Source organism: Streptococcus suis, assembly GCA_002831545.1.
GTDB lineage: Bacteria > Bacillota > Bacilli > Lactobacillales > Streptococcaceae > Streptococcus > Streptococcus suis_P.
Genome location: CP025095.1, coordinates 230686 through 346028, shown reverse-complemented (window position 1 = coordinate 346028; position 115343 = coordinate 230686). Strand labels below are relative to the sequence as shown.

Below are 115343 nucleotides of genomic sequence, written 5' to 3'. Positions count from 1 at the left end.
TGCCTGCTACAACTGCTGTTCCAAGGCTAGTTATCAAGGCAACAACCACCACATCTCCAGCCCGCATCATCAGGCGTTCCCCAGTAGCTGGTAAAGCAAGACGAATGAGTTCTACATCCCAAGACCATGTCCATTTTTCAAAAGGGATAGACAGCTTTGCCCACAGCAGAAAACAACCTACCAGCCGTGATAAGACTGTTCCAAGTGCAACTCCAGCCACGCCAGCATGAAGCACGAAAACAGCAAAAGCCGAAAAGAGAGCGTTGAGGAGATTGGAAAGCAGACTGATATACATAGGAAAACGAGGCTGACCTAAAGCCCTTAACATAGCCCCAAAACTCATCATCAGACCGAGAAAGAGAATGTCTCCACCAACCAAGATGAGATAAAGACCACCTGCCTTGGCAACAGCAACTTCAGCTCCCAAACCTATCAGCAAGGACGGACCTGCCAAAACTGCAACCACCCCTAAAACCAAGCTGACAAATAGGGTCACTTTAAGACCTTCACTAGCAAGATAGCTCACCTTCTCAGTCTTACCCTGTCCCAGCATTTGAGCCAAGCGTGCAGAAATAGCTGCCGCTAGAGCAATAAATAGTGCCTGATAAACCGCCAAGATATTATTAGCTAAAGACACTCCTGAAAGGGCAACAAGCCCAAGACTAGCTACCAGATAGGAATCCACCATCCCCATCAGCATTTGAAGAATATTTTCTGCCATGGCAGGCAAAGCAATCCTTAGTATTTCTTTCCTCTGTTTGTTCATACTCCCCATCTCAACTGTTTGATATCCACTATTTTATCACAAACCAGCTCCAAGAGTTCTTCGTCATGGGAAATCAATAGCACTAATTTATTTTTCTTTTTTACTTCAAGAAGAGCCCTGCCTACTTCCTGCATCTGTCTTAAATCCAAACCGCTAGTTGGCTCATCAAAGACAAGAATCTCCTTGTCCGCCAATAAGCTAGCCACCATCATCAAGCGTTGCTGCTCACCACCCGACAAACTGACTGGGTGCCTATCCAGCAAGTCCTCCAAGCGAAAACGGCTGACCAAATCCTCATCAATTTTCTCATCTTTTTGACCCAAGGTTAGTTCCCTAGCAACTGTTTCAGAAAAGAGTTGCAGACGGACCTCCTGCATGACAAAGGCTGTTTTTTCAAGGCGTTGGCGACTGGTCAAGGACTGCCCCTGCCAAGAAATCCTAGCCTTCTTATCATCTGCCAGACCAACCAAAAATTGAGCCAAACTCGTCTTGCCAGAGCCATTAGGACCAACCAGACCAACCACCTGACCTGGTGCCAAGCAGAGTTTTTCAATCTGGTATAGAAGGTTTCCTGACTGGCTGACAGACAAATTCTCAACAAGCAAACCTTGCTCATCACTGACAAACTGACTGGCTCGCTCTGCTATTGCTCGTCCATAAGGTGCCGAATCATAGCAACGCAAGCCCATATCCTGACGGCACTCTTCTGTCCGACTTAAAAACTCATCTGCTAGATAATCCGTCACCACTTGCCCATCTTGAAAATATAAATAGCGATCTGCCAATTGACTGAGATAAGACAGTCTATGCTCGGCAATAATAATGGTCTTGCCTTGGCTTTTTAAAGTTTTCAAGATGTCCTCTACAATCACAATCCCTTCCTGATCTAGGTTGGCAGTCGGCTCATCTAAAACCAAGACATCTGTCCCTTGCATAGCTGCAACGGCCAAGGCTAGACGTTGTTGCTGACCACCTGATAGACTGGAAATCGTTCGCTGACTAAGAGAAGCCAAACCAAATAATTCCATAACCCAAGCCAGGCGATTCTCGATTTCTTCTCTTGACAAACCCTGATTTTCACAAGGGAAGACCAATTCCTGCAAGACCTGACTATGAAAAAATTGAGTAGACGGATGCTGAAAGACTGAAGCAATGTGCCGAGATATTTCTTCCAGACTAGATTTTTGTAAATCCAAGTCCCCTAAGAAAATTTGTCCCGAAAGCTGAGCAGGATAATATTCTGGCGTCAAACCATTTAACACCTTGAGAAAACTAGACTTCCCAGAGCCACTCTCCCCACATAAAACAACACACTGGCCTTCTGGAATGGTCAGATCCTCTATCTGCAAGGCTGGTTTATCTGCTCCTGAATAAGTTAATGCTACATTTTTTACCGTCACAGCCGGACGAGAATCAGAAAACCGAGACAACATAAACAAAGACTCCAATCTAGCACGGTCCAAGACGACCGAATATATGCAGGTGATTTCGTAGATACAGCCAAACCTTTTGTCAGACTGGCTACTGTCAATTCCTGAGCTGTTCGCAAGAGAGACATCATCAAGGGAACCAAGAAAAACTCCATGTACTGGAGTGGCTTACAAACCACATCTCTCTTCCGTAAAAAAATTCCTCTAACCTTCAAAGAGGCACAAATCGTACGTGCATCCTGTTTAATGGCAGGTAAGAAACGAAACATTACTCCCAACGTCAAAAGAAATACCTCTGGCAGGTACCATTTCCGCAAACCATGAATGAGTTCGTAACCACTTGTCGTCATCAGTAATAGATGCCCTGCCAAAAGCGGAGGCCATGTATAGGTCAATACAAGCAACAAATGCGTCAGCCATGCTGGTAAAAATGTAATATAGGACAACAGACAAAAAATAGAATAGGCTATCGGACTCATTATAGCCATTTTCCGCTTTCCAGAAAACCAGAAAAGCAGGCTAAGGCCTAAGACCAGCACTGCATTTTCTAATATTGTAAGCCTCATCCCATAGGTAAAACTAGTGAAGATGACGAGAAGAATTTTTGTACGAGCATCTAATTTCATGAAAGATAACCTGATTGTTTAAAATAGCGCTGAAGCATGTATTGACCAAACAAACCACTGATAAGAGCTGTTAAGATAATGGTCGTTGACAACCATAGCACATTCTCTGGAGTGAAATCAAGCATGATACGAGCGATGTATTCTGCTGATTTTCCACGTGCCAAAAGATTGGCCTCATAGGCATCTCGCATGAACCACATAAGAATAATAGGTCCCAAGTTTCCAAAAGAGAAAATGACATAGCTAAGAAGATTGGTCCATTTTTGTTTATAGCGACCTGACTTCGCTACCATTTCTGCCAAAAAACCAAAGGTCAAACTTGGGAGAAAGGCCGCTGTCATATAGCCTGACAGGAAAAAGAAGCAGGCCATGACCGCACCCACCAAACTAATGGAACCAAATTTACCAACCTTGGCTACCAATAACATATAAACAGGTCCTGCCAAAAGGGCTGCTCCAGCAGGTGCATACATCATGTTACCCGAACGATCAAAAACCAAGCTCAACAAGGTTCCTAGACCCACACAAACAAAGTAGAGGGCAGCAAAAGCCCCTGTTACCATCAGATCTTTTACTTGTAATTTCTTCATTTACTTTTCCTTTACTAATTGCCCGTCTTCCAAGCGGAAAATGGTATCCGCACAGGCCATGGTCGAACTTCTATGAGAAATCAAGAAGACCATGCCCTGACAATGTTCCTTAACCAGTTGGATAAAGCGGGCTTCATTGAGCGAATCTAGGTTACTAGTTGGCTCATCAAAGATATAGCAGTCTGCATTTTTGAGCAAGGCCCGCATGAGTTCCAAACGTTGCCCTTCTCCTGCTGAAAAGTCACTAGCCTCTACTAGCGTATCCAAGCCCTGCGGTGCTGCCAAAATTCGTTCTTTCATGTGGCATTTTTCTGCCAAGTCCATGATGGTTTCGTCTGACACATCCATCCGCCCCAAGACAAGATTTTCCCGAATGGTCTGGCGGAAGATTTGCGGCACCTGTGGTACATAGGCAAAAGAGCCTTGCAAATGTGCCTTATCTACCTGCCGACTATCCAGGCCAGACAGGCGGATTTGGCCTTGCTGCCAGTCATACCACCGCATGATTAGTTTCATCAAAGTCGATTTTCCTGCACCGGACTCACCGACCAAACCAATAATCCCCCCCCTGTTCAAACTGGACAGACAGGTTGCGATAAAGCTCTGTTTCTCGGTCGTCATAGTCGAAGTCCAGTTGCTCAATAGCAATGTCCGTCATGCTGACCTCAACAAGCTCACCTGTTCGCTCTGCTTCTTTTTCATCCAAAAGAGCATAGATATTGCGACCAGCATTCATAGCCCGCTTGAAACCAAGCGGCAGACGGCTGAGCTCCAAGAAGGGAGCAAAGGAGCTAGTGAAAGAAACTAGCAGGGCTACTCCTGTCGCTAAGTCCAAACTCTGACTGCCAACCAAGTCGAAGGTCAGCCAGGCAAAGCCCATGATAGACAGGCCTACCACCAAGAAGGAAACGGCATACTGCATGAAGTTAGTTTGAGCGACCTTTCTCTCCTGACCATTGACCTCTTGGCTTTTCTGCGTCAGCTTGGCAAAACGAGCATCTGTCTGCTGGAACTGCATCAAGTCCTTCATGCTTTTGAGACTTTCAATAAAATAGGACACATAACCCTTGCGGCTGGCATTTTGCTCCTTGAGCAAGGGCTGTAACTGCTGAGCAAAACGATTTGGAATGGCAATCGCCAAAAGGGCATAGGTCACAAAAGCTAGAAGAGCTAACCCCCAACTAGATAGACCGAAATAGACTGTCAAACCAAGAGCCACCAGAATCCCTGTACAAATGGGTGCAATAGTATGGGCAAAGAAAACCTCCAAGGCCTCAATGTCCTCCCCAATCATCTTGAGCAGGCTACCACTGTCCTGCCGGTCCAATTTCCCAGGAGCCAAGGCCCGCAATTTTGCGAAAATCAAACGACGATAGGCCGCCAGGGTATGAAAGGCCACATAATGACCAAAGTAATGCTCGCCATAGCGGAAAGCACCCCGCAGAAGAGCTAGAATAACTAGGGCTCCCAAGGTCCATAGCGGAGCAGGATTGCCAGTAAGGGCATCAAAAGCCAGATAGACCAGCGTTACTGGAATAGCAATGGTCACCACCTGTCCCAAGACCGCAAAGCAAACCGCCACCGCAATCCGTGGCAAGAGGTGCTTCATGGACTGCAAGAGTCTCGGAATCAGCACACTTGTTGGCATTTCTTTCTTATCCATAAACGGCTTCCTCCAATTCTCTTTGTTGATTAACCAGCTGACCATAAGCCGAGCTAGTCTGATAAAGCGTGGCATGGTTGCCTGTCACAGCCCCCTCCGCAGACAAGAAGAGAATATCATCTGCCTGCTCCACCTGCTTCATCTTATGTGTAATAATAATAACAATCGCATCCTTGGCCACCAAGTTAATGAGGTCGTAAATCAAACCTTCATTGTCCTGATCAACGCTGGAGGTCACCTCGTCAAAGATATAAAGGGAGCGTTTGGTCAAGACCGCACGGGCACAGATAACCTGCTGGCGTTGACCAGGCGACAAGAAAGCATCATCATCACCAACAATCGTGTCCAACCCATCTGGCAAATGCTTAACAAACTGCAAGACCCCATGCTGATCTGCCCAAGCCAAGATGTCCTCCTTGGACCAATCACAAGCCATGCGTAAATTTTCATAGATAGACTGGTTAAGTAAGGTTGATTGGCCCGATACATAGAGGACCTGCTCATTCAGAGACAACTGGCTGACAGTCGAAACCTCCTGCTCACCTAAGTAAATAGCTCCCTTATCCGCCCGCAAGCGTCCCAAGAGCAGCTGGGCCAAGGTCGTTTTCCCCTGCCCTGACTCACCTGCCAAGGCATAGACCTTTCCAGCTGTCATGGTCATAGAAATATCTTCTAGGACTGGCTTTTCTCCGTAGACAAAGGCCAAATCTTCTAGTTTTAGACTGTCAAAAGCAGGCACATGGACAGAATCGATTTCCTGCTCCGCTGTCATACTGTCCAAGAAACCAAAAATGCGATCCGCCATCTTGGTATTCATCATAACCAAGTGCATACCGTAGCCCTGCTCCCGTATGGGTGCAAAAAACTCCGTCGCAATGAGGACAAAGAAAAGCATACTAAAGAGGGACAAATTGCCTGCCGCTAGGCTATTGACCGCCACAAAACCAGACAAGCCAATCCCCAGATACATGACCGTATCCATGTAGCCCACCGCTTGCAGCTGAAAACTGAGCAACTCCATGGTCGCATCGCGGAAGTCCTCGGCCTGCTCATTGAAGGTCTTCTCATAAGTCTCATCCGCCTGATAGGAATAAAGGGTATTAAGCCCCTTGAGGTCGTCTAGGAAAAGATTGCCCACATCCATGTAGGAGCCCCAGTAGCGATTCATAATCCGCTTGGACCGCTTCTGCATAGCGATGATAGAAATGGGAATCAGAGGCAAAGCCAAGATGAAAATGACCGCACCCAGCGGGAAAATCAGAAAAACCAGCAAGAGAACGGTCGCACAGTTGAACTGGGTCCGCAGAGAAGATGCCATGTAGTAGGAATAGTAGGTATCCAGGCTATCAATCCCCTGTGAGGCGATGTTAAAGACATCCGCCGCTGTCGCTTTTGACTCAAACTGACCGTCCTTGGCCAAGAGAGCCTCGAAGAAGGACTGTTTGAGCGAATCCCGAGCAAACTGGGAACCCAAGCCCTGCAAACGCTTAGCAATCAAAGCCGCACCATAACCAAAGGCATTGAGACCTAGCAAGATGAGGACAAACCGTACTAAATCAACCTGTCCGCCCTCATAGTAGGTCACAAAACCCTTAGCAATCAGGTAGAAGGAAATAATCCGCATCAAAAATTGCACCCAGGATAGAAAGGCCGCCAAATAGACCAGCTTCATCTTGGGCTTGATGCGTTCTTTGAGCCGCTTCAAGAGGGCTTTTTCTTTTCTCTGGAGATTTTCTCCTGTTCTTGTGCCATAGTTCACCTATTTTTTCATTTTATCATCACACTGATGTGTGTCAAACTAGCTCCTATTATACCATTCTTTGAATTGTCTGTAAATTTTAATTTAAACAATACAAAGAAAACAAACTGCTCAGCTGAACAGTTTGTTAGCAATCATTTATAGATTAAACACCCAAATAGCGTTCTACCTCAGCCTGCATAGCTGCTGCTGCAACAACGGTAGTGTGGCGAATAGGTGCCGTTTCCAAGCCGTCCACAGCTGGCGGCAGGGCTACACCTGAAATCTCATGCAGTTTAGCAAGGGCTTCAAAGTCGGTCAAGCCTGACTGGCCTGTCACAGCCTCTACCGCAACCACTGGGAACTTATAAGGACTGGCTGTAGAAGCAATCACTGTCGGAGTTTGGTCACCTGTTTGCTCCACATACTGTTTATAGACAGCTGAAGCAACAGCCGTATGTGGATCTTCAATGTAGTCTGACTCGTCATAGACTCGCTTGATTTCTGCAGCAGTTTCTTCTTCTGTCGCAAAGGCGGCAGCAAAGAGAGAGAGGATTTCCGCGTCAGCTCCTTGAATATCATACTGACCAGCCGTGTTCAAGGCTTCCATGAGCTCGGCTGTTTTTGCAGCGTCATTGCCAAAGAGATGGAAAATCAACCGCTCCAAGTTAGAAGACACCAAGATGTCCATGGACGGACTGGTGGTCACGCGGAAGGTACGGTTCTTGTCATAAACGCCAGTCGAGAAGAAGTCGGTTAGGACATTGTTATCGTTGGAAGCACAGATGAGCTTGCCAACTGGCAGACCGATTTGCTTGGCGTAATAAGCCGCCAAGATGTTCCCGAAGTTTCCTGTTGGAACGGTGAAGTTGACCTTGTCGCCCGCAGCAATCTCGCCAGTCTTGACCAGCTGAGCATAGGCATAGACATAGTACACAATCTGTGGCACCAAGCGGCCGATGTTCATAGAGTTGGCAGATGAAAACTGGAGTTTCTTAGCCACCAATTTGGCACGGAGGGCCTCATCGTTGAACATCTGCTTAACGTTGGTTTGAGCATCGTCGAAGTTTCCATCAATGGCCACCACGTGCGTATTAGCCCCTGTCTGCGTGGTCATCTGCAATTCTTGGACCTTAGACACCCCATCGCGTGGGTAGAAGACAATGATTTGCGTGCCTGGGACATCCGCAAAGCCAGCCATAGCCGCCTTGCCTGTATCGCCTGAAGTCGCTGTCAAGATGACAATCTCGTTTTCCAAACCATGCTTTTTAGCCGCAGTTGTCATCAAGTAAGGCAGGATAGACAGTGCCATATCCTTAAAGGCAATGGTTGAACCTCGGAAGAGTTCCAAATTGTACTGACCGTTGAGCTTAACAACTGGGGCAATAACTGGCGTGTCAAACTTGCTGTCGTAGGCATTGTTGATACAGTAGTCCAGTTCATCTGCCGTAAAATCATCCAAGAAAGCCGACAAAATCAGCTTGGCAACTTCTTGATAAGAAGCGTCTTTGAGAACTGAAAAATCCAAGTCAACTGTTGGAATGGAAATCGGTGTAAACAAACCACCATCTGTCGCCAAGCCCTGCAAAATCGCCTGACTAGCCGATACAGTATTTTTAGCATCGCGTGTTGATTGATAAACTAGTGTCATGGTATCCCTCATAAAAAATCTATTTTTTCTATTCTACCATAAATTGACAGAAAATTGTGAAAGATAGATAGAAAAGTCTTTTTTTCTCGGCTAAACCCTAACTTTCCAACCACTTTCGCTTTTTACAGAATCTCCACCATTATTTCTAAACAAACAATCCCCTATTTTTAAAATAGAGGATTGTCTTACGATATTTGGAGGCAATTTACCTGTAAATCCTACTCCGTTCAACTGAGTAGGATACGATTTGCTACTCCTACCTAGACTTTTTCTAGTCCTAAGTCTTTCTAGGCAGATTGACGAAACTACCCAAACCATCAAGGAATGATTTTCTAAACGAGACAAGGCAAAGCGACGTAGGCATAACTAAAGTTAGGCAAGGAGCTTTAACGGTGTATCGTGACGAAAATCCTTACTTGATGCGACCTGGACGTTCTTTGTAACCGTAGTAGGCATCTTCGATGATTTCTTGCATGTGGTCAACCATTGCTAGACGTGGGTTAGCTGGGGTACATTGATCTTCGTAGGCAAGAAGAGCCAATTCGCGAGAGTGTTCTTTGAGTTCTTTCTCGTCGATACCTTGTGCTTTCAAGTTCATTTGGATACCGATGCGTTCACCGAGGTCGTAAACTGCTTGTGCGTATGCTGCAACAGCTTCTTCTGGTGTTGAGCATGGCAAGCCTAGAAGACGAGCGATGTCTTGGTATTTTTCATCTGCTTTATAGTAGTTGTACTTAGGCCATGTAGCTGTCTTGGCTGGACGAGTACCATTGTAGCGGATAACGTATGGAAGCAAGATAGCGTTTGTACGACCGTGAACGGTATGGAAACGTCCACCAATCTTATGAGCCATTGAGTGAGAAATACCTAGGAATGCGTTGGCGAAGGCCATACCTGCCATAGTTGATGCGTTGTGCATTTTCTCACGTGATACAAAGTCAGCATTCTTCACTGAGCTTTCAAGGTTTTCAAATACTAGTTTGATAGCTTGAAGTGCTAAACCATCTGTAAAGTCGTTGGCTACTGTTGAAACATATGCTTCTGTAGCGTGAGTCAATACGTCCATACCAGTATCGGCAGTAACGTGAGCAGGTACTGTCAATACGAGTGCTGGGTCAACGATTGCCACAGTTGGTGTCAATGAGTAGTCAGCGATTGGGTATTTACGGTTGTTTGCTTTATCAGAGATTACGGCGAACGGTGTTACTTCTGAACCTGTACCTGAGGTAGTTGGAATCGCGATAAACTTAGATTTCTTACCAAGTTCTGGGAACTTGAAGGCACGTTTACGGATATCCATGAATTTTTGAACTAGGTCATGGAAATCAACTGTTGGTTGTTCGTAGAAGAGCCACATAACTTTGGCAGCATCCATTGGTGAACCACCACCGAGTGCGATGATTGTATCTGGTTTGAAGGTACGCATCAATTCTGTACCTTTATAAACCGTTGTGATGTCTGGATCTGGCTCAACGTCTGAGAAGATTTGGTAAACAACTTTATTACGACGAAGGTCCAATTGTTCGATGATACGATCTAGGAATCCAAGTTCTACCATGGCACGGTCTGTAACGATCATGACACGTTCAACGTCACGGCATTTTTGGAGATATTGGATAGAATCACGTTCGAAGTATGTTTTAGAAGGAACTTTAAACCATTGCATATTATTTCTACGTCTTCCTACTTTCTTGATGTTGAGCAAGTTCATAGCACTTACGTTATCACTGATTGAGTTGCGTCCGTAAGAACCACAACCAAGTGTCAATGATGGCAAGAATGCGTTGTAAACATCACCGATACCACCGAAAGTAGATGGAGAGTTCCAAATAACACGGATAGCACGTACGATTGTACCAAACTCTTTCGCCAATTCTGCGTCTTCCGTATGAATAGCTGCAGAGTGGCCGAGACCGTGGAATTCAACCATTTGGCGAGCTGCTTCAAGACCTTCTGCACGACCATCAACTTTCAAGACGGCAATAACAGGTGACAATTTCTCACGAGTCAATGGTTCTTTCTCACCGATTTCAGCAACCTCAGCTGCCAAGATGTTTGTACCTTCTGGCACTGAGAAGCCGGCCTGCTCAGCGATCCATGCAGCTGGGCGACCAACGATGTCTGCGTTCAATTTACCTTCAGCACAGTTTTTGCTGTTGGCTTTTACACCGAAGCAGTATTCTTCAAGAAGAGCTTTTTCTTTCTTATTAACGAAGTAAGTTTTGTAAGATTTGAATTCTGCTACAAACTCATCGTAAACTTCTTTATCAATGATAACTGCTTGTTCTGACGCACAGACCATACCGTTGTCAAATGACTTAGACATAACGATGTCATGTGCTGCCTGACGAATATTTGCTGATTTTTCAATATAGGCTGGAACGTTACCTGCACCTACACCAAGAGCAGGTTTACCACAAGAGTAAGCTGCACGCACCATTGCGTTACCACCAGTTGCAAGGATTGTTGCAATACCATCATGTTTCATCAACTCAGATGTTGCTTCCATAGATGGTTTTGTAATCCACTGGATACAGTTTTCAGGAGCACCAGCTGCCACAGCTGCTTCATAGACAACACGAGCTGCATGAGCAGAAGATTCTTGCGCAGATGGGTGGAAGGCAAAGACGATTGGATTACGTGTCTTCAAGGCAATCAATGATTTAAAGATTGCTGTAGAAGTTGGGTTTGTTGTTGGTGTGATACCACAAACAACACCGACCGGCTCAGCAATCAAAGTCAAACCTGTCACTTCATCTTCTTCGATAACACCAACAGTTTTCGTGTGGCGCATGTTATTGACAACGTGCTCACAAGCAAACAAGTTTTTAGTTGCCTTATCTTCGAATACACCACGTTTGGTTTCTTCAAAAGCGTGCATTGCCAATTCACCGTGCTTGTCAAGAGCAGCTACCGAAGCCTTAGCTACAATGTAGTCTACCTCTTCTTGACCAAGTTTGCGGAACTCATCAAGAGCAACCAAACCTTTTTGAACAAGCTCATCAACGTGCTTGCGAGCTTCTGCTAATTTTTCTTCTGGTGATACAACTTTTTTATCAGCCATTGTGTTCCTCCAAATTTTCATGTCAACATTTTGTTAACTTTTTCACAATGTTATTCTACAACTTTTTAAATTATTTGTAAAGAGAAATTGTTAATTTTTTCACATTTTTTCTGTTTTGTTATAGAAAGCGCTTACTTTTTCTTTTTTTCAGAAAACATTCAGATTTGTTTCTGCTTTGTTTGGTCGAAAAATATATAAAGTAAGACAAATCTTTATCATTTATTCTTTCTCTAACATTTACGATACTAGTTTGCTAAGAAAACGCTTCCATGTAAATAGATTTTTTTGAAAATTTTGTAGTAATTACGTGATAATTTTCAATTTTATATTCATTTGTTCCTCCTTCTCTACTCTTGCATTTTTGTTCACATTGTGATATTATTAACAAGAAAATATCTATATTAACACATTTAAAAAATGTGCTGCAATAAATAGGAGGTCTGCCATGAAAGCAGTTGTTGTTAATCCAGAATCTACTGGTGTTGTCGTTGTTGAAAAAGAACTTCGTCCACTTGAAGCTGGCGAAGCTTTGGTCCAAATTGAGTACTGTGGTGTTTGTCACACTGACCTCCACGTTGCCAATGGTGATTTTGGTAAGGTTCCTGGTCGCGTTCTTGGTCACGAAGGAATCGGTATTGTTACAGAAATCGCTCCTGATGTGACCAGCTTGAAGGTCGGCGACCGTGTCAGCGTTGCTTGGTTCTTCCAAGGCTGTGGTATGTGTGAATATTGTACAACCGGTCGCGAAACTCTCTGCCGTACCGTAAAAAATGCAGGCTACTCTGTTGACGGTGGTATGGCTGAGCAATGTATTGTAACAGCAGACTATGCAGTAAAAGTTCCAGAAGGTCTTGATCCAGCTCAAGCAAGTTCTATCACTTGTGCTGGCGTTACTTGCTACAAAGCGATTAAAGAAGCTCACTTGGAACCAGGTCAATGGATCGCTATCTATGGTGCTGGCGGACTCGGAAATCTTGCTGTACAATACGCTAAAAAAGTCTTCAACGCTCATGTTATCGCTGTAGACATTAATAATGATAAATTGGAACTCGCCAAAGAAGTTGGTGCAGATGTGACGATTAACGGACTTGAAGTAGAAGATGTTCCTGGATATATTAAAGAAATTACTGGTGGCGGTGCTCACTCAACTGTCGTAACGGCTGTTTCCAAAGTAGCCTTCAACCAAGCTATTGACAGTGTTCGTGCAGGTGGCTATGTAGTTGCTGTAGGACTCCCATCTGAATATATGGATCTCAGCATTGTCAAGACCGTACTAGATGGTATCAAGGTTGTCGGCTCTCTGGTGGGTACTCGTAAAGACTTGGAAGAAGCCTTCCACTTTGGTGCTATCGGTCTAGTTGTTCCAGTCGTTCAAAAACGTCCAGTCGAAGATGCTGAAGCAGTCTTTGATGAAATGGCAGCGGGAACTATTCAAGGCCGTATGGTACTTGACTTCTGCCACTCACACTAATGCGTTCTCCACTATTTTCAAGAAGTGATTATCCAATCGCTTCTTTTTTGCTTTCTAAAATAAAAAGAAGCAGCTTTAGACTACTGCTTCTCCAATTCTTCTAAAATACTTGCAAAATCTGTTTTGAGTGCTTCCAAGCTTGTTTCAACTTGACTTCTTGTCTGGTTATTCTTAACCACAACCAGTCCGCTTTCTAGCTCGCTTCCACCAAGTGTGATAATGGTCTTGGCTCCAAAGACATCTGCTGACTTGAACTGGGCCTTGAGCTTGCGGTCCAGATAGTCACGCTCTGCTCGGAAGCCTTGCTTGCGGATGGCTTGAACCAGCTCCAACGCTCCGCTATTGGCCTCCTGACCTAAAACCGCGATGTAAACATCTAACTGGGTGTCGAGAGGGAGCTCGATGCCCTGCTTTTCAAGGATTAGGATGAGACGTTCAATCCCCATACCAAAGCCAAAACCAGCGGTTTCTGGCCCACCGAAATAAGACACCAGGCCGTCGTAGCGACCACCAGCACAGATGGTCAGGTCATTGCCACCTACCTCTGTCATAAACTCGAAAATAGTATGGTTGTAGTAGTCCAAACCACGCACCATGTTGGTGTCAATGGTGTAAGCAATACCTAGGCTGTCCAACATAGACTTGACCGCTTCAAAGTGGATTCTACTTTCTTCATCCAAGTAATCCAAGATAGACGGCGCATTTTCCACCGCGACCTTGTCTTCCTTTTCCTTGGAATCCAACACACGCAGGGGATTTTCTTCCAAGCGACGCTGGCTGTCCTTAGATAGCTGGTCCTTGAGTGGGGTCAGATAGTCAATCAAAGCCTGGCGATAAGCGGCACGACTCTCGGGATTTCCCAGACTGTTGAGGTGGAGGCGAATGTCCTTGATTCCCAACTCTTCAAAGAAGTGATAGGCCATAGCAATGGTTTCTACGTCTGTCGCTGGGTTATTGGAACCAAAACACTCCACACCAATCTGGTGGAACTGGCGTAGACGACCAGCCTGCGGACGCTCGTAGCGGAACATTGGGCCCATGTAGTAGAACTTAGCTGGCTTTTGCACTTCTGGAGCAAAGAGCTTGTTTTCTACATAAGAACGGACAACGGGCGCTGTCCCTTCTGGACGGAGGGTAATATGACGTTCTCCCTTGTCATAGAAATCGTACATCTCCTTGGTCACAATGTCCGTCGTATCGCCAACCGAACGGCTGATCACCTCGTAATGCTCGAAGATCGGTGTACGAATCTCAGCGTAATTGTACTGCTTGAAAATATTACGAGCAAAATGTTCCACATACTGCCATTTAGCAGAATCCTGCGGTAGTAAATCCTGTGTTCCTTTTGGTTTTTGTAGTTTCATAGGTCTTCTCACTTCTCTATATCTTGCCCCTTATTTTATCATATTTTAGTCTTTTTTGGAAATGGCAGAGCAGACACAAAGCCGTGCCTACTGACACGACCTTGTTTAAAAAAACTATTTCTTATCCACAATCTGGAAATTCAAGTCGGCAACTTCGATTTCAACCTCAAGTTTTTCTTCGGAGTTGAGATTGAGGAGGTTTTCTAAGGCTGTTTCTGCAAAGGCCGCTACTTTTTCTTGGCGTCCTGCGTCATTCAATACTTCCTCGCTTGTCTTATAAATGGCTTCTTGGGATTTATCATTTAGAAATTCCTGAGCCTTTTGTCCAGAAGTGAAGACATCGACAGCCTTGTCTAGCAAACCATTGCTATTATTGCTGATTTTGATTTCTCCATGTTGCTGAGAATCAACTTCAACAAGCACAGGTTTCTTGAAGGTTAAGGTATTGTTTTGAATCTGAACATCAGACTGACCAATGCCCTCCAAGACCAGCTTGAACTCCGTCTGCACAGGAATATCAACGGACATTTCACGTCCTACAAAGAGCTTGGTAATGGGCTCTGTCCAGTCTGGCCATTCCTTTAATTTATTGTTTTCAAAGGTCTGGTTGGCAGTCGTCTCCACCTCAGCACCTGCTACAACCAGCTTGCTTTCCGCTTCAAACTTCTTAATGACAAATTCATATTGAACCTTATGGGTTCCCTGGAACCATGCTAGGATGCTATTTCTAAACCAGAAAATACCTATACCTAAAACCAGCAGCAAGACTAAGAGGCTAGCCAACTTTTTCGCAAAAAACTTTCCAACTGTTTTCATACAGTTCTCCTTTATATTGAATAATTGGAACTTGTCCTATAACCATTATATATATATATATATGCTGTCAAGTATTTTCTTTCTTTTTTGACTATTTTAGCAAAGTCCTAGATTTTTTTCTATTTCAACCCTTCTCAATAAGCATTACCATTCCAATAACGGTAAAAGAAATCATTAAAAATTCCCCAAAACTGTCGGAATAGAACAAGCTTTTCAATAATTTTGGCAATCCAAAAAATCTTCCTACTGTCATAGTAAGAAGATTTTTTCATTTTAGCCATCTATCCTTGTTTGCGTCTTCTTGCACTTGCAAGACCAAGACTAGACAATACTGCCACACCTGCGAGTGCCAACAAACTTGTTTGTTCCCCTGTGTTTGGCAAGGTCTTAGCACGGTCTACACGTGAGTAAGTAATACCTTGTGGTGTGACGGTGACACCTGCTTGTGGGTTCGTCACCACAACTTCACCGTCAACAACTGTTACATCTTTACCTTTAGTAATAGCGTCTTTGACTGCATCAATATCAATAGCTGGTTTTTCAGCAGCAGTTGGTGCATTTTTTGGTACTGCAACGATTGTTCCGTCTGGAAGTGTTGCAATGACATTGTCTTTTGCTTTGTTTTCAAGATCTTTGAGCTTGTTGTACTCTGCTTGAAGTTCAGCCAATTTGCTTTCTTCTGCTGCAAGTTTAGCAGTAACAGTTTCAAGTTTTTCTTGTGCTGTTTCAGCTTTAGCTTGTGCTTCAGTAAGAGCCGCTTGTTTTTCAGTAAGTGTTGCTTGAGCGTTAGCAAGAATTGCTGGTGCTTCAAGATAACCTTTCAACTCAGTAGCAAGTGCTTTTGCTTCTTCAACCAAACGGTCTTTTTCTGCAAGAAGAGCGTCTTTATCTTTATTCAAGCTATCAAGTGTAGCTTGTTGTTTAGCAAGTTCAGTCTTAGCTGTTTTAAGAGCTTCAGCTTTTGCAGTTGCAGTAGCTTGTGCTGTAGCAAGTTCAGCTTTAGCAGTATCAAGAGCTGCTTTCTTTTCAGCAAGATTTGCTGAGAAGTTGTCAACAGCTTTTTGAGCGTCTGCTTTGCGAGCTTCAGCGTTTTGAAGTGCAATAGTAGCAAGACGTAGGTTGTTTTCAGCAACTTGAGTTTGAAGCGGTGTTGCCGTAGCATCAGCAAGAGTTTTCTCTGCTTGAGTCTTCAATTCAAGAGCTTTAGCGTAATCTGAGCTTGCTTTTACAAGATTTGCTTGAGCAGTATCAGATGCGGCTTGTGCTGCTGATTGGTCTGCCTGAGCTTGAGTGAGTGTTGCTTGAAGTGTTGCTGGGTCGTTAGGGTTGGTGATTGGGGTGCCGTCATTTGTGAATGCTACAACCAACCAATAATCACCATTGATGTTAGCAATAGCAATACCAATATTATTTGCGAAGTTTAAGTTTGCTCGCAAGTGACCCCAATTTGATGGAGCATCTGCAAATGATGTTCCCAATAGAGCATTGTATACAGCACGTTTCAAATCTTCTTCAGTTTGAATGGTTGATTTTGAACCTAAACGAATTAGGTTTTCAGCACCAGCTCCGATATGTCCGTCTGTTAATGGGTTTGTTCCACGCGCTTCATATTGGTCAGCACGTAATTGTGCTAAATCAATGGCTGCTTGTGTGACAGCAGTTGATGTCAATCCATTTAACGCTTGACGAATTTGAGTTAAACCTTGTACATATAATTGTGAAGCTGAAATCTTTTGCTCATTTGTAAGATTATCAATATCAACAATTACTGATTTGCTGTCTTTACCGATTGATACCGTTGATTGTTCAATAACAGTAGCACCTGAATCAGTCATAAAGTCTGAGTCACCTTCGGCTTTATCAGCTTTGAATTGAGTCAAGTCTGCAATTGTAACAGTGTCAACATTTGCCAAAGCATCTGATGCTGTTTTAACAGCGTCATTTGTTTTATTGAGTGCGTCAGTTGTTGTTTTAGACTCATTTTGAGCAGCAGTCAATTTAGCTTTTGCTGTATCGACAGCGTCTGATTTTACAGCAACCTCAGTTTCAGCAGCTTTGATTTTTGCATCACGGTTAGCGTCAGCTTTCTTAGCGTCTTCAAAGGCTTGGGTTGCAGTATCAACGTTAGCGTTAGCATCTGTAACAGCTTTGCTTGCATTATCCAGGTTAGCTTGAGCTTCAGCAAGACCAGTACCAGAAAGGGCGTCTTGTGCTGATTTGACGTCTGCTTCTTTAGCAGTTACGTTAGCATCAGCGGCGTCTTTTTCTGCTTGAGCAGTATCAACAGCAGTTTGTGCGTCAGCGACAGTTTGATTTTGTGATGCGATTTCAGCGTTAACTTCATCTGTTTCAGTAGCGTTTGCGTCTTGGTCAGCAAGGTTTGCTGTTTGGTCAGCTTGGTTTGCTGCAATATTAGCAGGTGTTGCATTGGCAGCGTTAGCTTCTGCGTCAGATACAGCTTGTGTTGCTGTGTTAACGTCTGCTTGAGCAGTGGTAACGTCTTGGTTAGCTGTGTCTGCATCAGCTTGAGCGTTAGTTGCATCTTGAGCAGTAGCGTCAACAACAGCTTGTTGAGCTTCAAGAGCTGGTTTGACATCAGCTGATGTTTTAGGTGCTTCGACAGCAGTAGTTTCCGCGGCTGGTGCTTCAGTTGTAACTGGAGCCTCAACAGTTGATGTTGCCAATGATGCTTGAGCTTCTTCATAAGAAGAGTAAGTTCCATTTGGTTCAGATTTTACAATTTCGCCTGTGGCATGGTTAACAGTTTGCCACTCACCAGTCACACGGTTTAAGAAAATACCATATTGTGTGTCTGCTGATACGGTAGATGCACCAACGGTTGCAAGGGTGATAGCAGTAGTTGCCGCGATTTTGCCATATATATACTTGTTCTTTTTCATTATTTCCTCCTGTTTAGGCTAATAGGAAGGGCTTGGCCGAAGTGTCAAGCCCTGCTATACTAGTATAGCAGGCATTTTGTCAAGTTTTTTGCATGATTTTTGAGAAGTTTTTCAAAAAATTTTGGGGAAGAAAAATTAAGTGCAATACTTAAATAAAAATAGGAAAATAGGAAAATACAATTGAACAAATTTTTTTCAAAAAATCTGTCAAGTAACTTTACTTTACAAAAAACTTTTGTTATACTGTTAAAGTTGGCGAAAGTCATACACACTATTTTAGATTTAAAAGGGGCTTGGCCCTGACATTTAATGGAGGAAGAAAGAAATGGCAGTACCTGCACGTCGCACTTCAAAAGCGAAGAAAAACAAACGTCGTACTCACTATAAAGTAGCAGCTCCAACTGTGAAATTTGACGAAACTACTGGAGATTACTCACGTTCTCACCGTGTATCTTTGAAAGGATACTACAAAGGACGTAAAATCGCTAAGGCTGCTTCAGCTGAATAATAGAAGGGAGATACCATGCGCGTAAATATTACACTTGAACACAAAGAATCTGGTGAGCGTTTGTACCTTACTTCAAAAAACAAACGTAACACTCCAGACCGTCTTCAATTGAAAAAATACTCACCAAAATTGCGTAAACACGTTATTTTTACTGAGGTTAAGTAAGGGTTTCAGTACACGTCAACAGGCGTCAAAATATTGATTTAAAGCGATTTTTGAATTTTTGGATTTCAATAAATTGTGCTACAAATCAATAAGAACTCTACCTTTTACTCTACCTTTTTAGATAAATATATCATTTGGATATTGAAGTTAAGCCCTGCTATCATTTCGATAGCAGGGCTTTTTGATTTTTTATGTTTTTGCAGAGCTTTTATATTCCAAGTTACAATTTGTAGCTTTTCATATATTCTCACCTAAAAAATGTCTCTTTCCTAGATTTTTATTCCAATTACTGAGGCAAGCAATTTAATTCCTTCTGCTAAATCAGGGGTTAAGGCAACAGTAGTTGCGATGAATTTCATTGTATTAAAAGCTGAAGTCAAAATTGCCTTTTTAGGTTGTACTTCTTGAACCTCATTTTTAACAATCTCTAAGTTCTGCTTGAGTACTGATTTAGACTCACTATTTTCTACTGTTTCAATGGCATTTTCCACATTCTTTATAGCTCTAGAAAGTTCCTCTTTATTAATGATATTTCCTTGCTCAGCATTGACTGTACCACCATGTTCGGCAATATTTACTTGTACTCCTGAACTATTAATCGTTATATTATATGAACTGTCATTATCAAATCCCATATCTGTCGCAATATCCTTAATATACTCCTCAATTTCTAAAACAAATGGATAAATCAACCTATCTCCAAATGCTTTTGCCATATCTTGATATTTTTTACTATGTGCATAGTACCATCCAAAATTAGTTGTAGGCAACTTTTTAAGGGCAATATAGTCAAAAGCTCTATATAAAAGATAAGTTCTTCTACGGCTATCAGTCCCCAGTTCTAAAGCTTTACTTCCATATGAGGAAGCAATCCTATCAAGTTCTGATTCTAACCCCTCTATGTCATAAGCTAAACTTTCGACATAATCAAATATCAAAGATGTCCTCTTAATATAATCTAGAAATTCTATTAATGCATCTGTCTGTTCTTCGAAATAAGCATTCATCACATTTGAAGCCAATGTTCTAAATCTTCTACTAATTTTTCTAAGTTCTTTTTTATTAATCTCCATCTACTAACTCCCCACAAAACGGACAATAACCACCTTCGAATTTTGTTGTAGTTCGTAATTTTACTACTTTATCACAACACAAGTATTTTTTCTCTTCGAAGTCTCCAACCTTTCTTCCAATTGGCATTTCTGATTCTCTAGCTATCTTTTTACTTCCTTTAAATTGTATATTTTTATTGTTTCTAAATGTTCTCTCCATATCCTTCGAAAAATCATTTAATAAATCAGCAACATAGTTTTGAATTATATTTTCTGCCAAATCATTTACATCATCATCTAAATAATTATCACTCTTGAGACCACACTTAGGGCACCAAACATCTATCAAGCTATCATCATTTACATCTTGGACTTGAATCATAAATTTTTCACTACAAATTGGACATTTTAAAACAATAAATCCATCATTATCACTAGGAATAGGTATTTCAAAAATTTTATCACTTGGCATTGTAATCCTCTCTGTAACTTTTTCAATTTATCTATCTTTAAATAAATAAAACCCCTTTGTAATACTATAAAAGATAACTAACAAACAAAGAATAATAAGGCTAGGTTGCCAAAAACCTGCTATTTCTGCTAAACTCTGCCCTAAACGTTGCCCTATAAAGCGAACTAACATTAACACAATAGCATTAAAAATTACAGAGACAAATGAAATTATTATTGAGTGCATTATTGCTTCTGCAATGCGTATTTTAAAAAGTTGTAATTTTGTTGTGCCTAATATTTGTAACTGTCTAATATCTTCAATGTCTTTATTAGAAGATAATATTGTTATAGAAATAAAACTAGTAATAATAAGCACTATTGGTGCAGATAGATAGGCAATGAAGGAGGCTCTTGCTTCGTGGACACTATTTATAGTATTCATAAATGAGTACATATTTCTGGTATAGAGGATGAATCCAGAAATGAGAGTTACCCCCATAGTCATCGAAGTCTGTATACTCTTCAAATAACTAGGATTGTATAGTAGGTTCCAAAAACTTGTATTGATTGCATAATTTTCAGATGGGAGAATCTTCATTAATAATTTTATTAAACAAATCTGGGTGGACGGAGATAGAACTTGAATAATCAATATATGAGTAATCAATAAAAGTAAAATCATACCAGATTGTGTCACAATCACTTCTCTATTATTGGTAAAACCTGCTGAAATAATAATACCTATACACAGTAACCATAAGAATAGACGAACAGAAATATTAATAAACTTAGTCGCCTTAACTCTCCAATTTCTACCATTTGATTTTGAATTTGATTCTTTTTTTAATAATCGAATAGAATAAAAATAAGCTCCTAATCCAACAATTGTTGGTACTATTAAAATACTCAATAATACAGTCTGAATATTGGATGTAATAACCAAATCAGGTAATTCATCTCTTCCTAATAAATTTTGTAAAAATTTATAGTAACTATCTGTCACAACGAAGGAAAGGATTGTCCCAAAACTGCTAACAATGACTGCCATTATGGAAAATTGACCAGCTACAAGTAAAGATAGCTGAGATTTACTCGCACCTAAGATAGTCCATAACTCATAGTCCTTTTTAAATATGTCTATTAGCAATCTTATATTATTTGAAATGAGAAAAAATAGAGTAATACCTCCAAATATAATCAACATCTGAAAAAGTTGCGAAGCATTGATATTTGAAATTCTTGATGAGCTAGTAATGCCAAATAAAGATGTCCCAACAATTAGGCTAGATACAAGTAATAATGGAATTGTCCCAAACCATTGTCTCTTTGAATACTGAAACTGATACACAATAAGTCTTAACATATACTCTCACCTCTCTTGCCAATAGTTTCAAGAGCCTGATAAAGTTCTTCAGCTGATGGATTAGTAATTTCTTGCGAAATGTAACCATCTTTTAAAATAAATGCTTTATCTGTTTTAGATGCAAGCTCAATGTCATGTGTAACCATTAAAACACACTTCCCCTCATCAGCCATCTTTCTAAGCGATTCAAAAATCAATTTCCTAGAAATACTGTCTAAAGCACCAGTCGGCTCATCAGCAAAAATAACCTTACTATCTGATAAAATAGCACGAGAAATAGCAACCTTCTGCTGTTCTCCTCCTGATAGTGTTGATACTAATGACGATAGGTCGGCTTTAAAATTCAGATTATCCAATAAGGTTTTTACTTGATTCCTATCGGCAGTCTTCCCTGAAAGTCTTAGAGGTAGTGTAACATTTTCCAATGCTGGTAGAGCAGGAACTAGATTATAATTTTGAAAAATAATAGCAATGTCTTCACGTCTAAATTTAGCCAGTTTGCCATCTTTTAGCCTATATGGATTCACACCGTTTATAACAACCTCGCCACTAGATGGCTCTGATAAACTTGCTAAGCAATTTAGCAAAGTTGACTTTCCTGAGCCACTGATACCTAATATGGAGATAAATTCACCATAATCTGCGGATAATGTCACTCCCTTTAGTACCGACACCTTCTTATTTTTTTCCAGTAGAAAATCTTTTGTTAGGTCAATTGCATTAACAGCTACATTATTAAACATAGTATCCTCCTAATTTTAATTTTTTACTAAATGTTATTTTCGGTTAATGATTTACTAAATTAAAAATACATTAATACTATTCATGAATCCCTGCATTATCAAGTGATTCAAATAGAATGGAATCCACATTTAAACTTCTAAATATTTGATGTATTCGCCTAGAAATCTTATGTCTGAACATAGCTGAATCACTTATAAATTCTGTATCTTTTGATAAAGCAATCTCAAATTTTGTCAGTTCATATTTTTCAAATGAATAAATAGATTTTTTTAGCCCTTGAACTAATTCATCTCTAGAGAGCGATTCAGCATTTTCTGATAAATATTTTTTAATTAGCTTGTTCTTTATGATATCACCATCAATCACATATTCAAACGGTTGGCTAAACATTTGAAAAGTATTATTGAATTTTTCAAGAAGCCCCTCATTTATGAGTACACTCTCTAATGCTATTATTTGTGAGGGACAAATGAATTCCCATTTTTTGAAAAAACTTGAAATCTCTTGAAATCTTAGCTTTTCAACATCTCGTGCTGATTGATGAATAAACACTTTATCATTAACATTTTGGATGAACTCATCTATCACAGAAAACATTTCGGTTTGGAGGCTTTCCTGGGTTGATTTTTCTGACAGCCTAGAAAGGATTTCTTTGGGCGAATGTGGGTCAAGATAGAGAATTTTTGTAGGGTATTGTCGCCTCTCTATTTCGTGTTTCAATGCAAAAAGATATGGTTCTGTCATTAAAAATGGAATTTTCCCTTTGCCAAATGAGCCATTCAGTTCCTCATAAATCTCCCTCATTTCAACTTTATCAACATCATTCAGCAATTCATCAAAAGCTGATAAAATTATACTCTGCTCCAAATCCGAATCCAAAAAAAGCTTATCATATTTGGGAAATACATGTAGTTCCTCATAATACTCTTTTTCTGTTCCATCGCTATAATCTAGATAAAATTGTTCTTTTTGAGACCAACCATAAATAGTTTTCATAAACCAGTCATCGTCAGACTGGTCTTTTTTCCGTTTATGAATTTCCAAATAAGTGCCGATAATGTCTGAACGCAATATCTTTTGAATCTGACTACGTTTCATGGTTAAGTAATCACCATCTTTATCGTTATCAGGATTCCAATGCTTTCTCAACTCAGATTCAGCTTCCTCATATGTATACCATTTATTAGCTTCAATAATCTCTTTTACTTGTTGTTTGTCTTCCTTAGATAGCATGTGACTTCTGCCTCCTACTCATTTATATTTTACCATTTTCTAACGAAGAGCATAATACAAAAACTCATTAGATTTTGAGTAAGATAATAGTGTAAGAGAAATCTTGCAGAAATATTTAATACAGTCCCAAATGGTGGCCACCAAATGGAACGGATTGAAACAAATATGATGATATAGCGATAAAGGTTATATCTTGTATAGAATTGTTTCGCCGTCTATTTGGTGTGCTTTTTTGACACCTCGGCATTCAATCGTTGCTCATATAAGTTTCTTTCTACTCCTAAAATTGGGCTGTTAGAAAGAGGCGACTATGCCAACTCATTATTATACAAACGTTGAACTCGTTTCTAACATTGAACCAGCTGAACAAGAATTTTGGTTAAAAGTCCTAGATGATATGGACAGACAAGAAGAGAACTATCAACGTAAAATGAGATACCATCAAGTATCTAGCTTAGACTTTGTAGTATCCGAAGATGGACGTGAGACAACACTCCAAGAACTTATTCCGAGTGATTCTTATTCTGGCGAAGACAATGTAATCAAGCAAGTAGAAGAACAACTTTATCTTGAAGCATTCACTGAATTAGATGAAAAACACCGTATCGTTTTTAAAGCTATATTTGAAAATGGTCTAAATGCTACAAAATCTAGTCAACTAATTGGTCGGTCTGATAAGACTGCTAAAAAGTACTACAAGGAAGCCTGTAAACAGGTTCTTAAAAAAATGCAATCATAGTAGATTAACTAGTAGTCAACAAAAGACTACTAGTTTTTTTAAAAAAATTCCGAAAACCATATTCTGAATCTCCTATATATAGGAGGTGATGGATATGACCTAGATACAGTATCCAGCTCATGATAAAAACCGAGCACGTCTCATTCACATTATTTTCTATTACACAGGAGGAACTGCCTATGGCATTCAAAATAAAAACCACAAAAGGTGGTTATACCACTTCATTGGCTGACAAAATCATCAGTCAAAAACAACCGATTTTCTCACTTAGTTCCGAGCTTGAACCACAACAACGATTTGAAGATGGCAAGCCGACAGGAGAAATCGTAGCCTACAAAGCTTGGTTTGTGCAAGAGGGACAAGACCCTTTCCAAGTGAAATTTGAAGAGTCGATTGAGCTACCAGCTTTTCAATCCATGATTCAATTTGACACTCTACAAGCCTGCGAAGTGAAATATAACATATATTTCAAAGCTAACGGTATCAAGGAGGTACGATAATGAGTTCAAAAAATCCTAATGTGATTAACCAATCCTTTCTGCAATCTTATCTGCTCCAGAGCCTAAACATGGCTCTGGGGGCTTTAATGCAGGGAGAAACCAGTTACACGAACTCATTTAATATCATTATCCAAGAAGACGGTTTCATTTTCGTACCTCGGTTACCATGTGCTTACATCTTAGACGATGACTTATACAAGAAAATCTTTCTGATTGCCAACGCTTCACTTTATCCACAGTATACGCTTCTAAAACAAAATGCTACCTACTTTGTTCCCTTAGAAACGGATGACCTACACATTCAACGTGGATTATTCTTCCCTTGGAAAAAAGGGATTTCAGAACGCTTGGCGATTCCTGATTTAGATAAATTTTCATCCAGCTTACCGAAAGGAAAAATCCCAATCATGAAACACTTTGAACTTAACTTAGACAAAGTAAATCACTGGGCTATTGCTGGAAATTCAGGCTCTGGGAAATCGTACGCTCTCACTTACTTCTTGAGTGTACTGAAGCATATGTCTGACTTGATAATCATCGATCCCAAGGTCGATACCCCAAGCAGGTGGGCTAGAGAAAATCACATTGCGGTTATCCACCCTGTCGAAAATCGTTCGAAATCCGATTTTGTTTCACAGGTTAATGAACAATTAAGTCAGTGTGCAACTCTCATTCAGAAAAGGCAAGCTATCTTGTATGATAATCCTAACCATCAATTTACCCATCTAACCATTGTCATTGATGAAGTGCTTGCTCTATCAGAGGGAGTCAATAAGAACATCAAAGAAGCCTTTTTCGCCTTGCTCTCACAAATTGCCTTGTTAGGGAGAGCAACTAAAATCCATCTCTTCTTAGTTAGCCAACGTTTTGACCACAATACCATTCCCATATCAGTAAGGGAACAACTTAACGTATTATTGCAAATTGGAAATATCAATCAGAAAACCACCCAATTTTTATTTCCTGACTTAGACCCTGAAGGGATTGTTATTCCAACTGGACATGGTACAGGTATCATTCAAGTTATTGATAATGAACACCCTTATCAGGTTCTGCCTCTGCTCTGCCCAACTTACTACACTAAACGAGGTATCCTATGACAACTAAAACCTATTTCATGAGAAGTTTCAATTTCATTCTGAATCTGCTTCTCATCGCTCCTATCTTGTATTTGTTCGGTTGGCTTTTCAATAGTCTATCTATTCAATTGAATACCAATACTCTGTTCAAGTTGGAGACTGTCACAACTATTACTGATAAAATCAGTTCTATTAGTTACGGACTAGCTCTCATTTGCTTGTCCTTATCCTTAGTATTGATTGGAATAGAAATTGTCAAACGGTGGAAAACAGACACACTTATGAACTATGTGAAATCTGTTTATCATACTTTTTCTCTTAGAAATTTCTTATTTCAACGTGAAAAAGTACAGAAAGTAACAAGTCCTGAACATCAGACTGTACCAACATCAACCCCTGTAAACAACGGATTTAATCGAGCTGTCCGTAAATGTATGGTTGATATTCAGACTGATTCTGTCACTATCTTCATCAAAGTTCCAAGAGACCAACAGGGACAAAAAATTCTAAAGGATATGGAAGCACTATTAAAAGAGGAAATTGCTAGTCAGCATACTGATTACTATTTCTCATCTCCTATTCGAGTCCGCAATCAATTATGGTTCATTGGTAAAAAACGTTAATCTTTGGGGGCTGTGGCTTGCATTAGCAAGAGCCAAACAGCCCCCCCTTTTTTTATTATGTTCTATTCAACCATGAGCTATTGGGGTTACTACGACCCCCAATAGCTCAATAATCAATAATCACAAATTTTGTCCAAAAAATTCCGAAAAGTATACCCAAAATCTCCTATATATAGAAAAGATATAGCAAAGTGAGGTAATTGCCTATGGCAAAAGAACAACGCTCCTCAAAGTGGACTTTCTTATTCTACGAAGAGAGTGCGCCAGAGGATTATTTAAACATCTTGGAAGAACTCCATATTCCATTTATCCTTAGCCCTTGGCACAACAAAGATGTGAACAGACAAACAGGAGAGTTCAAAAAATCACACAAACACGGTGCATTCTTCTTTGATTCACTAAAAAGTTATTCCCAAGTATCAAATATCATCAGCGATAAACTAAACGGTCCAGCACATGTCGAGGTTGTTATGTCTCCAACAGGTTTATTTGACTATTTTACACATGCTGAGAATCCAGAGAAGACCCCCTATAATATCGAAGATATTGAAGTTGGTTGTGGCTTTGATTTGGATAAATTCTTAATGGAAGTGAAAACCTCAGATTTTATTCATGAAGTGGTTGATATTATCGAAGAAAACGACTTTACCGAATTTGAAGAGTTAGTTTGGTATGCACGAGCAAACAATACAAATTTGTTAGGACTCATTATTGAACGTACCTATTTCTTTGCTAAGTATTTAGATTCACGACGGCATAATCCAAATCGGTTACAGACTGCCAATACAGAGGAGAAAGACAACGATGAATAACGAAAAGTTAGAACAAATTGAACAGTTATTGCAAACACTTATCAAGCTCATTCAAATCAAAGAACAGAGCAGACCACTAAAGATAATTCAGCAACGAGAATTGCTAAGACAACTAAATATCTCTCCAAACACACTAAAAACCTGGGAACAAAAAGGATTAAAAAGATTAGAACCTCCTATAGAGGGAACTCGAACCGTCTTCTATTTATTAGACGATGTTATTGACTTCTTGAACTCCTAATGTTGAAGTTTTGTGCTAAAATAGTATTATCTAAAAGAAAGAGTGGTAACTATTTTAGCCTGCTTCAATATCCTGAAGAAAGGCAAATATGGAAACTGAAACAATTATCCATAATGGCAAAAAAGTCATTAAAAAAATCAAAAAAGATAAATCCATTTCATATACGCTAAAAGGAGCATTTCTTGGTAAAGATGTTAAAACTGGCAAACAAGTCACAACAACTATTACTGCAAAAACACTTAAGCAACTTGATAGAGAAGTTATTCAAGCTCGCTTAGAATTTGAAAGAAATGGATTTACTCGAAAAGAGAATGTGCCTATTAATACGCTGGAAGATTTAGCCGAAGCTTGGTTTCAAGCTTATCAAACTTGGGTTAGTTCACACAATACATTAAATAGGGTAAGGGGCTACCTAGATAATTATATTATTCCTAAATTCGGAGATTACAAACCAGATAAAATTGAATCTGCCGATATTCAGCTATGGTTAAATGACCTAGCAAAGAAATCAAAAAAATCAGTTGAATCTGGTGTGAAGCGTGCAAATAAAGGATGTGCAAAAGATTTCGGTGCTGTTATTCATAAGTTGAAAGATATTTTTGACTATGGCATTACTAACTATGGTCTGACCTCTAATCCTGTCAATACTATCAAGATTCCGCCCAAGCCCAAGTCTAGCAAGCAACGTATCATGGTTTTACATGATGATAGTCTCGCTAGGTGGCTCAATTATCTTGAAAGTTTAGATAACAGTAGAGCCAATCGACGGTTTAAGTTGATTTGTAACACACTCTTAGCTTCAGCCTTGCGTATAAATGAGTTATTGGCATTGACAATTGATGATTTGAACTTTGAAGAATCCTCTATTGGTGTCAACAAAACATTACTTTGGAAAACCGCTAACAAAAAGACTGGAACAAAAGGGAAAGTCATCTGTAAAGCAACTCCAAAAACCGATGCAGGCAATCGCTCTATTCCAATTCCTTTATCTATACTTGAAGAACTTCGAGATTTTCACAATGAAATGAACGAATATCTTAAATTACACAATAGACCTGAAACAAAATTGATTTTCCCAACAATATACGGAAACTATATGTGTGATAGAAACGAGCGAACAACTCTCAAGAATAGATTAGCAGGTCTAGGATTACCAGATTATGGTTTCCATTTATTCCGACACACTCATGCTTCAATGTTGCTTAATGCTGGTGCAAACTGGAAAGAACTCCAAGTCAGAATGGGACATAAATCAATTTCAACCACAATGGATACTTACGCTGAATTAGCACCTCAACGAAAGTTAGAAGCTGTGGGTATTTATCTTGATAAGATTGCTGAACTAACGCAATAACTACTCTACCATTCACTCTACCTTTTACTAAGGAACATTACAAAAACGTTGATATATAAACGTTTCTAACAGCTAAAATAGATAATACTTAACCTTTACTGAGGTGAAATAGGGATTCACTACACGTCAATAGGCGTCAAAACATTGATTTTATGCGGTTTTTGAAAGATGAACTTTCATTACATTGCAGTACAAATCAGTCGAATCACTACCTTTTTTGAAATAAGTTTTTGATTCGGATAAGTAATAAAACCCACTGGCTAATTAAGTCAGTGGGTTTTTGAGTGATTAGAAAGAAGTGAAGTTACGGATTAACAAGATCTATAATGATAATTTCTGGGCGATTAAAGAATCTTGGTACTCGTGTAGATTCTTTGGCCAGACCCCTGCTTACAATAAAATACGAATTTTCAACTTCATATAAACCACCTGCATATTTCGGAAGAAAACCTTGATTAGGCGCAAATACACCATTAACCAAATAAGGCACTCTCCATTGTCCTCCATGCGCATGACCAGATAACACTAAATCAAATCCATACTTTTGATAAGTATCAATTAGTTCTGGTCGGTGAGCTAGTAAAACTTGGAAGTCAGTGCTTATTTGCTTCCTTTTTATGGCTTCAAGTTGGTCTAGCAAACTCTCACTAGTATCATACTTTTGAAAATATTCAGGATCATCAATGCCTGAAATAGTGATGGACTGCCTCCTTACATCAACTCTACTACTATTTCCAGATAATACAACCACATTCTGTTGTCTCAGATGTTCCAGCATCTGATCATATCGATTACTCCATATTTCATGATTACCTGACACATAGTAAGTATGATTAAATTTTCCTAGCCCGCTCAACAATTCTAGAGTTTTTCTGTCAGAAAGTTCATCATCAAAAATATCTCCACCTAATAAAATGACATCTGGGCCTTCTTTCTCTAATGTTTCCACGATTTGTATCTGATTTTTACCGTAATTTGATGAGTGTAAATCAGTAATTAGAGCAAGTCTGATTGACTGAGATATTTTGGGACTAACAAGCCTGTAATGAGTTACTTGAAGCCGACTATCAAAACCTAAAGCAAGAAAAATTAGGATACAAATAAAAACAAAGCATCGTGGCTTAATATTTTTTAGTTTTTTCATTATTCGAACTATTTTACCAAATTTCTGTAACGAATAAACATTTTCAAAAGGTTACTCAATAATAATATCAAAATATTTTGTATCAACCTCTTTTGGAGCAACATAGCTAATACTTCGTTTGGCATTAAAAATATCAGATTCTTCCAATGAAGTAGAGAGTCCGCTCCATGGTTCTAATGCGATAAAGGGACTCTGATTTGTAGTTGACCAAATCACTAAATATGGAAAATCATCAAATGAAATCGAAAGTTTCTTCTGATGATTTTTGGATTTCAAGGTTACCTTTCGTGATGCTAACTGATCCAATGTGATGGCATCATGCTCAAACAGTTTATAGGACAAGTCCAATGTTTTTTGATTTTCCAAGAATGGCCGGCGGTCTCGCAGATCAAGTAAGCCAGTTTCTGGAAAACTTCTAGGTACTGTACAAGATTCTACTTTTTCAAATTCTAAATAATAGTCTTCATAACTCTCACCATCCAACAAGGGACAATTAAAACCTGGGTGACCCCCAATAAAGTAAGGTAGCTTTCTATGTCCTTCAAGATTTTTCACCCGATATTCTGTCCGAATTGTATTGCCAAGTAGAGAGTAGTTAATGGAAAGTTCAAATTCAAAAGGGTAATTTTTTACGGTTTCTTCGTTTGATGAAACAGAAAATTCTAAAGAGTTTTCAGTACTATTTACATTTTTGAACATCATTTTTCTCACAAGTCCATGCCTCGGAATTGTGCCTGTAAATGTCGATCTTTCTGCAGGTGCATAGATAGTCCAATCATTTCGTAAACTTCCACAAATCGGAAATAGAACTGGTGCTTGACCGCTCCAATAGGTCGGATCTCCTTGCCAAAGATATTCGATACCATCCTTGTCTTTAATAGAAATAATTTGCCCACCTAATTCAGAAAATTGTACTGTTAAGTTCTCATTTTTTAATTCGAGCATAAAAACTGCCTCCCTTATATGAAAACAAGGATGCTAACTTGAGCTAGGCATCCTTATATTAGTTTTATTCAATAACCTGTGTTTCCGCTACTTTTTTATACCAATATGCACTTTTCTTTGGATAACGTTCTTGGGTCTCAAAGTCAACATAGAACAATCCATATCGTTTCTCGTATCCATTTGACCAAGAAAATACATCCATCAAGGACCAGATGAAATAACCTTTAACATTGGCACCATCTGAGATAGCATCTGAAATCACTTCTAAATGCTTTTTCACATAATCAATTCGAACATCGTCATAGACTGTACCATCTACAAATTCATCTTTATAGCCTAGACCATTTTCAGTGATGTAGATTTTCTTATAGTTTGGATAGTCATTTTTCACACGCATGATTTGATCATAAAGGCCTTGCGGATAGATAATCCAATCCCAGTCCGTTTTCGGAATATCGACTGGAGACTCTCTACGACCAACTCCTTTGATTTGATATTTAGAACTTCCCTTTTCACCTTTACCATTATGGATAATCTCAGTTTCTCCATCATGAGCTCTCATCCAATCACTCATATAGTAATTGATGCCCAAGAAGTCGTTCAAATCTTTTGCGGCATCTAAGGCAGCGAAGTCTTCATCACGAAGGTCTAATTCTCCACCATTCACTTTCAGAATATGTCGAACGCCTTCAAGAGTTTTTTCAGAATAGTAACCCAAGTATGTAGCATCGAGGATAAATTTATTATGGATAATATCTTCTAGTTCCGCTGCACGAACATCGTCAGGATTGGTTGGATCATAAGGATATTTCGTTGGTAATGCGTGAACAACACCAATTTCTCCACTATAACCAGCATCCTTGTAGAGCTTAACCGCCTTGGCATGTGAAACCATCATATTGTGGTGAGATTGGAATACCTTAGCTAAGTCATACTGAATCCCTGGTGGGAACTTCCCTACAAGATACTGTCCGTCACCAATTGGCCCGATTTCATTAAAGGTTGTCCAGTAATTAACTTCAGGGAATTCTTTGAAGCAAAACGCTGCGTAATTGACGAAGTGTTCAATGTTTTCACGATTCAGAAAGTCACCATTAGAATGTAGCGTTTCTGGTGTATCAAAATGGTGAAGCGTTACAAATGGTTCTACATGACGTTTATGGCATTCCGCAAATAATTTATGGTAATACTCTACTCCCTTTGGATTTACTTCTCCAAAGCCTGTTGGGAAAATACGAGACCACGCAATTGAAATCCGAATGCCGTTTACCCCAAATTGTTCACTTAGTTCTAAATCAACTGGATAACGATTATAAAAATCAGAAGCTGGTTCCGCAGTGTACCAGTAATTATCTTCTAGATACTTGTCCCACGCAACACGACCTTTTCCATCCGTCTGTGTAGCACCCTCTGCTTGATATGCAGCAGTTGCCCCACCAAATATAAAATCTTTCGGTAATGTTTTAACCATAGCCTACCTTCTTCTATCAAAAATAAATAAAGGGGTAGGAGTTGGAGATGATAACTCCCTCCCCTTTTGATTAAGAACCTGTATTCACAAGTAAAGTGCTTGTATATAAGAGATAGTTTTTCGCTAATCAAGACGGTTTTTTGAGGGAATACTGACTGTATTTTGAAAAAAACTAACGATGAGTAGCTGAAAAACTAGCCTTAGATGGAAGTGCTGAACTGTGAATACAGGTTCTAAAACTGTTGTTTGACAAAGTCAAGAGCACCTTGACCATCACGTGTGAGTTTAATGTATTGAGCCCCTTCGGTTTTGGCAAGTTTAATACCCAATGCATCAGTTTCTTGTTTAATGTCATCGTAGTTTGATGCTACTTGAGGTGCAAGGATGACTAATTGATACTCTGGCAAAATCTCACGGTGCGCCCCATAGCTTCCTGCTGTAGCTGTAACTGGAACACCATATTCTTTTGCAGCTTTAGTTAACGCATTAGCAAGCAATCCACTTGTACCACCTCCTGCACAAAGTACCAAAACATTTGTTTGCTCAGAAATTTCGGTATCGACTGCAGCTTTTTCAAGAATAGCATCCGCTTTCGCAGTATTGAAATTAGCCGCCACTTTCTCTTTCAAGCTATTTTCAACTTTCCCTGATTGTTCTTCAGCGAGAATCTGCTCATCGTAAACTTTCAAGAATGGATAATAGATAAGTACATCGACAACTACCAATAAGATAGCTAGTGCAAAGGCAAGTGGAGCAAAGTTTGTCCCCATTACAATCCCCAATGGTCCTGGAGTTGTCCATGGCAAGTTAACGCTGAAACTGTTCATTTTAAGCGTATCAACAAAGAATTTGAAAATCCATACGTTAGCAATTGGAGCTAAGATGAATGGAACAAAGAATACTGGGTTGAGTACAAGTGGTGCACCGAACAAGATCGGTTCGTTTACACCAAAGAAAGTTGGAACAACTGAAGCACGTCCAATTGCTTTATTTCGTTTAGACTTAGTCAACCACATAAACATGAATGGCACAACCAAGGTAGCACCTGTACCACCCATTGTCACGATAAACATTTGAGTACCTGAAGTCAGGATTTTGTCCGCATGTTGACCCGCCTGTAGAAGCTGGAAGTTGGTTTCAATGTTGGCATAAGTAATGGCTGCAATCGCTGGTTCCACAATAGATGGGCCATGAATCCCTACAAACCAGAACAAAGCATAGGCACCAAAGATAATTGTAATACCAACATAACCATCTGCGGCTGTAAATAGAGGCTCAAATAATTTCAGAATCGCCTCAGCAACGTTTGTTCCAAGGAATTGACGTGTCACAAGATCAATTCCATACAAGACAAAGATAGACAATGCATATGGAATCACATCTTTAAATGCCTGGGATACGTTCGGTGGAACTTCGTCTGGCATACGAATGGTGACATTGTTTTTCACACAGACCTTATAGATATTAACCGTAATGAAGGCTGCTAGAAAGGCTGTCAAAAGCCCCTTAGTTCCCATGTAACCATTGGCAAATCCACCTTCAATACCATCAGAAGCCAGTAATAGGAAACCTGAAATTGAGGCAATCATGGTTGAAATGAAGTTAATCTGATTGGTTTTTGGCAATTGACGGTTAAACGCATCTGTCAATGATTTTGCGGTCGTTCCTGCAACTAAGACAGCTACAATACCCATTGTATAACCGTAAGGTTTCATGATAGCCGCAACTGCTTCATCAGACCAAGTAAAGCCAAAGATATTAGGCACGAAAGCCACCAATAGGAAGATACTTGAGAACAAGATAACCGGCATGGCAGCGATAAAACCATCACGGATAGCCCTTAAATAAGGGTTTCTCGAAATCTTTTCAAAGAAAGGCTTCCCTTTCTCAATGAATTCAATCAATTTATTCATTACTTATCACCTCGTTTGTAAAGTTCAATCATATGACTCATCATGTCTTTCAATAATAATGTGGTCATGAGATGGTCTTGGCCATGCATGAGCGTCACACTAAAGGCTAAATCCTCACCAGCCGCTTCTTTCTGCAACAAACTTGTCTGAGCATGGTGGGCTTCAACAATACAAGCATTGGCAGCTTCAACTAGTTCTTCTGCTTTTGCATAGTCGCCTTTTTGAGCAGCAGCCAGTGCCTCCATCAAACGAGAACGAGCATCACCAGCGAATGCAACAATCTCAAAACCTAATAACGTAATTTCTTCTCTGTTCATAATATGAACCTCCTATTTTTTATGTACTCAATGGAAATACCATTCAGACTAGGCGACGAAAACGTAGATAGAACTAAAGTTCATCAAGTTGAGGCAACAACGTCTGAATTGGATTTACGAAGAGTATGATTTACAATAACCGTTGAATATGTAATACAATATAGAACCTTTCACTATCATTTACTGGCTCATCAACCAATGAAGTAATCATCTCAAAAATCTGACTTCCAACCTGATGGGCTCTTGGATTCTGGAGCTTGATGTACTGTTCCAAACTAGCAATCGATTCATTTGACTGATGGGATCTATCTAAGTAATTCAGAAAATAGGACAGATGGATCATAAAACGATCATAAAAATTGCTATTGTCTTTTGAGCGTCTAATCCCATTCTCTATCAAAATTTGTTCAACCTCAGCAATAATTTTCTTACTGATGTCATGTTCTTCACTAGTGGGATGAATTGTTTCACCTTTTGCATTGATTAAGTGAAGTGCAATTTTACCAATCTCATCATTTGGAAAATCATTTAGCAACTTTTCTCGAAACATAGCTAAGGCTTCGCGCGCCATTTTATATTCTAATGGATATTCGGCTGAAATATTGGGTAGCCTACTTTCTTGATAAGTATTCTTTAAAACCGCCTGATATGCACAATAGATATGATCTGTCAGTGTCACATATAGATATTCTTGTACAGGGTAATGATAAGTTTCTACCAGATGATTAATAACCGTGTAGGTTGCCGAAATAAAATCTAGTGGAATATCTTTTAATAAGGTCAGAAAATTTTCTTTGGCTTCATCATTTTTTAGCGAAAAGATATTTTCTATCTTGTCCTTAACAATTAAATCCCCTTTTTTCTTTTGAAAGGTTATACCTAATCCCATCACGACTGCCTGTTCCCCATGTTCATTTTTCACCAGGGCAGCGTTATTATTTAGTGACTGTATAATCCTAAACATGTATCCCTCCTATATTTTTAAGCAAAAAAGACTACAAACAAACCGAGAATATCCTACTCTCAAATCCATTTGTAGTCTTGCCTAATCGAATTAGTTACAATCCACTCTATTCTTGCTGATGAGATTATTATAGCATATTCTCAGGAAATGTAAACCCTTTCTTTTAAGAAAATGGTAATTTTTTTAATTATTTTTCTAGCCAAGAAGTTGCTGTTTGAGACAAGACTGCATCAAGTCCCTCAATATTTTCACGACCAACAGTACGTAACCATTCACGCGCAGCTTCTTCGCCTTGTTCAATATAGACTGGCACAACACCCGCCCACGTCGCACGACCACAGAGAACACCGTTAAATTTAGCACCTGCTTCATGTGCAAATACTAGTGTATCTTGGAAAAGCTTAGCAGAAACACCTGCACTTAGATAAATGTATGGCAAATGAGTTGATGCTTCTTGTTGACGGAAATATTCGGCTGCTTCTTCTTTTGTATAGACGACTTCCCCTGTTCCAAAGCCTTCTACAAAATTCATGTTCACAGGTACCTCTAGCTTGAGAACATCCACTCCAAAGCGTTCATCCGAAAATACTTTCATAGCCTCATTTACTTTTCGAGGTTTGACTCTTGCAAATTCCACGCTGGCATTGCCTTCAATCGTTTCATCATAGCTCAAAATTTCCAAGAAGAATGGTAAACCTTCAGCCTGACATTCTGAACCCAAGCGTTCAATATAGGCATGTTTTTGAAGATTGACGTATGGATCACCATCAACATCATAATAGAGTAAGAACTTGATAGCATCTGCCCCTGCTTCTTTTAGTCGTTTTACAGACCACTCTACTAGGCAATCTGGTAAGCGACTAGTAGAGCTTGTATCATAGCCAGTTTTTTCATAAGCTAGGAGCAAACCGCACTGTTCGTCACGGGCGCGTGATGCTGGCAAACCAAATTCAGGATCTAACAGAATTGAGGAAGAAAACTGTGTTAATTCCTCTGAAACTAGTTTCTTTAGTTCTTCCATCTGCTCCACAGTAGGTTCTTCTATCTGATGTTTTGCCATCATTTTTTTCAGGGCTCCACGTTGGTCAAAAGCTAAAGCTGAAATAACACCTGCTTCATTGCTTACTTTTTCCATGTATTTTCTTTTATCTGCTGTTACTACCATATTATACCTCTTCGACTTCGATTTGAGAATACAACGATTCTGCATTTTCTAAATTGACATAACCTGTCTGTTCTTCCTGGGCATTTAGCATGCCCAAAACATTAGCCTTTTTAAGTAATTCTGTATCAGGTAAGGCATGTACCAAACTAGCTGCAATACCTGCAACAGTTGAATCTCCTGATCCTACTGGATTGACGACTTTTATTTTTGGAATTCTGACACGATAGAACTTGTCATTGTGCTTGGCAAAAGCCCCCTGTGCCCCTAATGAGACGACTATCCAATCAATTCCTTGGAAAAGTTGACCAGACAAAACTGATTTCAACTCTTGAATATCATCAGTAACTTCTTTACCAATCAGTTGTGATAACTCCTCTGTATTCGGCTTAATAACTGTCGGCTTCTGCTGGCTTTCTAAAACGTTTTTCAGCGCCTCACCAGAACAATCCAGAACAACAGCTACACCGTATTTTTTACAAAGTTCTACAATCTCAACATAATAATTGCTAGCAAGTCCCTTAGGCAAACTTCCTGAAATAACAACTACATCTACATTGTTCAGAATAATTTCGAGGTGTTCGATAAAATTCAAGGCTTCATGTTCTTGAATAGTTGGTCCTTGTTCTAAAATCTCCGTCTGTTTGCCATCATGAAGAACCGCAATACAGTTACGTGTTTCGCTCCCAATTTCTACAAAGGAATTTTTAATATCATTTCGAGTAAGTTGTTTCTTTACATAACTTCCAAGTTCACCACCAATGAAACCCGTAGCCACAACATCTTCACCGATTTGTTTCAAAACCCGTGTCACATTGACTCCCTTACCACCAGCTGTTTTTTGAACTTTTTCTACTCGATTGACCGTATCCAAATGAAAGGTATCCAATTGATAGGCAATATCAACCGACGGATTTAAAGTGATTGTCAAAATCATGTGAGCCTCCTAGTCGTGGTATTCTCCACGATCCCACTTTTCAAGAAATTCCGTAAAGAACTCTGGCTTAGCTTGTTCTTGATTGAGCGTTTCAACTGCAGCAATCTTTTCAATCAAACATTTGTTTGCTTCAGTTGGTTTGTATTCTGCTTTAATGAAGGCTTCAATGATGTCGCACATGAGCAACTCACCTGTAATCTTTCCTCCAAAACCAATGACGTTGGCATTTAACTCTTCTTTTGCATAGAGTGCAGAGGTCATATCACGAACCAGGGCTGATCGAACACCAGGTACCTTGTTTACAGCATTGTTGATTCCAACACCTGTTCCACAAATACAAATTCCCAAATCTGCTTGTCCGCTTGCAACAGCTTCACCAACTTTTTTACCAAAGATTGGGTAATGAGTACGAACATTGTCATAAGTCCCAAAGTCCAATACTTCATATCCTTGATTTTTCAAATAATCTACCACAGCGATTTTTTCATAGGTTACAATGTGGTCACAACCGATTGCAATTTTCATCTCTTATTCTCCTTTGTTTACAACAATTAGCACATTTTATTTAGCATATCGACACGAATTTGGTGACGGCCACCATCATACTCACCTTTAACAAATCCTTTAACGATATTTTTAGCAATTCCTTCTCCTACAATCTCACTACCGATTGTAATAATACGCGAATTGTTGTGTCCTCTTGTCATATAGGCAGAGCGTTCGTCTGAAACTTCTGCAGCGATCATGCCTTTGACTTTAGTTGCGGTCATAAATGGACCAACACCATAAGCATCAATCACAATGCCAAGATTTCCTTCCTCTTGATTAACTTCTGCAACTACTGCCAAAGTTGTATCAACAAAATCGCTTCCATCACTGACATCTTTAAAGTCATATGATTTTTCTAGCAAATAATCTTTAATAACGTCTTTTAGTTTTGAACCTGCTGGATCAGCACCGATAATGATTGTCATAACCTATCTCCTAACAAAAATAGAAAGTTGTAGCCATATTTGGCAGAAAATCTTTGTTTTGCAAAACTTAGAAAAAGCGTTTTCGCTTTTTATGTTTAAATTATACAACCAAACAAACACAAAGTCAACATATTTTGTTTTATTTTTGTTTATTTTTTTTCGTATGCAAACAAAAAACCAACATTAGGCTGTTGGTTTTGATAACTTTATGATTTTGTAGTGATAATTTCGATGTGCTTACTTAATAATTGGTAATTTTCATCCTTTGCATTCATATCGGTCACTAGAGCAGTTACATCATTCAAATCACAAAAAGAAGTAAAATCATCTTTTCCAATTTTCGAAGCATCTAGCAGTAGATATTTTTCTAAAGAATGTTTAATGGCAATATTTTGCGTATAGGCTTCCGCTAAGGTTGAGGTCATGACATCAGTTCCCTTAAGTCCGTTACCTGAAAAGAAAATCTTGCTGAATCGCATTTTTTCTAAACTTGTATTGGTAATTTCTCCTACAAAAGATTCTGTCACTTGGCGATATTCTCCTCCCAAGAGAAAGACTTGGAACTCCTCGGTCTTCTTTTGAGATAGGATGGTAAAAACAGGCATACAGTTTGTGATGACTGTTAGGCGAGGATTTTTAATAGCCTCAGCCAGAAAGGCCACTGTTGTTCCTGGACCTAAGAACACCGTGTCTCCATCTTCTATCAGCTGTGCAGCCCTTTCCGCTATCTCTTGCTTGGCTTCCTTATTCTGAATGTGTTTCTCAGAATGGGAATATTCCCGATATTGAAAAGCCTTATTACTTCTAGCACCGCCATGGATTTTGGTTAAAACGCCCTGTTCTTCCAATTCTATGAAATCACGTCGAACAGTCATATCAGTAACATTTAGCAATTCAACAATCTCAGAAATTCGGACTGTGCCTTTTTTGTTTACCAATCTTGTAATTTCTTCTAGTCGTTCTCGTTTATTCATGTTTAATCCTTTGTTGTTTTTTTACATTATATCAAAAATAAACAAGAATATGTTGGAAATTTGAACATTTGTTCAATATTATTTTTTAGTTGTATTTTTGTATAAACGAGAAGACTTCAGAATATAATGACTTTCATTTTGGGAATCATTTTTAAATACAATAACTCCTTGTTTGGTGTATTCTCCAACTACATCAGCATTACTATCTAAAATTTGCATTGTTACATTATTTACTTTATATCTTGCTTATTAAATAAAATCTCATTATCTTTAAACTGAATTTTTTTAGATTCATCAACATTTTTTATACTTCTATTTTCCACATTGGCTAATACATAATCTCCTCTAAGATTTTTATGAACAAAAAGGGCAACGGAAAAATTGCAGGTCTTGTTATTGGCTTGACTTTAACTTCGCTCATCTGGGCGAAGTTTTTTGATTTATGATTTCCGTAAAACGATGGGTAAATTGGGCGGTCATTCCCCAGATATTTTCTGGTAGATTTTCATAAAATGGGACGGAGCGTTTGTGATGACTGAAAGGATAGTCAACTCCTCCTCTCAAGCGTTCAAAGGGAAAGTCACAATCTGGGACAATCTGTGAATCCAGTTGATAATAGACAGGGGACGTTTTTTGCAAGGTTTCTAGTGGAACTGTAAAGAATCGAGCTACTTCATCATTGGGTTGAAGGGTCTGCCAGTCCAAGTGAAGTCGACCGACAAAACAGCGAATCGTTGAGCGACCGAAAACGAGATAATCGATTTCTCCCAGCAACTCAATTTGTTCCTGTTGAATGTCAAGTTCTTCGATAACCTCACGAATGGCAGCTTCTTCTGCTGTCTCCCCATCATCAATTCCACCACCTGGAAAGGAAACTTCTCCCGGTTGAGAAATGGACTCGCTCCGAATCTCATATAAGACCTGCCACTGATTGTCTGACCAGACTAAGGGCAAGAAGACTGCATAAGAACGTTTTTCACCCAATGGCTGGGGCTGATAGTCTTTCAATAATGCCTGCAATTGATCAGTCATGCTAACTCCTTACTAATTAGTGATTTACGTTTATTTTAACGAATTTTGTGGCATCTGGCAAGAACTTTGTCTAGATATAGCCGAACGAATTTGCTTTCATACCCGGAACCGAGGTACAGACAGTATAAGAATAGGGATTCCCGCATCACTCAACTGCTCTGCCAAGACCTTTAAGGTCACTGTCTTCCCTGTTACGGTCGCACCTGCGATGATTCCATGGCGATTGAGCCGCTTGAGCTGCATCTCCGCTCGACTGCTTCCATAACCAAAAGCAATAACATCTGACATATTCTAGCCTCTTTTCCGATTTTTTCTAGCTTTACTGTAGCATAACTTTTAGGAAAATAGCAGAGCAGACAACCGAATCACCTCAATATCCATAAAACAAAAAATAAAAACCCGACGAATCGGGTTCACTATTAAAGATACAAGAATTTGAATAGTGCAATGGCGGCAATTGATGCGAGGATTGGAGCAACCACTGGCACCCAAGCATACCACCATTTTGAATCAGATTTTGATTCACCAAGTACTGTTTTTGGCAGGAAGTGGTGAAGAAGACGTGGACCAAGGTCACGAGCAGGGTTAAGAGCTGGACCAGTTGGACCACCGACACAGGCTACCAAGGCCATAACTAGGAAACCAATGCCTAAGTGAGCAACTGCAATTGAACCTGAAGTATATGGAGCAGTCATTGTCTCAGCGACTGTTTTATCATAGCCTTGTTCAATCAATTTACCAACCAACTCTGAACCAAAGAAATGTTTGGTCAAAGCAAGTGCTCCGAAGAACAATACAAATGAACCAGCGAACTCATTTAAGAAGCCATTAATAGTTGCAGCTTTACGACTTTCTTTTGTACCATTGTCAAGCGCGCTGATTGTTGAGAACGAACCAAGGATGTGATTTGGATTTTCAGTTTTCAAGAAGTAAGGTTTGTATACTACTACAACCACTAACTGACCAAACATTGCACCTAACAATTGCGCAACAATGTATTGAGCAACGTGAGCCCAAGGGAAGAGACCTGAAACAGCCAAACCAAGTGTAAAGGCTGGGTTGATATGGTTACCAGAAACGTTACCAAACATCAATGCTGGCATCATAACTGCCAAACCATAGCCAATCGCAATGAGAATCCAACCAGAGTTGTTTCCTTTTGTACCTTTTAAATCAACGTTTGCAACTGTACCATTACCAATGATAATAAGGAGTGCAGTCGCTAAAAATTCAGTGATATATTTCACTGTCCATGTAACATCCATATTTTTCTTATATTTCCTTTCAAAAGTTAAATTTTTTTGGACAACAACCATTTTATCAAGTATAATAAACAAAGTAAAGCCATTCGACAAAAAGAAAACGTTTACTCAAAAAAGTAGTAGATTCAGTAAGGAGATTAGGATGGGAGCTAACCAAGAGACTTTAATGTATACACTTGAAAAGAGTATACAGAAAAAAGCAGATTTGTTTGAACACAGTTTTTCTGCCTACGCTGTACGATCGATACTAGCCAGTCTTTATTTAGGATTGGGAATTGTCATTTCTCTTTATACAGCAGACAAACTTAACCATGTCGCAGAAGGACTCGGGAAGTTTAGTTATGGGTTGATGTTTGGTTGGGGGCTACTCATGATTTTATATATGAATGCCGAACTCGGAACATCCAACATGATGTATATGACAGTAGCCAGCCATCGAAAAACGATTCCTACTAAAACAGCCCTCAAGATGTTGGCAACCTGTATCCTTTTCAATTTTGTCGGTGCTGTCCTTGTTTGTTACTTGGTTTCATTGACACTGCCTTATCAGCACGTTGATGCTCACAGCTACCTATTTGAAGCAACGGTGGCCAAGCTTTCAAAGACACCTTTGACTCAATTTATTGAAGGAATTTTTGCTAATATTGTCGTGAATATCGGCGTATTTACCTTCTTACGCATCAAAGATGACGCTGGGCGTCTCATTTCCGTTATTTTCGTCATCTTTATTTTTGCTTTCTTGGGATATGAGCACGTCATTGCGAACTTTTCACTCTTCTCCCTGGCCTTTTTTGCAAATGGTGGACCAGTTGAGGGAATGACTCTATTAAGTGTACTAAGCAATTTCCTCTTTTCTGGATTAGGAAACTACGTGGGTGGCGGTCTCTTTATCGGACTTCTTTATAGTTGGTTGAATCATCAATCCAAACTTTATGTAGACTAAAAAAACTACGGTTGGAATTCCAATCGTAGTTTTTTATTGTAAGATAATCTGCGCAACTATTGGACTAATCACCACATACATGATGCCTGTAATCCCAATAGCCAAGCCAGCCATCGCTCCTTGCGTATGTCCATATTTTATCGCTGTACCCGTTCCAATGGCATGTCCTGTTCCTCCCAAAGCAAGACCAACAGCTACCGGGTCTTCAATTTTTAGTAGTTTTAAAAAGACTGGGCCAAGAACACTTGTCAGAATCCCTGTTGCAACAACGACTACAAGAGTAATAGTTGCTATCCCTTGCATTTTATCAGTAATACCAACAGCCATAGCAGTGGTGACTGATTTTGGAAAAAGAGATATTGCTAGAAAAAAATCCATCCCAAACCATTTGGCAATCAGGGCAGTAAATACAGTATTGACAATACAGGCAACAAAAATTCCCAAAAGAATACTTCGAATGTGATGTTTCATTAGATGGAAAGAACGATATAAAGGAATTCCCAGAGCTACCGTTGAAGGCACAATAAGCATATTTAGATAGGACCCTCCTGCATAATATTCCTTATAGGAAATACCTGTCATTTTTAAAAAGACAATAATCAATCCTGTAGCTACCAATAGTGGGGTTGTGATTGGATGAGGATATCTCCGATAGATCAGCATTCCAATTAAATATGCTGCAATTGATAACATAATACCAAAAATAGGATTTGAAAAAAGTTCAGTCATGATTTCCCTCCGTATCAATATAGTCACCTTCAAACTTTTGCTTCACAAATTGAACAACAAAACCAATTACTAAGACATTTAAAAAAATGGCGCCTAAAATGACGATGATAATAGGAAGTAAATAATCTTTAATTGCATCAAATCTCTCCATAATGCCCACTGCTGCAGGCAAAAAAAGAATGGTCATGTTAGCCAGCAAAAAATTTCCAACCGTCTGAATATGGCGAAGACGAATCAATTTGAACTCTAGGGCTAAAAACAGGAGGATTAAGCCAATAATACTTCCCGGAATAGGAAGATGAAAAATAGTCGAAATAGCTTCCCCTAAAAATGAAAATACTAGAATAATCATAAACTGAACATATAGTTTCATCTTTACACCACCTTAAATACTACTAATCCATCTGAGGTCATTTTCTTTTAGTCCAGAAAATCCCTTAATGTTAGTACTGTTATTAAGTTTACTACTCTGAAATTATTTTTCAAGGCTATAAAACGTTTACACCTTAAAAATTTGTCCTAAGCTATTTTATTTATTTTGTACATAATCACTTGACAATTTATTTCTGTAGGTGTATATTTAATATATAACAAAATTTGATATATGAAACTGAACACTATATATCAAAACCGAACCCAACTAACAACAAAGGAAAGGAGCGTCCTATGCATTTTCCAGTCCCCGCAGTGCTGACAGAATTTCTCATCATGGCTATTTTGGAATCCGATGATTCTTATGGCTATGAAATCTGTCAGACCATTAAATTAATTGCCAACATCAAGGAGTCCGCCCTCTATCCCATCCTAAAACGATTGGAGCAAAATGACTTTTTGACTACTTATTCCCAAGAATATCAGGGTCGTATGCGCAAGTATTATAGCCTAACTCAGTTAGGTCACGAAGAATTGGTCCGACTCAAAGATGACTGGGATACCTATACAAACACGATAAACGGCATCATAGAAGGGAGCGTCCGCCATGACAAGAACTGAATACATGGAGCAGTTAGAAAAACATCTCAAAAAACTGCCCCACAAAGAATACTTTGAAGCCATCAGCTTCTTTAATGAGTATTTTGACGAGGCTGGACCAGAGCATGAAACAGAAATTATAGAAGAACTTGGTTCACCAAAAGAAGCTGCCAGCGAACTCATTAACAACATGCTCAACAAGCAAATCCAGGAGGAGAAGGATCAACAAGAACCTGTTCAACTCAACTGGAAACTCTGGGTTGGTCTGGGAGCCTTAAGTATGACAGGTCTCTTCTCTTTCTTCCTACTCTTTATCATGGGAGAGTTTATCGGAGTCATTCCTCTGTTTGCGACTCTTATCCTCGGCGCCTTTTTCCTCGGTCGCTACTTCCGTAATTTTAGCCAAACAAAACGAACGCTATGGTTGGCTATCCTAGCTGTCATTTCCCTGCCTATCGCCATTCCACTTTTGCTCATTCTCCTAGCTAGTCTATTGGGATTGGTGGCGCTCATCTTGGCCCTCATTGTCGGTGCCTTTGTTTTGGGTGTCGGACTTCTCACCAGCGGTGGCTATCTGATTTGGGAAGCCTTTAGCCTTATGTCAGAAGGTTTCAATATCTTCCTCATGGGGTTTGGCTCAGGTTTGTCTTTGATTGGCGGAGCTATTCTCATCTACATCTTGACTGGATTTTTTGCCTACTGGTCTTGGCGACTGGTCAAGGCTTGCTTCAAATGGATCTTGAAACGAGGTAAACGAGCATGAAAAAGAAACTTACCATCGCCATTATTATCGGCTTTGTCAGCCTGATTGCAGGCTTAATTCTAGCTGGAATTGGATTTTTTACAGGAGGTATAACCCGCTTAGAAGAGGTTGCTGCTCCAACGGAAGTCCATAAGACCTTCACAGATTTGAATACCATTAAAATTGATTTTATTCCCCACAGCGTCTACATCAAGGAGTCTAGCGATAGCAACTACCATGTGACCTATGCCAACTCCGACAACAATATCCAAACCCCTCTAAAACTCAGTGAGAAAGACGGCGTCTTAACCCTCTCTACACAAGAACTAGAATTTGCCATTGAGGGAATCATGCAGTATCTGGGAGAAAGCTTGGCCCAACGTCGTATCAATGTCTTCTCCGTCACCATTGAAGTGCCTAAAGGGAAGACACTGGATAAATTAGAGGGACACAATCTCCACTTCTATGATTTTGGCGGTTTCACGATTGAGAATATCCATATCAAAGAGGCAAATCTGTCTGGTGGTGTCACTCTTGACAAGGTGACTATTGACAGCGGTCAGATTGAAGCAGGCTACTTCCAGGTGACCCAGTCCACACTAAAAGATATGCAAGTTAACCTCCAGGGAAGCAGCGTCCGCCTATCTGAAACTAGCTTGGAAGCAGTAACCATTGAGGGCTATAGTCAACTGGATAGCAGACAACTAACTCTTCTTGGCGATAATCGCTTCACTCCGTCCGACAGCTATTCTTCTACAACATTTTTGGATTTGACGAACAAGACTCTGGCAGATAGTAACTTGTTCATCACCAATCAGATTGACAAGAAAAAATTGGCAGAAGCCCAAGGTTACTACTATGAAGATGGGGATGATTTGAGAGAGATGTTCAACCAAGACCCTTACTTAAAAGAGCGACTAGGGGAAATCGGTATTTTCACTAGCGATAAGTACACAAAATACCCTGTCAAGACAGAAAACGATCTACAGACCCTAACCCTAGAAAACAAGAGTAGCAAGAACAAACTGACCATTGAAGCCACCAATGCCACAATCAATCTAGGGACACCTAAATAAGAATGATAAAACCAGCTTAGTTTCCTAGGCTGGTTTCTTCATTTATTTACTAGATAGACCTTTTTTCAAGCTTTTCCAAAGACCGATATCATCTGTTTGCAGAATCAAGCCCGCATAGGATTTTCCGATAAAGTAGATCGCTGCTACTGTGCTGGCAATGAGGATAAGGAGGGAAAGCCCTGCTTCCAGACCATTTGCCCAGCCGTTGATGATACGAATTGGCATGAAGAAGGTCGATAACAGTGGCACATAGGAGCCGATTTTGAGTAAGATAGACTCCTGAGCCTGCTGACCCAAGGTCATTGCCCCGATAAAGCCAATAATAATAGGGTACATGACTGGCTGGACGGCCTTATTGACATCTTCCTGACGGACCACCAAGGAGCCACAGAGGGCCGCAATGACAACAATCAGGACCAGACCAAAGAGGGAGAAAAAGAGAATAAACCAGTCAAATCCGCCCAAAACAGCCTGAGCAATGGGATTGTCCTGCATAGTGAGCAGGGCTAGACTGGCAAACTGGTAACTGCCCACACCGCCAAGAGCATAGATGCCCAAGTGAGTGGCAATGACCATGAAAATCCCTAGAATCCGGCCGTAGAAATAGGTCGAAGCCGGTACACTAGAGAAGATAACCTCCATAATCTTGGTCCCCTTCTCACTGGCCACTTCCTGAGCAGTTGTCGAAGCATAAATCATAGTCAGAACGTAGAGGAGGAAAATCAAGGCAAAGAAGAGAATAAATTTCCCAATCTTCTCATAGCCCTTGTTCTCAACCAACTGGACCTGATAAGCTGGGGTGCGAGCCAGTGTCGCCTCTTGCTGACTGGTCAGCTGGGCATCTTCCTTGTTCAACTGGTCCTGAAGCTCTGCCAGAGTCTGCTGGATAGCCGTTTCTGTTTCTATACTTGGCAGTTCATTTCCATGATAAACGGCTGAGAGCTGACCGTCGCTTACGGTTACGATCAAATAGCCCAACAAGTCCTCGTCCTCGAGAGCTTTTTTAGCTGCTTCTTCATCGGTGTAGTCTGAGGTTAGCCCGTCCAAGTCCTCAAAGGCCGACTGAACAGACGCCTCTTGACTAATCAGGGCAATCTCCTGACCACCTTGGTCCATGCTAGACCCCGTCAGATAACCGATTCCCAATGAAAAGAAAATCATAATAAAAGGAGCAAAGACCATAAAGACAAAGGACCAAGACTTGACCTGACGGAGATAGGTTTCCTTCGCAACTAGAAATAATGAGTTCATTCTGCCACCCCCGATTTGATTTTGAAGATTTCATCGATTGTCGGAGCTTGCTGGTCAAAGGTCGCCAGATAGCTTCCTCCGCTGATGAGCTGGAAGAGTTCTGGTCCAGCAGCTTCGTCGTCCAAGACCAACCGCCACTTGTCCTGATTGGTCATCTGAACAGACAGCACATGGGGCAGACCTTCCAGGCGTTCCCGTGCCACGTCGGACGAGATAAAGAGGCGGGTCCGACCAAACTGGCGACGGATTTCCTGAATGCCTCCGTTGAGCACCAGCTGTCCGTCCTGAATCATCAGCAGTTGATCGCACAGTTCCTCCACATTGGTCATAACGTGGTCAGAGAAAATCAAGGTCGCTCCCCGCTCCTTTTCCTCCAAAATCACACGCTTGAGCAAGGCCGTATTGACAGGATCCAGCCCAGAAAAAGGCTCGTCCAGGATAATCAGGTCTGGCTCATGAATCAGGGTGACAATCAACTGCACCTTCTGCTGATTCCCCTTGGACAGACTCTTGATCTTATCGGTCATCTTGCCCTTGACCTCAAGTTTTTTCATCCAGAGTGGCAGCTTTTCCGCCACCTCCTTGCTGGTCATCCCCTTAAGACTAGCCAGATACCGCACCTACTCAAAGACGCTGAGCTTGGGCATCAGACTTCGCTCTTCTGGCAGGTAGCCGATTTTTTGGAACAAAGCTGGTGTGACTGCCTGCTGGTCCAGGATAATCTCACCCTCGTATGTGACAAAGCGGAGTAAGGAATGGAAGAAGGTGGTTTTCCCTGCTCCATTTTTCCCGACTAGACCACAAATGGTTCCAGACGGAATAGTGAAGGAAATGTCCTTCAAGACTTCCTTGCTTCCGTAACTTTTGCACAAGTGACGAACTTCTAACATCTCAACCTCCTTAGAATTGATTGCTTTTATTGTACACCTTTTTGTTGTCATTGTAAATGATACATGTAAAAAAAAGCAAAAAATAACAGAACAGGAAACCTGCTCTGCTATTATCCAAAAGAAACTAGTCCTCTGTCGGTCGATACATCATGAGACCTAATCCCATAAAACCTACTAAGAAGAGGCTCAGCATCCAAACTTGATGACTACTATTTCCAACCATAGAAATGGTTTGACGAAGACCTGAAACAGAATAGGTCATTGGAAGATAAGGCTGAATGACTTGGAAGAAGCGTGGGCTAAGTTCGATTGGATAGGTACCTGCGCTTGATCCAAGCTGTAGTAACAAGAGAATTAAACTGGCGAAGGAGCCGAAACGATTGTTCCAGCCTACCAAGGCTGTAACGAGGGCCATGAAGGTCCATGAGGCTAAGAGGATTAATCCCAAGGTTGCCATTGGATGAGCCGGTTCGATTCCAATCAAGCGAAGAACACCGTACAGAATCACTGCTGCTAGGCTGGCAATGGTCCCATTGAGCAAGAGTTTTCCTTTGGCCCAGTCCCAACGATTTTTGTAGGAGCGATTATCAATGTGTTTGACAAAAATAACATTCGCTGATAAAGCTGCAACCATTAGGGCAACAGACACCATGTAAGGAGCCATTCCGACACCGTTGGTTTTCACATCATCTTGGTCACTGTGTTCCAAGGTGACTGGTTGAGAAACTGCTTGTGCATTTTTGTCTTCTACAGAGACGACTGATAGTTGTTGACTGGCTGAACTGAGTGAATTTGTTAATGTTTCACTACCTGTACGAAGACTGGAAATACCGCTTGTCAAGGTTTGACCACCACTAGCTAATTGATCCGCACCAGCAATCAATTGCTGACTACCAGAAGCCAGTTGTCCTGAACCGCTGACAAGTTGACTGGAGTTGGATGCCAAGGTTGCCAATCCTGATGTTAACTGGCTACCTCCTGATTGGATGCTACTATTATTCGCAACCAACTGAGCTCCGCCCTCTGCTAATTGGGCAACACCTGCGGTATAGGCAGTTACTCCCGACATGAGTTGACTTGCTCCATTTGATAATTGCGTCTGAAGTTGACTCACACCACTCGTCAAGGTTTGAGTTCCTGGTAGAACTTGTTGATTCAAGGCGGTGTTGACCTGACTCAAGCCACTTGATAGGTTTTCAATGGCTGTTGTAGCACCTGGCAATGCTTGATTGGCAGCCGTGTTGATCTGACCGACAGCTGATTGCAATTGACCTAATTGCGTTCCAAGACCAGAAAGACTTTGTAAGCTTGATAAGGCTTGACTCAGTTGAGATAATTGACCCAGAATCGTTTGGGCTACTGTCACTGTTGTCGAAGGTGAATTTTGAAGGGCACCAACCAATTCAGCTTGCTGATCAGCTGTCAAGTTTTGATAGGTAGCCGTTGCTTGCAAGGCTTCAATGCTGGCTGTTTTATCAGCTTGAGCTGCTGTCAACAAGCCTTGAGCCTGAGCCCCCATCTCCGTCAAGAGATTGGATAAACTGCTTGTATCTACTGTAAGTCCTCCGATACTTGATAGGCTATCGTTTAATTGGCTAATGGCTGCCTGCAACTGAGGAAGCCCTGTCAAGAGTGCTTGTATCTGATTAGACTGTTCAACAGACAAACTAGTTGAACTAGCGAGTTGTTCCAAGCCTGCCTGCAATTGATTGGCACCTGTTACCAGTTGTTCAACCTGGCTTGCTCCTGATTGCAATTGTCCCACCCCAGCGATGAGCTGAGATGAATTGGCATTTAATTGCTCCGCACCTGAGGCAAGACTAGCTACCCCATTTGTGTAGGTTGTTAAGCCACTGGACAGTGTTTGACTGCCTGTTGTAGCCTGATTAACTCCATCTGTATAAGACACAAGACCGGTGGCCAATTGGTTTGCTCCTGTCACGAGTGCTTGACCCGAAGTCGTTAAAGTAGTCAGTCCATTTGAAAGTGTTTGACTGCCTGATTCCAATTGACTAGCTCCATCTGTCAATTGTTGACTTCCATCTGCCGCCTCAACCATGCCGGTTTGAATTTCTCTCATACTATCAAAAACGGCAGTCGTGTAGGTTTTGGTAATTGTCTCTGAAACGGATGTCTTTAATTTCTCCATAGCTGATTCGCCCATCTTAGAAGCAACAAAGCTATGACCTTTGGAGGTTTGATAGGAAATCGTTAGTGGTTCAGGCTGATTCGTCAAGAGACTGGATGCTTTTTCTGATAAATCTTCTGGTAGAGTGATGACCATATAGTAGTCCCCTTCTTCCAAGCCTTTCTCCGCATCCTTTTCTGATACAAAGTGGAAATCCAGACTTTTGCTCTCTTTCATATTATCCACCATATCATCACCAATTGTGAGGGTTTTATCTTGAAAGCTCGCCGACTGGTCTTGATTGACAACTGCTACAGGAAGCTGGTCTAGTCGGCCGTAAGGGTCCCACATAGAGGTTAGGAAACTAATGTTATATAAGGCTGGGACACAGGCAATACCAATAATGGTAACCAAAGTCATTGGTTTTTTGAAAATATTCTTTACTTTTTGTAACATAAGCAACTCCTTTAGACATCGTGTCCAAAAACTGATAAAATACATTATACAAGTATCAATTTCAAAATCAAGTCATAAGAACTGTTTTTAGACACTGTGTCTAAAAATGTTCAAAAGGAGAAAATATGGGAACAGATAGTCGGAAAGAACGGACACGTCAGGCAATTTTAGAAGCTATGGTAACCTGCCTGGAATCACAAGGATTTAATGACATTACAACCACCCACCTAGCCCAGACTGCTGGTATCAGTCGTTCCAGTTTTTATACCCATTATAAGGATAAATATGAATTGATTGACTCCTATCAACAGGGACTTTTTCACAAATTAGAGGCTATATTTGACCGTTATGATGGCAATCGCCAATCACTTTTCTTAGAAATCTTTGACTTACTTTACCGCGAAAAATTACTTTCAGCCCTATTAACTCACAATGGCACACAAGAAATCCAAAATTTCTTGATTAACAAAGTCAGATTGCTGGTCGCAAATGATTTGGCTGAGCGTTTGGGGAAAGAAGATTTATCACCACTTGAAAAAGAATACCGTAGTATTTATTTTTCACATGCCTTCTTCGGTATCATGCAGGTATGGATAAAAAATGGGAAGCAAGAATCACCTCAATTCATGACGGATTTTCTAATCAAAATGTTACCGTAATCATTATTTTCTAGCTTCACAACTTAAGAATTATGGTATAATAGCTATATCGTGCAAACGTTTTCTTAAAAGGAGATAATGTAATGATTCAGGCAGAACATCTATCAAAAACCTATTCTATTATCGATAAGGAAGTGGGGCTCAAAGGCTCGATAAAGGCCTTTTTCAAACCCAAGAAAAAGAAAATCCCAGCCGTCCAAGATATTTCCTTACAGGTGAGAAAAGGAGAAATCATCGGCTATATCGGCTCCAACGGCTCTGGTAAATCCACCACCATCAAAATGCTGACCGGCGTCCTCTTCCCAGACCAAGGCTCAGTCCGAATCAACGGACTCAATCCGCAAGAAAATCGTAAGGCTGTCAATAAGCAAATCGGCGTTCTCTTTGGACAAAAATCTCACTTGGATTGGAACTTGCCTGTACTGGAATCTTTTATCCTCCACGCAAAAATTTATGATGTCCCAGACAAGGTATTCAAAGAGCGATTGGCTGTCTTGATTGACCTATTGGACTTGGCTGATATTATGAAGCAACCAATCCGTAATCTGTCACTCGGCCAACGGGTTCGCTGTGAATTTGCGGCTATCTTTATCCACCAGCCTGCCGTTGTCTTTTTGGACGAGCCGACCATTGGCTTGGATGCCAGCGTCAAGGAGACCATTCGCTCCTTCATTCGCTATATGAACCAGCAATCCCAGACCACTTTTTTGATTACTTCCCATGATATGAAGGACATCGAGAGCCTCTGTGAGCGGATTTTTATCATTGATAAGGGCAAGAAGGTCTACGATGGTTCACTGACCGTCCTAAAAGAACGCTTTTCTACAGTCAAAACCATTCTATTTTCCACAGAAAAGCCGATTGAAAAAGACTTGCAACTAGAAGGCTGGGAATTTGAACGAATAGATGACTTTCACTTTGAAATCCACTACCAAAGTAAGTTTTGGACCAGTGCCCAGGTGATTGAGCAAATCTTTAATCATTATTCGATTGAGGATGTCACCATGAAGGAACTGGAAATCGAAACCATGGTCCGCCAGATTTATGAGGAGGGTATCCATGCGTAAATATCTCTACATGACCCGCCTGACCATGATGAATGCTATGCAGTATAAGGCTTTCTTTCTAGCGACTTTCGTTTCACTGGCAGTGAAGATTTTAGTAGCTCTCTATGTCTGGAAAACCATTTTCTTCACTCAACCAGAAGTCAACGGCTTTACCCTCCAAACCTTTACTACATATATCATCTTTGCTAATCTACTAGCCAGTTTAAATTCTTTCTCACTCGGAGAAGATTTGTCCTACAGCATTTTAAAAGGAAGCATTGCTGGAGAATTTCTCAGACCCTATTCCTTTATCCTAGCCCTCTTTTTCAAAGACCTTGGAAATAAGCTCTTGGAGCTGATAAAATTTGCCATCGTATTTATCGGTATCTTACTTGTTCATCAGGATTTTTATCTACCTGACGGAAAAACTATTTTACTCTTTCTAGTCAGCTCCATCCTCGGGATGTTTATCGTTCAATTGCTGGATATGGCTTTCGGCTTCTTAGCATTTTTTACGGTCAATGCCTGGGGAGTCATGCTCCTACGGATGGGGCTTTTCAATCTGGCTTCTGGAGCACTCTTGCCACTCAGTTTTTATCCACAGTCTGTGGAAAACTTTTTAAAACTCCTTCCCTATAATTATGCGGTTAACGTTCCTGTTTCCATTTTATTAGGACAGGAAAGCGATCTAAGGGCTTTGGGCTTGCAAGTTCTCTGGATACCATTCCTCGCTCTCTTCATCGCTGCTCTTTGGTCTCAGGCTAAGCGCCGTATTGTCATTTTTGGAGGTTAACATGAAGAAATATATCAGCCTCTATCTATATAACATCAAGGTCTACATGATGGCCCAGATGTCCTTTCGGGTGGACTTCTTCATCGGGCTTTTCTCCTCGTTGATTGAACAAATTGTCTACCTGATTTTCCTCAACATCCTCTTTGGAAATATCAAGGAAATCGCTGGTTTCAACTACGGTCAAATGCTTTTCATCTATGGAATAGCTACCGTCGGACGCTCCATTCACTTGATTTTCTTTGACAATCTCTGGATGTTTGGCAGTCGCTACATCCGACAAGGCGAATTTGAACGCCTCCTCCTCATGCCTGTGAACCCACTTTTTCAACTTATCTGTGAACGAATCCAGCCACAAGGAATCGGAACAACCCTCATCGGTACGATTGCACTAGTCCAGGCTTCAAATGAGCTAGGCATGGAATGGAATCTTGGAAAACTAGCCTTACTCATCTTTATTGCCATTTGTATCGGCCTACTCTATGCAGCCATTCAACTCGGTCCAACTGCTCTAGCCTTTTGGATTGTGGAATCATTTCCTTTGACTATGGGAATTTTTGCCCTCAATCAGATGGCTCAATACCCACTCAATATCTATCCAAAAATCATTCAAATCCTGCTGATTTTTGTTTTCCCTTATGCTTTTACAGCCTATTTCCCAGCCCTCTACTTCTTAGACCTGTCTATGTGGGGACTGGCTCTGCCACTGGTTGTCCTGGTCCTATTTACCATTAATTACAAACTCTTCCGCTATGGTATGACCAAGTTCACCAGCGTTGGAAATTAAAAAAAGCTGGGAGTGGGAAAGAACTCAACCAGTCTAAAAAGAGTTCGTCTTCCCACCCCCGCACAGTTGATTAGGTCAGATTTGGAGTGTAAAACACGAACAAATCTGCCAATCAACCACTGCGCTGAGATGTTGACACGAACTCTGAGAAGAGGTGCTGGGCTTTCTGCCCAGCCTCAGCTTTTTCTTTATCGCTGTAAAACATGTTCTTCAATGACCTGAAGCACACCAGCTTCCAAATGGCTTGGAGCCATGTATTTGGCAACCACCTTGACCTTGTCTGTCGCATTTTCCATGGCATAGGAATACCCAACGTAGGACAATAACTCAATATCATTGTCTGAATCACCGAAGGCCATTACCTGTTCAGGTTTGATACCCAGTTTGGTCAAAACCTGTCCCAAGCCCCATGCCTTATGGATACCTTCTGGCAATATATCAATGGAGCCATAGCCACTTGTCACTGCAGTGAGACGACCTTGAAAAGCCTGGTTAAAGGCTTCCGTTATCGATTCTACACGTGCCTCAGGAACCCAGAGACCAACCTTGTATATTGACTCTGAAACTGGATAGACACTGAGGTCATCAAGATAGGATACCCGACTTTGAAAAGCCGCCATTTGTGCAGGTTCAATCGGTAAATCCGTCCCTGCAAATGGCACACCTGCCCCAGCCTGCATATAAATATTTCCATCGTTCGACAACATCAGACATACATCCGCCCAACGGCCTTTGAAAAAATGCAGTATTGCTTCGACTTCCACTTGCTGAATAGCCCGACGAATTACTGTCTTGCCATTTTGATACACATGGGCTCCATTATCCGCTACAAAGATTAATCTATCTTCAAATCCTTGGCATAATTGTAGTAATCGCCCAATTCCATTACCACTAGCGATAACAAAAGGAATATGTTTCTCTTCTAGCTTCTCCAGGACCTTCGAAAATCGCTCTCTATCAAAACTCCCCTGACCATCTAAAAAGGTCCCATCCATGTCTGTTGCAATTAATCGAACTGTCATCTTCTCTCTCCTCACCATACCAAATTGACAAAGTCTTTCATTTCTTGATAGGCTGCATCCACACGCGCCTGTATTTCTTCATCTAGCTGCCCATAATATTGACCACCAGCGACCCAGTCTTCCAATACATAGGTCTGATAGCTAAAACGCTCATATCCATCTTGTGAATACGTTCCCTGAGAGATACGATTCACCCAGGTTGGATGGGCTTGAGCAGTTTGAATACTTGTCTGCCCATTCTCTTTTTGAATCCTTATATCCATCAAGACACCCCGCTCGGTCCATTGGGAATTTGGTGTATCATCCATGCTCTCAATACGCTGATTGGACAGGAAATTCCCCATCGAATAGATAATCAATTTTCTCTGGCCATCTTTTTCAATAATCTCTGCGGGCTCGACTACATGCGGATGCCCACCAAGAACGATGTCTGCTCCCCAATCAATCATTTGATGGTACAAACTGGTCTGTTCCTCCGTAGGCTCCAACTGGTATTCCACACCCGTCTGAGGCATGACGATGGTAATATCCGCCTCTTTCTCAGCTCGCTCAATCTCTGCCCGCATCTTTTCTTTATCAAAATCCGATAAATAGGCATCATATTCCTCCTGACTCAGCAAAGCCTCCATCCCATTGAAACCGTAAGCATAGGCTAGGACAGCTATACGGATACCATTGACTTCCCGAATGTAGAGTGGTGCAGTTGCCCGATTGCCTTCGGCGTAGACACCGACTGTATCCACACCTGCATCTCTAAATGTATTGACAGTGGAAATTAGCCCTGATAGATGTGAATCCAAAATATGATTGTGGGGCTAAGTCCACCAAATCGTAGCCTGCATCATGGATATTGTTGGCGACAATGGCAGGCGCATTAAAAAGTGGGTAACCTGCTAATTCGACATCTGGGGAAATGGTCCCTTCAAAGTCTGCGATAGCGAAATCAGCCTGTTCTATCCAGGGCTTTACGTAGGTAAAATTCTCAGAAAAATCGTAACTTCCATCTGGCTGTTCTGCTCCTCGAAGAATAGGCAAGTGATAGAGTAAATCCCCATGAGCCATGATGCGAACAGAATTATCTGAGCGCATTGATTCTGATGCCTGATTCAGCCTAGGAACTAGGTGCTCGCTTACAATAATAATCGCCAAGATAATAGTCGCTAAGCCACAAATAAAAAACAAATGCATCTTTGTCCGATAGGACGCATATCGTTTTCTGCGAATATAGTTCGCCCTTTTCTCCATACCTATCCCCTCATACTCCCTACTTAAGAACCTTTGTTCAAAATACAGTCAGTAGTCCCTCAAAAAACTATTTCTTCCATAAAAGTACATCACTTATAAATAGAGGTTCTAATATTAGTATACGACATTTTTGCTAAAAAATCTAAATAAAATCAGAATTCCATCTCACAAATATATGTTTCTGACTATGTATTCCATTCCTCAAACGATTATCAGACCGATCTTCACAGACCATTTAAAAAGAGCTAACATTATCCTCTCGCGACTCTCTAAAAGACTATCTGGGAGAACAGTACAATGTTAGCTTCTTTTTATGTCTTCAACAGATGATCTCAGTCATCTAAGTGCTGTAGCTTGCCACGAAAATCTTCAATGATCTCGTAGCCTTTTTCAGCCATGATGGCCTGCAATTCAGCCGTAATGCGTTCAAAGGCTGCCACACCTTCCTTTTGCAGGGTTGTTCCAACTTGAACCATGCTGGCTCCACAGAGAATGTGTTCGAAGGCATCACGACCGGTCAAAATGCCACCTGTTCCGACAATCTGAATTTCAGGATTCAAGCGTTGGTAGAAGGCATGGACATTTGCCAAAGCTGTCGGTTTGATATATTCACCGCCTATACCCCCAAAACCATTTTTAGGCTTAATGACCACCTGCTCGTCTTCAATATATAGACCATTTCCAATAGAGTTGACACAGTTGACAAACTTGAGCGGGAATTGATTGAAGATGGCGGCTGCCTGGTCAAAATGCACAATATCGAAATAAGGTGGTAACTTAATACCGAGTGGTTTGGTAAAGTAAGTGAAGACTTCCTGCAAGATGGTTTCTGTCGTTTCAAAATCATAGGCAATCTGCGGTTTTCCAGGGACATTGGGACAAGAAAGATTTAACTCTGTCAACCCCTTAAAATCACTGGCTTCTACAGTTCTCAAAATCTCGTGAGTTTCATCAGGCGACATTCCAACTAAAGATAAAACAAATGTGCGTTCTGGCTCCGTTTCCTGCAATTCTAGTAGATAATCCAAATAGTAAGCCAAGCCCTGATTTGGCAAGCCCATCGAATTGATAGAACCAAGCGGAACATTCTGATAACGTGGTTCTGGATTACCCGCTCGGTAGTCCAAGGTTGCTGTTTTTGTTACAAAAGTACCCGCCTTCGAGTTCTTAACCGCATCCAATTCTTCCTTGGTCATGCACCAAACCCCTGCCGCATTCATCAAACAATTATCAAAGGTAAATCCACCGAGTGTCGTTGCTGTTGAAACCATATTATCCTCCATATAGGTCATTCTTTCTTGATTATATCATAAGAAACAAACGGATTTTCTTCATTTACTACTAACGTTCGGATTTTCTAATAAAAATTTATTAATTTTTTTAAAATTCTTACATTTTCTTCTTTACATTTAAAAATCATGGTGCTATAATAATTATCAGATAAATTAAATTGTCAGACAATTTAATAAATAAAAAAGAAATCAGGTGACCCTATGTCAAATGCCAAAGCTTACATCCAAGCTTCTTTTGAAGCAGTCAAAGCCCGCAACCCACATGAAACAGAATTCCTCCAAGCTGTAGAAGAGCTCTTCTCTACCCTTGAGCCTGTTTTTGAAGCTCACCCAGAGTACATCGAAGAAAACATCCTAGCTCGTATCGTTGAGCCAGAACGTGTGATTAGCTTCCGTGTGCCATGGACAGACAAGGATGGAAACGTACAAGTTAACCGTGGCTACCGCGTCCAGTTCAACTCAGCTGTGGGTCCTTACAAAGGCGGTCTTCGCTTCCACCCAACTGTTAACCAATCCATCTTGAAGTTCCTTGGTTTTGAGCAAATCTTCAAAAACGTCTTAACTGGTCTGCCAATCGGTGGCGGTAAAGGTGGATCTGACTTCGATCCGAAAGGCAAAACAGACGCTGAAATCATGCGTTTCTGCCAAAGCTTCATGACTGAATTGCAAAAACACATCGGACCTTCACTTGACGTCCCTGCTGGTGACATCGGTGTCGGTGGTCGTGAGATTGGTTACATGTACGGTCAATACAAACGCCTCCGCCAGTTTGATGCTGGTGTCTTGACTGGTAAACCTCTTGGCTTCGGTGGTTCATTGATCCGCCCAGAAGCAACTGGTTACGGTTTGGTTTACTTCACTGATAACATGTTGGCAGCAAACGGTAAATCCTTCAAAGACCAAACTGTCCTTATCTCTGGTTCTGGTAACGTTGCCCAATATGCTGTTCAAAAAGCGACTGAACTTGGTGCAAAAGTTATTTCTGTTTCAGACTCAAATGGTTACATCATTGACGAAACTGGTATCGACTTCGACCTCTTGGTGGACATCAAAGAAAAACGCCGTGCTCGTTTGACAGAATACGCTGCAGAAAAAGCAACTGCTAAGTACTTCGAAGGTTCTGTATGGAACTACGATGGCAAGGCTGACATTGCCCTTCCATGTGCGACTCAAAACGAAATCAACGGCGAGCAAGCTACTGCCCTTGTGAAAAACGGTGTATACTGTGTGGCTGAAGGTGCCAACATGCCATCTGACCTTGATGCTATCAAAGTTTATAAAGAAAACGGCGTTCTTTACGGTCTTGCAAAAGCTGCCAATGCTGGTGGTGTAGCCGTATCTGCCCTTGAAATGAGCCAAAACAGCCTCCGTCTTTCATGGACTCGTGAAGAAGTAGACGGCCGTCTTAAAGACATCATGGCAAATATCTTCAACACAGCCAAAGAAACTGCTGAAAAATACGACCTTGGTACAGACTACCTTGCAGGCGCTAACATCGCAGCCTTTGAACAAATTGCGGATAGCATGATTGCCCAAGGTTTGGTATAAGCTTACTTTTAGTTTACTAAACTATAATAAAAATGTCCCCAAAATTGACGTGCCAATTTTGGGGGTATTTTTCATTAAAAGAAGAGGAGAACAGTGGATAAACATGTTCTCCTTTTTAAAATGTAAAAATAACAGATAAATCGGATATAGTACAATTACCAAGCCGAACAATCTGAACCAAGGGGCGTTGTAAACCCGTAAATTGTGCAGTATTTAAAACTTTTTCTACAGCAATTAGATACTTTCTGCGACTAATTCCGTCCACATGGCATCTTCGTAGGTAAAACCAAAGTTTGTTTCATTATCTATACCGTAGATAAGTTTTACTTGTACTTTCTCTCCTGGCTTCAGCTTTTCAACTAGATTCACATCGTAGGTCCGTAAATCCAGAGTAAAGGGAATCTGACTAACGGGATCCATGAGACTGAAATAGTATTCATCAAAATAAAGTTCTTCTGCGGTCGAATTTTCAACTTCCATTTCAACAACATAAGCTGTGCTATAGTAGCTATCTACTAGTTCTACGCTATCGTCTTTGCCCATAGACGTTACTGTCACATGAAGACCATCTGAAAAATCAACAGCATCTCCCACTTGATATTCTGTGTAGGTCTTCGTATCATCGAAATAACCCTCTGAATCCCAAGAATCACTTGTACCTGACAAGCTTAAACCGATCATAAAAATAAAACAGGTTACTCCTAGGATGAAAGAAAGGACTGCACCAGCAATGGTTGTCCAAAAGAGAGGCTGTTTGTGCAAGGGTTTCTTCTTATAATACATCTGCCCATTTTCAACGACAAAATCTTTTGTTTGCATCATAAACTCCTTATTTTAAAACAGTTGGCCCACTTGAAGGTAAATCTATTCCTGCTTGACGCAGGGCATCTTGATAAAAACCAAAGAATTGATGATAGATCTTGTTCTGTTGACCGTTGGCTACGAAAAGATTAACACGAAATATGAACTGTCCCGAAATAGCGTTTTGGGGACCTAATACAGTCACTCCTGTAATCTGATCAAAGTTGCCAACTTCTCTACGGTTGACTTCCTCGATTACTCGACTAACCTGCTCCAAATCGGTGTTAAACTTAAGCGGAATATCGATTTGAGCACGCATGTCCCCTCTTGACTGATTGGACACCACTAGAATGTTGCGATTGGGAATAAAATGCAATGTCCCATCTGCATCACGTACTTGTGTTGTTCGGATTCCCATGCTAACGATGGTTCCTGAAATGGTAATAGGCCCGTTGGTTAACTTGACCACATCTCCAACGTCAAACTGTCGTTCAATTAAGATAAAGAATCCATTGACCAAGTCTGAGAGAAAACCTTGCGCTCCCAGACCAACAGCTACCCCAGCAATCCCGGCTCCTGCAAGAAGACTGGATACCGGTAAACCGAGGATACTCAAAATACAGTAGATAAGGATAAAGTAGAGTAGGTAATTTAGGATACTTTCCACCAGACGACTGATGGTCTTCTGGCGACCAATTTCCTGAGTGGATACCTTTAGGGAGGGAACTAAAACCTTTTTCACAGAAGATTTGGCTATCTTCTTGATAATGTAAAATGCAACAAAGAGTAAAACAAGCGATAAAACCTTATTTAGACCTGCTGTCACAATGGCCTCAATATTAAATTGAGACAAATACTTGGTAATAAAATCATTCATGAGATAATTATAGCAGAAAAAACTATAAAAACCTAAAAGACAGCCAAACGACTGTCTTTCATCTTATTTCTTTTTGGCAAAATACTGGCGTGTCTCCTTGATAATGATAGGAGAGAGAGCTAGTAAGGCGATCAAGTTTGGCAGGGCCATGAGGCCATTTACAATATCTGCGATGGTCCAAATCAAGTCCAGCTTGAGGAAGCCACCAAGGGCTACCATTGCCACAAATAACAGACGATAAGGCAAGATGGATTTGGTACCAAATAGAAACTCAATACAGCGTTCACCATAGTAAGACCATCCGAGAATAGTTGTAAAAGCAAAAAGTACCAAACTAATCGTCAAGGCAATAGATCCTGTATTGCCAAAAACTGTTGCAAAAGCTGCCTGAGTCAGAGGTGCACCAGCTAATCCTTCTGTCGTCCACTGATCCGTCACCAAAATCGAAAGCCCTGTCAGACTGCAGATAATCAGCGTGTCGATAAAGGTACCTGTCATGGAAATCAATCCCTGCTCCACAGGGTTATCCGACTTGGCTGCCGCAGCAGCAATAGGCGCCGAACCCAAACCAGATTCATTTGAGAAGACTCCGCGAGCAATTCCGCGTTGAATGGCTTCTTTTACCGTTGCCCCTACAAAACCACCCATCGCAGCTGCTGGAGTGAAGGCAGATTTGAAAACTAAGGCAAGGGTTGGCAAGAGTTGATCCCAATGCACGGCCAAGACAGTAATACTTGCTAAGATATACAAAATCGCCATGAAAGGAACAACTTTGGTCGAAACGTCAGAGATTTTTTCAATCCCTCCAAAGATAAAGAAAGCAATTAAAATGGCTGTTAATATGCTGATCAGTTGTGGAGCCAAGCCAAAACTCATCTCCAGTGAAGCTGTGATGGAATTTACCTGTGAGAAGGTCCCGATTCCCAAAAGAGCAACCAAAACACCTGAAATAGCAAAGAAGACTGCTAGAGGTTTCCATTTTTTGCCCATCCCCAAGGTGATATAGTGCATAGGCCCGCCTGCTGCTTGCCCATTAGCATCCTTGGTACGGTATTTAATGGCTAAAAACCCTTCCGCATACTTGGTTGCCATTCCGAAAAAGGCCGCAACCCACATCCAGAAAAGAGCCCCAGGACCACCTGTAGTAATAGCTGTCGCAACTCCGACAATATTTCCTGTACCAACTGTCGCTGCCAAAGCTGTACAAAGTGCCGCAAAGCTGGACACATCTCCCTGTCCAGACTGGTCACTGGAAAAAATCAGACGAAAAGCCGTCGGCAATTTGCCAATCTGAAATACTCCCAAACGAAGAGTGAGATAAACACCCGTTCCGACCAATAGTAACAAGAGGGGCGGTCCCCAAACAAGATTGTTGATAGCCTTAAATAGTTCTAACATAGTTCCTCCTAAGCGTTTCTAATCCGATAAAGCTGCCGGAAAAACAAAAAGAGGCTGAACACTTCAACCTCTAGAATCAACGTGAAAATATAGAAAAAGCCTATTTTTCAACGCTCTGTCCTTTTACCTGAGAGTTTCAGTAGGTCCACTTTTCCAAGCAGAACTACCTTGCCCCTTCGGTGCCAAAATGGTCTCTCCAGAGTTCCGTCCATTGAACAGTCAGTTTCCCTTCTACCCAATATCAACCGGTTATTCAGTTTTATCTAGTTTTATTTTAATCTAATTTCACGAAAAAATCAAGAATATTTTCTGATACTCAATGAAAATCAAAAGTAGCCTAGGAAACGAAGCCGAAGATAGAACTCTGTTACTATCTTATTTCAAGGTAACAGGCTGAAAACCTCCACTGGAGCTTTTCACTCATCAAGGTAAGTTGACAACGGATAATTTTGATTTTCGAAGAGTATGAATTTTTACAAGTCTTCCATTTTTATGATAAGGTCTGCTCGCTCCCAAATCAAAGGATTATGGGTCGCAATCACAATTAGCCGATCTGGGCTCTTCAAGGATAACAAAATATCCATAATTTCTTGAGAGCTCTTAGGATCTAAGGCAGCCGTCGGCTCATCTGCTAAAATCAATGGAGGATTTTTCAGGATGACTTTAGCAAGAGCTACCCGCTGGGCTTCTCCTCCTGAGAGTTCATAGATAGGCTGGAACAGGCTCAGATAAGACAGACCAACTGCATCAAGTGCCGCTTCCTGCCTCGATTTCCTTTCGTCTTTGGACAATTTCTGACCAATCAGTCCCAAATCCAGATTTTCTCTGATTGTCTGACTTTCTAAAAGACCAAAATTCTGAAAGAGATAGCCTAATTCCTCCCTAAAAAAGAGATGGGGCTTCAACTTTTTCAATTCCTTTCCCTTGTAGAGAATATCACCTGCATCATAGGACTCCAACTTGGCTAAAATATTCAGCAAGGTCGTTTTTCCACTACCACTGGCACCTATCAAAGCATAGACCTTTCCAGCCTGCAAGTCTAGCGTTACATCAGAAAACAAGCTGCGCTTCCCAAATTTCTTTTGAATTGATTGGATAGAAAACATACTAGGCTCCTTTCAAAATACGGATATTCCAAGCTCCTTCTTTCCTCGCCTGCCACCTCAATAAGTAAAGGGCATTGATTATAAACAAGGCAAAACTGATACTACTTATGAATATGCGACCTGTTACTACTACACTCGCTCCCAAGGCTAATAAAAGGGCCAGTAGCTGAACCGTTAGGTATTTCTGATGAATGCCCAAGAAATCCATCCCTGCAATTTCCTTGATGAAAATCTCACGTTTAAATTCTTCAAAGTATAGAAGATTCATGGTATTAAACAGGACAATTGATGTCACAATCCCTAAAATGGCACCCATAGATGTTGAAATGGTCTCTATCCGAATACGATCTAAAAGTTCCGTAAAGAGGGAAGAACTACTTTTCATTTCATTGACAAACTGAAACAGATTTCTTGCCTTCAATTCGCGCAAAAGTTTATCTCTGTTTTTAAATAAAATACTGCTATCTACTTCATTCAACCAAAAGTCAGCAGATTCTTTTCCCAGACTTGACGGTGCCAGCACAACTAAAATAGAGTCTGTCAGGTATTGCACATGTTGACCAGAACGATGATTGTAGATAAACTGCTTTTGCCCATCTTTTAGATAGGAAACGTTTCCCTTAATGGTAGCTGAGCGTGTTTGATTAGCAGGTCTAACCATACGATTGATATAATCTTGGTAAAGATGGAGATACCTATCGCTTTCAGGGCGCAATTTTTCAGGCAACAGAAGTTGAAATTCTCCTTCTTGTAGAGGGAGCGCTACTTCTCCTTCTGCTAAGTCTACATCCTGTATCTGCAAATAATTTGGACTAACGTAGAGGGTGTTTCCAGCTGGATGGTAGCTGTCAAGGCGTGTCCCATCTTCCAGTTGGGAGCCCATTAAATAGGCATTCAAATTACTTTTGACAAAGAGTGCGCCGTCTTCCTCCAAAGCTTGCTTTAGTAAAGGATACCAATTTTCAGGCGAATTTAGTCCTGAGCGACCATCCGCAGAAATATTCCAAGCTAAACTATAGTAATCCCCTTCATTCTCCCACTGCTGGGCACCTACTTGGTATTCCTGCCAAATCCCTGAATAATAGACGGTTTGAGCCACACCCAATGACACCACCAGTAGAGCCAGCATTTGTCCCATAACCATAATGGTCAGGATTCCTTGCAGGGGCATCTTCCCTTTTAACAAGGGTAAAAAGTGATAGGTCCGAATGGCCAAGGTAAATGTAGCAGCGAAAAAAAGGACAATCAAACCAAGCAAGAAATGATAGCCCACTAGTGCTGCGACCAGATAGTAGACAGAATAGCCATCTAATCCAACGAGGTAGGCCAGTCCAACTGCTGGAAGAACCGCAAATGGGATAGTTAGAGCTATCTCTTTCGCATTTTCCTGTAGAGATAGTAGAAATAAATGCCAGCGTGAATCTCCTGCAATCAAACGGATACCTGCTGTACGCAACTGCCTTACATTGGCAATCACGACCAAAGCCATATAGGTAATGAGAAAGACCAGTATGGCTAAGAATTGACCTCCTTGGGTCAGAAATGCGAGTAAAGTAGCAATAGTCGATGGCTTCCGAATCTGAACTTCATCAAATCCAAGCGAAACAAGAAGAGAACAAAGCTCCTCTACCGTCGCTTTCCCTTGGAAAATAAAATATTTGGTTAAAAGTGTAGACTCCACTTTTTCTGATGACTGAAATTCCTCTAGTCCTCTTGGTAGGGGAGATTGACTAAAATTATCATAAGAAAAGGTACGTCCGCCTGATGTACTTGGCTCAATCACTCGTCTGGCAATGACACTATCCGTCTGTTGAGAATATTCCTCTAATCGCTGTCGTACATCTGAGTAAGTCACGTCCTCAGATACCGACAAGGCAGTCACAGAAGGATAATAATGAACTAGCATAGTCTCCTTTTGGCTAACCCCCAACCAGATCATAAAGACAGCTAGAATGATAGTCGATACAAGTACAAATTTTCCTTTCATCACAATCACCTGTCTTCCTATTCTCTAAAATGTAAGAAATAGGCTAGGAAAAAATTCCAATGTCTCTGCTCAGAGTTCGCTTTAATATCTCAGCGCACTGGTTGATTGACAGCAAAATAGCCACTTCTTCAACTAAAATATTATCTATGTATAAATCATTATATCAAAATTATATGTTTAAATATACTATTTCGACACAAAAAGCCTATTCTTTGCGAATAGACTTTCTGCGTTCCTAAATTTATTTAAGCAAATCCAAAAACAGGCCATATCCTGCTGCTTCCATTTCCTCTCTCGGTATGAAGCGAAGGGCTGCTGAGTTGATACAGTAACGGAGACCGCCTTTATCACGTGGTCCGTCGTCAAAGACGTGACCAAGATGAGCATGTCCAGCCCGACTGCGGACTTCGATGCGGTTCATGCCGTGGGAAAGATCTTGGAAATAAGTCGCAACTTCCTTGCTGATTGGTTTGGTAAAGGAGGGCCAGCCGCAGCCTGAGTCGAATTTGTCTGTCGAGAGAAAGAGGGGCTCGCCAGTCGTAATATCGACGTAGATACCAGCTTGGTCGCTATTCCAAAACTCATTTTCGAAGGGTCTTTCCGTCGCAGCTTCTTGAGTGACTTGATACTGGAGGTCGGTCAAGCTGTCTTTTAAGACTTGTTGATCTGGCTTTTGGTAGTCTGCAACATCAATCAGTGGGATTTTTGCCTGCCCAAGATCGATATGGCAGTACCCTTGGGGATTTTTCTTGAGATAATCCTGATGGTAGTCTTCGGCGGGGATGTAATGTGCGAGTGGCTCCACTTCAACGGCTAGGGGGCGTCCGCCAAAGAGCTGGGACTGCTCCGTCATGACTTGCTCGATGGTCGGCAAATCAGCCTCATCTGTGTAATAGATACCAGTCCGATACTGGCGCCCCTTGTCAGGTCCCTGCTGATTGACAGAGAAAGGATCAATGACGCGGAAATAGTAGAGGAGAATTTCCCGCAAGCTAATACGGACTTCATCATAGGCTAGATAGAGCGTTTCTGCGTGGTCTGTTTGTTTGAGGAGTTGATAATTGGTCGTCTCCACCTGTCCATTGGCATAGCCAACGCTGGTGTCAAGAATACCATCGATCTGGGAAAAGTAGCCTTCCATCCCCCAGAAACAACCGCCTGCTAGGTAGATTTCTTTCATGTGAACTCCTTCTTATCTGCAAGCGTGGTTTCGTCACCCTTACAGATTTTTTTCTTTCATTTCTGCTTCCATTTTGAGGCGTTGAACCTTCATGGTCGCTGTTCGTGGAATATCGTCATAAGCCATCAAGATAGGCTCTTTCAATAGTGGTAGGTCTGCAACCATGGCCCACCAAGCTTCCCAGTTCATCTCAACATCTTCTGCCAGAGCGATAATCGGCTGCGGTGCACCATTGACATCGCGGATAATCACGACTTCTGATAAAAAGTCCAATTTATCCAGCAATAAATCTTCCAAGGCAAGGTTGCTGTCGATGTGCTCAATGAGGTCAACCTGACGGTCTTTTAGAAGAAGCGTCCCCTCTGGAGTAATGCAGCCGTAGTCACCACTATCCCACCAAGCACCATACACATTATCTTGGAAGCGGGCGTCTTCTTTGTAGTAGGTCACAGCACGGCCTTTTGACAGGAACTGGATATGGCCGTTTTCTCCAGCTGGGAGAGGATTCCCTTGGGCGTCTGTAATGCGTGCTTCTGTGTAACCTCCCAGACCAATCCCCATATCTCGTCCGCTAACTGTTCCTAGGTTTTCCAAGCGATGGTAGCGTAAAATCATTGGGCCACATTCACTTTGACCATAAACCTGCATAAAGACTGGATCTTGCTCTTTAGAAGCCTCCAAGAAGGCACGAAGCGTACCAATATTGATAGCATCAAAGGTTGAATGGTAATAACGAATGCTACTAAAGACCTCTGGTTTTTCCTTGGCCAATCTTGCCCATTGGACAAAGTTATTCGGATGGGTTTCCAGAGCGCTTGGACGGTGAAGAGCAAGCGCCCGTTCAACATCATCTTTTCTTGCAGAAGAAAGTGGGTAGAGGGGGAATCCAAGCCCAATCGCCGACGACACTCCGATATTATAGCGTGAATGAACAGGGGAGATATGGAAGGCCAGCAAGCCTCTCTCCGTCATCTTGTCAAAAATAGTCTGTTGCCATGCTACTCGCCAGCCCATGGTCTGTGCTGTGTGGCAGATTAGTTTTGGAACACCTGTCGTCCCTGAAGTATGAGTCATGTATTGAATAACATCTTCTGGCAGGAGATTTTCTTCAAAAGCAACTGCTTCTTGCACTAGGACTTGGGGTAAAAATATCTTTGTGACCAGGTCAGTTCGAGTCATTCCTGCTACACGTTCTTCCGTTTCTTGGTCGTAGACAATGAAAGACTTTTCCAATCGCTCCGCAAACACATCTAAATTCGAAGATGGCAAATGGTAGGAAATCATAACAGGAACAGCACCCAATGCCGTTACCGCTACTGCTAATACTATTCAAAAAACAAAAACTAACCTATAATAGATTTATGAAACTTACTATCGAACAAACGAAAGAATTAAAAACTTATTTGAAAGATAAAACCTATTCTCCATTTCATAGACGACTTCAAGTTATCTTGTTCAGAGCAGAAGGTCTTAGCTATAAGGAAATCACTAACCTCATCGGCTATTCAAAGTATACAATCTGGTCCTTACAGCGCAAGTACGAACTTGAGGGGATTTCAGCTCTAGTAAGAGAAACGCGAGGTGGACGGAACCGTCAATATTTAACCCTTCAAGAAGAGGAAGCGTTTCTAAAAGAACAGTTAACAGCCTCACTAAATGGCGAATTTGTGACGATAAACTCTCTCTATGAAGCTTATCAGAAACGGGTTGGACACCCTACGACCAAGGAAGGATTCTATGCCATTCTTAAACGCCATGGTTGGCGCAAAGTGACGCCAAGACCAGAACACCCTAAAAAAGCAGACGCCGAAACGATTCTAGCGTCTAAAAATAAAATCTTCATTCACGAAAACAGGAAAGCGCTTCAAGAATAGTCGTCGCTATCATAAAGTCAGGCTAATGTATCAAGATGAGGCGGGTTTCGGTCGGATCAGTAAAATTGGGAAGGCCTGGGCACCAAAAGGGGTGAGACCGCATGTACATAGTCACTATATTCGTGAGTATCGCTATTGCTATGGTGCTGTTGATGCCCATACAGGAGAGTCCTTCTTCATTATCGCTGGGGGCTGTAATACAGATTGGATGAATGTTTTTCTCAAACAACTATCTGAAGCTTATCCTGACGATTATATTTTATTAGTGATGGACAATGCCGTTTGGCATAAATCAAGTACCTTAGAGAAACCACATAATATTGGTTTTGAGTTTATTCCTCCCTATACTCCTGAAATGAATCCAATTGAACAAGTTTGGGCTGAGATTCGAAAGAGAGGGTTTAAGAATAAAGCTTTTAAAACACTAGACGATGTGATAAACAAGCTTCAAGAAGTAATACGAGAGTTAGATTGGTCTATTTTAAAACCAATTGTTAGTAGACAATGGTTTAAAAACACTTGACTGGTTTGCTTTTGATTTTTGTTGAGTATAACAAATAGGTGTCAAAAGCTGGACTCTTATACAGAACCACCTTGTCCCCATAGCCAATACCTGCTGCTGCAAATTGAGCAGCTCTTTTTTGAATAGCCTCAAAAACTGTTTGATAGGTATTTTCCAATCCTAATTCAGGGAAGAATGTGTAGGGTTGGTCAAAATAAATGGCAACATTTGGAAACTCTCGAGCTGCTGTTTGAAACTGACGATAGAGATTTAATGGTTTGTAACTAATAGATGACATAGCTAACCTTTCTAAATGACAATAATATGGTTATTATATCATCTTGTGCCAACCTTCACAATCTTATGTTTTAAAAATACTCACGATTGTGAAAAAACAAGCAGCGAAACTGAACTCACTACTTGTTTTCATTTTCACTTAACCAATCTCTGCTAAGATTGCTTTGATTTGGTCTTTGGTGTGTACACCGGCAACCTGTTTCACAACCTGTCCATCTTTTTTGAACAAGAGGGTTGGGATAGACATGATTCCAAACTGACGAGCTGTGTTGGGATTTTCATCTACATCCATCTTGTAGATGCGCAATTCATCTTCATCCACTTCACCTGCTAATTGCTCCAAAATTGGTGCCTGCATACGACAAGGACCACACCATGGTGCCCAAAAGTCAACAAGGACTACACCTTCTTGTGTTTCAACTTCAAAGTTTGCATCTGTAATAACTTGAACCATGATTTTCTCCGTTTCTGTTTTTGGTACTATCATTCTACACCAAATGAAAAGAGAATGCGAATATTTGCTACGAAGAGAGAAATTGAATAGACATACTTTAGAAATCTTAATTTGACAAGCAGATTGGTCAAGTCAAACTAGACCGCAGGGAGCAAGCGTGAAATGGAAAATGGTTCTTCCTATCAAATCCAGTTGTAGCAATGAGACAAGGGGACGGAGTAGGTGCTACGGGATGAGAGTGGAGATAGGCATGCTTAAACAATTGTGATTTGAAAGCATGATGGTCACCCTAAACTAGACCGCAGGAATACGAGGGGGAACTGGGATACTGTTTTGCTTGTCAAGTCCAGTTGTAGCCAAAAACAAGCTCACTCTTAAAAGGTCTTCCCTACATAGCCTGCTAGAGCTTCAATGGTTTGGGCTTGGTGGTGGTCGGCAAAGACTGTCGTATCTGTATTTAGAGCTTGGATAGCCACCATGTCTTCTTCCGTCAGTCCAAAGTCAAAGATGTCAAAATTCTGACGGACACGCTCTGGATTGGCAGATTTCGATAAGGAAACAATGCCTGACTGGAGTTGGAAGCGGAGCATGACCTGAGCAGTTGTTTTTCCATATTTGCTAGCAATAGCTGTCAAAACAGGATTGGTAAAAACATCAAATTTCCCTTCTGCAAAGGCTCCCCAACTCTGAACTTGAATTCCCTTGCTGGCCAGATAGGCCCGCTCTTCTGGTTTTTGGTGGAACACATGTAGTTCAATCTGGTTGACCATCGGCTTCACAGTATTAAAAAGAGATAGGTTAGCAATCTGGTCTGGTTTAAAATTGGACACACCAATTGCACGGATTTTTCCTTCATGATAGAGTTCCTCCAAAGCTCGCCAAGCTCCAAAGGTATCACCTACTGGCTGATGGAGTAGATAGAGATCCAGATAGTCCAAACCTAACTTCTCCATAGAGGTCGCGAAAGCTTCTTTGGCTCCTTGGTAGTTCATATCTGAGATCCATAATTTAGTTGTAATAAACAGTTCTTCTCGCGGCACACCAGCATTACGAATGGCATGACCAACTGCTTCCTCATTTCCATAAGCCTGAGCTGTGTCAATCAGGCGATAACCTGTCCGAATGGCTTCTTCGACAACCTGCTGGCAATTTTCTGGATCTGGGATTTGGAAGACCCCAAATCCAACTGTAGGCATCTCAACTCCATTATGTAGTGTAACTGTCTGCATCTTTATTCTCCTTTGTCTAATCGTTCCTGTTCAAAGTGTAACAACTGACTATCATAGGTCGCTACCTTATGACTCAGCATCTCCAACACGGCTTCTTGCTGAGCAATTTGCTCCTTCAACCGCTCTTCCTGCTCCTGTAAAATCGCCTTTCGAGCAGCGATGGTGCTATCTCCCTGTCGTACTAGACCGACATAATCCACCAAGCTTTCAATGGACATCCCAGACTTACGGAGCATTTTGACCAAAAAGAGCCAGTCAATCGACTGTTGGTCAAATTGCCGGTAGCCGTTTTTGTCTCGCGGCACCTGTAAAAGCCCGATTCGTTCATAATAGCGAATAGTATCATGGGATAAACCCAATTCCTCCGCCACTTCTTTCATCGTTTTCAAAATATCACTTCCTTTCACCAGCTGATGATATTATGATTATAAACTATGGAGTCCACTCCATAGCAAGAGAAAAAAGTTGAATATGTTTCAACTTTTTTCTGTTAAATCCACCACATAGGTCAATTCTTGATAGACATCTTCGATGTCAAACAATTCTAAATCTGCTTGGTCTGTCACGACATAGACACCTTCGCGGAGATAGTAGGGTGCTGGCTGACCTGTTTCATCTGTAAAGGCCAATTTAGCATTGGGAAGATCGACACCAAAACGGACATAAGGTGTGTCTTTAGGTGTACCGATGACAAGATAATCTGAACAGACTAACTGTCCACCCCATTTTTGATACAAATGATTGGCTACATCTCCCTCTCTAGTAAAGATAGCTAATTTCTCGACAGCCTGTTCACGCAATTCCTGCTCTGCTTTTTCAAAAAGCGCCTGAGCAATGCCCTGCCCTTGAAAGTCAGGGTGGACTGCTAGGTTAGTAAAATAAGCTGTTCGCTTACTTGGTGCGTAAATATAAGACTGGCTGCACTCCTCAGTGTAAATATCGATGTCGATTAGACCAACTTAATAGCAGAAACTTGCTACGCAAGTCCCATCTCCAACCTCAAACGATTCCCCAAACCGTTTGAGCCATCTACTTCAGCCACCCATTCCACACGATGATCATAAACGTCTGTCATTAGTTCGGGCTTCTCTGTTTCTCTATCATCAAAGAATGGAGAGAAGAGGTAGCTGAGTGCCTTACAGTAAACCCATCCTTTTTCATCGCTGGTTTGATATTTTCTGATAATCATAAGAATCTCCCATCGGTTGATTGCTATTTAAACGTCACAATAGTACAGCCTGAGCCACCTGCATTTTGTGGGGCATAGCCGAACTCCTTGACCTGCTTGTTGCGGCGTAGGTACTTGGTCACCCCTTCTCGGATAACTCCAGTACCAATACCGTGGACAATATCGACTTGGGCTAGGTTATTGAGAAGGGCCTGGTCGATAAATTCATCCAGCTCCATCATAGCCTCTTCGTAGCGTTTACCACGGAGATCTAAGCGAGCTTTTGGTCCTCGTACATTAGCGCGTTTGACCGTGTGTACCTGACGTTTCTTAGGTTGCTCTGCCTTTTCCGCCTTGACTAACTCAAACTCATCTTTGGCCAAGGTCATCTTAATCAAGCCAACCTGAGCTTCCCAACGCCCGTCCTTGAGCTGATTGGTCAAGGTCCCACGTTGCCCATAAGCTGTAACGATAATATCATCGCCCACCTTGGCAGCTCGCTGGATTTTGGCTTTTTTCAGCACCTTATTCTTGGACAAATCGACTACTTCAGGTGCCAACTTTTTCAGCTCTGCCTTGGCTTCGATAATCTGGTGGGGCTTAAGACTAGCTGCAGCATGAAGATTCTTGAGAATGCCCTCGCTTTCTGCCAAAGCTAGATCAACAATTTCCTTGGCTTCCAAGCGTGCCTTGTTGAGCTCATTTTCCCGCTCACGATTGAGCTCGTCATAGAGTTTACGAAGAGCGCGGTTCATCTTGAAATTTTCTTGCTCCACCTCGCGAATCTTATCTAGGCGACGGCGACTTTCAACCGTCTGACTTTCCAATTTCTCGATAATGCGGTTCACATCGCTATCTGTATCCGTCCAAGATTGGGCTGACTGGATAATAATATCAGATAGACCAAGACGGCGGGCAATTTCAAAGGCATTGGAGCGACCAGGAACACCCTGCATAAACTTATAGGTCGGACGCAGGCTATTGCTATCAAACTCCATGCTGGCATTTTCAATACCAGAGGTTTCTATCCCGTAGGCCTTAAGCTCAGGGTAGTGGGTGGTCGCCATGGTCTTGATCCCCCGCAGACGAAGGTCATCCAAAATAGCCATTGCCAGCGACGCACCCTCCTGCGGATCTGTCCCAGCTCCCAACTCGTCAAATAGAATGAGAGAATCTTGATCAGCTGCTCTTAAAATTTCCACCGTGTGGGTCATGTGACTGGAGAAGGTTGATAAACTCTGCTCAATCGACTGTTCATCCCCAATATCCGCAAAAATTTCTTTGAAGATAGCTACCCGACTGCCCTCATCAGCCAAGATAGGCAAACCAGACTGGGCCATCAGATGGGTCAATCCCAAGGTCTTAAGCATGATGGTCTTACCACCTGTGTTGGGACCTGTTATCACGATAGCTGTCAACTGACTACCGAAATAAAGGTCATTTGGTACAGGCTTAGCAATGAGCGGATGCCGAACGTTGAGAAGGGCAATATCCTGCTTCTCAGATAGTTTGGGTACAACTGCTTGATGATCACGCGCAAAGAGATGCTTAGCACGGACGAAATCAATATGCCCGATAAGCCAGGCATTGTTACGAATCACGCCACTATGCGGACGGAGCATATCCGACAATTCCTGCAAGATACGGTTGAGCTCATGGCGTTCTTCTGCACGTAGGTGACTGATTTCTTCGTTCAAGGTCACCACTGCCCGCGGCTCAATATAAACGGTCGAACCTGAGGCGGAGATATCATGGACTACACCCGCAATCTTATTGCGATAGGTATTTTTAACAGGAAGGACATTGCGTCCATTACGGCTTGCCAAAATACTATCGGACAGCATGTCGCCCTTGGTCTTCAAAATATCCTGCATGACCTGACGAACTTGGTCTTCAGCTTCACGGATTTTCCGGCGGATACGAGCCAGCTTTTCTGAGGCAAAATCCTCTACAAAACCGGCATCATTGATGGACTGGAGGGAGCCTTGTAAATGTGGAAAAAGCTCAATCTTCTCAAAGAGTTTATCCAGCTGGCTAAGACTGACATTTTCCAGATTTCCATAAAAGTCCAAGAGAGATTTAGAAACTTCCAAGACCTTTTTAACAGCTAATAATTCAGCGATATTGAGGTCTGTATCCAATTCCAAACGACGCATGGCTGGACCGATGTCACTCGTAGCAGCCAGACTGAAATAGGGATTTTCCACAAAAATCTGCGCTATATCTGTCAACTCGTCAAAGGCCTGTTGGATACGGTGGACTTCCACCATGGGCTCCAACTGTCGCAATTCTTCAAAGCCCTGTTCCGTCAAGAGATAGGGCTCAATTTTCTGTCTAACCTTGTGAAATTCAAGGGTTTCAATAATCTTATTATTCATATTTTCCTACTTAGTCAAAAAAGGATAAGGTCTCCCTTACCCTGCTATATTACTCAACCAGAGAGATTTTAAAAAGCTACTAGTGAATGGTGTGTACTGAATCATGATGTTGGCAAGAAAACTACTGTGCAATTTATCTTGAATCATCGCTAACGGAATAGTTGATAGCAAGACCATGACAATCTGAAGAGAGATAAAAGTCACCAAGACAGCCAAGGCGCCGCTTATGAGATTGGTCGTTTTTGTATCAGGATTAAAAGCCTCTAATAGATGGACAAATATTCCTATGAAACGCACAATAGCATAAACCAAGACGTATATCAAAAGAAAGGCCAATCCCGCATAAAATACCATATCTAGGTCAAAGAGATATTTCTCATCAAAATAATAGTTGGAGCTCCCCTGAGTAGCATTGGCAAATGGCACCCAGAGATAAAGGAAGGATGCCAATTTTTTATAAGTAGCCGTTGCAACCACCAGAGCAATAATACTTCCCATGCTATAAAACGCCTGTAGAACTAGACCACGACTGTAGCCAATGTAGAAACTCCATGCCAAAATGAGAATAATTGCTAATGAAATCATACCTTGTCCTCAAGCTCGTCTAAGTCAATCAAGGTCACATTCTTTTTCAAGACCTTTTCTTTGACGCTTGCAAGTTCTTGTTCCTTTTGTTCAAATGCCATCTCGCGCGTTAGTTGAACGGATAGAGCATTGATTGCCAACAAAAGCGCGAGGGTTTCAGGGTCCGCCGTCGGCATCTTTTCTTTGATGGCTTGGTATTTTTCCTGTGCAATACGCTCAATCTCTTCCATAAAGAGATTGTCATGCTCAGTTGTCAAGGTTAATTGCTTCTCGCCAAATGTAAATTTATATCGATTTAAGTTTGCCATATCTTACCTCTTCTTCTATCTATTATAGCGTAAAAAACTTGATTTGGCTAATCTCTCCTATAAAGAATGCTTTCTACGAGCAAAATCTACAAAGCGGAATTTATCAATCTTGTGCTTACTTTCAGTGTATTGAAATTGTCGCGTATCTCCCAAGTTTATCACTTAAAAAAGCATAAAGAACAGCTAACCCCTTGTCTATCAAGGGATTTCACTGTTCTTTTCTCTTATTTTTTTGTTGTGTATGGACGTTTCCCATACTTCTTAAGCGTTTCAAATTTGACAATTCCATTGGTCCAATCAAACCCCAAAAGCTTATTTAACTCCTGCATATCGGAATTCTCTTGAAGCCTATAGTAATCATCCCTCAATCTTGTGGCCTTTGCACTATTTAGAGCAGAAGTAATCCGTTCTGGACTCATTTTCCAGTCAATCTGATGTTGGAGTAAGCGTAAGTGAACCAAGGCAATAAAGCATGTTAAAAAGTGTGCTTGAATATGTTCTTCTGTCCAAACATAGACTGGACGACTTTCTAACTCCATCTTAGTTACACGGAAGCAATCCTCAATTTTAGACAGTTCCTTGTAGGAAGCAAGCATAGCCTCATCGCTCATCTCAGTCTCACTGGTCACAAGGACATGAACTCCATCAAATTGAGCATCAAATTCGACCTGTTCTTGGTCAATTCGGATAAGTGGCGAAAATGGTTTAACCTCTCCGGTTTCCTTATCCAAATAGCTCAATTCAAGATATTTCTTTCCGCCCTTCTTACTCGTTTGTCGAAACAATTCCGCATCAGTTAGCTTATTGGCATAGTCAAGAGCCCCTTCACGTCGAATCCGTTCTCTATCTTCATATTTCTTTGACCAGGTCATTAGTACTTTTTCTCTAACGGTTGGAGAATCCTTCTTGGTCCCAAGTTTTCTCTCTCGAATGTAAGACTTTTTAGCGAAAGTGATCTCTTGATTAAACTGCCAACCAGATTCTTCCAATATTTTTTCTTGAATATCCTTCGGAGCACCACGTTTCCCACGGTGCTTTTGTGAGAAGATCCAGCCATCTCCTTGCTTCTCCATAGCTGAAACATTATTTTGACTATTCATTGCCTTATCTGCCACAACTACAATTCGTTCAATCCCAAATTGTTTCTTTACTTCTTCAACAGCAGGAAGATAAGTCACAGGGTCTGTCTGATTGCCTCTGAATAATTTATAGCTGATTGGAATACCGTTGGTATCCATAAACAATCCCAGTTGCACTATAGGCTTAGGTCTGTGTTCCTTACTCGGTCCCCTCCTACGCAAGCCCTCTTTGAGAATTGTTCCGCTCTCTGATACCTCTTCACTATCAGGGATATCTGTTTCAAAGTAATAGTTAGTAACATCATAGAAAACCAGACGAGCTTCACGCTTTGTCAGTCGACTTACTTCCTTGTGCAGATGTAGTTGAAGGTCCTCTTTTAGTGAGTTCAAGAGATCCAAAGAACGGTAGATAGCATTGCGACTAACTGACCAATCTCCAAACAAATCACCCTGAGAAGCATATGTCGCAAGTTTACTATTCGGATGTAAGATACGCTGAAAGACAAGTAGCTTTAGCACTTGAACCAAGTCGTAGTCAGCCTTATGAGGTCGGGATTTTAAAAAATGAGATAACTCCAATTCCTCAAACAAACCATCTAGTACCATCCAACCATAAGACTTATCTGGTTCATACATAGGAGCAAGCAAATCATAGTCAACTGTTAGAGTTTTCTTATCTGTTAAAATCCCTTGCTTAGCTTCTTGTTTTAATCGGTCAAGAATAGCGGGATCGTCTTTTTCAAGTTCGTCCAATAAGCCATATTTTTTTAGGATCCGTTGTTTGACCTTGCCATCTTTACGATATCCCTCGACTAGGTAGACATGGGTCCGACCTTCTTTGTTCGTTGTTGTTTTGATAAATGCCATAGTTACATTATAACATACATAACCATATACAACAAGAATAATGATAAAAATTATTCAAAAAATTCAACTATATCAAGCACTTATGGCATTTTTTTGAAAAAATAAGTGAGAAAGTCGGGATTATAGCGTAAAAAACTTGATTTGGCTAATCTCTCCTATAAAGAATGCTTTCTACGAGCAAAATCTACAAAGCGGAATTTATCAATCTTGTGCTTACTTTCAGTGTATTGAAATTGTCGCGTATCTCCTAAGTAGACCCTGGATTTTATCAACACCAGATAATCATCCTGAATCTGCATCAAATCTCGTTCTTCTCGACTGGTCGGCTCTACCGTAATCTCTTTTTGTGCATAAGCAATATCAAGGCCTAACTTATTTTCTAGGTATTCATAGATGGATTTTTCAGCAATAGCAGTTGTCAACTCTGGCACGACATCGACAGCAAGATAATCTGTATCCACAACGGAGACCTTACCGTCAATTGAACGTGTACGGACAACTTTCCACACCTTGCTATACGGCTCAAAGTCTGTCAAATGCGAAAGGCTACTATTAACGGTAATCATATCTAAGCTGACAACATCTGTCTTGGTAGAAAGCTGGAGAACATTTGTCAATTCCTGATAGGAAGTTAAACCTGAAACTGGGAAATTGAGAATTTCTTGCTTAAGGACCATTGAACCACGCCCTTGCACTTTTTGAATCAAACCTCCCTCAGTCAAAATCGCCAACGCCTTACGAACCGTATCACGACTAACACCATAGATTTCCTGAAGCTGCTGTTCTGTCGGTAGGGAGCTTTCTGCCGGATAAACATTTGTCCGTATTTTTTCTTTTAAGTCATTATAAATTTCTTGGTATTTTTTCATCATTTCCTCGCAAATTCATCTGTCAAATAGCATACAACTATCAACATTATAACAAAATTCATTTCAAAATTTAAAAAAACTAAGCAAAAACGCTTGCATTATTTTTTGAAATCGGATACAATGATAACACAAAAGAAATTTGTCCGTACAAATTTCAAAAAAGGACATACTTCGAGAGATGTCAAAAAATATAGGGTGACGGATTCCATAAGCCGTCTAGAAGGAAAAATATATGGGAAAATTTGAAAAAGAAGCCAAACAGCTCCTAGATGCTATTGGTGGAAAAGAGAATGTCAATGCAGTAACACACTGTGCGACACGTATGCGTTTTGTTCTTACTGATGACAAAAAGGCAAATGTCAAAGTCATCGAAGACATTCCTGCAGTAAAAGGAACCTTCACCAACGCTGGTCAATTCCAAGTCATCATCGGTAACGATGTACCAATATTCTACAATGACTTCACAGCCGTGTCTGGTATCGAAGGCGTATCTAAGGAAGCTGCCAAGTCAGCAGCTAAAAGCAACCAAAATGCCATCCAACGTGTCATGACTATGTTGGCGGAAATCTTCACGCCGATCATCCCAGCCCTTATCGTCGGCGGTTTGATTCTCGGTTTCCGTAACGTTTTGGAAGGTGTACAATGGTCTGCTTTGAATGAGAAAACAATCGTTGAAGTATCTCCATTCTGGAATGGGGTCAACCACTTCCTCTGGTTGCCAGGTGAAGCCATCTTCCACTTCCTACCAGTAGGTATCACTTGGTCTGTATCTCGTAAAATGGGGACATCTCAAATCCTTGGTATCGTCCTTGGTATCTGTTTGGTTTCTCCACAGTTGCTCAATGCTTATGCCGTACCTGGTACAGATGCAGCAACTATTGCCAGCGACTGGTCTTGGAACTTCGGTGCATTTAGTATTGCCCGTATCGGTTATCAAGCACAAGTTATCCCTGCCCTCCTTGCCGGTTTGGCACTGTCTTACCTAGAAATCTTCTGGCGTAAGGTTGTTCCAGAAGTGGTCTCAATGATCTTCGTACCATTCCTATCACTTCTTCCTGCCATCATCTTAGCTCACACTGTCCTTGGTCCTATCGGTTGGACAATCGGGCAATGGTTGTCAACTATCGTATTGGCTGGTTTGACTGGTCCATTGAAATGGCTCTTCGGTGCGGTATTCGGTGCCCTTTATGCACCGTTCGTAATCACTGGTCTTCACCACATGACAAATGCCATCGATACACAATTGATTGCAGATGCTGGTGGAACCGGTCTCTGGCCAATGATCGCCCTTTCTAACATTGCTCAAGGTTCTGCAGTATTTGCCTACTTCCTCATGAGCCGTCACAATGAAAAAGAAGCTCAGGTTTCACTTCCTGCAACTATTTCTGCCTACCTAGGTGTTACTGAACCAGCCCTCTTTGGTGTCAACGTGAAATACGTTTACCCATTCGTAGCTGCAATGATCGGTTCAAGTATTGCTGGACTTCTCTCTGTAACCTTCAACATCCAAGCTGCCTCTATCGGTATCGGTGGTCTTCCAGGTATCTTGTCTATCAAAGCTGAATACTGGGGTCCATTCTTGCTAGCAATGGTAGTTGCGATTGTTGTCCCAATGATTTTGACAGCTGTTTTCAAACGTACAGGTGCATTTTCAAAAAAAGAAGAAACTGTTGAAGAAGTTGTAGTCGTAACTGAAACTGTCGTTGAAACTGGTGCTGCTATCGAATTGATCAGCCCCCTAACTGGTCAAGCAAAAGAATTGTCACAGGCAACTGACCCTGTATTCGCATCTGGGGTCATGGGACAAGGTGTCCTTATCGATCCTAGCGAAGGTGTCTTGGTTGCTCCAGTCGATGGTGAAGTATCTGTCCTCTTCCCTACTAACCACGCTGTTGGTATCACTGCTACAAACGGAGTTGAACTCCTTATGCACATTGGTATGGATACTGTTGGTTTGGAAGGTAAAGGTTTTACAGCCCATGTCAAGCAAGGTGACAAGGTAAAAGCTGGTGATAAATTGATTAGCTTTGACATCGATGTCATTAAGGCTGCTGGTCTCGTCGCTGAAACACCAGTTATCGTGACCAACCAAACTGACTTTGACACTCAAGTTATCGGAAATCTTCCTCGTGCCATCTCGCAAGGCGAAGCTATTCTGACAGTTACAAAGAATTAATGTTCTAGGAGGGGGAGCGGGAAAGAACTCGACTGGTCAAAAAAGAGTTCGTCAACAATTTTTCGTTTTAAGTTGTTGAGCTGAAACAGTCTATCCCCAGACTGTTTCACTCCCACCCCCGCATAGCTCCAACAGTCAGAGTAGTGACTGTTGGAGGTTGGAAATGAAGCGAACTCTGTTCGCATCAGTCGTAATGGTCAGATTTGGAGTGTAAAACACGAATTGCTGAGATTTGCTTCGCAAATCCTATCTCCAACCTTTAACAGTCCACTGGACTGTTAAACCCAATCAACCACTGCGCTGAGATGTTGACACGAACCCTGAGAAGCGAGGTTAAGCTTTTTGCCCAGCCTCCTCCTATCATTGCTTATGCAAGAAGGAAAAATCAAGAAAGAGAGAGCAAAATGACAATAGACAAACGAAAGGTTGTTTATCAAATCTACCCAAAATCTTACAAGGATACAACTGGAAATGGTGTAGGGGATTTACGAGGAATTATTGAAAAACTACCTTATTTGAAGGAGCTAGGCATTGATATGATTTGGCTCAACCCTTTCTACCCAAGTCCTCAGCGGGACAACGGCTATGATATTTCTGATTACACAGCCGTCAATCCTGATTTTGGGACCATGGCTGACTTTGAAGAAATGGTGGCTGTCGGTAAAGAGCTGGGTATCGAATTCATGCTAGACATGGTCCTCAACCACTGCTCAACGGAGCATGAATGGTTCCAAAAAGCCCTAGCAGGCGACAAATACTACCAAGATTTCTTTATCCTGCGTGACCAGCCAACTGACTGGGTGTCTAAGTTTGGCGGCAATGCCTGGGCTCCCTTTGGAGATACTGGGAAATACTACCTCCATCTCTTTGACGTGACCCAAGCCGACCTCAACTGGCGAAACCCTCATGTCCGCGAAGAACTCTTCAAAGTGGTCAACTTCTGGAAAGACAAGGGTGTCAAAGGCTTCCGCTTCGACGTTATCAACCTGATTGGTAAGGACGAAGTCCTCGAAGACTGCCCAATCAATGACGGCAAGCCTGCCTACACAGACCGCCCGATTACCCACGACTACCTCAAGATGATGAACAATGCTACTTTTGGTAGCGAAAAAGGCTTCATGACCGTCGGGGAAATGTCTGCCACCACCATTGAAAACTGCATTCTCTACACAGCTCCCGAGCGGGAAGAATTGTCCATGGCCTTCAACTTCCACCACTTGAAAGTGGATTACAAGGACGGGCAAAAATGGACCATCATGGACTTTGACTTTGAAGAACTCAAACACCTCTTCCATACTTGGGGTGAAGAAATGTCCGTCGGAAATGGCTGGAACGCCCTTTTCTACAACAACCACGACCAGCCTCGAGCCCTCAACCGCTTTGTTGATGTGGAGAATTTCCGTAAGGAAGGAGCAACCATGCTAGCAGCCTCTATCCACCTGTCCCGCGGTACGCCTTACATCTACATGGGCGAGGAAATCGGCATGATCGACCCTGACTACGACAGCATGGACGACTATGTCGATGTCGAGTCTATCAATGCCTACCAGATGCTCTTGAATCAAGGTCACACACCTGAGCAGGCCTTCAAGATTATCCAGGCCAAGTCCCGTGACAATTCCCGCACTCCGATGCAATGGGATGCTTCTGACAATGCAGGCTTCTCAACAGGCACACCTTGGCTGAAAGCTGGCAAATCCTATCAAACGATTAACGTTGAGCAGGAAAAAACAGGCCCAATCTTCACCTTCTATCAAGAGTTGATTCGACTCCGAAAAGAACTACCCCTCATCTCAGAAGGGGATTACAAGGCAGCCTACAAGGATAGCCAGAAAGTCTACGCCTTTGAGCGCTTGCATAATGGCGAAAAACTACTGGTCCTAAACAACTTCTTTGCAGAAGAGGTTGAACTAGAACTAGCAGATGACTACGCACGTGGTCAAATCCTCATCAGCAACTACCCTGACAACAAACTCGGTAAGAAAATCACCCTCAAGCCGTATCAAGCATTGGCAATTCAAGTTAACTAAACGATAAAACATCCGAAAACAACACTCAACATGTCAATTTTAATTTTCCTAAAATTAGAACCCGCCTTCACAGCTCAGTATGTTACTTGTGAAGGCAAGTTCTTGGTTTAAGGTTTCTTTTAGGAATATATTTTATAATGTAGTTTACGCACGAAACAGCTATCTGGGGGGGAGATAGTTGTTTCTTTTTTATAGACAATATGTAAAGACCCCCAGTTGAGAATTCGTGGATTTACCTGTACACTAGAATAAAAAAACAATCAACTTCTAACAGGAATTACCACACTCAATTGGAGGTCTTATATGTTTCATTTTACCACACTTTTCATCGGAATGGATGTTCACAAAGAAAGTTTTTCACTCTGCTATTATGATATGATGGCGAATCAATTCAAACATAGCACTAAAGTTGGTCCAAATGTTAGCTATATTGTGAACTATGTGAATGAGCTTCGTCATTTATATGGTCAAGATGCAGAAGTGTTATGTGGCTACGAAGCCGGATGTCTTGGATTTACCCTATATCACCAGCTACAAGCTCACGGGATTCCCTGTATCGTGATGGCGCCTACAACGGTGATGAAGGAAGGATCTAAGCGTGTTAAGACTGATAAAAAAGATGCAGCTCAGCTCGCAAAAGCTCTGGCCTTTCGTAGCTATCGGCCTGTTCATATTCCTACTGTTGAGGATGAACAAGTCAAAGAATATATCCGCATGAGAACAGACCACAAAGTGGCTCTGAAGAAAATCAAACAACAAATTCTTGCCTTCTGTCTCCGACATGATTTTCGCTATACCGAGGGAAGCAGTAATTGGACACAGAAACATGTCCGCTGGCTCCGTTCCCTAAATCCTGATGGACTTTACGCAGAGATTTTGACAGAATATCTATTGACCTATGAGAAATTAGTAGATCAAATAGAACGGTATGATGCACGAATTGAGCAACTGGGTCAAAGCGACAGTTATCAAGAGAAGGTCTCACGGCTTTCTTGCTTTATTGGCATTAAAACACTAACTGCTCTTTCCATTGTGACAGAAATCGGTGATTTTAATCGCTTTGCGACAGCTCAACATTTTGCTTCTTATCTTGGGCTAACTCCTAGCGAAAATTCTAGCGGCGACAAGGAGAGAAGAGGTGCTATCACCAAAGCTGGGAATAGCCATGTGAGACGACTTCTGATAGAAGCTGCACAATCATTGGCTAAGGGGACGATTGGGTATAAATCCAAAGAATTGAAAAGGAGACAAAGTGGAAACCGAGTGGAGGTGATTGCTTATGCGGATAAGGCTAATGAACGCTTAAGAAGACGTTATCGCACACTTGTTCTAGGAAAAAATAAGAAACAAAATGTTGCTAAAACAGCTATTGCACGAGAATTGTCTGGTTTTATTTGGGGGATGATGACAGGAAGAATAGCTTGAAGTTAGCGCTTGTTTTCATGTACACTTTTGACCATTAAGTTTTATCATCGCAGAGCGATGAGGAATCCCTATTTCTATCCAAAATCACTGGGTGAATTTGGACAGAAATAAGGATTGAAATCATGTTTGAATGGAAAGTATCTTGAAGGAGTTTAGGACTTCAAGGTTTGAGTCATCTACGAAATGACTAAGTGGCACAATTGTGATCCACGCTTATAGAGAGTAGGACTCGCGGCAGAACCATTGACCTGTAGGTAACCAATCCACGAATATCAGAGTGGCCAATGCCCGAAGCTAAGAACTAGGCTCTTTCTAGATACTTTTCATTTTTTAATCAGTTCGATTGTTTTTACTTGACAAAGGGCTTTACATATCAGTCATTTGAATTAACTTTGATACATCGTCACTTTCGGCTTGCCGTACTCTACAGAAGTGACTTGCTTTCAAGTTATATCTCCAACCTAGCACAGCCACTAGGCTGTGCTAGCAATCTGCACCTCAGTTCCTTGTCTGAAAGCTAATTCATTCGACTATATTACTACATATAAAGCAATAACCGTTTCAGATAAGGCTGAAACGGTTATTTTTGTAAGTCTAATTAAAAGATACATGCACATGATCGTAGTGGTTTTCAGTAATACTTCCACGGTCTGGCATCAAATTCCAAGTATATGCAGGTCCATAAATACTTGCATATGGAGCATAAAAACGTTGTTTCCAGATAATATAAGAAATATTTTTCGCACCCATATTGGCAATAGCATATTCTGCTACTTGATCCCCAAGTGCTGAACTTTGTGGTACCATGAAGTCAATTGCCAATCCCTTACCATGGTCGCCAAAATCACCAGGACGGTAACCTGAGAAAGAAGTAATACCGAAGGCATTTGCCACTTCTGCGCGGAAGGCTGCTACCTGAGGTTGCAAACCGACATCATAAGCACTTGTACTTGTTGTAGTGGTTGATAGGGCTGTCACTTGTGGAGTTTCAACTACAGGCTGTTCTACAACTTCCTCTACGGGCGCTTCTACTACAGGCTGTTCTACAACTTCCTCTACGGGCGCTTCTACGACAGGCTGTTCTGCAACTTCCTCTACAGGTGCCTCAACCACAGGTTGCTCTACAACTTCCTCTACGGGTGCTTCTACGACAGGTTGCTCTACAACCTCCTCTACAGGTGCTTCTGCTACAGGCTGTTCTACAACTTCCTCTACAGGCGCTTCTACTACAGGCTGTTCTACAACTTCCTCTACAGGTGCTGAGTCGGTAACTGATGAAATTTGATCCAAGGGAACAACCGTATCCTCAACCGTTACTTGATTGGTTGTTAGGTCAACAGTTGCCTGAACGGTCTCATTTGTGTTTCCCTGAACAGGAGCTTCAATCTCAACCTGAGTCACTTGATTGTTTTGGTCAACAGTCGTCGTCAGTACCGTATCAGGGAAAATCAAGTTGACATCTGCAATTTGATTTATTTTCGCCAGCAAGTCCATATCAATATTCATAGCTGAGGCGATGGCAGATAAGGTATCTCCATACTGAACAGTATAGGTCATCTTTCCTTCTTCTTGTACAATTTCTGGGCTAATTTCAGAAACAGTACGTGGAGCCCATTCGATGGCTAAAACATTTGTCGAAATCATCCCTGTACTAAAGAGGGAAAGAGCCAATGAGGATGTGTATAACATCTTCTTATTGTTTTTCATGATAGGTGTTTTTCTCTTGCGACGCATATGTTGTGGTTTATTTGTTCTCTTACGTTTCATAATCTTATTCCTTCTTTATTTTTGAGATGGTTCTATCTTACCTAAATTAAATCTGAAAAACAAGCCTTCAACCGTTCTTTTAAATAAACTGTCTCCACTATGTAATCTTAGGACTTTTCTGTCACACAATCAATATAAATGTCATCTGACTGTCATATTATTAGATAATACTCAATGAAAATCAAAAACAGACTCGGAGACGCAGATGCAGATAGAACTAAAGTTCATCAAATCAAGTCAACAACGTCTGGATTTTTGAAGAGTATAAGTAAAAAATAAGAGTAAGGCAGTAATCCAACAATTGGCTACTAACTCACTCTCATTTCTATTTTCGGATTAGTCAAGATCCTACATTTCTTCAGGATAAACCAAGCCCCATTCTTTGCGGAGTTGGGTCATGATATCCATGACATCTTGGGTGTAGGTCAGGTGCATGGTGTTTTCAATTCCAGCCACAGCTTTTTCCATATCTGCCACTTCATAAGAGAGGGCCTTGACTGTCTCGCCAGCCTCAATGATTTCTTGACTGCCGTCTTCGGTATAGGTAATAACCGCCTTTTGTCCACGAGGATACTCGTAGAGCTCAATGTAGCCTTTATCGTAGGCAATCGTTCCGCGTTTTGGCTGTTTGGCATGGAGAGTCAAGGCGATGGTCGCCATTTCTCCTGCATCATTGCTGAGCAAAATACCCACTTGCTCGTCTACACCTGTCGGAGCCAATTTAACCTGAGATAGGACTTGATTTGGCTTTTCCGTCATAAACCAACGGACAAAGGATAGAGCGTAGACACCGATATCTAAAAGAGCACCACCTGCCAAGTTCTTATTGAAGAAGCGGTTGGTCATGTCGTATTCCTTGTAGCTACCAAAGTTCATCTGAATCATCTTCAACTCTCCCAGCTTACCACTGGCAACAACTTCGCTCAACTGACGATAGATTGGCATATGGAAAATGGTCATGGCTTCTGCCAGAATAACCTGATTTTCCTCTGCCAGTTGAATAGCTTCTGCCAATTCTTCCGAATTCAAGGTAATGGACTTCTCACAGAGGACATGCTTTCCAGCCTTCAAGGCCTTTCTCAAATAATGGATATGGGTATTGTGAGGCGTAGAAATATAGACAATGTCTACTTCAGGATCCACAAACACTTCATCGATTTCCCGATAAACTTTCTCGATGCCATATTTTTTAGCAAACTCCACACCCTTGTCATAGGTACGGTTGGCCACCGAATAAAGATTTCCCCCCATAGCCTGCAAGGCCTGAACCAATTCGTTGGCAATGACACCTGTGCCCAGAGTCGCCCACTTGTACTGTACTTGATTTTTCATTGTCTACCTCACTTTCTCCTTCTATTATAGTAAAAACCGCCCTTTTCTGCACACTCTATCCAGCATTTGTGATACAATAAAAACATGAATACAGTCGTACTAAAGGTCTCTCCACAAGTAGCGACCAAAATGATCAGCCACTACGCGGCCTACCAAGCACATAGCAAAAATCCCTATATGACAGCCTTTTTCAAGCTAGAAGGGACCAGCCTGTCCATCTACACTTCTGGAAAAGTCGTTTTTCAGGGGGAAATGGCAGAGCAGGAAGCAGGGCTCTGGGGCTATGAGCCAGAAAGCTCTGAACAGACGACCATACCTGGTCAAAACCTGCCCATGATTGGTACGGATGAGGTTGGAAACGGGTCTTATTTTGGAGGTTTGGCAGTCGTTGCTAGTTTTGTCCGCCCAGAAGACCATGCCTTTCTCAAGTCGCTTGGTGTGGATGATTCCAAGAAAATGACAGACCAGAAAATCTGCCAAATCGCCCCTCTCTTAAAAGAGAAAATCCCCCACCAAGCTCTGCTATTGTCACCGAAAAAATACAACGAAGTCATCGAGCAAGGCTACAATGCGGTGTCTGTCAAGGTCGCCCTGCACAATCAGGCTATTTTCCTACTCTTGCAAAAGGGTGTCCATCCTGAGAAGATTGTCATTGATGCCTTTACTTCTAGCCAAAATTATCAAAAGTACTTGAAGAAGGAGGCAAACCAATTCGCCAATCCGGTTACTCTAGAAGAAAAGGCTGAGGGCAAGTACCTGGCTGTGGCAGTATCTTCTATTATTGCTAGAGCTATGTTTTTAGAAAATCTTGTCCAGCTTGGTCAATTGGTAGGCAGAAGCCTGCCTTCAGGAGCTGGCAGTAAGTCCGACCAAGTCGCAGCCAGCATCTTAAAAGACTATGGCATGGCTGGTCTCAATGAGACTGCAAAACTTCACTTTGCTAATACGCAAAAAGCACAAAAATTATTGAAATGAGGAAAAAAATATGGGAGCAATCCAAAAAACAAAACGCTCACCACTAGTCGCCTTCTTAGCTGAATGGGGCATCTTTTTACTGTTTATGGTAGCTTTTTTTGCCAGTCGATACTTTATCTGGAATCCTGTATCTGTCGATGGCCATTCCATGGACCCAACGCTTCAACACCAAGAAAAACTCATCATGCTAAAAACGACCTCTATCGACCGCTTTGATATTGTTGTAGCCAGTGAGACAGACAGCGACGGCAAGGAAAAACTGATTGTCAAACGTGTGATTGGTATGCCAGGTGACACCATTCGCTACGAAAACGATGTCCTCTATGTTAACGACCAAAAAGTGGACGAGCCTTACTTAGATGAATATCTAGCTGCATTCCAGAAAGATAAACTTCAAGAAGTCTATTCTTACAACAAACAATTCCAAGCTGTGGCCCAATCTGCTGAAGCTTTCACACAAGATGCCAATGGTTACATAGACTTTACCGTGACAGTCCCAGAAGGACAATACTACCTGATGGGAGATGACCGTCTTGTCTCACTAGATAGTCGTAGTGTAGGAACATTTTCCCGTGAAAACATCAAAGGAGAAGTTGTCTTTCGCATGTGGCCTCTCAACCGTATTGGGACTGTTGATTAATACTCTTCGAAAATCAAAACTATCCGTTGTCAAGAGCCTTGATGAGTGAAAAGCTCCGGTGGAGCTTTTCAGCCTGTTACCTTGAAACAAGACAGTAACAGAGTTCTATCATCAGCTTCGTTTCCTAGGCTATTTTTGATTTTCATTGAGTATAACACAAACAAGTTTGGAGCAATCCGTTCCAAACTTCTTTTTCATTATTATTGGAAATAAACTCTATGAACGAAGTGTATTTTACCGGCACTATTGACCGGATTATTTTTGAAAATCCTAGTAATTTTTATAAAATCCTTCTCCTTGAAATCGAGGAGACAGACGCAGACTATGATGACTACGAAATTATTGTGACTGGAACCATTGCCGATGTCATCGAGGGAGAAGACTATCGTTTCTATGGCAATCTGGTCACCCATCCCAAGTATGGTCAACAACTACAAATCACGCGCTACGAACGCAGCAAGCCTACCTCAGCTGGTCTGGTTAAGTATTTCTCCAGCGACCATTTCAAAGGAATTGGACGTAAAACAGCTGAAAAAATCGTTGAGCTCTATGGCGAAGATACCATCGACAAAATTTTAGCTGAACCTGAAAAACTAACCCAAATCACAGGCCTATCCAGCAAGAACAGGCAGGCATTTGTGGAAAAGCTCCGCCTCAATTATGGAACCGAGCTGATCTTGGCCAAACTAGCCGAGTATGGTATTCCCAATAAATTGGCCTTTCAAATCCAAGACCAATATAAAGAAAAAACACTTCAGATTATTGAAGAAAATCCCTATCAACTGGTCGAAGATGTCCAGGGGCTCGGCTTTACCATTGCCGATAGGATTGCGGAAAACCTGGGAATTGCCAGTGATTCACCCCAACGTTTTCGGGCAGGCATGCTATTTAGCCTCATCCATCGCTCCATGGAAACAGGCGATACCTATGTGGAGGCCAGAGACTTGCTGGAAGCAACCCTTGAACTGCTGGAAAAATCCCGCCATACAGAACTGGACCCCGCTGCTGTTGCCCACGAGTTGACAGGACTGATTGCAGACGACAAGGTACAGCAAGAAGGCACCAAGATTTTTGATAACAGCCTCTACTTTGCCGAACATGGTATCCATAAAAACCTGACCCGCCTGATGGGAAAAAATGGTTTCAAACCCTTCCCACGCGCAGACGTCGAGGCTGCCATAGCAGAGCTGGAAACCATGTCTTCCCTGACCTACGATGACATTCAAAAAGAAGCCATCATCCAAGCCATTACCAATCCGCTTTTCATTCTGACAGGCGGACCAGGGACTGGAAAAACAACGGTTATCAACGGTATTATCGCAGTCTATGCCATCTTGCATAAGATTGACCTGACTCGCAACCGAGAAGAATGCCCAGTCCTTCTTGCCGCTCCAACTGGACGAGCAGCCAGACGAATGAATGAGTTGACAGGTCTACCTTCCGCCACCATCCACCGCCACCTCGGTCTGGTAGAAGGACAAGAAGAATCCTACCGAGATGACTACCTCGAAGCTGATTTCATCATCGTGGATGAGTTTTCTATGGTAGATACTTGGTTGGCAAACCAGCTCTTCCAGAACATCTCCTCCCAGACCCAAGTTCTGATTGTTGGCGATGCGGAGCAATTACCTTCTGTCAGTCCCGGTCAAGTCCTTGCTGACCTCTTGAAAATTGACAAGCTACCCAGCATCACTCTGGAACGCATCTATCGTCAATCCGATGATTCGACCATTGTTACCCTAGCCAGCCAGATTCGCCAAGGAGCTCTGCCTAGCGATTTCCGCGAAAAAAAGGCTGACCGCTCCTATTTTGAAGCGCAAAACGAACAAATTCCAGCTCTGATTGAGCGTATTGTCGGCGCAGCCATCAAGTCGGGCATTCCTGCAAACGAAGTACAAATCCTCGCTCCCATGTACCGTGGTGCTGCAGGTATTGACCAACTCAACACCATGACCCAGGCCCTGCTCAATCCACTGGAAGAAGGAGAGTTAGAATTCCTCCATAACGAGCAAGCCTTCCGCCAAGGCGACCGGGTCATTCATCTAGTCAACGACGCCGAAGCCAATGTCTTCAATGGCGACTTGGGCTATATTACCGACCTCCTGCCTGCCAAGTACACCGACTCCAAGCAGGACGAGATTACCATCAACTTCGACGGTAGCGAGGTCACCTATCCCCGTAACGAATGGTACAAGATTACCTTGGCCTATGCCATGTCCATCCACAAGTCCCAGGGCAGTGAGTTCCAAGTCGTCATCCTTCCCATCACGCGCACCAGCCACCGCATGCTCCAGCGCAATCTGGTCTACACCGCCATCACCCGCTCCAAGAGCAAGCTCATCCTCCTAGGCGAAATCTCCGCCTTCGACTACGCCGTCAAAAACGCCGGCACCGTCCGAAAAACCTATCTAGTCCCACGTTTCCAAGGAGAAATGGCAGAGCAGGACAGCAAGGAAAGTCTGACTAAAAACGACGAAAGCAAAACAGCCACAGCCAAGCCAACCCAGCCCCCTGCCCAGTCAAATAAGCTAGAACAAACAGATCCAGTAACAGAAAACAGCCAACAACTCTCACTTCTTGATCAAGACCAGTCAGAAGCAACAAATATACAACCCAGAGAATACATTTTAACTGTAGACAACCTACTAACCATCGACCCCATGATTGGCATAGAACAGGCAGATATTGAAGAGTTTTTCAGGAAAAGATAACAAAAATATTTCTTTTGTTACAAAAATGTTACAAACATTACAATTTTGTGTTGACGAACTTGTTTTTATTTGTTATACTCTGTTTATAAGCGGAGGTAAGAACAAATGAAAAAGATATTCAACTACTCAGTATTGTTGCTCTCTGTAACCTGTCTATTGACAGCTTGTTCAGCAAAAAAACAAAAAAGCTTGACAGAAGCAACCACCAGTAAAACGACCCAAGCAAGCACCAAGCAGACTAGTTCCTCCAAGCCTGCTAGTTCCCAAGAAACTACAACTGAAGCCAATTCATCAGCAGAGGCTAGTCAACAAAACCAGGAAACTCAGAACTCTCAAGTCGAAGAAAGTGTCCTAAGCACCGAAACGACTCACACTCAGCTCCTAACCCTACCAGCTACCACTATTCCCGACAGTCTAGTTGGAAAATGGCAAGGAAGTAGCCAACAAGCGCGTAATATTGAGGTAACTATCAGCGCAGACGGTACCTTTACTACTTATGAAGATTTTCGACTTAGTGAAAACGAGGAAGGAGAACACCTCATCCATACCTACACAGCCCGAGTTACAGATCTAGTTGAATATGCTCCAAACCACTACCTAATCCGCGAGGCAGAGGGGGAATATTCGGCTCTTCTCCCTGGAATGACTGGATTAGGAGGAAGAATTGCACCAGGATTTATCCTAGAAGGTGGACAATACAAGGTTGTTATGTGGGGAAATCCTTTTGATTCATCAATCGAAGCAAAATATGACCTAGTATCCGAACCCAAAGTGTTGGTAACACTCGAAAAAGCCGAATAACCATTTAAGCGAACTGAACAACCTCAGTTCGCTTTTTATGTATGAAGGAAATACCAGTCTTTGATAGTCACCAAACAAATATACCATAAGAATCTAACAGCCCGCTAGACAACTATTCTAGCAGTTTTTTGTTTAAGATTATCAAAAAATTGGATTAGTTGTGCTATAATTTACTTAGGTAAAGTTGCTCTATTTTTCGAATATGTACTATGAGGACCATCCTCTATCAAATGAATTCGGAGAAATTAATGAGCAGAAGAAGACAACGTATCAACCCAATGATGGATATAGCTGCCAAAAAAGTATTCAGTGATTCAGAAGTAACCACTGAATTCATCGAAGCCTTTCTAGGCTTCCGTCCCCAAAAAGTCACCATTCTGAATGGTACGGTGGCTGACTTAAAAATCGAACAGGAAGGTTATTTTAGCACTACTGTATATGTACTTGCCTCTTTAGAGGACGATACACAGGTCATTATTGAAATTCAAGTTGCACACCAACAAGGATTTTTGAAACGATTGTGGATCTACATTTGCCAACATCTGGTAAAAATCTACCAAATGTCCGACAAAAAGTCGCAAAAACCCACGAAATGTACGATAAAATCCAACCCGTTTATGGTATTGCCTTAGTAGGAAGCAACTACTTTGATGATAAACGACCTGTTCGTTCATTTGTCATCTCAGATTCCGAAACGGGGCAGGCTTTGAAACTTTCTTTTGACAATTCCAAACAGTTAAGAACCCCTTTTGAGATGGTTATCGTGGAATTGAAAAAAACTTGGACATGGAAAAATCAATACCAAACAACAGCTATGGTTGGAATTTTTCGCTAATAGAAAATTTAGCCAAAAACAAATCAGGGTCATTCAGAAGGCTGAATATCTGTTGAATATCAAAAATTGGACAAGGGAGGAACAAGAAATGATTCATACGTGGAACCGAAACGCTGCAAACTACTTTGAAACCATGCAGATTAAATATGAAGAAGGGCAAAAGGAAGGTGTAAAAATAGGAATTGAGCAAAAAACTCAAGAAATCCTTCTTGCTATGTTTCAGGCTGGAAATTCTGACGAAAACATAGCACTCGTAATGAATATACCTATTGAAGAAGTGAAAGTTTTACGGAAAAAAATTAGTTTAAAGGAATGGGGTGAATACGAAAACTAACGCAGTCAACTACTTTGAAACCATGCAGATCAAATATGATGAAGGTAAAGAGAAGGGCATCAGAAATGAAAAGATCAAAACGTTGAAACGGATGTTGAAGGCTAGGATTCCTGCGGAAACTATAGTCAACTGAAACAAGAGCAGGACAAAAGTGCCTCAAGGAAACTATCGCAATTCGGCAATACTTTTCTGAGGTGTTTTTTGATATGAGCCCATGTTTTCTCAATAGGATTATACTCAGGTGAGTAAGGAGGAAGTGGTAACAGTCTATGCCCCTGCTCTTCGCATAAATCTTTTAGCTTGCTCATCCTATGAAACTTTGCGTTATCCATAATGATAACGCATGGTGTCTCTAAATTGGGGAGTAAGAACGTTTTGAACCAAGCTTCAAAAAAGTCGCTAGTCATAGTATCTTTGTATGTCATTGGAGCTGTAAGCGCACTGTTTATGAGACCTACCACTAAAGATATCCGCTGGTATCTTCTTCCAGATACCTTACCTTTTATCAACTGACCTTTCAAAGAGCGACCATATTCTCGATGAAAATATGTCTCAAACCCTGTCTCGTCAATATAAACAGGAGTCAAGTGGCTTAAGTTATTCAATTCTTTCAGGAACAGTTCTACTTTTTCAGGGTCTTGTTCGTAGTAGGTGCTGCTCTTTTTTTTCGAGTATATCCCATAGCTTTGAGAGCGTAATGAATAGCAGTTGGATGACAGTCAAATTCAGAAGCTATTTCAGTCAAATAAGCATCTGGATGAGTTTCAAGATAATTCTTTAATTTATCTCTATCCACTTTTCTTGGTTTGGTTCCCTTAACTTGATGATGAAGTTCGCCAGTAGTCTCCATTAATTTTAGCCATTGATAGATGGTGTTCCGTGAAATATCGAAAACAACAGATGCTTCAGTAATACTGCCGGTTTTCTCACAGTATGCGAGAACTTTTTTACGAAAATCTAATGAATATGCCATAAATACATTATATCATAAATGTACTGATTTTGTTTCATTTAACTATATCTCTATTGCTACCAACTTCATTCTAGATAACGTTACTGATTTTCAACACGATTTCCAAACCGAATATATGGAGGATTCAAAGCATAATACCCGGGAGTTTGACAGTTTGAAACCACCAAAAGTGTCACAAACGTTGATGTGACGCTATTTTTTTGTCAAATTCTCGCACATTTTTATTGCGTACTTTCTCGTACTGTGGTATAATAGAGTGAGGTGCGAATCCATGAGAGTTAAAAAATCAGTATCTAAAAATACTATCAACTATGCCATTATCAAAGATATCAAGGTCGGAAACAAACGGACATCAACCATTGTCGAAAATCTCGGCAATCATGAAACTCTTCAACAGCTACATCCCGAAATGGAACCAATGGAATGGGCAAAATTGCGGGCTAAAGAGTTAACCGAACTTGATAAAGAAGATAAACAAGAAATATTAGTCAAACTTCATGAGAATAAACAGTTGAAACAAAATCAACGAAATGAATATCATGGGGGATATTTATTTCTACAGAATATCTATTATCAGTTGGGATTGGATAAAATCTGTCAAGATATTCAGAAGAGGTATCACTTTAGTTTTCACTTAGATACCATTCTTTCTCGTCTCCTCTACGGCAGAATCCTATTCCCATCCTCTAAACGGTCTACTGCTCATTTTTCACAAACTCTCCTAGAACCTAAAACTCTGGAACTCCAGCACCTCTACCGAGGATTAGAAATTATTGCCAAAGAAACTGACTTTATTCAAGAACAACTCTATAAAAACTCAACTGCACTTTCCTCTCGTAAAACTGATGTCCTCTATTACGACTGTACAAATTTCTATTTCGAAATTGAGGAAGAAGATGAGGAGGGGCAACTGAGACAATATGGCTATTCTAAGGAACATCGACCGAATCCAATCGTTCAAATGGGGCTGTTTATGGATTCTCAAGGAATTCCATTAGCTTTCTCCGTCACACCTGGTAATACGAATGAACAAACGACTATGAAACCTTTGGAGAAGAAGATTATCAAGGATTTTGAAAAAGCTCAATTTGTGGTCTGTACAGATGCTGGACTATCTTCTATTGGAAACAAACGCTACAATAATATCAGCGGGAGAGCCTTTGTCACAACTCAATCTATCAAAAAGTTAAAGAAAGAAGACAAAGACTGGGCTACAGCTTCTACAGGTTGGCGGTTGATGGGAGATAAGTCCGAGACATTCTATGATATTTCTGCACTAGATGAAAGTAATCAAGACTTTCTCTATAGACAAGTCTTTTACAAAGAATGCCCCTTACCACAAGATGGGCTAGAAGACCAACGATTGATTGTAACCTTCTCAGCTAAATACAGAGATTACCAAAGAAAGATACGCGAACGCCAGATTCAACGTGCCTCAAAATGGATTGGAAAACCAGCTGACTACAAGAAGAAACAATCTACAGATCCTAAGCGTTTCCTAAAAGTAACAGAGACAACAAGGGATGGAGAAATAGCTGAGAAAACGTTTATTGAGTTGGATGAAGAACGAATTGTTTCTGAAGCTAGATTTGATGGAATTTATGCGGTAACAACAAACTTAGACGATACGATTGAGACCATTGTTTCCATTAATCAGAGAAGATGGGAAATTGAAGAATGTTTCCGTATTATGAAGCATGAATTGAAAGCTAGACCAGTTTATTTAAGTCGAGAAGATCGCATTTCTGCTCACTTTACAACTTGCTTTCTTGCTCTTATACTCTATCGTTACTTAGAGCTGGCGGTTCAGAAGCAATTCACATGTACTGAACTCATTGAAACCTTACGTTCATACACCTTTAAGTATCTGCCTGGTTTTGGTTATCTACCTAACTACACTCGGACGGCTATTACTGACCAGCTGCATCAGACATTTGGATTCAGAAGTGATTATCAAATTCTAAGCGAAAAAAAGATGAAAAAAATTTTACAATCGTCAAAATCGAGAAAAAGTACGCATTTTTGATATAAAAAGAAAACCTCGCTAAACCCTTGATATGCATAGGGTTAGGGAGGTTTTTTGTCTTGTAAAACTGTCAAAGACGGGATTATATCATAAATGTACTGATTTTGTTTCATTTAACTATATCTCTATTGCTACCAACTTCATTCTAGATAACGTTACTGATTTTCAACACGATTTCCAAACCGAATATATGGAGGATTCAAAGCATAATACAGTCGCTAGAAAATGGTCTAGCGGCTATTTTCGTATTTCGAGATGATTTCAATACAAAAAAACACCTGAAAGATATTCTTTCAGATGTTTCGTATCGCTCTTAGCGAGTTGGTACGTAGGTAAGTTTGTCTTTATTTGTAGCAACGAAGTCAGCTAGTTCTGACTCTGGTACTTCACGAAGGTAGAGGTTAGCACGAATCGTTACGTCATCTTCACGACAAGTAGACAAGACAACGTATTTGTCTGATTCATTAATCGTAATTGCGTCGTTTTTGGTAACGGCACCTTCGCGGACAGCTGTCAATTGCTCAACGAACTGCTGATTGTTGTCAAAGCTTGTACGATAGAAGGCTGTACTTTCAGGGACGATAATCATGAATGCAGCTTGATAATAGTGAATCTTCTCAGGAGTACGGATGACAACGAATGGATGTTCATTAAAGAATGTTTGGTCATCATAGTAGTTAACATCGTTGAACATACGGCTATCTGGAACCTTTGAACCACGAGCGTGACCGAAAAGCCAAGTCAATTGATCTGAGAAATCACTCTTGTTGTCCATATCCATGAAAACAGTACCCATGAATGGATCTTCACCTGAACCGTCAAATAATTTTGATAGATAGGTTGAGTTATCAGTCGTTTGTACAACAGGCTCGTCCAATTTTGTACCAGGTCCATAAACATAGGCAATGGTATCGCTGTTAATCGCTTTTAAGCCATCAAACTGCTCCGTTAGACTTTTCTTCTCTTCATCTGTGAGTTGATAAGCTTGAGCTCCAGATGAGGTTGACTGGACTGTTGATGTTGGGTTACTACTAGTGCCTTTTGATGAGCCACCGCCATTAATAAGGAAGAATCCTCCGATTGCAATCGTAAAGACGGCCAGCAGGCTCAAGAGCGCTAAAATCAGTTTATTATTTTGTAATTTTTTCATTTTTCATATCACCTATAAAAAATAAAGTTGCCTGAAATAGGCAACTTTAAATTCTTAAGCTTGAACTAATTATTTAGCTGCGCTTGTTTTTGGAAGTGTTTTAGCACCAGTTTCAGTTTTAGCTGCTGCTACAGTTTTAGCTGCTGCTTTACCGTTACCGTTAGCTGCTGCATCTGCTGCTGGAGCTGCGTTACCTGGGTTTTCTGGGTTACCACCAGCGTTCAACCATGCTTGCTCAAGTTGAGCCAATTTAGCCTGTTCTTCCAAAAGTACAGCATGCTTAGCGTCTGCATCTTTTTTAAGTTCAGCAACAACTCCTTGAGTGTATTCAAGGTTAGTTTTAGCTTCTTCTAGAGTACTTTTAGCTTGAGCAACAAGAGCTTTACCTTGTTCATCAGCTTCAACCAATTTTTGACTTGCTTCTTCTGGAGTAGAGTATGATTGTTGTTTAGCTTGTTGAAGAAGGATTTCAGCAGTTTTGTTAGCAGTCTTAACTTGTGCTTCACCAGCTCGAACAGCTTCTTCAGAAGCAATCAAGTCGTTTGTTTTGTTAGCAAGTGTTTCTGCTGCTGCTGCTGCTGCTGCTTGAGCCAATTCAACTTTACCAAGTTGGATTTGATAGTCGCGACCAATTTGAGCTGCTTTTGCATCAACTTTTGAGCTAGTATTGAATGCTGAGTTGTTGTTAGCAAAAGTAGTAGCAACTGGTGCTGTAGCTGCAACCAAAGCTGCAACTGTAGCCAATGTTACGAATGTTTTTTTTCATGATAAAAAACTCCTTTTGTTTTTCTATATATAGTTTTCTGCCCTTGCAGATACTCATATTATAAATTAACTTTTTATCTATGTCAACCCTTTTTTAAGATTTTTTTAAAAATTTTTTTATAGCTAAATTCCCAAAGTAAGTTCTAGTCTGTCTTAAAAACTGGAAATTAGACTGAGACAAAGAAATAAGGTAGAACTTACTATGGGACAAGTTGGTAACTGACAATGAAAAACAAACACTTAACTCTCTCTGATCGCAATGATATTCAAATAGGAATTGAACAACTTAAGACCTTCTCAGCTATAGCAGCTAAGTTAGGAAAAGACCCGTCCACAATTTCAAAAGAAGTTCGGAGAAATAGAGTGATAAAAGAGAACTCTAGTACTTCCAATTGTGAGGCCTGCCCTTTACTCAAAAAGGCTCCATACGTTTGTAATGCCTGTCCGAAAAAGAGAAGCAACTGCGGATACCAGAAACAGTTCTACTACGCAAAAAGAGCTCAGCTTGATTATGAAGCTAAGCTCTCAGACTCGAGAACAGGTGTTGCACTAAACAAGGAAGAATTCTATCGTATGGACGAGATTGTCTCTTCAGCCATCCAAAAGGGACAACACCTCAACCACATCATCGCCTCAAACGAACTTTCGGCATCCAGAGCTTCTATCTACAGATACCTTGAAAAAGGCTATCTGTCCACAAAGCCCATTGATTTCCCCCGTGTCGTGAAATTCAGAAAGCGGAGAACCAGAAACCTACAACCCATTCCTAAAACTGCCAAAGAAGGACGGTCTTACGAGGACTTCCAACGCTTTCTCACAGAGAAAGGAATCAGCTATTGGCTAGAAATGGACACCGTTACTGGACGGATTGGAGGAAAGGTACTTCTCACCTTTAACCTCTCCTTCTGTAACTTTATCTTCGCTCGATTACTTGATAATAAAACAGCTAATGAGGTCGCTAAACATCTCTACGCTATCAAGAATGACCTACATCAGAAAGAGATGGACTTCTGCGAACTATTTCCTGTCATTCTGACCGATAATGGCGGTGAATTCGCCAGAGTGGACGACATCGAAATGGATGTTCGGGGAGAATCTAAACTCTTCTTCTGTGACCCAAATCGTTCTGACCAGAAGGGGAGAATTGAGAAGAATCACACACTTATCAGAGACATTCTTCCTAAGGGAACTAGTTTTGACAACTTGACACAGGAGGATATCAACCTAGTTTGTTCGCATGTCAACAGCGTCAAACGGGCTTCTTTCAACGGAAAATCGGCCTATGAACTCTTTACATTTACCTACGGTGAAGAATTGGCAACACTTTTGGGTATCTCTAAAATTGACCCTGAAAACGTCATCCAATCACCTCGATTATTAGATAAGTAATCGCTAGTTTTTATCAGAAAATAATTTCAAAATAGAAAGGAACTTGTCCCATCCCAAATTCCAGATAACTAGAACTTACTTTGAGACGTCTCAGAGCCAGTAACTTTAGTGTACCCTTTTTTTCAACATTTTCAACCTTAAAACTCACTATTATCAACATTTTTAGTCAAAAACAGAACTTAGTCTGAGACTAAATTCTGTTGGTTTTATGCAGTTTTCTCAGAGTAACTTCTGGAAGGACGGGAACTAGAACTTACTTTGAGAATTTACCTATTTTTTATATTAACTTCATTTTCTTGAAACATTGAAACCTTCTAGAAACATTTCATAAAATTTGCCTAATTTGGATTGATAGCTGGTCTAGATGTAATCTTTCTTCTATAATATTGTTCATCATCTCCGATTAATTGATTTCTTCCAAAATAACTTTTTCTACTAACTCTACAAACTGTCTCTCTTCAACCTCTGGGAAGTAGTTAAGACAGTTAGCAGTTGCAAAGGCTGCTGCCTCTTTCAAGAAAATCTCAGGGTCTTGACCTTGACTGATTCCCTTGACTAGCAAGCCCAGGTAGAAATCCCCTGCGGCAATGGGATTGCGCGTTTCTTTCCTAGGCGACTGGATACGGAAGAAGCGCTGACCAATCTTAGCTAGACTCCCCTTGCCTCCCATGGTAATGATGATATTCTCATGCGGCGTTACTTCTTTTAGTATCCGCAAAATATCCTCTGGACTTTCCTCATCTAAGTCTGGATAGATGTCCTTGAGCTCTTCATTATTGATCTTAATCAAGGCTGGGCGAGCTTGATAGGCGGCTTGTAAGGCTGGTCCACTGGTATCCACAATGGTTAGTACCTCTGGGTATTTTTCAATAAATCGCTGAATATAATCATCCGGCATCCCCTTCATCAGACTACCTGAAAAGACTAGGATGTCGCCAGCTTGCAGGCTATTTTCAATCTGCTGAGTGAATTGGTTGAGCAAATCCTCTGTTAGTTCAAAACCTTTTTCATAAAATAGTACTACATCGCCTGTACTGGTTTCTACGTAAATATTGCAGGTTCTTGTGTTCTGATTATTTTCAACGACCTGCAATTGATTTCCCTTTTGGACATTGAGGTCCTGAATGTAGCGACCAATCTGCCCACCTAAAATGGTATGGATAGTGTAGTCTGTCACTCCATTTTCTCGAAGTGCATAGGCTACATTGAAACTCTTTCCACCAGGATAATCCCTGACTTCCGACGGACGGAGGGGAATGTTCTTTTCAATCTTTTCCACAAGAAGCGTGCGATCTAGGGCTGGATTGGGACAAATTAAGTGAATCATAGGGAACTCCTTTTTTCTTTTGTACATATTATTATACTATATAAATCAAAAAATAAAAAAGATAATTCCACGATGGGAACTATCTTTCTACTATTTTATGATGCAAAAACCGAAATGCGTTCTTGCTGGTAGCCACCTTTTTCCGCAATGTCAACCAAAGCCACAGCATAGTCGGCATAACTAATATAGCTTTCACCTTGGGCATTGACTTGGAAAACCTCGCCAGCCAAAGTGTAGGCACCTGCTTTTTGTCCTTCTGCATCAAAATCGGCTGCCGGGCTGATATAGGTCCAGTTAACTGCTGTCGCCTGACGATAGAGGTCTAGACCAGCACCCATAGCCTCAGCGATTGGCAGGTAGTCCGCAGGGAAATCTGGTGTATCTTTCAGCATAGCTGTCTGGCTCTCGTCTAAATAAAGACTGCCTGCACCACCGACAATCAAGAGACGAGTGGATGTCCCTGCAAGCAAGTCTGTCAAATGGCTTGCTAGACGGCTGTGATCTGGCAGCGATTCTGGTGTCCAAGCACCAAAGGCGTTGACAACCACATCAAAGCCAGCCAAATCTTCTTTGGTAAGAGCAAAAGCATCCTTCTGGATTACTTCTTGGGCTACGCTTTTATTTTCAGAACGGACAATAGCCGTCACCTGATGACCACGTTCTAATGCTTCCTTTGCAATAGTTTGACCTGCTTGACCATTCGCTGCAATAATAGCAATTTTCATATTGATACCTCACTTGTTTCATTGTAATAACTTTACTTACAACGTAAGTATAAATCATTTCGGTTGTAATGTCAATTGTTACAGCTCGAAAATTAAAAAAATCATCACAAGGATGATTAAATACCTATAATTCTGCCAATAAATCAGCAATGGTTGTTTGTCCCAACTCTTTTTCCAGAGCCGACTGAGCATTTTCCAAACGGCTATCTAGCAGGGGATGGATAGAGCGGCCGACCTGACAGGCTGGATTGGGTTGTTCATGAAAGCCAAAAAGTTTCCCCTTTTCTCCAAATAACTCTACAGCCTGATAGACTTGAAGGAGGGTAATTTTATCTGGAGCTTGGGCCAAGCGTGCGCCACCTACACCACGCGCCACCTGAACCAAACCAGCCTCTTTCAACTGGGACAGAATATTGCGGATGATGACTGGATTGACACCTACACTGCCTGCAATGCTGGTACTGGTCTGTTTTTCCTTTTCTCCCTCCAAGGCCAGCAAGACCAAGATATGACTAGCAATGGTAAATCTACTCGAAATTTGCAATTCTACTTTCTCCTTCCATAAAATTGGTAACGGTCACTCCTAGCAAGCGAACACCTTTCTCAGCCCGTCCAACTTCTTCAAAAAGCTGACGGATTTCTTTCTCTATTACGTGAGCTTGATTGGTCGCTTCTTCCAAACTATGTCGCTTGGTCAGGGTTGAAAAATCTCCATAGCGGATTTTCAGAACAATGGTTCGCCCTTGTTTTTCATTTCGTTTCAAACTGGCTGCGACCCGTTGGCAGAGACTGATTAGTTCTTTCAGGACATCCTCCTCCCGATAAAGAAGTTTGCGATAGGTTCTTTCCTTACCGATAGACTTTCGTACCCGATTGGTTTTGACAGGACTATTTGAAATGCCTCTGGCCTTCCGATACAAATCATAACCAAAGCGCCCAAAGCGATCTATCAAGGCCATTTCTGGTACATCTAGCAAATCTTGCCCCGTGTAGACCCCCATCTCATGCAGGCGTTCCACCGTCTTCTTCCCCACACCGTGAAATTTTTCAACAGGCAGGGAGGCGAGAATACCAACAGCATCCTCAGGCAAAATCAGGGTCAGCCCATGCGGTTTTTCCATATCCGAGGCAATTTTTGACAAAAATTTATTGTAGGAAACACCTGCGGAAGCTGTCAAATGGAGTTCATTCCAGATGTCGTATTGAATGAGTTTAGCGATTTTGACCGCTGAGCCAATTCCAAGCTTATTTTCTGTTACATCCAAGTAAGCCTCATCGATGGACATAGGCTCCACCAAATCAGTATAGCGATGGAAAATTTCTCGAACCTGTCGCCCAACTTCCTGATATTTTTCATAATTGCCAGAAATGAAAATCGCCTGCGGACAACGCTCATAGGCCTCTTTTGAGGACATGGCCGAGTGAATGCCAAAGGCACGTGCCTCATAGCTACAGGTAGACACCACTCCTCTACCGCCAGATAGTCTTGGGTCAGCCCCAATGATAACAGGTTTGCCCTTCAAAGCAGGATTATCCCTGACCTCAATGGCAGCAAAAAAAGCATCCATATCTACATGAATAATTTTTCTGGATAAATCGTTGATTAGGGGAAAAATTAACATGGATACTCCTTTCTGCTACTTACTACTAGATATATTATAGCCTATCTAGCAAATTTTTTCATAAAGCGAACATTAACGAGCAAGTAGTACTCAATGAAAATCAAAATCAGACTAGGAAAGTCAGATGTAGATAGAACCCTTCTACTTTCGCATTTTTAGATATTATAGTCGAATGAATTAGCTTTCAGACAAGGAACTGAGGTGCAGGTTGCTAGCACAGCCTAGTGGCTGTGCTAGGTTGGAGATATAACTTGCAAAGCAAGTCACTTCTGCAGAGTACGGCAAGCCGAAAGTGACGATGTATCAAAGTTAATTCAAATAACTGATATGTAAAGCCCTTTGTCAAGTAAAAACAATCGAACTGATTAAAAAATGAAAAGTATCTAGAAAGAGCCTAGTTCTTAGCTTCGGGCATTGGCCACTCTGATATTCGTGGATTGGTTACCTACAGGTCAATGGTTCTGCCGCGAGTCCTACTCTCTATAAGCGTGGATCACAATTGTGCCACTTAGTCATTTCGTAGATGACTCAAACCTTGAAGTCCTAAACTCCTTCAAGATACTTTCCATTCAAACATGATTTCAATCCTTATTTCTGTCCAAATTCACCCAGTGATTTTGGATAGAAATAGGGATTCCTCATCGCTCTGCGATGATAAAACTTAATGGTCAAAAGTGTACATGAAAACAAGCGCTAACTTCAAGCTATTCTTCCTGTCATCATCCCCCAAATAAAACCAGACAATTCTCGTGCAATAGCTGTTTTAGCAACATTTTGTTTCTTATTTTTTCCTAGAACAAGTGTGCGATAACGTCTTCTTAAGCGTTCATTAGCCTTATCCGCATAAGCAATCACCTCCACTCGGTTTCCACTTTGTCTCCTTTTCAATTCTTTGGATTTATACCCAATCGTCCCCTTAGCCAATGATTGTGCAGCTTCTATCAGAAGTCGTCTCACATGGCTATTCCCAGCTTTGGTGATAGCACCTCTTCTCTCCTTGTCGCCGCTAGAATTTTCGCTAGGAGTTAGCCCAAGATAAGAAGCAAAATGTTGAGCTGTCGCAAAGCGATTAAAATCACCGATTTCTGTCACAATGGAAAGAGCAGTTAGTGTTTTAATGCCAATAAAGCAAGAAAGCCGTGAGACCTTCTCTTGGTAACTGTCGCTTTGACCCAGTTGCTCAATTCGTGCATCATACCGTTCTATTTGATCTACTAATTTCTCATAGGTCAATAGATATTCTGTCAAAATCTCTGCATAAAGTCCATCAGGATTTAGGGAACGGAGCCAGCGGACATGTTTCTGTGTCCAATTACTGCTTCCCTCGGTATAGCGAAAATCATGTCGGAGACAGAAGGCAAGAATTTGTTGTTTGATTTTCTTCAGAGCCACTTTGTGGTCTGTTCTCATGCGGATATATTCTTTGACTTGTTCATCCTCAACAGTAGGAATATGAACAGGCCGATAGCTACGAAAGGCCAGAGCTTTTGCGAGTTGAGCTGCATCTTTTTTATCAGTCTTAACACGCTTAGATCCTTCCTTCATCACCGTTGTAGGCGCCATCACGATACAGGGAATCCCGTGAGCTTGTAGCTGGTGATATAGGGTAAATCCAAGACATCCGGCTTCGTAGCCACATAACACTTCTGCATCTTGACCATATAAACGACGAAGCTCATTCACATAGTTCACAATATAGCTAACATTTGGACCAACTTTAGTGCTATGTTTGAATTGATTCGCCATCATATCATAATAGCAGAGTGAAAAACTTTCTTTGTGAACATCCATTCCGATGAAAAGTGTGGTAAAATGAAACATATAAGACCTCCAATTGAGTGTGGTAATTCCTGTTAGAAGTTGATTGTTTTTTTATTCTAGTGTACAGGTAAATCCACGAATTCTCAACTGGGGGTCTTTACATATTGTCTATAGAATTTTCAAATGTATAAACTTAGACGTGTCCTGTTTCTAATTCCATTTTGCTATAAGTTTGTGAAAAGGTTCGATAAACAATACAAAAGAGGCAGGTCCGAGACCCACCTCTAATGTATTTGGAGAACAAGCTATGTTTTTCTGAAATGACTACTCAAATCGTCTTCTTCGAGCCGCCATAGCCATTAGACCTACTAAACCAGCTGCTAGGAGCAAGCCTTGTTCAGTTGTTTCACCTGTTTGCGGTAAAGTAGCTGAAGTAGCTTTTGCTGGTTTTGGACTAGCAGTTTCTTTGACCAAGCTTGCAGAATCAATACTTGGAAGAGCAGCTGCTGTAGGAGCATAGTTAGGAACTAAGCCTCCATCGAAAGCAGGTAATGGTTCTGCTTTAACACTATCACCTTTTGCAATCACAAGCGGTGGCAATTCCCCTAACGGAAGAGGATCTGCTTTGGTACTTTCACCTTTAGCAGTGACGATGTCCTCATCTTGTTTGACTGGCTCATCAACTGGCTTCTCACCTGAGCCTGGGTTTGCAGGTGTTTCACTAGCATTCAAGCGAGCAACTGTAGCATCTAAGATATTTGCTGTCAAAAGATTTGCAGCTTCGACAGAAGCCATAAAGTCTTCCACTTCTTTGACAAGAGCTGTCTTACCTGCTGAACGTGCTGCAGTAAGTGCTGCTTCATATGCTGCCTTATCAAGGGTGGCTTCTTCCTGAACAGGTGTCAAGAAACGGAATTCAGCAGCAGACATAAATTGATCTGCAGTATCACCGTATGAGGCAGTACCTGTAATCACAATCTTCTTAGCCTTAATTGTCTTACCGAAATCAATTGTCTTAGTAGCACTTGTTGCTGGCCAATCCGCACCAGTAAAGGTATGTTCCACGTTTTGATCATCCGTAATCACCAATGTCAATGCTTTCAAGATACCGTTGCGGCCTGATTGTCTCGGCACATATTCAAAACGTTGAATGTCAACTGGTCTACGAAGGTTAACTGTCGCTGGCTCATTAATATGACGGCCATTCCATGGTGTGTGCCAGATAGTAGACGGATTGCCGTCAAAGGCTTTAGCTATTTCTTCACCTTCTTGAGCGTTAGCCTGAGCCAAGCCAATATCTTCGTTTGTGATTGCTGTTTTCTTCACTTGAAGATTTTGACGGGCTGTATTGGCAGTAGCAATCAAGGTACGAGCGTCTTCGATACTAATATCCTCAGGAGCTACAGACACTGCTAACAAAGCTTCTTTGTACGGTGCCAAACTTGCTTGAGTATAGTTTTCATTCAAGACAGGAGTATTCAAGTTATAGTAATCTGTTGTCAACAAGTGACCAGTCAAGGTAACTTCTTCAATCACCAGATTATCTAGCATAAAGTCATTGTAGCCTCGGAAGTTGGCATTTCCAGCAGTATCTCCCTTAGTATCACCACCACGGCGAGTTGAGAAGATACCAACCCAAGTATTGCCAGACTCTGCACCTGTAACTAAGAAGCTTGCTTTCTTAGCCTTATCACTATCTTCCCATGAATTGTTCAATGGATTCAGCGTTAGGCTACCGGCATCATTGTTATACTGTCCTTCACCGATAGCAAAGGCATAAGTTCCATTAGAACCTGCTTCATAATCAAAGCTTACACGATAGGCCTTGCCAGCTTCAAAGCGGAAGTTTTGTGGAATAGTTTGGTAAACAATACTATTGCGAGCTGTCAGACCATTTGTCTTGAGTGACCAAGTGCCTTCAATGACATCGTCCACCTTCTTACCATTCCAGCCACGTTGAGTGTATGGAGCATGTTTTTCTGCAAGGTGGGTACGGTTGTCCTCAACTCGTTCAATACCACCGATAACAAATGGGAAAATACCTTGCGGAACACTCTCAAAGTTTTGCTTGAAGGTACCTGCAGTTGTATTGTGACCACCTGCGAACATGGTTGAATCATTTTCAAAGACACGAATTTCATCAAAATAAGTTGCTGCCGCATCTGCATCACGAGATAGGGTCAAGCGTACATTATCCACATTGTCTCCAGTTGTGAAGAAGACATACATGTTTTGGAAGTAACTTGTATTGTCAACTGTCGCATTCTGTCTCAATGTGTTATGAGCATAGGCTTTAACGTAGTTCAGAGCAATAGACTCATTTGTATAGTTTGTAACTTCTGAACTGCCTGTATTGACTGTAATGCTAGCTTTTGCTGTACTGCGGTTGTCTACCCCTACATAAGCTGCATAGCTGGTATTTGGTTTCAGACCTGTCAATTTTTGACTGAGACTAACTTTGGATGTATTGCCTTGGATACGGAGCATATCGTTGGCACCTTGGGATTTGACCAAAGTAGCCTTGCTAGTATCACCTTCAATTGTCCAATGGTCTAACTTACCTGAGTTAAAGCCTTGGTCATAGATATGCATACCGTCGCTCCATGACATCTCTGGATTTGTCTGCGGAGATTTATATAGAACATACGGCACATTTGCATCAGCTTGAATGGTAATTTGACCATTTGTTACTGCCAATTCTTGAACATCTGTCTTACCAAGCTCAGTAAGTTTGTAGAGGTAAACCTTGTTACCAGTCCAATCTGAAGGAAGGGTCCAAGTTGTGGCACCTGCAGCAGTGTTGAAGTAATACATCTTATGATCTTTGGCTTCAAGATCCTGACCATTGGCATTCCAGTTCCATGGAACCAAGTAGGCACTGCCATCTTGGATTGTACGACCATTCAAGGTTACTGTCCGTTGACGGTAGCCAGCATTGTTAACATCATTTGACTTACGTCTGAGCAAGAGGTTGTTACCATCTTCATCTTCTAGACCAATTTCCATTTCAGGTGTCCATCTGTAGGTTTCACCATGGTCCGTCATGGTAACTGGTGTACCGTTCTTCCAGCTTGTTACCTTAAAGTGCTGGATATACTTGGTCATGAGGTTATTAGCAAAGAGGTTTGTAATATAGCCATTGTAATCACTACGACCTTGCCAACCCTCAAAGTCTTTCATATTGTAGCCACCAAGAAGTGGATAGTTGGCCGCACCACCATAATCCGGGTAATCACCAACCCAAGAGTCTTTTTGGTGGTTGCGAATAAAGCGAACAATGTTACTGTTAATACCTTTTAGACGGTATCCGCCATAAGTCAAGTCTGCTGCCCAGTGTTGGAAGGTCGAGTCATACTCACCTGCATAGCCCCATTCAAAGGCATTTCTCCAACCCTGCATATTGATTTCCTTAGAAAGAATATGGGTTTCCCAAGCATTTTCGCCACCAGACTGGCCGTTACCCCATACATCGACATAGATAAAGTCTAAGCCGTCGCCCAATTCTTTCTTCAAATCTTCCCAACGTTTCAGACGGTTGTGAGCCAAATCGTAGTGACCACTGATATTGATACCTTGATCAATCCAGTTCCAGCCATAAACGTACTCGCCATTTGCGTGACGACGAAGAATTTCTTCAGAGAAGTATTTGGATTCTGGATAGGTTTCAGATGCGTTAACGTGAATACCTAATTTTGCGCCATATGGTTGCGATTTTTCAATCAAAGTCTTAAAGTCTTCTGTGCCACCGATACGTTTACCAATATCTGCATAATTCAAGTGTCCAGAGTCATGACCTTCACTACCATACCCTTTAAGAAGAACACTTTGACCTAGACCATCTGTATGAAGAGCAATCTTCTTGATACCATCCAAGGTCATCAAGAATGGGTTTTGAGCCTGTGAGCCAAAGTTCATAGCAATACGGTAAGCTACCAATTCTGGTACGTATTCATGCCCTTTTGGATTGTTCATAATTTGACGGTAAGCAATCGCACCATCTTGCCAGTCTACCACATTGTCTTCGTTAGCATCTTTTGTAAAGACAACCTTAGCACTTGGTAATTCCAAGGTGTAGGCTGGATATACAACACTGTTATGTGCCTTTTGCCACTGCCAAGGTGAGCTTGCAATACCGTAGTGGACACCTGTTTCACCATTTAGACTGTACCGTTCGCTGTTTGCAGTCAGACGAGTAAAGTCATCTGCACCACCTGTACCGTGTTGTGAATTGCTCCATACCGCAGCAGCTAGCTTATCAGTAGAAACAAATCCATACATAAATCCTGCACTAGAGCTTGGTGTATTGTCTTGCACATCTACGTGACGATCACCTGTTTGGTGAGTGTTAGTAGACATACGTGCACCGTCAAACTTAGCACCAGCCTGTGTGCTAGCCACCGATACTAAGTTATTATTGGCAAAGGAGATACTTTGTACTAATTTAGCGACATCATCAATAGTCTGACCAGGAGTTACTTGGTTACGGTTGTTTACTTCTGTCACATCAAAGTGCAACTCATTCCCAGCAACCTCTACCTTAACCTTGATAGCGACATTTAGTTTCTTAGCTTCATCAACAACATCTAGAACATACTCTGCAACTCTGTCACTTACCTTATTGAAAGTAACTGTTGGTGTAACTTCGTAATCATTGATTCTGAGGGTACGGATTGGATTGACCTGACCATAAACCTTTTCACCCTGCATCGTATATTCTTTGATACGTGGGAAGGCACGGTCAATCTTAGCAGTAAGAACATCTGAAGCAAGGGTCTCGTAGGCAACATTGCTATCATTTAGTACAATTGCATCTTCTGCTGTTGTCTCAACTGGTTTGACGCCGTCTTGGTTGTCTGCAACCACGTTAACCTTGGTTAGTTGTTGGCCATAGGTACCCAATTTCAAAGCAATGCGCTTGTCATTTGCCAAGGCTTGACGAACTTCTGTTCCGACTGTATAGGTATCAAATAAGTTCTGACCATTGACAGTCGCATTTAATTGTCCATCTGACTTATAAGAAATCTCTAGGCGGTTAGTGCTTCCCTTAGTTGGTGCTTGAACACTGCGATTGCTGAGGTAATTACCTTGACCATTTACCTTATATTCCCAGAACCAACCACCACTGTCATAGCCGACAAAGATATGGTTGCGTTCATCCCTGTGTTTCAAATAGACACCAAAACGACCATGACCAGCTTCTGAATTTTCCACAAAGGTCACTGCAAGGTTGGCGTTGTCCGAAGCATCTACTGTCAAGCCTTCTTTAACAAACAAGGCTACATTCTCAGAATTGTTATTAGATGTAGTAGAAGCAAGGGCATTATAGCGAACACCATTTACTTCTACGACACCAACTGTTCCTTGAACAGTCGATGCTGGACGCCAGTCTGGTCCAATGGTTGTAGGAGCTGTATTTTCAGTTGCTACTGGGGTTGGTGTAGTTGGAGCAGTAGGTGTATTCGTCTCTCCTGTACCAGTTGTGGCATTCGTTATTGGCTGGCTAGCAGTTTCTGAAACTCCTTCTTGGTTTTTAGCAACAATATCTACCACTGTACGGTCAGCATCACGGCTAGTTACTTTTAATTTTGCTGAGCGTGTATTCTTCAAGTCATTCCAAGCTGCTTCAGGAATTTGCTTGGCAACAAATAATTCCTGAGCTTCAGTCATGGAATCTGAAATAATAGATGCAGAAATTTCCCCAGTAGATGTTAGGTTAACACTTAATTCATAGAGAACATTTCTTTCAGGAGCAGGTACCCGTTGCCCTTGGTACCATGTGCTTCCGCTTGGAGACTTGTACTCCCAGAACCAACCACCTTTATCATATCCAACTAGGACATGTTTATTTTGATCAGTATGATTGAGATAAACACCAAATCGAGCCTTTTCTGGCTCAGAACGTTCTACAAATGACAATGATACCTCCGCACTGCCATCTGCATTCATCTTCAAGTCAGTATTTTCAAATGTTCCGATATTTGTCGAATTGTCCTGACCTGCAACAGAGGACAAGCGGTTGTAACGAATTCCTTCTTCTTCAACCACCTCAACTGTACCAGCCGGTGTAGAAGTTGGCGTCCATTCCGCAGCGACTTCTTGAGATTCTGACTGGGCAAAATTCAATTCCGTCCGTACTGCTTCTATATCCGTAGCAACTACCTCGTCTGTTTGGGAGCTATCTTGATCTACAACTCCTTCATTTGTATTGCTAACATCGTTGTTTTCTATCGTCTCAACAGGAGTATCGGCAAGCGCTGTTCCCTCTGCCAATACTGTTCCACCTGAAAATAGAGAAATTCCTACGATAACTGACGCCGCACCTACTGTCAATTTTCTAATTGAATATCTATTCTTCTTAGAAAATAATTCCTTAGAGTAAGCTCTCATCGTCTGCCTCCTTTTTATCTTTTGTTATTAATATAATATACACACACATTCTACATGATAGCGCTTTCTTTGTCAATATATCAATCCATTATATTTGACTGTTCTTAAATATTTTAATATAATGATGTCTCGAGAGACCGATGACTGGATTATTGGATTTATATTCCACTACTTGGAAAAAATTCCAATTTATTTTTCAGTGTTTTGTCTTGAAGAAAGTGCTTACATATGATATACTAAAATATGTGAAAAGTAACAATATCTTAAAGGAGAACCCTCATGTCAACAAAAGTTAAAACAAAAAATGTTGCTGAAGACATTTTCGCCCAAGCCTGGGAAGGCTTTAAAGGTACAGATTGGCAAGATAAGGCAAGTGTAACACGCTTCGTTCAAGCCAACTACACTCCATACGATGGAGATGAAAGCTTCCTCGCAGGCCCAACTGAGCGTTCACTTCATATCAAAAAAATCATCGAAGAAACAAAAGCTGGCTACGAAGACACTCGCTTCCCAATGGACGTAGATCGTGCTACTTCTATCGCTGATATTCCAGCAGGTTTCATCGATAAAGAGAACGAACTCATCTTCGGTATCCAAAACGATGAGCTCTTCAAACTCAATTTCATGCCACGTGGTGGTATTCGTATGGCTGAAACCACTCTTATCGAAAACGGCTATACTCCAGACCCACTCCTTCATGAAATCTATACAAAACACGCAACAACTGTAAACGATGGTATCTTCCGTGCCTACACCGCTGACATCCGTCGTGCTCGCCACTCACACCACGTTTCTGGTCTTCCAGATGCTTACTCACGTGGCCGTATCATCGGTATGTACGCTCGTTTGGCTCTTTACGGAGCAGACTACTTGATGGAAGAAAAAGTAGCTGACTGGAATGCAATTACTGAAATCGATGAAGAATCAATCCGTCTTCGCGAAGAAATCAACCTTCAATACCAAGCATTGCAACAAGTTGTACGCTTAGGTGATCACTACGGTGTTGATGTACGCAAACCTGCGATGAACACGAAAGAAGCGATCCAATGGACAAACATTGCCTTCATGGCAGTCTGCCGTGTTATCAACGGTGCCGCAACTTCTCTCGGTCGTGTCCCAATCGTTCTTGATATCTACGCAGAACGCGACTTGGCTCGCGGTACATTTACCGAATCTGAAATCCAAGAATTTGTCGATGACTTCGTATTGAAACTTCGTACAGTGAAATTCGCTCGTACAAAAGCCTTCGACGAAATCTACTCTGGTGACCCAACATTCTTGACAACATCTATGGCAGGTATGGGTAACGATGGTCGTCACCGTGTTACCAAGATGGACTACCGTTTCTTGAACACACTTGACAACATCGGTAACTCTCCAGAACCAAACTTGACAGTTCTTTGGTCAGACCAACTTCCATATTCATTCCGTCGCTACTGTATGGCAATGAGCCACAAGCACTCTTCTATCCAATACGAAGGTGTGACAACAATGGCCAAAGACGGTTATGGTGAAATGAGCTGTATCTCTTGCTGTGTATCTCCACTTGATCCAGAAAGCGAAGACCAACGCCACAACATTCAGTACTTCGGTGCTCGTGTTAACGTTCTTAAAGCTCTTCTTTCAAGCTGGAACAACGGCTACGACGATGTTCACAAAGATTACAAAGTGTTCGATGGTGTTGAACCAAATACTTCTGAAATCTTTGACTACGATCAAGTTATTGCCAACTTTGAAAAAGCCCTCGACTGGTTGACTGATACATATGTAGACGCGATGAACATCATCCACTACATGACTGACAAGTACAACTATGAAGCAGTTCAAATGGCCTTCTTGCCAACTCACCTTCGTGCTAACATGGGCTTCGGTATCTGTGGATTTGCAAACACTGTAGACTCCTTGTCAGCTATCAAGTACGCACAAGTGAAACCAATCCGTGACGAAGATGGCTTCATCTACGATTACGAAGTAACTGGCGACTTCCCACGTTATGGTGAGGATGACGACCGTGTAGATGACATCGCGAAATGGCTCATGGAAGCATTCTTCTCTCGCTTGAACAAGCACAAATTGTACAAGAATGCTGAAGCAACTGTGTCTATCTTGACAATCACTTCAAACGTTGCTTACTCTAAACAAACAGCTAACTCACCAGTTCACCGCGGTGTATTCCTCAACGAAGATGGCTCTGTTAACACTTCTAAAGTGGAATTCTTCCCACCAGGTGCCAACCCAACTTCTAAATCTCGTGGTGGTTGGTTGCAAAACTTGAACACTCTTTCTAAACTCAACTTCAAACATGCCAACGACGGTATCTCATTGACAACTCAGGTTTCACCAAAAGCTCTTGGTAAGACCTTCGATGAGCAAGTGAACAACTTGGTGACAATCCTTGACGGATACTTCGAGCAAGGTGGTCAACACGTCAACTTGAACGTTATGGACTTGAACGATGTTTATGACAAGATTATGGCAGGTGAAGATGTTATCGTTCGTATCTCTGGATACTGCGTAAACACTAAATACCTCACTAAAGAGCAAAAAACTGAATTGACTCAACGTGTCTTCCACGAAGTTCTTTCAATGGACGACCACGCTGCTGAAGTTTCAGGTCAAGCTTAATCTTGCTGATAAAAAACTCAAAGGACTTGCACATGCAGGTCCTTTTACTATGTCGAAAATCTAGGCTCATTGTCAACTGTAGTGGGTAGACGAAAAGCTAACACCTAGAGAGGACGAAATTCGTTCTCTCATTTTTGATGTTCAAAGCAATATATATCTTGGTTTTAAAGTTCGTAAAGTTCCTAAAGCCGAACGCTTGCCTCTTGATGTCTTTGATGAGTTTATTGGTCGCTTCCAGCTTAGCGTTGGAATATGGAAGCTCCATGGCGTTCGTGATGTACGTTTTATACTTTAGAAAAGTTTTAAAAACAGTTTTAAAGGCAGGATTGACAAGATCCAAATTGTCTTCTAGAAGCTCGAAGAAATATTTCGAGTTCATCTCTTGGAAATGGAAGAGAAGGATCTGGTAGAGTTCGTAATAGAATTTCAATTCATTTGAGAAATCCAATGTCTTCTGGACAACCTCTCTCGGTGTTACTGTTTGCCCAAAAGTGCGGGAATAGAAGCGATTTCGAGACAGTTTTCGACTATCTTTTTGGAGAATACGCCAGTGATTTTTCATGGATCGATAAGGTAGGGAACGCGTATCGAAAGTCTTCATAATATCAATTCTAGTCGTCATCATAGCACGGCTCAGGTGTTGTATAATGTGAAATCTATCAAGGACAATTTTAGCTCTTGGGAGTGAAACAGTCTGGGAATAGACTGTTTCAGCCTGAGCCTAGAGATAGGAAAGCGAAGGGGCTAGCCAATTTGTAGTAGGCGCCAAACATAGCATGGTCACGACCTCGACAGTTTCTCTGACTGCCCTAGGATACTTGTAGAAATAGTTCTTTATGGTTGCTTGGCGGTTATTCTCTAGAATGGTCACAATGCGTCTCGTCTCAAAATCCTGAGCAATAAAGGCGAGTTTTCCCTTGTTCCGACTAAATTCATCCCAGCTCAAGACTTGTGGTAATTTCGTAAAATCATGCTCAAATTGAAACTGAGCC

At 41.4% G+C, this 115343-nt stretch carries 97 protein-coding genes, 12 pseudogenes and 1 riboswitch (2 of these 110 only partly in view); of the genes and pseudogenes, 36 read left to right on the top strand and 73 right to left on the bottom strand.

The annotated features are described in order from the left end of the window. The 8 genes and pseudogenes from CWM22_01800 to CWM22_01765 all read right to left on the bottom strand — a co-directional run. A protein-coding gene (locus CWM22_01800) for an MATE family efflux transporter (GenBank protein AUC90745.1) crosses the window boundary here: on the bottom strand, nt 1-766 show its 5' portion. 512 nt of this gene lie to the left of the window's left edge; 766 of the gene's 1278 nt are visible here — the first part of the coding sequence; the start codon lies at nt 764-766; its stop codon lies off the left edge, out of view. Then, nucleotides 763-2199 carry an ABC transporter ATP-binding protein gene (locus tag CWM22_01795; GenBank protein AUC90744.1) on the bottom strand — a complete coding sequence of 479 codons (1437 nt, stop codon included), beginning with the start codon at nt 2197-2199 and terminating at the stop codon, nt 763-765. The genes CWM22_01800 and CWM22_01795 overlap by 4 nt, the downstream gene beginning before the upstream one ends. Further along, entirely contained in the window at nt 2163-2822 is a 660-nt protein-coding gene (locus CWM22_01790) for an energy-coupling factor transporter transmembrane protein EcfT (protein AUC90743.1), read from the bottom strand. The genes CWM22_01795 and CWM22_01790 overlap by 37 nt, the downstream gene beginning before the upstream one ends. Further along, nucleotides 2819-3412, bottom strand: coding sequence for a hypothetical protein (locus tag CWM22_01785; protein ID AUC90742.1), 594 nt, complete (start codon nt 3410-3412; stop codon nt 2819-2821). Before CWM22_01785 ends, CWM22_01790 begins: the two co-directional genes overlap by 4 nt. Further along, nucleotides 3413-5075 (bottom strand): annotated as a pseudogene (locus tag CWM22_01780) (ABC transporter ATP-binding protein). After that, nucleotides 5068-6834 carry an ABC transporter ATP-binding protein gene (locus tag CWM22_01775; GenBank protein ID AUC90741.1) on the bottom strand — a complete coding sequence of 589 codons (1767 nt, stop codon included), beginning with the start codon at nt 6832-6834 and terminating at the stop codon, nt 5068-5070. Before CWM22_01775 ends, CWM22_01780 begins: the two are co-directional and overlap by 8 nt. Nucleotides 6835-6979: 145 nt before the next feature. Beyond that, a complete protein-coding gene (locus CWM22_01770; protein AUC90740.1) occupies nt 6980-8464 on the bottom strand; it encodes a threonine synthase in 1485 nt (494 codons plus the stop codon). A gap of 412 nt (nt 8465-8876) precedes the next feature. Beyond that, nucleotides 8877-11528: a bifunctional acetaldehyde-CoA/alcohol dehydrogenase gene (locus CWM22_01765; GenBank protein AUC90739.1), complete on the bottom strand. Its 2652-nt coding sequence runs from the start codon at nt 11526-11528 to the stop codon at nt 8877-8879. A gap of 445 nt (nt 11529-11973) precedes the next feature. Between CWM22_01765 and CWM22_01760 the strand changes: the two genes are divergently transcribed. After that, complete coding sequence (locus CWM22_01760; protein ID AUC90738.1) at nt 11974-12999, top strand: alcohol dehydrogenase AdhP; 1026 nt, start codon at nt 11974-11976, stop codon at nt 12997-12999. 80 nt (nt 13000-13079) lie between these two features. On the opposite strand, the gene CWM22_01755 is transcribed toward CWM22_01760, so the two are convergent. The 3 genes from CWM22_01755 to CWM22_01745 form a co-directional block, all read right to left on the bottom strand. Next, nucleotides 13080-14363, bottom strand: coding sequence for a histidine--tRNA ligase (locus CWM22_01755; GenBank protein ID AUC90737.1), 1284 nt, complete (start codon nt 14361-14363; stop codon nt 13080-13082). Between the two features lie 114 nt (nt 14364-14477). Further along, nucleotides 14478-15179 (bottom strand): hypothetical protein, encoded by a 702-nt coding sequence (locus CWM22_01750; protein ID AUC90736.1) that lies wholly within the window; start codon nt 15177-15179, stop codon nt 14478-14480. Between the two features lie 281 nt (nt 15180-15460). Further along, complete coding sequence (locus tag CWM22_01745) at nt 15461-18079, bottom strand: surface exclusion protein (protein AUC90735.1); 2619 nt, start codon at nt 18077-18079, stop codon at nt 15461-15463. Between the two features lie 325 nt (nt 18080-18404). Here CWM22_01745 and rpmF point away from each other — a divergent pair, with 325 nt between their 5' ends. Further along, nucleotides 18405-18587, top strand: a complete 183-nt coding sequence (gene rpmF, locus CWM22_01740; protein ID AUC90734.1) for a 50S ribosomal protein L32 — start codon at nt 18405-18407, stop codon at nt 18585-18587. 15 nt (nt 18588-18602) lie between these two features. Then, nucleotides 18603-18752, top strand: a complete 150-nt coding sequence (rpmG, locus tag CWM22_01735) for a 50S ribosomal protein L33 (protein ID AUC90733.1) — start codon at nt 18603-18605, stop codon at nt 18750-18752. A gap of 104 nt (nt 18753-18856) precedes the next feature. Here rpmG and CWM22_01730 read toward each other — a convergent pair. From CWM22_01730 to CWM22_01705, 6 genes and pseudogenes are all read right to left on the bottom strand, one after another. Beyond that, nucleotides 18857-18934 (bottom strand): annotated as a pseudogene (locus tag CWM22_01730) (FanG protein). A gap of 87 nt (nt 18935-19021) precedes the next feature. After that, the gene (locus tag CWM22_01725; protein AUC90732.1) at nt 19022-19825 is read right to left on the bottom strand and encodes a conjugal transfer protein; all 804 of its coding nucleotides are present in this window, start codon (nt 19823-19825) and stop codon (nt 19022-19024) included. Beyond that, nucleotides 19815-20276: a hypothetical protein gene (locus tag CWM22_01720; protein AUC90731.1), complete on the bottom strand. Its 462-nt coding sequence runs from the start codon at nt 20274-20276 to the stop codon at nt 19815-19817. The genes CWM22_01725 and CWM22_01720 overlap by 11 nt, the downstream gene beginning before the upstream one ends. 27 nt (nt 20277-20303) lie before the next feature. Then, a complete protein-coding gene (locus CWM22_01715) occupies nt 20304-21620 on the bottom strand; it encodes a beta-carotene 15,15'-monooxygenase (GenBank protein AUC90730.1) in 1317 nt (438 codons plus the stop codon). Further along, nucleotides 21614-22363 (bottom strand): ABC transporter ATP-binding protein, encoded by a 750-nt coding sequence (locus tag CWM22_01710; protein AUC90729.1) that lies wholly within the window; start codon nt 22361-22363, stop codon nt 21614-21616. Before CWM22_01710 ends, CWM22_01715 begins: the two co-directional genes overlap by 7 nt. A gap of 76 nt (nt 22364-22439) precedes the next feature. Next, nucleotides 22440-23597, bottom strand: a complete 1158-nt coding sequence (locus CWM22_01705; GenBank protein AUC90728.1) for a hypothetical protein — start codon at nt 23595-23597, stop codon at nt 22440-22442. A 310-nt stretch (nt 23598-23907) separates the two neighbouring features. Between CWM22_01705 and CWM22_01700 the strand changes: the two genes are divergently transcribed. The 7 genes from CWM22_01700 to CWM22_01670 all read left to right on the top strand — a co-directional run bounded on the left by CWM22_01700 (nt 23908) and on the right by CWM22_01670 (nt 28945). Next, the gene (locus tag CWM22_01700) at nt 23908-24336 is read left to right on the top strand and encodes a hypothetical protein (GenBank protein AUC90727.1); all 429 of its coding nucleotides are present in this window, start codon (nt 23908-23910) and stop codon (nt 24334-24336) included. A gap of 179 nt (nt 24337-24515) precedes the next feature. After that, nucleotides 24516-24836 (top strand): hypothetical protein, encoded by a 321-nt coding sequence (locus tag CWM22_01695; GenBank protein ID AUC90726.1) that lies wholly within the window; start codon nt 24516-24518, stop codon nt 24834-24836. Continuing rightward, nucleotides 24836-25936: a DNA translocase FtsK gene (locus CWM22_01690; GenBank protein AUC90725.1), complete on the top strand. Its 1101-nt coding sequence runs from the start codon at nt 24836-24838 to the stop codon at nt 25934-25936. Before CWM22_01695 ends, CWM22_01690 begins: the two co-directional genes overlap by 1 nt. Beyond that, a complete protein-coding gene (locus tag CWM22_01685) occupies nt 25933-26538 on the top strand; it encodes a hypothetical protein (protein ID AUC90724.1) in 606 nt (201 codons plus the stop codon). Before CWM22_01690 ends, CWM22_01685 begins: the two co-directional genes overlap by 4 nt. A 206-nt stretch (nt 26539-26744) precedes the next feature. Beyond that, on the top strand, nt 26745-27350 hold the full coding sequence (locus tag CWM22_01680) for a Replication protein RepB (protein ID AUC90723.1): 606 nt from the start codon (nt 26745-26747) through the stop codon (nt 27348-27350). Next, complete coding sequence (locus tag CWM22_01675) at nt 27343-27591, top strand: hypothetical protein (GenBank protein ID AUC90722.1); 249 nt, start codon at nt 27343-27345, stop codon at nt 27589-27591. The genes CWM22_01680 and CWM22_01675 overlap by 8 nt, the downstream gene beginning before the upstream one ends. 88 nt (nt 27592-27679) lie before the next feature. Then, nucleotides 27680-28945, top strand: a complete 1266-nt coding sequence (locus CWM22_01670; GenBank protein AUC90721.1) for a site-specific integrase — start codon at nt 27680-27682, stop codon at nt 28943-28945. A gap of 304 nt (nt 28946-29249) precedes the next feature. Here the strand turns inward: CWM22_01670 and CWM22_01665 are convergent, their stop codons facing one another. The 15 genes and pseudogenes from CWM22_01665 to CWM22_01595 all read right to left on the bottom strand — a co-directional run bounded on the left by CWM22_01665 (nt 29250) and on the right by CWM22_01595 (nt 42043). Next, entirely contained in the window at nt 29250-30089 is an 840-nt protein-coding gene (locus CWM22_01665) for a phosphoesterase (protein AUC90720.1), read from the bottom strand. 51 nt (nt 30090-30140) lie between these two features. After that, nucleotides 30141-31034, bottom strand: coding sequence for a protein lacX (locus CWM22_01660; protein ID AUC90719.1), 894 nt, complete (start codon nt 31032-31034; stop codon nt 30141-30143). Nucleotides 31035-31098: 64 nt separating this feature from the next. Next, complete coding sequence (gene lacG / locus CWM22_01655; protein ID AUC90718.1) at nt 31099-32505, bottom strand: 6-phospho-beta-galactosidase; 1407 nt, start codon at nt 32503-32505, stop codon at nt 31099-31101. 233 nt (nt 32506-32738) lie between these two features. Then, nucleotides 32739-34418, bottom strand: a complete 1680-nt coding sequence (locus CWM22_01650; GenBank protein AUC90717.1) for a PTS lactose transporter subunit IIBC — start codon at nt 34416-34418, stop codon at nt 32739-32741. Next, nucleotides 34418-34735 carry a PTS lactose/cellobiose transporter subunit IIA gene (locus CWM22_01645; GenBank protein ID AUC90716.1) on the bottom strand — a complete coding sequence of 106 codons (318 nt, stop codon included), beginning with the start codon at nt 34733-34735 and terminating at the stop codon, nt 34418-34420. Before CWM22_01645 ends, CWM22_01650 begins: the two co-directional genes overlap by 1 nt. A gap of 130 nt (nt 34736-34865) precedes the next feature. Beyond that, a complete protein-coding gene (locus CWM22_01640; protein AUC90715.1) occupies nt 34866-35699 on the bottom strand; it encodes a transcription antiterminator lact in 834 nt (277 codons plus the stop codon). Between the two features lie 187 nt (nt 35700-35886). Further along, nucleotides 35887-36864 carry a tagatose-bisphosphate aldolase gene (lacD, locus tag CWM22_01635; protein ID AUC90714.1) on the bottom strand — a complete coding sequence of 326 codons (978 nt, stop codon included), beginning with the start codon at nt 36862-36864 and terminating at the stop codon, nt 35887-35889. A gap of 1 nt (nt 36865) precedes the next feature. Then, nucleotides 36866-37798 (bottom strand): 1-phosphofructokinase, encoded by a 933-nt coding sequence (locus tag CWM22_01630; GenBank protein ID AUC90713.1) that lies wholly within the window; start codon nt 37796-37798, stop codon nt 36866-36868. Nucleotides 37799-37807: 9 nt separating this feature from the next. Further along, a complete protein-coding gene (locus tag CWM22_01625; protein ID AUC90712.1) occupies nt 37808-38323 on the bottom strand; it encodes a galactose-6-phosphate isomerase subunit LacB in 516 nt (171 codons plus the stop codon). Between the two features lie 26 nt (nt 38324-38349). After that, entirely contained in the window at nt 38350-38772 is a 423-nt protein-coding gene (gene lacA / locus CWM22_01620) for a galactose-6-phosphate isomerase subunit LacA (GenBank protein AUC90711.1), read from the bottom strand. Further along, nucleotides 38769-38937: pseudogene (locus tag CWM22_01615) on the bottom strand (hypothetical protein). The gene lacA and the pseudogene CWM22_01615 overlap by 4 nt, the downstream one beginning before the upstream one ends. A gap of 41 nt (nt 38938-38978) precedes the next feature. Next, the gene (locus tag CWM22_01610; protein AUC90710.1) at nt 38979-39746 is read right to left on the bottom strand and encodes a DeoR/GlpR transcriptional regulator; all 768 of its coding nucleotides are present in this window, start codon (nt 39744-39746) and stop codon (nt 38979-38981) included. A gap of 417 nt (nt 39747-40163) precedes the next feature. Next, nucleotides 40164-40778: a coenzyme A pyrophosphatase gene (locus CWM22_01605; protein ID AUC90709.1), complete on the bottom strand. Its 615-nt coding sequence runs from the start codon at nt 40776-40778 to the stop codon at nt 40164-40166. Between the two features lie 129 nt (nt 40779-40907). After that, nucleotides 40908-41066: pseudogene (locus CWM22_01600) on the bottom strand (DUF853 domain-containing protein). Between the two features lie 131 nt (nt 41067-41197). Beyond that, nucleotides 41198-42043 (bottom strand): aquaporin, encoded by an 846-nt coding sequence (locus CWM22_01595; protein AUC90708.1) that lies wholly within the window; start codon nt 42041-42043, stop codon nt 41198-41200. A gap of 139 nt (nt 42044-42182) precedes the next feature. Between CWM22_01595 and CWM22_01590 the strand changes: the two genes are divergently transcribed. After that, entirely contained in the window at nt 42183-42983 is an 801-nt protein-coding gene (locus CWM22_01590) for a formate transporter (protein ID AUC90707.1), read from the top strand. 33 nt (nt 42984-43016) lie between these two features. Here CWM22_01590 and CWM22_01585 read toward each other — a convergent pair whose 3' ends face one another. Beyond that, complete coding sequence (locus tag CWM22_01585) at nt 43017-43730, bottom strand: LrgB family protein (protein ID AUC90706.1); 714 nt, start codon at nt 43728-43730, stop codon at nt 43017-43019. Beyond that, nucleotides 43705-44085: a CidA/LrgA family protein gene (locus tag CWM22_01580; GenBank protein ID AUC90705.1), complete on the bottom strand. Its 381-nt coding sequence runs from the start codon at nt 44083-44085 to the stop codon at nt 43705-43707. The genes CWM22_01585 and CWM22_01580 overlap by 26 nt, the downstream gene beginning before the upstream one ends. Nucleotides 44086-44378: 293 nt before the next feature. Between CWM22_01580 and CWM22_01575 the strand changes: the two genes are divergently transcribed. Genes CWM22_01575 through CWM22_01565 form a run of 3 tightly spaced genes read left to right on the top strand, consistent with a single transcriptional unit; the run spans nt 44379 to nt 46502 of the window. Next, nucleotides 44379-44705, top strand: coding sequence for a PadR family transcriptional regulator (locus tag CWM22_01575; GenBank protein ID AUC90704.1), 327 nt, complete (start codon nt 44379-44381; stop codon nt 44703-44705). After that, entirely contained in the window at nt 44692-45447 is a 756-nt protein-coding gene (locus CWM22_01570) for a DUF1700 domain-containing protein (GenBank protein AUC90703.1), read from the top strand. Before CWM22_01575 ends, CWM22_01570 begins: the two co-directional genes overlap by 14 nt. Next, complete coding sequence (locus tag CWM22_01565; GenBank protein AUC90702.1) at nt 45444-46502, top strand: hypothetical protein; 1059 nt, start codon at nt 45444-45446, stop codon at nt 46500-46502. The genes CWM22_01570 and CWM22_01565 overlap by 4 nt, the downstream gene beginning before the upstream one ends. A gap of 42 nt (nt 46503-46544) precedes the next feature. Here CWM22_01565 and CWM22_01560 read toward each other — a convergent pair whose 3' ends face one another. The 3 genes and pseudogenes from CWM22_01560 to CWM22_01550 all read right to left on the bottom strand — a co-directional run bounded on the left by CWM22_01560 (nt 46545) and on the right by CWM22_01550 (nt 51227). Further along, nucleotides 46545-47753 (bottom strand): ABC transporter permease, encoded by a 1209-nt coding sequence (locus tag CWM22_01560; protein AUC90701.1) that lies wholly within the window; start codon nt 47751-47753, stop codon nt 46545-46547. Continuing rightward, nucleotides 47750-48643 (bottom strand): annotated as a pseudogene (locus tag CWM22_01555) (sodium ABC transporter ATP-binding protein). Before CWM22_01555 ends, CWM22_01560 begins: the two are co-directional and overlap by 4 nt. Before the next feature lie 124 nt (nt 48644-48767). Beyond that, nucleotides 48768-51227: a YhgE/Pip domain-containing protein gene (locus CWM22_01550; GenBank protein ID AUC90700.1), complete on the bottom strand. Its 2460-nt coding sequence runs from the start codon at nt 51225-51227 to the stop codon at nt 48768-48770. Nucleotides 51228-51352: 125 nt separating this feature from the next. Between CWM22_01550 and CWM22_01545 the strand changes: the two genes are divergently transcribed. The 5 genes from CWM22_01545 (at nt 51353) to CWM22_01525 (ending at nt 54731) form a co-directional block, all read left to right on the top strand. Continuing rightward, entirely contained in the window at nt 51353-51886 is a 534-nt protein-coding gene (locus tag CWM22_01545) for a TetR/AcrR family transcriptional regulator (GenBank protein ID AUC90699.1), read from the top strand. An 83-nt stretch (nt 51887-51969) separates the two neighbouring features. After that, nucleotides 51970-52953 (top strand): ABC transporter ATP-binding protein, encoded by a 984-nt coding sequence (locus tag CWM22_01540; GenBank protein ID AUC90698.1) that lies wholly within the window; start codon nt 51970-51972, stop codon nt 52951-52953. Further along, a complete protein-coding gene (locus CWM22_01535; protein AUC90697.1) occupies nt 52946-53725 on the top strand; it encodes a hypothetical protein in 780 nt (259 codons plus the stop codon). Before CWM22_01540 ends, CWM22_01535 begins: the two co-directional genes overlap by 8 nt. A 1-nt stretch (nt 53726) precedes the next feature. Then, nucleotides 53727-54509 carry a hypothetical protein gene (locus CWM22_01530; protein ID AUC90696.1) on the top strand — a complete coding sequence of 261 codons (783 nt, stop codon included), beginning with the start codon at nt 53727-53729 and terminating at the stop codon, nt 54507-54509. A gap of 12 nt (nt 54510-54521) precedes the next feature. Next, complete coding sequence (locus CWM22_01525) at nt 54522-54731, top strand: hypothetical protein (GenBank protein ID AUC90695.1); 210 nt, start codon at nt 54522-54524, stop codon at nt 54729-54731. Here CWM22_01525 and CWM22_01520 read toward each other — a convergent pair. From CWM22_01520 to CWM22_01510, 3 genes and pseudogenes are all read right to left on the bottom strand, one after another. Beyond that, nucleotides 54698-55531 carry an HAD family hydrolase gene (locus CWM22_01520; protein ID AUC90694.1) on the bottom strand — a complete coding sequence of 278 codons (834 nt, stop codon included), beginning with the start codon at nt 55529-55531 and terminating at the stop codon, nt 54698-54700. The genes CWM22_01525 and CWM22_01520 overlap by 34 nt on opposite strands. An 11-nt stretch (nt 55532-55542) precedes the next feature. Then, nucleotides 55543-56776, bottom strand: a pseudogene (locus tag CWM22_01515) (metallophosphatase). Between the two features lie 332 nt (nt 56777-57108). Next, nucleotides 57109-58047 (bottom strand): dihydroorotate oxidase, encoded by a 939-nt coding sequence (locus CWM22_01510; GenBank protein AUC90693.1) that lies wholly within the window; start codon nt 58045-58047, stop codon nt 57109-57111. Nucleotides 58048-58269: 222 nt separating this feature from the next. On the opposite strand from CWM22_01510, the gene CWM22_01505 reads away from it, so the two are divergent. Then, nucleotides 58270-59616: an NADP-specific glutamate dehydrogenase gene (locus tag CWM22_01505; GenBank protein AUC90692.1), complete on the top strand. Its 1347-nt coding sequence runs from the start codon at nt 58270-58272 to the stop codon at nt 59614-59616. 16 nt (nt 59617-59632) lie between these two features. Here CWM22_01505 and CWM22_01500 read toward each other — a convergent pair. From CWM22_01500 to CWM22_01465, 8 genes and pseudogenes are all read right to left on the bottom strand, one after another. Beyond that, a pseudogene (locus CWM22_01500) lies at nt 59633-59797 on the bottom strand (hypothetical protein). Nucleotides 59798-59850: 53 nt separating this feature from the next. After that, entirely contained in the window at nt 59851-60378 is a 528-nt protein-coding gene (locus CWM22_01495; protein ID AUC92822.1) for a DUF4352 domain-containing protein, read from the bottom strand. A 67-nt stretch (nt 60379-60445) separates the two neighbouring features. Beyond that, entirely contained in the window at nt 60446-61294 is an 849-nt protein-coding gene (locus CWM22_01490) for a mechanosensitive ion channel family protein (GenBank protein ID AUC90691.1), read from the bottom strand. A 63-nt stretch (nt 61295-61357) separates the two neighbouring features. Beyond that, nucleotides 61358-62692, bottom strand: coding sequence for a sodium:alanine symporter family protein (locus CWM22_01485; GenBank protein AUC90690.1), 1335 nt, complete (start codon nt 62690-62692; stop codon nt 61358-61360). A 105-nt stretch (nt 62693-62797) separates the two neighbouring features. Next, nucleotides 62798-62902: riboswitch (glycine riboswitch) on the bottom strand. Nucleotides 62903-63165: 263 nt separating this feature from the next. Then, nucleotides 63166-63798, bottom strand: coding sequence for a peptide ABC transporter ATP-binding protein (locus CWM22_01480; protein ID AUC90689.1), 633 nt, complete (start codon nt 63796-63798; stop codon nt 63166-63168). A gap of 1 nt (nt 63799) precedes the next feature. Next, nucleotides 63800-65785 (bottom strand): hypothetical protein, encoded by a 1986-nt coding sequence (locus CWM22_01475; GenBank protein AUC90688.1) that lies wholly within the window; start codon nt 65783-65785, stop codon nt 63800-63802. Between the two features lie 241 nt (nt 65786-66026). Next, nucleotides 66027-66965 (bottom strand): peptide methionine sulfoxide reductase, encoded by a 939-nt coding sequence (locus CWM22_01470; GenBank protein AUC90687.1) that lies wholly within the window; start codon nt 66963-66965, stop codon nt 66027-66029. Between the two features lie 39 nt (nt 66966-67004). Then, nucleotides 67005-68291 (bottom strand): annotated as a pseudogene (locus CWM22_01465) (acetate--CoA ligase). 35 nt (nt 68292-68326) lie between these two features. On the opposite strand from CWM22_01465, the gene CWM22_01460 reads away from it, so the two are divergent. Next, nucleotides 68327-69362 (top strand): IS630 family transposase gene (locus CWM22_01460; protein AUC92821.1). Its coding sequence is split into 2 segments (ribosomal slippage): nt 68327-68823 and nt 68822-69362, totalling 1038 coding nucleotides; the frame shifts between segments, so codons are not numbered across the junction. 28 nt (nt 69363-69390) lie between these two features. On the opposite strand, the pseudogene CWM22_01455 reads toward CWM22_01460, so the two are convergent. The 11 genes and pseudogenes from CWM22_01455 to treR all read right to left on the bottom strand — a co-directional run bounded on the left by CWM22_01455 (nt 69391) and on the right by treR (nt 78575). Beyond that, nucleotides 69391-69639: pseudogene (locus tag CWM22_01455) on the bottom strand (acetate--CoA ligase). Nucleotides 69640-69777: 138 nt separating this feature from the next. Continuing rightward, complete coding sequence (gene trxA / locus CWM22_01450) at nt 69778-70092, bottom strand: thioredoxin (GenBank protein ID AUC90686.1); 315 nt, start codon at nt 70090-70092, stop codon at nt 69778-69780. 374 nt (nt 70093-70466) lie between these two features. Next, the gene (locus tag CWM22_01445; protein ID AUC90685.1) at nt 70467-71321 is read right to left on the bottom strand and encodes an aldo/keto reductase; all 855 of its coding nucleotides are present in this window, start codon (nt 71319-71321) and stop codon (nt 70467-70469) included. Between the two features lie 2 nt (nt 71322-71323). Then, nucleotides 71324-71701, bottom strand: a complete 378-nt coding sequence (locus CWM22_01440; protein ID AUC92820.1) for a MerR family transcriptional regulator — start codon at nt 71699-71701, stop codon at nt 71324-71326. Nucleotides 71702-71797: 96 nt separating this feature from the next. Next, nucleotides 71798-72510 (bottom strand): annotated as a pseudogene (locus tag CWM22_01435) (GNAT family N-acetyltransferase). A 23-nt stretch (nt 72511-72533) separates the two neighbouring features. Further along, a complete protein-coding gene (locus tag CWM22_01430; protein AUC90684.1) occupies nt 72534-74867 on the bottom strand; it encodes an endonuclease MutS2 in 2334 nt (777 codons plus the stop codon). A 36-nt stretch (nt 74868-74903) separates the two neighbouring features. Next, nucleotides 74904-75452 carry a colicin V production protein gene (locus CWM22_01425; protein AUC90683.1) on the bottom strand — a complete coding sequence of 183 codons (549 nt, stop codon included), beginning with the start codon at nt 75450-75452 and terminating at the stop codon, nt 74904-74906. Further along, nucleotides 75449-75760, bottom strand: coding sequence for a hypothetical protein (locus CWM22_01420; GenBank protein AUC90682.1), 312 nt, complete (start codon nt 75758-75760; stop codon nt 75449-75451). The genes CWM22_01425 and CWM22_01420 overlap by 4 nt, the downstream gene beginning before the upstream one ends. 57 nt (nt 75761-75817) lie before the next feature. Then, nucleotides 75818-75919 (bottom strand): annotated as a pseudogene (locus tag CWM22_01415) (trehalose operon repressor). A 65-nt stretch (nt 75920-75984) separates the two neighbouring features. Next, nucleotides 75985-77706, bottom strand: coding sequence for an IS1634 family transposase (locus CWM22_01410; GenBank protein AUC90681.1), 1722 nt, complete (start codon nt 77704-77706; stop codon nt 75985-75987). 155 nt (nt 77707-77861) lie between these two features. After that, nucleotides 77862-78575, bottom strand: a complete 714-nt coding sequence (treR, locus tag CWM22_01405) for a trehalose operon repressor (GenBank protein ID AUC90680.1) — start codon at nt 78573-78575, stop codon at nt 77862-77864. A gap of 232 nt (nt 78576-78807) precedes the next feature. Here treR and CWM22_01400 point away from each other — a divergent pair, with 232 nt between their 5' ends. Beyond that, entirely contained in the window at nt 78808-80751 is a 1944-nt protein-coding gene (locus CWM22_01400) for a PTS beta-glucoside transporter subunit IIBCA (GenBank protein AUC90679.1), read from the top strand. Here the strand turns inward: CWM22_01400 and CWM22_01395 are convergent. Both CWM22_01395 and CWM22_01390 read right to left on the bottom strand, forming a co-directional pair. Further along, entirely contained in the window at nt 80748-80936 is a 189-nt protein-coding gene (locus CWM22_01395) for a hypothetical protein (protein AUC90678.1), read from the bottom strand. The two genes, CWM22_01400 and CWM22_01395, sit on opposite strands and share 4 nt — an antisense overlap. Further along, nucleotides 80887-80994, bottom strand: a complete 108-nt coding sequence (locus tag CWM22_01390) for a hypothetical protein (protein AUC90677.1) — start codon at nt 80992-80994, stop codon at nt 80887-80889. Before CWM22_01390 ends, CWM22_01395 begins: the two co-directional genes overlap by 50 nt. Before the next feature lie 161 nt (nt 80995-81155). Between CWM22_01390 and treC the strand changes: the two genes are divergently transcribed. Both treC and CWM22_01380 read left to right on the top strand, forming a co-directional pair. Next, nucleotides 81156-82781, top strand: a complete 1626-nt coding sequence (treC, locus tag CWM22_01385) for an alpha,alpha-phosphotrehalase (GenBank protein AUC90676.1) — start codon at nt 81156-81158, stop codon at nt 82779-82781. Between the two features lie 303 nt (nt 82782-83084). Continuing rightward, on the top strand, nt 83085-84206 hold the full coding sequence (locus tag CWM22_01380) for an IS110 family transposase (protein ID AUC90675.1): 1122 nt from the start codon (nt 83085-83087) through the stop codon (nt 84204-84206). Nucleotides 84207-84800: 594 nt separating this feature from the next. Here the strand turns inward: CWM22_01380 and CWM22_01375 are convergent. Next, nucleotides 84801-85913 (bottom strand): peptidoglycan-binding protein LysM, encoded by a 1113-nt coding sequence (locus tag CWM22_01375; protein ID AUC92819.1) that lies wholly within the window; start codon nt 85911-85913, stop codon nt 84801-84803. Between the two features lie 234 nt (nt 85914-86147). Here CWM22_01375 and CWM22_01370 point away from each other — a divergent pair, with 234 nt between their 5' ends. Further along, a complete protein-coding gene (locus tag CWM22_01370) occupies nt 86148-86252 on the top strand; it encodes a hypothetical protein (GenBank protein ID AUC90674.1) in 105 nt (34 codons plus the stop codon). A gap of 69 nt (nt 86253-86321) precedes the next feature. On the opposite strand, the gene CWM22_01365 is transcribed toward CWM22_01370, so the two are convergent. Beyond that, nucleotides 86322-87305, bottom strand: coding sequence for an oxidoreductase (locus CWM22_01365; protein ID AUC90673.1), 984 nt, complete (start codon nt 87303-87305; stop codon nt 86322-86324). A gap of 84 nt (nt 87306-87389) precedes the next feature. Here CWM22_01365 and CWM22_01360 point away from each other — a divergent pair, with 84 nt between their 5' ends. The 7 genes from CWM22_01360 (at nt 87390) to CWM22_01330 (ending at nt 93601) form a co-directional block, all read left to right on the top strand. Continuing rightward, a complete protein-coding gene (locus CWM22_01360; GenBank protein ID AUC90672.1) occupies nt 87390-88280 on the top strand; it encodes a ribonuclease HIII in 891 nt (296 codons plus the stop codon). A 10-nt stretch (nt 88281-88290) separates the two neighbouring features. After that, complete coding sequence (gene lepB / locus CWM22_01355) at nt 88291-88920, top strand: signal peptidase I (protein AUC90671.1); 630 nt, start codon at nt 88291-88293, stop codon at nt 88918-88920. Nucleotides 88921-89138: 218 nt separating this feature from the next. Beyond that, nucleotides 89139-91631 carry an ATP-dependent RecD-like DNA helicase gene (locus CWM22_01350; protein ID AUC90670.1) on the top strand — a complete coding sequence of 831 codons (2493 nt, stop codon included), beginning with the start codon at nt 89139-89141 and terminating at the stop codon, nt 91629-91631. A 105-nt stretch (nt 91632-91736) separates the two neighbouring features. After that, complete coding sequence (locus CWM22_01345) at nt 91737-92432, top strand: hypothetical protein (GenBank protein ID AUC90669.1); 696 nt, start codon at nt 91737-91739, stop codon at nt 92430-92432. 248 nt (nt 92433-92680) lie between these two features. Further along, on the top strand, nt 92681-93064 hold the full coding sequence (locus CWM22_01340) for a hypothetical protein (protein ID AUC90668.1): 384 nt from the start codon (nt 92681-92683) through the stop codon (nt 93062-93064). After that, on the top strand, nt 93025-93267 hold the full coding sequence (locus CWM22_01335; protein ID AUC90667.1) for a hypothetical protein: 243 nt from the start codon (nt 93025-93027) through the stop codon (nt 93265-93267). The genes CWM22_01340 and CWM22_01335 overlap by 40 nt, the downstream gene beginning before the upstream one ends. Beyond that, nucleotides 93251-93601, top strand: a complete 351-nt coding sequence (locus CWM22_01330) for a hypothetical protein (GenBank protein ID AUC90666.1) — start codon at nt 93251-93253, stop codon at nt 93599-93601. Before CWM22_01335 ends, CWM22_01330 begins: the two co-directional genes overlap by 17 nt. A gap of 125 nt (nt 93602-93726) precedes the next feature. On the opposite strand, the gene CWM22_01325 is transcribed toward CWM22_01330, so the two are convergent. Next, a protein-coding gene (locus CWM22_01325; GenBank protein AUC90665.1) for an IS630 family transposase occupies nt 93727-94574 on the bottom strand; the annotation gives its coding sequence in 2 pieces (ribosomal slippage) (nt 93727-94271 and nt 94271-94574; 849 coding nt in all). Between CWM22_01325 and CWM22_01320 the strand changes: the two genes are divergently transcribed. Together CWM22_01320 and CWM22_01315 are read left to right on the top strand one after the other, a co-directional pair. After that, on the top strand, nt 94471-94764 hold the full coding sequence (locus CWM22_01320) for a hypothetical protein (protein ID AUC90664.1): 294 nt from the start codon (nt 94471-94473) through the stop codon (nt 94762-94764). The two genes, CWM22_01325 and CWM22_01320, sit on opposite strands and share 104 nt — an antisense overlap. A gap of 228 nt (nt 94765-94992) precedes the next feature. Continuing rightward, on the top strand, nt 94993-96600 hold the full coding sequence (locus CWM22_01315) for a transposase (protein ID AUC92818.1): 1608 nt from the start codon (nt 94993-94995) through the stop codon (nt 96598-96600). A gap of 313 nt (nt 96601-96913) precedes the next feature. On the opposite strand, the gene srtB is transcribed toward CWM22_01315, so the two are convergent. Then, nucleotides 96914-97750 (bottom strand): SrtB family sortase, encoded by an 837-nt coding sequence (gene srtB / locus CWM22_01310; protein ID AUC90663.1) that lies wholly within the window; start codon nt 97748-97750, stop codon nt 96914-96916. A 69-nt stretch (nt 97751-97819) separates the two neighbouring features. Then, on the bottom strand, nt 97820-98494 hold the full coding sequence (locus tag CWM22_01305; protein AUC90662.1) for a hypothetical protein: 675 nt from the start codon (nt 98492-98494) through the stop codon (nt 97820-97822). Between the two features lie 246 nt (nt 98495-98740). Here CWM22_01305 and CWM22_01300 point away from each other — a divergent pair, with 246 nt between their 5' ends. Beyond that, nucleotides 98741-99904 (top strand): IS30 family transposase, encoded by a 1164-nt coding sequence (locus CWM22_01300; protein ID AUC90661.1) that lies wholly within the window; start codon nt 98741-98743, stop codon nt 99902-99904. A 403-nt stretch (nt 99905-100307) separates the two neighbouring features. On the opposite strand, the gene CWM22_01295 is transcribed toward CWM22_01300, so the two are convergent. The 6 genes from CWM22_01295 to CWM22_01270 all read right to left on the bottom strand — a co-directional run bounded on the left by CWM22_01295 (nt 100308) and on the right by CWM22_01270 (nt 111726). Beyond that, nucleotides 100308-101231 (bottom strand): tagatose-6-phosphate kinase, encoded by a 924-nt coding sequence (locus tag CWM22_01295; protein ID AUC90660.1) that lies wholly within the window; start codon nt 101229-101231, stop codon nt 100308-100310. A 95-nt stretch (nt 101232-101326) separates the two neighbouring features. Beyond that, nucleotides 101327-101956 carry an NADH-flavin reductase gene (locus tag CWM22_01290; GenBank protein AUC90659.1) on the bottom strand — a complete coding sequence of 210 codons (630 nt, stop codon included), beginning with the start codon at nt 101954-101956 and terminating at the stop codon, nt 101327-101329. A 124-nt stretch (nt 101957-102080) separates the two neighbouring features. Next, nucleotides 102081-102500 (bottom strand): Rrf2 family transcriptional regulator, encoded by a 420-nt coding sequence (locus CWM22_01285; protein AUC90658.1) that lies wholly within the window; start codon nt 102498-102500, stop codon nt 102081-102083. Next, nucleotides 102484-103578, bottom strand: a complete 1095-nt coding sequence (locus CWM22_01280; GenBank protein ID AUC90657.1) for a DNA polymerase IV — start codon at nt 103576-103578, stop codon at nt 102484-102486. The genes CWM22_01285 and CWM22_01280 overlap by 17 nt, the downstream gene beginning before the upstream one ends. Nucleotides 103579-104277: 699 nt before the next feature. Then, nucleotides 104278-105399, bottom strand: coding sequence for an IS110 family transposase (locus CWM22_01275; GenBank protein AUC90656.1), 1122 nt, complete (start codon nt 105397-105399; stop codon nt 104278-104280). Between the two features lie 264 nt (nt 105400-105663). Further along, a complete protein-coding gene (locus CWM22_01270) occupies nt 105664-111726 on the bottom strand; it encodes a YSIRK signal domain/LPXTG anchor domain surface protein (GenBank protein ID AUC90655.1) in 6063 nt (2020 codons plus the stop codon). A 279-nt stretch (nt 111727-112005) separates the two neighbouring features. Between CWM22_01270 and pflB the strand changes: the two genes are divergently transcribed. Continuing rightward, entirely contained in the window at nt 112006-114351 is a 2346-nt protein-coding gene (gene pflB, locus CWM22_01265; protein AUC90654.1) for a formate C-acetyltransferase, read from the top strand. A 97-nt stretch (nt 114352-114448) separates the two neighbouring features. Here pflB and CWM22_01260 read toward each other — a convergent pair. After that, a pseudogene (locus tag CWM22_01260) lies at nt 114449-115343 on the bottom strand (ISL3 family transposase); it runs 383 nt beyond the window's last position.

Coding starts and splice junctions, on each gene's coding strand:
- CWM22_01795 (AUC90744.1), bottom strand. CDS start 2,199: ATGTTGTCTCGGTTTTCTGATTCTCGTCCGGCTGTGACGGTAAAAAAT.
- CWM22_01790 (AUC90743.1), bottom strand. CDS start 2,822: ATGAAATTAGATGCTCGTACAAAAATTCTTCTCGTCATCTTCACTAGT.
- CWM22_01785 (AUC90742.1), bottom strand. CDS start 3,412: ATGAAGAAATTACAAGTAAAAGATCTGATGGTAACAGGGGCTTTTGCT.
- CWM22_01770 (AUC90740.1), bottom strand. CDS start 8,464: ATGACACTAGTTTATCAATCAACACGCGATGCTAAAAATACTGTATCG.
- CWM22_01765 (AUC90739.1), bottom strand. CDS start 11,528: ATGGCTGATAAAAAAGTTGTATCACCAGAAGAAAAATTAGCAGAAGCT.
- CWM22_01760 (AUC90738.1), top strand. CDS start 11,974: ATGAAAGCAGTTGTTGTTAATCCAGAATCTACTGGTGTTGTCGTTGTT.
- CWM22_01755 (AUC90737.1), bottom strand. CDS start 14,363: ATGAAACTACAAAAACCAAAAGGAACACAGGATTTACTACCGCAGGAT.
- CWM22_01750 (AUC90736.1), bottom strand. CDS start 15,179: ATGAAAACAGTTGGAAAGTTTTTTGCGAAAAAGTTGGCTAGCCTCTTA.
- CWM22_01745 (AUC90735.1), bottom strand. CDS start 18,079: ATGAAAAAGAACAAGTATATATATGGCAAAATCGCGGCAACTACTGCT.
- rpmF (AUC90734.1), top strand. CDS start 18,405: ATGGCAGTACCTGCACGTCGCACTTCAAAAGCGAAGAAAAACAAACGT.
- rpmG (AUC90733.1), top strand. CDS start 18,603: ATGCGCGTAAATATTACACTTGAACACAAAGAATCTGGTGAGCGTTTG.
- CWM22_01725 (AUC90732.1), bottom strand. CDS start 19,825: ATGGAGATTAATAAAAAAGAACTTAGAAAAATTAGTAGAAGATTTAGA.
- CWM22_01720 (AUC90731.1), bottom strand. CDS start 20,276: ATGCCAAGTGATAAAATTTTTGAAATACCTATTCCTAGTGATAATGAT.
- CWM22_01715 (AUC90730.1), bottom strand. CDS start 21,620: ATGTTAAGACTTATTGTGTATCAGTTTCAGTATTCAAAGAGACAATGG.
- CWM22_01710 (AUC90729.1), bottom strand. CDS start 22,363: ATGTTTAATAATGTAGCTGTTAATGCAATTGACCTAACAAAAGATTTT.
- CWM22_01705 (AUC90728.1), bottom strand. CDS start 23,597: ATGCTATCTAAGGAAGACAAACAACAAGTAAAAGAGATTATTGAAGCT.
- CWM22_01700 (AUC90727.1), top strand. CDS start 23,908: ATGCCAACTCATTATTATACAAACGTTGAACTCGTTTCTAACATTGAA.
- CWM22_01695 (AUC90726.1), top strand. CDS start 24,516: ATGGCATTCAAAATAAAAACCACAAAAGGTGGTTATACCACTTCATTG.
- CWM22_01690 (AUC90725.1), top strand. CDS start 24,836: ATGAGTTCAAAAAATCCTAATGTGATTAACCAATCCTTTCTGCAATCT.
- CWM22_01685 (AUC90724.1), top strand. CDS start 25,933: ATGACAACTAAAACCTATTTCATGAGAAGTTTCAATTTCATTCTGAAT.
- CWM22_01680 (AUC90723.1), top strand. CDS start 26,745: ATGGCAAAAGAACAACGCTCCTCAAAGTGGACTTTCTTATTCTACGAA.
- CWM22_01675 (AUC90722.1), top strand. CDS start 27,343: ATGAATAACGAAAAGTTAGAACAAATTGAACAGTTATTGCAAACACTT.
- CWM22_01670 (AUC90721.1), top strand. CDS start 27,680: ATGGAAACTGAAACAATTATCCATAATGGCAAAAAAGTCATTAAAAAA.
- CWM22_01665 (AUC90720.1), bottom strand. CDS start 30,089: ATGAAAAAACTAAAAAATATTAAGCCACGATGCTTTGTTTTTATTTGT.
- CWM22_01660 (AUC90719.1), bottom strand. CDS start 31,034: ATGCTCGAATTAAAAAATGAGAACTTAACAGTACAATTTTCTGAATTA.
- lacG (AUC90718.1), bottom strand. CDS start 32,505: ATGGTTAAAACATTACCGAAAGATTTTATATTTGGTGGGGCAACTGCT.
- CWM22_01650 (AUC90717.1), bottom strand. CDS start 34,418: ATGAATAAATTGATTGAATTCATTGAGAAAGGGAAGCCTTTCTTTGAA.
- CWM22_01645 (AUC90716.1), bottom strand. CDS start 34,735: ATGAACAGAGAAGAAATTACGTTATTAGGTTTTGAGATTGTTGCATTC.
- CWM22_01640 (AUC90715.1), bottom strand. CDS start 35,699: ATGTTTAGGATTATACAGTCACTAAATAATAACGCTGCCCTGGTGAAA.
- lacD (AUC90714.1), bottom strand. CDS start 36,864: ATGGTAGTAACAGCAGATAAAAGAAAATACATGGAAAAAGTAAGCAAT.
- CWM22_01630 (AUC90713.1), bottom strand. CDS start 37,798: ATGATTTTGACAATCACTTTAAATCCGTCGGTTGATATTGCCTATCAA.
- CWM22_01625 (AUC90712.1), bottom strand. CDS start 38,323: ATGAAAATTGCAATCGGTTGTGACCACATTGTAACCTATGAAAAAATC.
- lacA (AUC90711.1), bottom strand. CDS start 38,772: ATGACAATCATTATCGGTGCTGATCCAGCAGGTTCAAAACTAAAAGAC.
- CWM22_01610 (AUC90710.1), bottom strand. CDS start 39,746: ATGAATAAACGAGAACGACTAGAAGAAATTACAAGATTGGTAAACAAA.
- CWM22_01605 (AUC90709.1), bottom strand. CDS start 40,778: ATGACTGATCAATTGCAGGCATTATTGAAAGACTATCAGCCCCAGCCA.
- CWM22_01595 (AUC90708.1), bottom strand. CDS start 42,043: ATGGATGTTACATGGACAGTGAAATATATCACTGAATTTTTAGCGACT.
- CWM22_01590 (AUC90707.1), top strand. CDS start 42,183: ATGGGAGCTAACCAAGAGACTTTAATGTATACACTTGAAAAGAGTATA.
- CWM22_01580 (AUC90705.1), bottom strand. CDS start 44,085: ATGAAACTATATGTTCAGTTTATGATTATTCTAGTATTTTCATTTTTA.
- CWM22_01575 (AUC90704.1), top strand. CDS start 44,379: ATGCATTTTCCAGTCCCCGCAGTGCTGACAGAATTTCTCATCATGGCT.
- CWM22_01570 (AUC90703.1), top strand. CDS start 44,692: ATGACAAGAACTGAATACATGGAGCAGTTAGAAAAACATCTCAAAAAA.
- CWM22_01565 (AUC90702.1), top strand. CDS start 45,444: ATGAAAAAGAAACTTACCATCGCCATTATTATCGGCTTTGTCAGCCTG.
- CWM22_01560 (AUC90701.1), bottom strand. CDS start 47,753: ATGAACTCATTATTTCTAGTTGCGAAGGAAACCTATCTCCGTCAGGTC.
- CWM22_01550 (AUC90700.1), bottom strand. CDS start 51,227: ATGTTACAAAAAGTAAAGAATATTTTCAAAAAACCAATGACTTTGGTT.
- CWM22_01545 (AUC90699.1), top strand. CDS start 51,353: ATGGGAACAGATAGTCGGAAAGAACGGACACGTCAGGCAATTTTAGAA.
- CWM22_01540 (AUC90698.1), top strand. CDS start 51,970: ATGATTCAGGCAGAACATCTATCAAAAACCTATTCTATTATCGATAAG.
- CWM22_01535 (AUC90697.1), top strand. CDS start 52,946: ATGCGTAAATATCTCTACATGACCCGCCTGACCATGATGAATGCTATG.
- CWM22_01530 (AUC90696.1), top strand. CDS start 53,727: ATGAAGAAATATATCAGCCTCTATCTATATAACATCAAGGTCTACATG.
- CWM22_01520 (AUC90694.1), bottom strand. CDS start 55,531: ATGACAGTTCGATTAATTGCAACAGACATGGATGGGACCTTTTTAGAT.
- CWM22_01510 (AUC90693.1), bottom strand. CDS start 58,047: ATGGTTTCAACAGCAACGACACTCGGTGGATTTACCTTTGATAATTGT.
- CWM22_01505 (AUC90692.1), top strand. CDS start 58,270: ATGTCAAATGCCAAAGCTTACATCCAAGCTTCTTTTGAAGCAGTCAAA.
- CWM22_01490 (AUC90691.1), bottom strand. CDS start 61,294: ATGAATGATTTTATTACCAAGTATTTGTCTCAATTTAATATTGAGGCC.
- CWM22_01485 (AUC90690.1), bottom strand. CDS start 62,692: ATGTTAGAACTATTTAAGGCTATCAACAATCTTGTTTGGGGACCGCCC.
- CWM22_01480 (AUC90689.1), bottom strand. CDS start 63,798: ATGTTTTCTATCCAATCAATTCAAAAGAAATTTGGGAAGCGCAGCTTG.
- CWM22_01475 (AUC90688.1), bottom strand. CDS start 65,785: ATGAAAGGAAAATTTGTACTTGTATCGACTATCATTCTAGCTGTCTTT.
- CWM22_01470 (AUC90687.1), bottom strand. CDS start 66,965: ATGAAAGAAATCTACCTAGCAGGCGGTTGTTTCTGGGGGATGGAAGGC.
- trxA (AUC90686.1), bottom strand. CDS start 70,092: ATGGTTCAAGTTATTACAGATGCAAACTTTGAAGTTGAAACACAAGAA.
- CWM22_01445 (AUC90685.1), bottom strand. CDS start 71,321: ATGCAGACAGTTACACTACATAATGGAGTTGAGATGCCTACAGTTGGA.
- CWM22_01440 (AUC92820.1), bottom strand. CDS start 71,701: ATGAAAGAAGTGGCGGAGGAATTGGGTTTATCCCATGATACTATTCGC.
- CWM22_01430 (AUC90684.1), bottom strand. CDS start 74,867: ATGAATAATAAGATTATTGAAACCCTTGAATTTCACAAGGTTAGACAG.
- CWM22_01425 (AUC90683.1), bottom strand. CDS start 75,452: ATGATTTCATTAGCAATTATTCTCATTTTGGCATGGAGTTTCTACATT.
- CWM22_01420 (AUC90682.1), bottom strand. CDS start 75,760: ATGGCAAACTTAAATCGATATAAATTTACATTTGGCGAGAAGCAATTA.
- CWM22_01410 (AUC90681.1), bottom strand. CDS start 77,706: ATGGCATTTATCAAAACAACAACGAACAAAGAAGGTCGGACCCATGTC.
- treR (AUC90680.1), bottom strand. CDS start 78,575: ATGAAAAAATACCAAGAAATTTATAATGACTTAAAAGAAAAAATACGG.
- CWM22_01400 (AUC90679.1), top strand. CDS start 78,808: ATGGGAAAATTTGAAAAAGAAGCCAAACAGCTCCTAGATGCTATTGGT.
- CWM22_01395 (AUC90678.1), bottom strand. CDS start 80,936: ATGCGAACAGAGTTCGCTTCATTTCCAACCTCCAACAGTCACTACTCT.
- treC (AUC90676.1), top strand. CDS start 81,156: ATGACAATAGACAAACGAAAGGTTGTTTATCAAATCTACCCAAAATCT.
- CWM22_01380 (AUC90675.1), top strand. CDS start 83,085: ATGTTTCATTTTACCACACTTTTCATCGGAATGGATGTTCACAAAGAA.
- CWM22_01375 (AUC92819.1), bottom strand. CDS start 85,913: ATGAAAAACAATAAGAAGATGTTATACACATCCTCATTGGCTCTTTCC.
- CWM22_01370 (AUC90674.1), top strand. CDS start 86,148: ATGAAAATCAAAAACAGACTCGGAGACGCAGATGCAGATAGAACTAAA.
- CWM22_01365 (AUC90673.1), bottom strand. CDS start 87,305: ATGAAAAATCAAGTACAGTACAAGTGGGCGACTCTGGGCACAGGTGTC.
- CWM22_01360 (AUC90672.1), top strand. CDS start 87,390: ATGAATACAGTCGTACTAAAGGTCTCTCCACAAGTAGCGACCAAAATG.
- lepB (AUC90671.1), top strand. CDS start 88,291: ATGGGAGCAATCCAAAAAACAAAACGCTCACCACTAGTCGCCTTCTTA.
- CWM22_01350 (AUC90670.1), top strand. CDS start 89,139: ATGAACGAAGTGTATTTTACCGGCACTATTGACCGGATTATTTTTGAA.
- CWM22_01345 (AUC90669.1), top strand. CDS start 91,737: ATGAAAAAGATATTCAACTACTCAGTATTGTTGCTCTCTGTAACCTGT.
- CWM22_01340 (AUC90668.1), top strand. CDS start 92,681: ATGAGCAGAAGAAGACAACGTATCAACCCAATGATGGATATAGCTGCC.
- CWM22_01335 (AUC90667.1), top strand. CDS start 93,025: ATGTACGATAAAATCCAACCCGTTTATGGTATTGCCTTAGTAGGAAGC.
- CWM22_01320 (AUC90664.1), top strand. CDS start 94,471: ATGGTGTTCCGTGAAATATCGAAAACAACAGATGCTTCAGTAATACTG.
- CWM22_01315 (AUC92818.1), top strand. CDS start 94,993: ATGGAATGGGCAAAATTGCGGGCTAAAGAGTTAACCGAACTTGATAAA.
- srtB (AUC90663.1), bottom strand. CDS start 97,750: ATGAAAAAATTACAAAATAATAAACTGATTTTAGCGCTCTTGAGCCTG.
- CWM22_01300 (AUC90661.1), top strand. CDS start 98,741: ATGAAAAACAAACACTTAACTCTCTCTGATCGCAATGATATTCAAATA.
- CWM22_01295 (AUC90660.1), bottom strand. CDS start 101,231: ATGATTCACTTAATTTGTCCCAATCCAGCCCTAGATCGCACGCTTCTT.
- CWM22_01290 (AUC90659.1), bottom strand. CDS start 101,956: ATGAAAATTGCTATTATTGCAGCGAATGGTCAAGCAGGTCAAACTATT.
- CWM22_01280 (AUC90657.1), bottom strand. CDS start 103,578: ATGTTAATTTTTCCCCTAATCAACGATTTATCCAGAAAAATTATTCAT.
- CWM22_01275 (AUC90656.1), bottom strand. CDS start 105,399: ATGTTTCATTTTACCACACTTTTCATCGGAATGGATGTTCACAAAGAA.
- CWM22_01270 (AUC90655.1), bottom strand. CDS start 111,726: ATGAGAGCTTACTCTAAGGAATTATTTTCTAAGAAGAATAGATATTCA.
- pflB (AUC90654.1), top strand. CDS start 112,006: ATGTCAACAAAAGTTAAAACAAAAAATGTTGCTGAAGACATTTTCGCC.